General features: G+C 70.0%; 99 protein-coding genes, 10 tRNA genes, 1 other RNA gene, 2 pseudogenes and 2 riboswitches (2 of these 114 only partly in view). Of the genes and pseudogenes, 37 read left to right on the top strand and 75 right to left on the bottom strand.

What is annotated here, in order from left to right; translation table 11 throughout:
- Window positions 1-1355, top strand: the 3' portion of a protein-coding gene (locus IE264_RS08980; RefSeq protein ID WP_032760088.1) for a sigma-70 family RNA polymerase sigma factor. The gene continues 634 nt to the left of window position 1, outside the view; the window shows 1355 of its 1989 coding nt (coding positions 635-1989); its start codon lies beyond the left edge, outside the window; the stop codon is at window positions 1353-1355.
- 124 nt (window positions 1356-1479) lie between these two features.
- On the opposite strand, the gene IE264_RS08975 is transcribed toward IE264_RS08980, so the two are convergent.
- The gene (locus IE264_RS08975; RefSeq protein ID WP_106973152.1) at window positions 1480-3591 is read right to left on the bottom strand and encodes an asparagine synthase-related protein; all 2112 of its coding nucleotides are present in this window, start codon (window positions 3589-3591) and stop codon (window positions 1480-1482) included.
- Window positions 3592-4459: 868 nt separating this feature from the next.
- On the opposite strand from IE264_RS08975, the gene IE264_RS08970 reads away from it, so the two are divergent.
- The 4 genes from IE264_RS08970 to IE264_RS08955 all read left to right on the top strand — a co-directional run bounded on the left by IE264_RS08970 (window position 4460) and on the right by IE264_RS08955 (window position 9928).
- Entirely contained in the window at window positions 4460-6043 is a 1584-nt protein-coding gene (locus IE264_RS08970) for an NsdA family TPR-like regulatory protein (protein WP_015610139.1), read from the top strand.
- A gap of 118 nt (window positions 6044-6161) precedes the next feature.
- Window positions 6162-7418: an L-2-hydroxyglutarate dehydrogenase gene (lhgD, locus tag IE264_RS08965; protein ID WP_032760092.1), complete on the top strand. Its 1257-nt coding sequence runs from the start codon at window positions 6162-6164 to the stop codon at window positions 7416-7418.
- Window positions 7411-8316, top strand: a complete 906-nt coding sequence (trmB, locus tag IE264_RS08960) for a tRNA (guanosine(46)-N7)-methyltransferase TrmB (protein ID WP_051822035.1) — start codon at window positions 7411-7413, stop codon at window positions 8314-8316. The genes lhgD and trmB overlap by 8 nt, the downstream gene beginning before the upstream one ends.
- 112 nt (window positions 8317-8428) lie before the next feature.
- Window positions 8429-9928 carry a PrsW family intramembrane metalloprotease gene (locus IE264_RS08955; RefSeq protein ID WP_032760096.1) on the top strand — a complete coding sequence of 500 codons (1500 nt, stop codon included), beginning with the start codon at window positions 8429-8431 and terminating at the stop codon, window positions 9926-9928.
- Window positions 9929-9948: 20 nt separating this feature from the next.
- Here IE264_RS08955 and IE264_RS08950 read toward each other — a convergent pair whose 3' ends face one another.
- The 11 genes from IE264_RS08950 to IE264_RS08900 all read right to left on the bottom strand — a co-directional run bounded on the left by IE264_RS08950 (window position 9949) and on the right by IE264_RS08900 (window position 19869).
- Window positions 9949-10893 (bottom strand): aldo/keto reductase, encoded by a 945-nt coding sequence (locus IE264_RS08950; protein ID WP_032760256.1) that lies wholly within the window; start codon window positions 10891-10893, stop codon window positions 9949-9951.
- A 167-nt stretch (window positions 10894-11060) separates the two neighbouring features.
- Window positions 11061-12104 (bottom strand): M23 family metallopeptidase, encoded by a 1044-nt coding sequence (locus IE264_RS08945; protein WP_032760098.1) that lies wholly within the window; start codon window positions 12102-12104, stop codon window positions 11061-11063.
- 12 nt (window positions 12105-12116) lie between these two features.
- Window positions 12117-12268, bottom strand: a riboswitch (cyclic di-AMP (ydaO/yuaA leader).
- A gap of 210 nt (window positions 12269-12478) precedes the next feature.
- Window positions 12479-13651 (bottom strand): PP2C family protein-serine/threonine phosphatase, encoded by a 1173-nt coding sequence (locus IE264_RS08940; RefSeq protein WP_043974643.1) that lies wholly within the window; start codon window positions 13649-13651, stop codon window positions 12479-12481.
- 199 nt (window positions 13652-13850) lie between these two features.
- Window positions 13851-14597, bottom strand: a complete 747-nt coding sequence (locus IE264_RS08935) for a MerR family transcriptional regulator (protein WP_032760101.1) — start codon at window positions 14595-14597, stop codon at window positions 13851-13853.
- Window positions 14598-14710: 113 nt separating this feature from the next.
- Window positions 14711-14784 (bottom strand) — tRNA-Met (locus IE264_RS08930).
- A 192-nt stretch (window positions 14785-14976) separates the two neighbouring features.
- A tRNA-Lys gene (locus IE264_RS08925) sits at window positions 14977-15050 on the bottom strand.
- Window positions 15051-15267: 217 nt separating this feature from the next.
- Window positions 15268-17694, bottom strand: a complete 2427-nt coding sequence (locus IE264_RS08920) for a DEAD/DEAH box helicase (protein ID WP_032760102.1) — start codon at window positions 17692-17694, stop codon at window positions 15268-15270.
- Between the two features lie 239 nt (window positions 17695-17933).
- Window positions 17934-18512, bottom strand: coding sequence for a hypothetical protein (locus IE264_RS08915; protein WP_015610129.1), 579 nt, complete (start codon window positions 18510-18512; stop codon window positions 17934-17936).
- 162 nt (window positions 18513-18674) lie between these two features.
- A complete protein-coding gene (locus IE264_RS08910; protein ID WP_015610128.1) occupies window positions 18675-19049 on the bottom strand; it encodes a fluoride efflux transporter FluC in 375 nt (124 codons plus the stop codon).
- Window positions 19046-19522, bottom strand: a complete 477-nt coding sequence (locus tag IE264_RS08905; protein WP_032760103.1) for a FluC/FEX family fluoride channel — start codon at window positions 19520-19522, stop codon at window positions 19046-19048. The genes IE264_RS08910 and IE264_RS08905 overlap by 4 nt, the downstream gene beginning before the upstream one ends.
- On the bottom strand, window positions 19519-19869 hold the full coding sequence (locus tag IE264_RS08900; RefSeq protein ID WP_015610126.1) for a metallopeptidase family protein: 351 nt from the start codon (window positions 19867-19869) through the stop codon (window positions 19519-19521). Before IE264_RS08900 ends, IE264_RS08905 begins: the two co-directional genes overlap by 4 nt.
- Before the next feature lie 157 nt (window positions 19870-20026).
- Here IE264_RS08900 and IE264_RS08895 point away from each other — a divergent pair, with 157 nt between their 5' ends.
- From IE264_RS08895 to IE264_RS08880, 4 genes are all read left to right on the top strand, one after another.
- Window positions 20027-21622 carry a metallophosphoesterase family protein gene (locus IE264_RS08895; protein ID WP_032760105.1) on the top strand — a complete coding sequence of 532 codons (1596 nt, stop codon included), beginning with the start codon at window positions 20027-20029 and terminating at the stop codon, window positions 21620-21622.
- Between the two features lie 80 nt (window positions 21623-21702).
- Window positions 21703-21775, top strand: a tRNA-Glu gene (locus IE264_RS08890).
- Between the two features lie 38 nt (window positions 21776-21813).
- Window positions 21814-21888: transfer RNA gene (locus IE264_RS08885), tRNA-Asp, on the top strand.
- Window positions 21889-21909: 21 nt separating this feature from the next.
- Window positions 21910-21983 (top strand) — tRNA-Phe (locus tag IE264_RS08880).
- Between the two features lie 42 nt (window positions 21984-22025).
- On the opposite strand, the gene IE264_RS08875 is transcribed toward IE264_RS08880, so the two are convergent.
- The 3 genes from IE264_RS08875 to IE264_RS08865 all read right to left on the bottom strand — a co-directional run bounded on the left by IE264_RS08875 (window position 22026) and on the right by IE264_RS08865 (window position 24225).
- The gene (locus tag IE264_RS08875) at window positions 22026-22892 is read right to left on the bottom strand and encodes a cytochrome c biogenesis CcdA family protein (RefSeq protein WP_032760107.1); all 867 of its coding nucleotides are present in this window, start codon (window positions 22890-22892) and stop codon (window positions 22026-22028) included.
- Window positions 22889-23752 (bottom strand): DsbA family protein, encoded by an 864-nt coding sequence (locus IE264_RS08870; protein ID WP_051822036.1) that lies wholly within the window; start codon window positions 23750-23752, stop codon window positions 22889-22891. The genes IE264_RS08875 and IE264_RS08870 overlap by 4 nt, the downstream gene beginning before the upstream one ends.
- Before the next feature lie 62 nt (window positions 23753-23814).
- Window positions 23815-24225: a hypothetical protein gene (locus tag IE264_RS08865; RefSeq protein ID WP_032760108.1), complete on the bottom strand. Its 411-nt coding sequence runs from the start codon at window positions 24223-24225 to the stop codon at window positions 23815-23817.
- 183 nt (window positions 24226-24408) lie between these two features.
- On the opposite strand from IE264_RS08865, the gene hrpA reads away from it, so the two are divergent.
- From hrpA to IE264_RS08850, 3 genes are all read left to right on the top strand, one after another.
- A complete protein-coding gene (gene hrpA / locus IE264_RS08860) occupies window positions 24409-28356 on the top strand; it encodes an ATP-dependent RNA helicase HrpA (protein WP_032760110.1) in 3948 nt (1315 codons plus the stop codon).
- A 114-nt stretch (window positions 28357-28470) separates the two neighbouring features.
- Window positions 28471-28545, top strand: a tRNA-Asp gene (locus tag IE264_RS08855).
- Between the two features lie 172 nt (window positions 28546-28717).
- Window positions 28718-29005, top strand: a complete 288-nt coding sequence (locus IE264_RS08850) for a DUF6274 family protein (RefSeq protein WP_032760112.1) — start codon at window positions 28718-28720, stop codon at window positions 29003-29005.
- 610 nt (window positions 29006-29615) lie between these two features.
- On the opposite strand, the gene bldC is transcribed toward IE264_RS08850, so the two are convergent.
- Together bldC and IE264_RS08840 are read right to left on the bottom strand one after the other, a co-directional pair.
- Window positions 29616-29822 (bottom strand): developmental transcriptional regulator BldC, encoded by a 207-nt coding sequence (gene bldC / locus IE264_RS08845; protein WP_003949541.1) that lies wholly within the window; start codon window positions 29820-29822, stop codon window positions 29616-29618.
- A 698-nt stretch (window positions 29823-30520) separates the two neighbouring features.
- On the bottom strand, window positions 30521-31384 hold the full coding sequence (locus tag IE264_RS08840) for a DUF8083 family protein (RefSeq protein ID WP_032760261.1): 864 nt from the start codon (window positions 31382-31384) through the stop codon (window positions 30521-30523).
- A gap of 174 nt (window positions 31385-31558) precedes the next feature.
- Here IE264_RS08840 and IE264_RS08835 point away from each other — a divergent pair, with 174 nt between their 5' ends.
- Together IE264_RS08835 and IE264_RS08830 are read left to right on the top strand one after the other, a co-directional pair.
- Complete coding sequence (locus tag IE264_RS08835; protein WP_032760113.1) at window positions 31559-32641, top strand: Leu/Phe/Val dehydrogenase; 1083 nt, start codon at window positions 31559-31561, stop codon at window positions 32639-32641.
- A 281-nt stretch (window positions 32642-32922) separates the two neighbouring features.
- Window positions 32923-33180 (top strand): DUF3073 domain-containing protein, encoded by a 258-nt coding sequence (locus IE264_RS08830; protein ID WP_031126291.1) that lies wholly within the window; start codon window positions 32923-32925, stop codon window positions 33178-33180.
- Window positions 33181-33393: 213 nt separating this feature from the next.
- Here IE264_RS08830 and purM read toward each other — a convergent pair whose 3' ends face one another.
- The 9 genes and pseudogenes from purM to purS all read right to left on the bottom strand — a co-directional run bounded on the left by purM (window position 33394) and on the right by purS (window position 42834).
- Complete coding sequence (gene purM, locus IE264_RS08825; RefSeq protein ID WP_031126290.1) at window positions 33394-34467, bottom strand: phosphoribosylformylglycinamidine cyclo-ligase; 1074 nt, start codon at window positions 34465-34467, stop codon at window positions 33394-33396.
- Window positions 34468-34527: 60 nt separating this feature from the next.
- Complete coding sequence (gene purF / locus IE264_RS08820) at window positions 34528-36054, bottom strand: amidophosphoribosyltransferase (protein ID WP_015610115.1); 1527 nt, start codon at window positions 36052-36054, stop codon at window positions 34528-34530.
- A 341-nt stretch (window positions 36055-36395) separates the two neighbouring features.
- Window positions 36396-37244, bottom strand: a complete 849-nt coding sequence (locus IE264_RS08815) for an META domain-containing protein (protein ID WP_032760114.1) — start codon at window positions 37242-37244, stop codon at window positions 36396-36398.
- Window positions 37245-37294: 50 nt separating this feature from the next.
- A complete protein-coding gene (locus IE264_RS08810) occupies window positions 37295-38098 on the bottom strand; it encodes a maleylpyruvate isomerase family mycothiol-dependent enzyme (protein ID WP_032760115.1) in 804 nt (267 codons plus the stop codon).
- 10 nt (window positions 38099-38108) lie between these two features.
- Window positions 38109-38952: pseudogene (locus IE264_RS08805) on the bottom strand (M23 family metallopeptidase).
- Window positions 38953-38998: 46 nt separating this feature from the next.
- Entirely contained in the window at window positions 38999-39535 is a 537-nt protein-coding gene (locus IE264_RS08800; protein ID WP_032760117.1) for an ArsR/SmtB family transcription factor, read from the bottom strand.
- Window positions 39536-39659: 124 nt separating this feature from the next.
- Entirely contained in the window at window positions 39660-41909 is a 2250-nt protein-coding gene (gene purL / locus IE264_RS08795; RefSeq protein ID WP_032760118.1) for a phosphoribosylformylglycinamidine synthase subunit PurL, read from the bottom strand.
- A complete protein-coding gene (gene purQ, locus IE264_RS08790) occupies window positions 41906-42586 on the bottom strand; it encodes a phosphoribosylformylglycinamidine synthase subunit PurQ (protein WP_031126283.1) in 681 nt (226 codons plus the stop codon). The genes purL and purQ overlap by 4 nt, the downstream gene beginning before the upstream one ends.
- Complete coding sequence (gene purS, locus IE264_RS08785) at window positions 42583-42834, bottom strand: phosphoribosylformylglycinamidine synthase subunit PurS (protein WP_015610108.1); 252 nt, start codon at window positions 42832-42834, stop codon at window positions 42583-42585. The genes purQ and purS overlap by 4 nt, the downstream gene beginning before the upstream one ends.
- Before the next feature lie 421 nt (window positions 42835-43255).
- Between purS and IE264_RS08780 the strand changes: the two genes are divergently transcribed.
- The 8 genes from IE264_RS08780 (at window position 43256) to IE264_RS08745 (ending at window position 48184) form a co-directional block, all read left to right on the top strand.
- Window positions 43256-43591, top strand: coding sequence for a histone-like nucleoid-structuring protein Lsr2 (locus IE264_RS08780; RefSeq protein WP_032760119.1), 336 nt, complete (start codon window positions 43256-43258; stop codon window positions 43589-43591).
- Window positions 43592-43782: 191 nt separating this feature from the next.
- Window positions 43783-43854: transfer RNA gene (locus IE264_RS08775), tRNA-Gly, on the top strand.
- 79 nt (window positions 43855-43933) lie between these two features.
- Window positions 43934-44009: transfer RNA gene (locus IE264_RS08770), tRNA-Gly, on the top strand.
- Window positions 44010-44151: 142 nt separating this feature from the next.
- Window positions 44152-45174: an ABC transporter ATP-binding protein gene (locus IE264_RS08765; RefSeq protein WP_015610106.1), complete on the top strand. Its 1023-nt coding sequence runs from the start codon at window positions 44152-44154 to the stop codon at window positions 45172-45174.
- A complete protein-coding gene (locus IE264_RS08760) occupies window positions 45171-46004 on the top strand; it encodes an ABC transporter permease (RefSeq protein WP_032760120.1) in 834 nt (277 codons plus the stop codon). The genes IE264_RS08765 and IE264_RS08760 overlap by 4 nt, the downstream gene beginning before the upstream one ends.
- Window positions 46005-46043: 39 nt before the next feature.
- The gene (locus IE264_RS08755) at window positions 46044-47345 is read left to right on the top strand and encodes a sensor histidine kinase (RefSeq protein WP_032760121.1); all 1302 of its coding nucleotides are present in this window, start codon (window positions 46044-46046) and stop codon (window positions 47343-47345) included.
- Window positions 47346-47455: 110 nt separating this feature from the next.
- Window positions 47456-48085: a response regulator transcription factor gene (locus tag IE264_RS08750; protein ID WP_015610103.1), complete on the top strand. Its 630-nt coding sequence runs from the start codon at window positions 47456-47458 to the stop codon at window positions 48083-48085.
- 23 nt (window positions 48086-48108) lie between these two features.
- A tRNA-Gly gene (locus IE264_RS08745) sits at window positions 48109-48184 on the top strand.
- A gap of 60 nt (window positions 48185-48244) precedes the next feature.
- Here IE264_RS08745 and IE264_RS08740 read toward each other — a convergent pair.
- From IE264_RS08740 to ffs, 6 genes are all read right to left on the bottom strand, one after another.
- A complete protein-coding gene (locus IE264_RS08740) occupies window positions 48245-49159 on the bottom strand; it encodes a phosphoribosylaminoimidazolesuccinocarboxamide synthase (RefSeq protein WP_032760122.1) in 915 nt (304 codons plus the stop codon).
- A gap of 171 nt (window positions 49160-49330) precedes the next feature.
- Entirely contained in the window at window positions 49331-50785 is a 1455-nt protein-coding gene (locus tag IE264_RS08735; protein ID WP_032760123.1) for a N,N-dimethylformamidase beta subunit family domain-containing protein, read from the bottom strand.
- 167 nt (window positions 50786-50952) lie between these two features.
- The gene (locus IE264_RS08730) at window positions 50953-52617 is read right to left on the bottom strand and encodes a M48 family metalloprotease (protein WP_032760124.1); all 1665 of its coding nucleotides are present in this window, start codon (window positions 52615-52617) and stop codon (window positions 50953-50955) included.
- 430 nt (window positions 52618-53047) lie between these two features.
- Window positions 53048-54298, bottom strand: a complete 1251-nt coding sequence (purD, locus tag IE264_RS08725; protein WP_032760125.1) for a phosphoribosylamine--glycine ligase — start codon at window positions 54296-54298, stop codon at window positions 53048-53050.
- Between the two features lie 125 nt (window positions 54299-54423).
- Entirely contained in the window at window positions 54424-56706 is a 2283-nt protein-coding gene (locus tag IE264_RS08720) for a DNA polymerase III subunit gamma and tau (RefSeq protein ID WP_032760127.1), read from the bottom strand.
- A 138-nt stretch (window positions 56707-56844) separates the two neighbouring features.
- Window positions 56845-56935: signal recognition particle sRNA small type (gene ffs / locus IE264_RS08715), an RNA gene on the bottom strand.
- A 146-nt stretch (window positions 56936-57081) separates the two neighbouring features.
- Between ffs and IE264_RS08710 the strand changes: the two genes are divergently transcribed.
- Window positions 57082-57169 (top strand) — tRNA-Ser (locus tag IE264_RS08710).
- Window positions 57170-57233: 64 nt separating this feature from the next.
- Here the strand turns inward: IE264_RS08710 and IE264_RS08705 are convergent.
- The 12 genes from IE264_RS08705 to kilB all read right to left on the bottom strand — a co-directional run bounded on the left by IE264_RS08705 (window position 57234) and on the right by kilB (window position 66987).
- Complete coding sequence (locus tag IE264_RS08705) at window positions 57234-58511, bottom strand: tyrosine-type recombinase/integrase (RefSeq protein ID WP_032760129.1); 1278 nt, start codon at window positions 58509-58511, stop codon at window positions 57234-57236.
- A gap of 76 nt (window positions 58512-58587) precedes the next feature.
- A complete protein-coding gene (locus IE264_RS08700; RefSeq protein WP_032760131.1) occupies window positions 58588-58815 on the bottom strand; it encodes a helix-turn-helix domain-containing protein in 228 nt (75 codons plus the stop codon).
- 461 nt (window positions 58816-59276) lie between these two features.
- Window positions 59277-60749 (bottom strand): AICE element replication initiation protein, encoded by a 1473-nt coding sequence (locus tag IE264_RS08695; RefSeq protein WP_032760134.1) that lies wholly within the window; start codon window positions 60747-60749, stop codon window positions 59277-59279.
- A 1-nt stretch (window position 60750) separates the two neighbouring features.
- The gene (locus IE264_RS08690) at window positions 60751-61605 is read right to left on the bottom strand and encodes a bifunctional DNA primase/polymerase (RefSeq protein ID WP_051822037.1); all 855 of its coding nucleotides are present in this window, start codon (window positions 61603-61605) and stop codon (window positions 60751-60753) included.
- 283 nt (window positions 61606-61888) lie between these two features.
- Window positions 61889-64057: an FtsK/SpoIIIE domain-containing protein gene (locus IE264_RS08685; RefSeq protein ID WP_190167605.1), complete on the bottom strand. Its 2169-nt coding sequence runs from the start codon at window positions 64055-64057 to the stop codon at window positions 61889-61891.
- A gap of 86 nt (window positions 64058-64143) precedes the next feature.
- A complete protein-coding gene (locus tag IE264_RS08680; protein ID WP_032760135.1) occupies window positions 64144-64467 on the bottom strand; it encodes a hypothetical protein in 324 nt (107 codons plus the stop codon).
- 76 nt (window positions 64468-64543) lie between these two features.
- The gene (locus IE264_RS08675; protein WP_032760137.1) at window positions 64544-64921 is read right to left on the bottom strand and encodes a DUF6251 family protein; all 378 of its coding nucleotides are present in this window, start codon (window positions 64919-64921) and stop codon (window positions 64544-64546) included.
- Between the two features lie 15 nt (window positions 64922-64936).
- Window positions 64937-65260 (bottom strand): RRQRL motif-containing zinc-binding protein, encoded by a 324-nt coding sequence (locus IE264_RS08670; RefSeq protein WP_032760139.1) that lies wholly within the window; start codon window positions 65258-65260, stop codon window positions 64937-64939.
- Window positions 65260-66126 carry a hypothetical protein gene (locus IE264_RS08665; RefSeq protein WP_032760140.1) on the bottom strand — a complete coding sequence of 289 codons (867 nt, stop codon included), beginning with the start codon at window positions 66124-66126 and terminating at the stop codon, window positions 65260-65262. Before IE264_RS08665 ends, IE264_RS08670 begins: the two co-directional genes overlap by 1 nt.
- Entirely contained in the window at window positions 66123-66311 is a 189-nt protein-coding gene (locus IE264_RS08660) for a hypothetical protein (protein WP_032760141.1), read from the bottom strand. Before IE264_RS08660 ends, IE264_RS08665 begins: the two co-directional genes overlap by 4 nt.
- Complete coding sequence (locus IE264_RS08655) at window positions 66311-66580, bottom strand: DUF6284 family protein (protein ID WP_190167604.1); 270 nt, start codon at window positions 66578-66580, stop codon at window positions 66311-66313. The genes IE264_RS08660 and IE264_RS08655 overlap by 1 nt, the downstream gene beginning before the upstream one ends.
- Before the next feature lie 92 nt (window positions 66581-66672).
- Window positions 66673-66987 (bottom strand): plasmid transfer protein KilB, encoded by a 315-nt coding sequence (gene kilB / locus IE264_RS08650; protein ID WP_491590525.1) that lies wholly within the window; start codon window positions 66985-66987, stop codon window positions 66673-66675.
- Between the two features lie 549 nt (window positions 66988-67536).
- Here kilB and IE264_RS08645 point away from each other — a divergent pair.
- Together IE264_RS08645 and IE264_RS38835 are read left to right on the top strand one after the other, a co-directional pair.
- Window positions 67537-68382 (top strand): sigma-70 region 4 domain-containing protein, encoded by an 846-nt coding sequence (locus IE264_RS08645; protein WP_032760142.1) that lies wholly within the window; start codon window positions 67537-67539, stop codon window positions 68380-68382.
- Between the two features lie 2 nt (window positions 68383-68384).
- Complete coding sequence (locus IE264_RS38835; RefSeq protein WP_032760143.1) at window positions 68385-69191, top strand: protein phosphatase 2C domain-containing protein; 807 nt, start codon at window positions 68385-68387, stop codon at window positions 69189-69191.
- An 84-nt stretch (window positions 69192-69275) separates the two neighbouring features.
- Here the strand turns inward: IE264_RS38835 and IE264_RS08635 are convergent, their stop codons facing one another.
- The 17 genes from IE264_RS08635 to IE264_RS08555 form a co-directional block, all read right to left on the bottom strand.
- Window positions 69276-69935 (bottom strand): DUF2290 domain-containing protein, encoded by a 660-nt coding sequence (locus tag IE264_RS08635; protein ID WP_078657637.1) that lies wholly within the window; start codon window positions 69933-69935, stop codon window positions 69276-69278.
- Window positions 69922-72069, bottom strand: coding sequence for a DEAD/DEAH box helicase (locus IE264_RS08630; protein ID WP_032760144.1), 2148 nt, complete (start codon window positions 72067-72069; stop codon window positions 69922-69924). Before IE264_RS08630 ends, IE264_RS08635 begins: the two co-directional genes overlap by 14 nt.
- A 348-nt stretch (window positions 72070-72417) precedes the next feature.
- A complete protein-coding gene (locus IE264_RS08625) occupies window positions 72418-74088 on the bottom strand; it encodes an HNH endonuclease signature motif containing protein (RefSeq protein ID WP_032760265.1) in 1671 nt (556 codons plus the stop codon).
- 348 nt (window positions 74089-74436) lie between these two features.
- A complete protein-coding gene (locus IE264_RS08620; protein WP_078657638.1) occupies window positions 74437-75765 on the bottom strand; it encodes a tyrosine-type recombinase/integrase in 1329 nt (442 codons plus the stop codon).
- Window positions 75766-75841: 76 nt separating this feature from the next.
- Window positions 75842-76054: an excisionase family DNA-binding protein gene (locus tag IE264_RS08615; protein WP_032760145.1), complete on the bottom strand. Its 213-nt coding sequence runs from the start codon at window positions 76052-76054 to the stop codon at window positions 75842-75844.
- 182 nt (window positions 76055-76236) lie between these two features.
- Window positions 76237-77445 carry a DUF3631 domain-containing protein gene (locus IE264_RS08610; RefSeq protein ID WP_032760146.1) on the bottom strand — a complete coding sequence of 403 codons (1209 nt, stop codon included), beginning with the start codon at window positions 77443-77445 and terminating at the stop codon, window positions 76237-76239.
- On the bottom strand, window positions 77442-77792 hold the full coding sequence (locus tag IE264_RS37890) for a hypothetical protein (RefSeq protein WP_229887447.1): 351 nt from the start codon (window positions 77790-77792) through the stop codon (window positions 77442-77444). The genes IE264_RS08610 and IE264_RS37890 overlap by 4 nt, the downstream gene beginning before the upstream one ends.
- A complete protein-coding gene (locus IE264_RS08600) occupies window positions 77789-78694 on the bottom strand; it encodes a bifunctional DNA primase/polymerase (protein ID WP_032760147.1) in 906 nt (301 codons plus the stop codon). Before IE264_RS08600 ends, IE264_RS37890 begins: the two co-directional genes overlap by 4 nt.
- 78 nt (window positions 78695-78772) lie before the next feature.
- A complete protein-coding gene (locus IE264_RS08595) occupies window positions 78773-79054 on the bottom strand; it encodes a hypothetical protein (RefSeq protein WP_078657645.1) in 282 nt (93 codons plus the stop codon).
- A 20-nt stretch (window positions 79055-79074) separates the two neighbouring features.
- Window positions 79075-79539: a hypothetical protein gene (locus tag IE264_RS08590; protein ID WP_032760149.1), complete on the bottom strand. Its 465-nt coding sequence runs from the start codon at window positions 79537-79539 to the stop codon at window positions 79075-79077.
- A gap of 199 nt (window positions 79540-79738) precedes the next feature.
- On the bottom strand, window positions 79739-81832 hold the full coding sequence (locus IE264_RS08585) for a hypothetical protein (RefSeq protein WP_032760150.1): 2094 nt from the start codon (window positions 81830-81832) through the stop codon (window positions 79739-79741).
- Between the two features lies 1 nt (window position 81833).
- Window positions 81834-83441 carry a hypothetical protein gene (locus tag IE264_RS08580; protein ID WP_032760152.1) on the bottom strand — a complete coding sequence of 536 codons (1608 nt, stop codon included), beginning with the start codon at window positions 83439-83441 and terminating at the stop codon, window positions 81834-81836.
- 107 nt (window positions 83442-83548) lie between these two features.
- The gene (locus IE264_RS08575) at window positions 83549-83947 is read right to left on the bottom strand and encodes a DUF3307 domain-containing protein (RefSeq protein WP_032760153.1); all 399 of its coding nucleotides are present in this window, start codon (window positions 83945-83947) and stop codon (window positions 83549-83551) included.
- Between the two features lie 19 nt (window positions 83948-83966).
- Complete coding sequence (locus tag IE264_RS08570) at window positions 83967-84299, bottom strand: RRQRL motif-containing zinc-binding protein (RefSeq protein ID WP_032760154.1); 333 nt, start codon at window positions 84297-84299, stop codon at window positions 83967-83969.
- The gene (locus IE264_RS08565; protein WP_032760155.1) at window positions 84296-85297 is read right to left on the bottom strand and encodes a hypothetical protein; all 1002 of its coding nucleotides are present in this window, start codon (window positions 85295-85297) and stop codon (window positions 84296-84298) included. Before IE264_RS08565 ends, IE264_RS08570 begins: the two co-directional genes overlap by 4 nt.
- Complete coding sequence (locus IE264_RS08560) at window positions 85294-85578, bottom strand: DUF6303 family protein (protein WP_032760157.1); 285 nt, start codon at window positions 85576-85578, stop codon at window positions 85294-85296. The genes IE264_RS08565 and IE264_RS08560 overlap by 4 nt, the downstream gene beginning before the upstream one ends.
- Window positions 85575-85877: a hypothetical protein gene (locus IE264_RS08555; protein WP_032760158.1), complete on the bottom strand. Its 303-nt coding sequence runs from the start codon at window positions 85875-85877 to the stop codon at window positions 85575-85577. Before IE264_RS08555 ends, IE264_RS08560 begins: the two co-directional genes overlap by 4 nt.
- 670 nt (window positions 85878-86547) lie before the next feature.
- Here IE264_RS08555 and IE264_RS08550 point away from each other — a divergent pair.
- The 3 genes from IE264_RS08550 (at window position 86548) to IE264_RS08540 (ending at window position 88341) form a co-directional block, all read left to right on the top strand.
- Window positions 86548-87321 (top strand): GntR family transcriptional regulator, encoded by a 774-nt coding sequence (locus IE264_RS08550; RefSeq protein WP_032760268.1) that lies wholly within the window; start codon window positions 86548-86550, stop codon window positions 87319-87321.
- Window positions 87318-87884 carry a GNAT family N-acetyltransferase gene (locus IE264_RS08545; protein WP_032760159.1) on the top strand — a complete coding sequence of 189 codons (567 nt, stop codon included), beginning with the start codon at window positions 87318-87320 and terminating at the stop codon, window positions 87882-87884. Before IE264_RS08550 ends, IE264_RS08545 begins: the two co-directional genes overlap by 4 nt.
- 274 nt (window positions 87885-88158) lie before the next feature.
- Window positions 88159-88341, top strand: coding sequence for a hypothetical protein (locus IE264_RS08540; RefSeq protein ID WP_032760160.1), 183 nt, complete (start codon window positions 88159-88161; stop codon window positions 88339-88341).
- A gap of 38 nt (window positions 88342-88379) precedes the next feature.
- On the opposite strand, the gene IE264_RS08535 is transcribed toward IE264_RS08540, so the two are convergent.
- Window positions 88380-88940: an SAV_6107 family HEPN domain-containing protein gene (locus IE264_RS08535; RefSeq protein WP_229887469.1), complete on the bottom strand. Its 561-nt coding sequence runs from the start codon at window positions 88938-88940 to the stop codon at window positions 88380-88382.
- Window positions 88941-89823: 883 nt separating this feature from the next.
- On the opposite strand from IE264_RS08535, the gene IE264_RS08530 reads away from it, so the two are divergent.
- Window positions 89824-90375 (top strand): hypothetical protein, encoded by a 552-nt coding sequence (locus tag IE264_RS08530; RefSeq protein WP_158706584.1) that lies wholly within the window; start codon window positions 89824-89826, stop codon window positions 90373-90375.
- Window positions 90376-90392: 17 nt separating this feature from the next.
- On the opposite strand, the gene IE264_RS08525 is transcribed toward IE264_RS08530, so the two are convergent.
- The 6 genes from IE264_RS08525 to IE264_RS08500 form a co-directional block, all read right to left on the bottom strand.
- Complete coding sequence (locus IE264_RS08525) at window positions 90393-91415, bottom strand: YaaC family protein (RefSeq protein ID WP_158706585.1); 1023 nt, start codon at window positions 91413-91415, stop codon at window positions 90393-90395.
- Between the two features lie 1727 nt (window positions 91416-93142).
- On the bottom strand, window positions 93143-93730 hold the full coding sequence (locus IE264_RS08520; RefSeq protein ID WP_032760162.1) for a class IV adenylate cyclase: 588 nt from the start codon (window positions 93728-93730) through the stop codon (window positions 93143-93145).
- 20 nt (window positions 93731-93750) lie between these two features.
- The gene (locus IE264_RS08515) at window positions 93751-94404 is read right to left on the bottom strand and encodes an SAM-dependent methyltransferase (RefSeq protein WP_032760165.1); all 654 of its coding nucleotides are present in this window, start codon (window positions 94402-94404) and stop codon (window positions 93751-93753) included.
- Entirely contained in the window at window positions 94322-94966 is a 645-nt protein-coding gene (locus IE264_RS08510) for a P-loop nucleotide/nucleoside kinase family protein (RefSeq protein WP_229887446.1), read from the bottom strand. Before IE264_RS08510 ends, IE264_RS08515 begins: the two co-directional genes overlap by 83 nt.
- Window positions 94959-95861, bottom strand: coding sequence for a radical SAM protein (locus IE264_RS08505; protein WP_032760166.1), 903 nt, complete (start codon window positions 95859-95861; stop codon window positions 94959-94961). The genes IE264_RS08510 and IE264_RS08505 overlap by 8 nt, the downstream gene beginning before the upstream one ends.
- Before the next feature lie 108 nt (window positions 95862-95969).
- Window positions 95970-96662, bottom strand: a complete 693-nt coding sequence (locus IE264_RS08500) for an HAD family hydrolase (RefSeq protein ID WP_032760168.1) — start codon at window positions 96660-96662, stop codon at window positions 95970-95972.
- Between the two features lie 98 nt (window positions 96663-96760).
- Here IE264_RS08500 and IE264_RS08495 point away from each other — a divergent pair, with 98 nt between their 5' ends.
- Both IE264_RS08495 and IE264_RS08490 read left to right on the top strand, forming a co-directional pair.
- Window positions 96761-97534: an XRE family transcriptional regulator gene (locus IE264_RS08495; RefSeq protein ID WP_078657639.1), complete on the top strand. Its 774-nt coding sequence runs from the start codon at window positions 96761-96763 to the stop codon at window positions 97532-97534.
- Entirely contained in the window at window positions 97521-97988 is a 468-nt protein-coding gene (locus IE264_RS08490; RefSeq protein WP_032760170.1) for an NUDIX hydrolase, read from the top strand. Before IE264_RS08495 ends, IE264_RS08490 begins: the two co-directional genes overlap by 14 nt.
- Here IE264_RS08490 and IE264_RS08485 read toward each other — a convergent pair.
- On the bottom strand, window positions 97976-98539 hold the full coding sequence (locus tag IE264_RS08485) for an HD domain-containing protein (RefSeq protein WP_032760171.1): 564 nt from the start codon (window positions 98537-98539) through the stop codon (window positions 97976-97978). The two genes, IE264_RS08490 and IE264_RS08485, sit on opposite strands and share 13 nt — an antisense overlap.
- A 336-nt stretch (window positions 98540-98875) precedes the next feature.
- Between IE264_RS08485 and IE264_RS08480 the strand changes: the two genes are divergently transcribed.
- Window positions 98876-100711, top strand: a complete 1836-nt coding sequence (locus tag IE264_RS08480; protein ID WP_158706586.1) for a DUF262 domain-containing protein — start codon at window positions 98876-98878, stop codon at window positions 100709-100711.
- A 322-nt stretch (window positions 100712-101033) separates the two neighbouring features.
- Here IE264_RS08480 and IE264_RS08475 read toward each other — a convergent pair whose 3' ends face one another.
- Together IE264_RS08475 and IE264_RS08470 are read right to left on the bottom strand one after the other, a co-directional pair.
- Complete coding sequence (locus IE264_RS08475; RefSeq protein ID WP_032760173.1) at window positions 101034-102200, bottom strand: serine hydrolase domain-containing protein; 1167 nt, start codon at window positions 102198-102200, stop codon at window positions 101034-101036.
- Between the two features lie 54 nt (window positions 102201-102254).
- Complete coding sequence (locus IE264_RS08470) at window positions 102255-103445, bottom strand: serine hydrolase domain-containing protein (protein WP_032760174.1); 1191 nt, start codon at window positions 103443-103445, stop codon at window positions 102255-102257.
- A 139-nt stretch (window positions 103446-103584) separates the two neighbouring features.
- Between IE264_RS08470 and IE264_RS08465 the strand changes: the two genes are divergently transcribed.
- On the top strand, window positions 103585-104826 hold the full coding sequence (locus IE264_RS08465; protein WP_032760176.1) for a sensor histidine kinase: 1242 nt from the start codon (window positions 103585-103587) through the stop codon (window positions 104824-104826).
- Window positions 104823-105557, top strand: coding sequence for a response regulator transcription factor (locus IE264_RS08460; RefSeq protein WP_032760179.1), 735 nt, complete (start codon window positions 104823-104825; stop codon window positions 105555-105557). The genes IE264_RS08465 and IE264_RS08460 overlap by 4 nt, the downstream gene beginning before the upstream one ends.
- A 45-nt stretch (window positions 105558-105602) precedes the next feature.
- Here the strand turns inward: IE264_RS08460 and IE264_RS08455 are convergent, their stop codons facing one another.
- The gene (locus IE264_RS08455; protein ID WP_032760181.1) at window positions 105603-106160 is read right to left on the bottom strand and encodes a membrane protein; all 558 of its coding nucleotides are present in this window, start codon (window positions 106158-106160) and stop codon (window positions 105603-105605) included.
- A 145-nt stretch (window positions 106161-106305) separates the two neighbouring features.
- Here IE264_RS08455 and IE264_RS08450 point away from each other — a divergent pair, with 145 nt between their 5' ends.
- On the top strand, window positions 106306-106890 hold the full coding sequence (locus IE264_RS08450; RefSeq protein ID WP_032760183.1) for a TetR/AcrR family transcriptional regulator: 585 nt from the start codon (window positions 106306-106308) through the stop codon (window positions 106888-106890).
- Window positions 106891-106916: 26 nt separating this feature from the next.
- Here IE264_RS08450 and IE264_RS37885 read toward each other — a convergent pair.
- Window positions 106917-107036: pseudogene (locus IE264_RS37885) on the bottom strand (pyridine nucleotide-disulfide oxidoreductase); the annotation flags it as partial.
- 396 nt (window positions 107037-107432) lie between these two features.
- On the opposite strand from IE264_RS37885, the gene IE264_RS08445 reads away from it, so the two are divergent.
- Window positions 107433-109271 carry a lysyl oxidase family protein gene (locus IE264_RS08445; protein ID WP_190167603.1) on the top strand — a complete coding sequence of 613 codons (1839 nt, stop codon included), beginning with the start codon at window positions 107433-107435 and terminating at the stop codon, window positions 109269-109271.
- Window positions 109272-109338: 67 nt separating this feature from the next.
- Here IE264_RS08445 and IE264_RS08440 read toward each other — a convergent pair whose 3' ends face one another.
- Both IE264_RS08440 and cobN read right to left on the bottom strand, forming a co-directional pair.
- Window positions 109339-110496, bottom strand: a complete 1158-nt coding sequence (locus tag IE264_RS08440; protein ID WP_229887445.1) for a hypothetical protein — start codon at window positions 110494-110496, stop codon at window positions 109339-109341.
- 75 nt (window positions 110497-110571) lie between these two features.
- A complete protein-coding gene (gene cobN / locus IE264_RS08435) occupies window positions 110572-114177 on the bottom strand; it encodes a cobaltochelatase subunit CobN (protein WP_032760185.1) in 3606 nt (1201 codons plus the stop codon).
- Window positions 114178-114295: 118 nt separating this feature from the next.
- A riboswitch (cobalamin riboswitch) is annotated at window positions 114296-114375 on the bottom strand.
- A gap of 292 nt (window positions 114376-114667) precedes the next feature.
- Between cobN and IE264_RS08430 the strand changes: the two genes are divergently transcribed.
- Window positions 114668-114726 carry the start of a ferredoxin-like domain-containing protein gene (locus tag IE264_RS08430; protein ID WP_032760186.1) on the top strand. 1216 nt of this gene lie beyond the right edge of the window, so only the first 59 of its 1275 coding nucleotides appear in the window; its start codon is at window positions 114668-114670; its stop codon lies off the right edge, out of view.

Raw genomic sequence — 114726 nt, 5'->3', positions numbered from 1 at the left:
CGATGCACGAGGCCGAGCAGTCGATGGCCATGGAGGCGTTCCGGAGCCTGCCGGAGCGCTGGCAGGCGGTGCTCTGGCACACCACGGTCGAGGAGGAGTCGCCCAGCGAGATCGCCCCGCTCTTCGGCCTGACAGCCAACGCCACCGCCGTCCTGGCCAGTCGGGCCCGCGAAGGGCTCAAGCAGGCGTACCTCCAGGCCCATGTGAGCCAGGCGCTCACAACCGGGGGCGACTGCGCGCAGTACGCGGACCGGCTCGGCGCCTACGCCCGGGGCGGGCTGCGGATGCGGGCCGAGCGCGGTCTGCGCAAGCACCTCGACGAGTGCGCGAAGTGCCGTGTGGCCGCGGGCGAGCTGGAGCATGTGAACGCCGGGATCCCGGCGCTGCTGCCGATCGCGGTCATCGGCTGGTTCGCCGCCGGGTACTCGCTCAAGGCCGCCGGAGTGGTGGCGGGCGGTGCCGCGGGCGCCGCCGGGGCGGGGGCCGCCGCCGCGGCCACCGGATCGAGCTCCTCCGCGGGCTCCTCCGGGGGCGCCGCTGCCTCCGAAGGGCTCGGCGCGCCCGCCAAGGCCGGGATCGCGGCGGCCGTCGCCGTGGCCGCCGCCGGTCTGGTGTGGGCGCTCGTCGGCGACGACCAGCCGAAGCCGGAGCCCAAGCCCGTAGCGAAGCCCCCGGCGGTGGCCCCCGCGGTGCCGGCACCGGAACCTCCCGCGCCGGCACCGGACCCTCCGGCCGCGCCCGCCCCCGTGCCGCCCGCGCCGCCGGAACCTGAGCCGGAGCCCGAGCCGACGCCCCCCGACCCGGCACCGACGCCGAGCGCCGAGCCCACTCCCTCCCCCGAGCCGCCGGAGCCCACGCCGCCCGCGCCCGCCCCGGAGCCCCCTCCTGCCCCGAAGCCGCCCCCGCCGGCGCCCGCTCCGGCCGTCTACCAGGTCAGCGAGCTCTCGTACTCCCTGCTCGGCGACCACACCGAGCCGGAGGTGGTGCTGGGGCAGAGCAGCTGGATCTGGCAGCGTTCGAACGTGGCGATCGCCGGGACGCGGTACGCGCACGGGGTGACCGTGCACGCCCGGTCCTCCGTCACCATCCAGCTGAACCGCCCGTGCACCCGCTACCAGGCGATGGTCGGCGTGGACGACCTGACGATGGGGCTCGGCGCGGCCCGCTTCTCCGTCTTCGACGGGAACGGGGCGCGGCTGTGGCGCTCCCCCGTCATGAAGGGCGGCGACCCCGCGGTCCCGGTCAGCGTCGCGATCGGCGGCCAGTCGTCGATCCGGCTGGTGGTGGAGCCCCAGGGGCCGTTGGGCGGGGTGGCCCTGGCCGACTGGGCGGAGTCCCGGATCAGCTGCGCCTGACCCCGGCCCGGCAGGGCGTGACCCCGGCCCGTTCGGCCAGTGTCCTGGGCCCCGTTCCAGCAGCGCCTTGGGCCCGGCCAGGTGGGCCAGCGCCCCGGACCCGGCCCCGTGAGTCAGCTTCCCGTCACGGCTGGAGCGTGCGCCGGGACGGGAGCACGCCGCCCGCCACCGCACGCTGGCGCGGGGCCGCCGTGCCCGTCCAGCAGGTCCCCCGGCGGGTCACCAGGCGGCGCAGCCACAGCTCGGTGGAGGCCAGCTCCGCCAAGCCGTCCAGCGGGAGCGGCTCGCCCTCGGAGGCGGCGCGCAGGGCCTTGCGGACGACCCGCGCCTCGACCAGGCCCGCGTCGGCGAGGAGCGGCGCGTCGAACAGGGCCATCAGTTCGGGCAGCGCGGTGCGCAGCCCGGTCCGGGTGACGGCGGTGGAGGTGGCCTGGGACGGGGTACCCCAGCCGGGTGGCAGGTCGTGGATGCCCGCCCCGCCCAGCACCCGGCGCAGGATCGCGGCCCGGGCGCCCGGCTGGACGCGCAGCGACTCGGGCAGCGCGCGGGCCGCCCGGACCACCTGGTTGTCCAGGAACGGCGCGTGCAGGCGCTGGCTGCGGATCTCCGCCGCCTGCTCCAGGATCCGGTGGTCGGCGGCGCTGCGGGCGAGGGCGGCCCGGGCCCGGGCCTCGCCGGGCCGCTGTACGGAGGTGGGCCGGATCGCCGCCGCCTGAAGGCGAACCGATACTTCGGCGAGCGCCTCGCCCGTCAGCCAGCGGGCCGCAGGTCCCGGGCGCGACCAGGCGAGAGCGGCCAGTGAGGCGTCGGCGGGGGTCGCGAGGTCGGGGGCGTACCGGTTGGCGTCGGGGAGCAGTCCGGCGGCGGTCTCCAGGCCGGTGCGGTACGACGTACGGGCCAGTCGGCGGGCGGCGCGGTAGAGCGTCAGCGGGACGAACAGGGAGTGCGCCGAGGGGCCTTCGGCCTTGGTGAGGGCGGCGACGGGGCGCAGGAGGTGGCGTCTCTGCCGGTCCATCAGGAGGTCGGCGAGGCGGGCCGGGTGCGCGTCCAGGACCTGCCGGGCGCCGTGCCCCACCAGATGGTCGGCGCTGCCCGCGGCGAGGCGGCGGCGGTGGCGTTCGGCGACGACGAGCGAGGGGCCCGGTTCGTCGGTGAGGGCGCCGGTCCCCAACGAGGCGTACGGCAGGGCCTCTTCGCCCGCCGCGACGACCACGTGGTGCAGGCGCGGGTTGGCGGCGATGGCGCGGGCGCGCTCCAGCTCGTCCTCGTGGCCGCGGGTGGTGAGGTCGTTGAAGGTGACGGCGAGCAGCCGCTCCCCGGCCCCCGTGCCGTGGCCGAGGAGGGTGCCGGGGAGTCCGGGCAGCCCGGAGGCGAGGAGGGCGAGAGTGGCGGACGCGCTGCCGCCGGAGAGGTCGGCGCCGATACCGGCCACGGGGCCGCCCCGGGCCGCTCGGCGGTCGGCAGGGCCCATGCCGGGGACGGGACCCGGGTCCTGCGGCACGGTCTCCGGAGCGTGGCGGGGGGCCGTGAGCCGGGCGCGTACCGCTTCGACGAGCGCGTCGCGTACGCCCTCCACCGCGTGCACCGGGTCGACCTGGGGCGCGGCGACGGCGAGGGAGGCGACCGCCTCGTACCCGGTGATCTCCCGCGAGCCCTCCCGGAGGATGAGTGCGTGGCCCGGCGGGACCCGCTTGACCCCGGCGTACGGGGTGCCGTCGCCGAGCGCCTCCGGCGTCTCCGGGCAGGCCAGCAGGGCGGCGAGGTGGCCGATGTCGAGCTGGGCCTCGATGAGGTCGGCCAGCGGCAGGGCGGCGGTGGCGTAGGCGGTGCCGTTGGCCCAGGGGGTGTGGAAGACGGGCCGGGCGCCGGCCAGGTCGCCCGCGACGGTGATGCGGCGGCCGATCTGGACGACGGCGGTGTAGCTGCCCGGCCAGGCGGTGAGGTGGCGCATGGCCCCGCCCCGAGCGGCGAGCAGCCCGACGCGCAACTGCTCGTCGGTGGCCCCGCAGCAGCCGAGTACGGCGAGGCGGGCGGTGGGGGCGCCTTCGGGGGTCGCCACGCCGATGACGCGGATCTCGTCGGGGCGCCAGTCGCCCACCGCCCAGAGCGGATCCGGGTCGCCCCACAGGAGTTGGGAGCCCACGGGGTGGACCGTGCGCCCCTCACCGCCGTTGCCGACCGCGCCGACGGTGCCGAAGCTCGCGGCGATACTGCTCCATCCCACCAACCAACGCATCGCCGCCTCCACAGGCTGTGGACAAGCGGCGCACTGTACCGAGTCGTATCGCCGCTGCGGGACATGCTGCCACGACAGGGCCGCAGGAGAGGGGGTACGGGCAGCGCACGCCGGAAGAGCATGCGCCCCTGGCAAAGGCCGGGCACCGTTCCGGCCGCCGCCTTCACCGCATCGCCGACAACGGAAGTACCGATTCCGCGAGTTAGGGCGCCACCGCGGGCTTCCCGGCCCCCACCGGCCCACGCCGGCCGGGGAAGCGGAAGAGACGCCACCGCCCCGGAAGAGCGCATGAAATCCGGCCATAGTCGGACCGTTGGCCAGACTGTCACCGGACAGTCGATATTCGGCCATTCTTACGAGGCTCCGCCGCCCACGCATACCCGTCCGCGCCCCCGCGGCGGACCCTTCCACGCACAGTCCGGGAGGTGGGCCTCACCTCCCGGACCGGTCCGCCGCCCGCGGGGAATGGAGCGGCGGTATCCCCCAGCCCACTGAGTCCAGTGCAGTGAGCCGACCCACGCGGTACCCAGCCAAGCCGCTCCCGTACGGGCCGGGCCAGAGCGCACGGCCGGGCGCACGGCCACACACCAGGAGCACGCCCCACCCCGGCCCGCGCACCCCCGGAGCGCGGACCGTGCCGCCCGCACGGACAACAATCCCGCCATACGGACGTCCGCCCCTTAACGGTAGGGATGGGGAGAACTACGCTGTGTTTACTGGTGTTCTCAACAGGGGGGCATATTCCTCGGGGCTCGGCCACATGCGTGTGCAGGCGGAGTACGAGGGTTCGAACCTGGGGAGCATCGGTACGAATGCCGCGCGCCGTCCTCGGTGTCGCGGCGGCTGTCTGTGTGTCGAGGGGTGGCGCATGTCCAGGGAGCAACGCGGGCCGAACGAGAAGCTCGGCACGGTTCTCGCCCTCGCGGGAATCAGTAACGCCGGGCTCGCCCGGCGGGTCAACGACCTCGGAGCACAGCGCGGTCTGACACTTCGCTACGACAAGACCTCGGTGGCCCGTTGGGTCGCCAAGGGGATGGTGCCGCAGGGTGCGGCACCCCATCTGATCGCGGCGGCGATCGGGGCCAAGCTCGGCCGGCCGGTCCCGCTGCACGAGATCGGTCTCGCCGACGCGGACCCCGCGCCGGAGGTCGGCCTCGCCTTCCCCCGCGATGTGGGCGAGGCGGTCAGGTCGGCGACCGAGCTGTACCGGCTGGATCTGGCCGGGCGCAGGGGCGGCGGCGGGATCTGGCAATCGCTGGCCGGTTCGTTCGCGGTGAGCGCCTATGCGACCCCCGCGTCCCGCTGGCTGATAACCCCCGCCGATCCGTCGGTCGCCCGCGACCCGACGGCGGCACAGGCGGCGGTCCTCGGCGCCCGTGGAGGCGGCCAGGACGGTCCCGGCGCGCCCGGTCCGCGCGGACCGCAGGGCGCGGCGGACGGCCGCGGCGCACACATCCTGCACACACCTCACGGTGCGGCGGGCGGCTCCGTTCCCGTACAGCCCGGTCCGGAGTCCGTCGCGGACGCCTCGCCGCTGCGGGTGGGGCACAGCGATGTGATGAAGCTGCGCGAGGCGGCCCAGGACGCCCGGCGCTGGGACTCCAAGTACGGCGGCGGCGACTGGCGTTCCTCCATGGTCCCCGAGTGCTTACGCGTCGACGCGGCACCCCTGCTCCTCGGCTCGTACACCGACGAGGTGGGCCGGGCGCTGTTCGGCGCGTCGGCCGAGCTGACCCGGCTCGCGGGCTGGATGGCGTTCGACACCGGCCAGCAGGAGGCCGCCCAGCGCTACTACATCCAGGCACTGCGCCTGGCCCGCGCCGCCGCCGACGTACCCCTCGGCGGCTACGTCCTCGCCTCGATGTCCCTCCAGGCGACCTACCGGGGCTTCGCCGACGAGGGCGTCGACCTGGCCCAGGCCGCCGTCGAGCGCAACCGGGGCCTGGCCACCGCCCGCACCATGAGCTTCTTCCGGCTGGTGGAGGCCCGCGCCCACGCCAAGGCCGGCGACGCACCGGCCGCGGGGGCCGCGCTCAAGGGCGCCGAGAGCTGGCTGGAGCGGTCCCGGGCGGGTGACGCCGACCCGTCCTGGCTCGGCTTCTACTCCTACGACCGGTTCGCCGCGGACGCCGCCGAGTGCTACCGCGACCTCAAGGCGCCCCGGCAGGTGCGGCGCTTCACCGAACAGGCGCTCTCCCGGCCGACCGACGAGTTCGTCCGCAGCCACGGACTGCGGCTCGTCGTCTCCGCCGTCGCCGAGCTGGAGTCGGGGAACCTCGACGCGGCGTGCGCGGCGGGCACCCGGGCGGTGGAGGTGGCCGGACGGATCTCCTCCGCACGCACCACGGAGTACGTGCGCGACCTGCTCCACCGGCTCGAACCGTACGGGGACGAGCCCCGCGTCGCCGAGCTCCGGGAGCGGGCCCGCCCGCTGCTGGTGACCCAGGTCTGAGCCGCCCGGCGGGTGCTTTTCGGCGCCCGCCGGTCACCGTGTGCGCCACGCCCTGCCCGGATCGGGTTTGAGCCCGTTGTCAGTGGGTCAGTGCACTATCGGGGTGGGAGGTGGCGTGATGATGACGCACGCGGCGTACGACTGCGATGTGCTGGTGATCGGCGGCGGGATCGTCGGTCTGTCGACCGCGTATGCGCTGCAGCGGGCCGCTCCGGGCACCCGGGTGACGGTCCTGGAGAAGGAGCACGGCCCCGCCCGCCACCAGACGGGGCGCAACAGCGGAGTGATCCACAGCGGTATCTACTACCGCCCCGGTTCGCTCAAGGCGCGGTACGCGCTCCGCGGCTCCGCCGAGCTGGCCGACTTCTGCGCCGAGCACGGTATCGCCCACGCCACCACCGGCAAGCTGATCGTCGCCACCGAGCGCTCCGAGCTGCCCCGGCTGCACGGCCTGGTCCAGCGCGGCCGCGAGCACGGACTGCCCGTGCGGGAGCTGGGCCCCGCGCAGATCGCGGAGTACGAGCCCGAGGTCCGGGGTCTCGCGGCGATCCGGGTCGCCACCACGGGCGTCTGCGACTTCACCGCCGTCGCCACCCGCTTCGCGACGGAGGTCGCCGCGGCCGGCGGCGTCGTGCGGTACGGGGCGGAGGTCACCGCGATAGACCGGCGCCCCTGGGGCGTGGCGGTGCGCACGGCGGACGGCCTGGTCGTCCGCGCCCGGACCCTGGTCAACTGCGCGGGGCTGCACTGCGACCGGGTGGCCCGGCTCGCGGGCGACGACCCCGGGGTGCGGATCGTGCCGTTCCGCGGCGAGTACTACGAGCTGGCCCGCCCCGAGCTGGTGCGCGGGCTGGTCTACCCGGTGCCGGACCCGGCCTTCCCCTTCCTCGGCGTCCACCTGACCCGGGGTTTCGACGGCTCCGTCCACGTCGGGCCGAACGCGGTCCCCGCCCTGGCCCGCGAGGGGTACGGCTGGCCCGTGGTGCGCCCCGCCGAACTGCTGTCCACGCTGAGCTGGCCGGGCACCTGGACGATCGCCCGCAGACACTGGCGGTACGGGGCGGGCGAGGTGCACCGCTCGCTCTCCAGGACCGCCTTCACCCGGGCCGTGCGGCGGCTGCTGCCCGCGGTCACCGAGCACGACCTGCGCCCGTCGCCCGCCGGGGTCCGGGCCCAGGCGGTGCTGAAGGACGGCACGCTGGTCGACGACTTCCTGATCCGCGAGGCCCCGCACACCGTCCATGTGCTCAACGCTCCCTCGCCCGCCGCGACGGCGTGCCTGCCGATCGGGCGGGAGGTGGCGCGGCGTGCGCTGCGCCGGGCTCAGGAGACGGGGTGGAGGCCGCCCGCCGTAGAATCGGGTCATTGTGTCTGAGCAGCCCTTGAACCCCACCACCGCACCGGCCCCGGAAGCGGCGGCCGAGGCCGCCACCGTGACCGGCTCCCCGACCGGCTCCACCGCCGCCGACGCCACGGCCCCGGCCGGGCCGGCCGCCGACGAAGCCGCCGCGCTGCGGGCCGCCTCCTTCGAGCGCGCGCGCCGGCTGCGCCAGGAGCCCCGCTTCCCCGGCGGTCCCGCCGCCGACCCGGCCGGCTCGCACCACGAGCGCCGGATCCGCAGCTTCCAGCCGCGCCGCAGCCGGGTCACCACCGGCCAGCAGGACGCCCTGGAGCGGCTGTGGCCCAAGTGGGGCCTGGACATCGACGGCAAGCGCGTCCTGGACCTGGCCGACCTGTTCGACGGCCTGCCGGTCGTCCTGGAGATCGGGTTCGGCATGGGCGAGGCCACCGCGCAGATGGCGGCCGACGACCCGGGCACCGGCATCCTCGCCGTCGACGTCCACACCCCCGGCCAGGGCAACCTGCTGGGCCTCGCGGACAGGGCGGGCTCCACCAACGTACGGGTGGCCAACGGCGACGCGGTGATCCTGCTCCGCGAGATGCTGGCCCCCGCCTCGCTCGACGGCCTGCGCGTCTACTTCCCCGACCCGTGGCCCAAGGCCCGGCACCACAAGCGGCGGCTGATCCAGCCCGAGTTCCTGGACCTGGTGGCCCCGGTGCTCAAGCCCGGCGCGGTCATCCACTGCGCGACGGACTGGGAGCCGTACGCGGAGCAGATGCTGGAGGTGCTGACCGCGCACCCCCGCTTCGAGAACACGGCGGCGGACGGCGGATACGCGCCGCGTCCGGCGTTCCGGCCGCTCACCCGCTTCGAGGGCCAGGGCCTGGACAAGGGCCACGTCGTCCACGACCTGCTGTTCGCCCGCGTCTGACACACAGCCCGCGTCTGACGCACCGCCTGCCCCCGAGACACCGCCCGGAGGCGCCACATCCTGGCCGGATGCACCGTCGCCGGGTGTCAGTGCTCCTCGTTAGGGTCAAGGGGTGTCCGACGGTTCCGTGCAGTACCAGCAGCGGCAGCCGGCGGTCCCGGTCCTCCACGAGCAGCGGCTCGACGAGGTGCTGGGCGCCGTGCCGGAGCGCGGCCGGTGGAGGTACCGGCCGCGCCGCGTCGGCATGGTGTGGCGCAGCAAGGCGTTCCGCGTCGGGGCCGTGACCGTGGCGCTCGCGCTGTGCGGGCTGGTGATCCTCGCCCTCGTCCGCGAGCAGACGGGCCCGGAGGGGTTCCTGGTCGGCCTGGGCCTGGCGGTGCTTCCGGTGCCGCTCCTGCTGTCCGCCTTCCGCTGGCTCGACCGGGTCGAGCCGGGCCCCTGGCGGAACCTGATCTTCTCCTTCGCCTGGGGCGCGTGCGCCGCCGCGCTCGTCGCGATCATCGCCAACTCGTTCGCCATGCGCTGGATAGCCACTGCCACCGCCGACCCGTCGAGCGCCGACACCCTGGGCGCCACGGTGATCGCCCCGGTCGTGGAGGAGAGCGCCAAGGCCGTCTCCGTACTGCTGATCTTCATCTTCCGGAGACGGGAGTTCCGGGGCGTGGTCGACGGCATCGTGGTCGCCGGCTTCACCGCCACGGGCTTCGCCTTCACCGAGAACATCCTCTATCTGGGCAACGCCTTCGGCGAGGACCAGATGATGGGCAGTTCCGGGTTCGCCTCGGTGACCGCCGGGACGTTCTTCGTACGGATCGTGATGTCACCGTTCGCGCATCCGCTGTTCACGGTCCTCACCGGCCTCGGCTTCGGCTTCGCGGCCATCAGCGGCCGCCACCACCGGGTCCGCCGGATCGCCCTGCCGCTGCTCGGCCTGCTCCTCGCGATGGGCCTGCACGCCCTGTGGAACGGCTCGTCGGCCTTCGGCCCGTACGGCTTCTACGCGGTGTACGGGATGGTGATGGTCCCGGCGTTCGCGCTGCTGACCTGGCTGGCGGTCTGGTGGCGCCGGCGTGAGCTGCGGACGCTCGCCGCCGAACTGCCCGCGTACGCCACGGCAGGCTGGCTGGGCCCGGCCGAGCCCCTGGCGCTCGCCTCGATGCGGACCCGGGGCATGGCCCGCGACCTGGCCCGCCACCGGCACGGGCGGCAGGACCGGTCCCGGGGCCGGGCGGCGGCCCGCGCGGTCGCCGAGTACGAGTCGTTCGCGACCTCCCTGGCCGGGCTGCGCCGCCTCGCCCGTCACGACGCGGTGGGCCCGGACTTCGCCGAGCGGGAACGGGAGCTGCTGCACCACCTCTGGCAGCGCCGCCCCATCGCGGGCCCCGCCCTCACCCACGCGGCCCGCATCACCGGCAGCGGCCCGCGCCCCCACGCGTACCCCCGCCCACCGATGCCGTACGGAACCGGCCAGGGACAGGGACAGGGACAGGGGTACGGGTACGGGTACGGGTACGGCCAGGAATACGGATACGGATACGGGCAGGGCCAGGGTTACGGGCAGAGCCAGGGCCAAGGACCCGGGTACGGCTACCCGGCCCCGCCTCCCCCGTAGGGCGGTTCAGGCGGGCCGGCTCAGGCCGACGCCTCCGTGAGCACCGCCAGCTCCGCCTCCGTCAGCTCCAGGTCCGCCACGGCCAGGAGCGCGGGGAGCTGTTCGACGGTGCGGGCGGAGGCGATCGGGGCCGCGACCGTCGGGCGGGCGGCGAGCCAGGCGAGGGCGACCGTGGCGATCTCGGCGTCCCGTTCCGTGGCGACCTTGTCGAGGGCGGCGAGCACCTTGCGGCCGCGCTCCGACTCCAGGTGCTCGCCCGCCTTCGCGGAGCGGGCGCTCTCCACGTTCGCGCCGGGGCGGTACTTGCCGGTGAGGAAGCCGGAGGCCAGCGCGAAGTACGGGACGGCGGCGAGGCCGGCGCGGGCGGCGGTCTCCTGGAGCGGGCCCTCGTAGGTGGCGCGGGAGACCAGGTTGTAGTGCGGCTGGAGCGCGATGTACCGGGCCAGGCCCTCGCGTTCGGAGAAGTCCAGGGAGGCCTGGAGGCGCTCGGGGCTGATGTTGGAGGCGGCGATGTGGCGCACCTTGCCGTCCTTCACCAGCTGGTCGAGGGCGGTGATGATCTCCTCGACCGGGACGGTCTCGTCGTCGAAGTGCGTGTAGTACAGGTCGATGTGGTCGGTGCCGAGCCGGCGCAGCGACTGCTCGGCCGCACCCTTGATGGTGGCGGCGGAGAGCCCCTTGTAGTCGGGGTGGGCGCCGACCTTGGTGGCCACCACGATGTCGGAGCGGTTACCGCGCGAGGCGAGCCACTTGCCGATGACGGTCTCCGACTCGCCGCCCTGGTTGCCCTCGATCCAGGCGGTGTAGGCGTCGGCGGTGTCGATGAAGTTGCCGCCTGCCGCGGCGTACGCGTCCAGGACGGCGAACGACTGGTCCTCGTCGGCCGTCCAGCCGAAGACGTTGCCGCCGAGGGAGAGGGGGAAGACCTGGAGGTCGGAGTTGCCGAGGGTGCGCAGAGAAGTCATGTGGGTGTTCAACGGCACCGGCGGCGCCGGGTATTCCACGGCCTCCACGTACGCCAGGCCCTGTCTCCCCCGCCGCCGGACGGACCGGCAGCCCTGACGTCGGGGGGTGAGCGTCAGGGCTGCCGGGGTTCCGGGGGTGGTGCGTGCGCCCGGGGGGACGCGGGGGGTCAGACGTTCAGGCCCTTGCTGTTCAGCCAGGCCATCGGGTTCAGGGCCGACCCGCCCGCGGTGTGGACCTCCAGGTGGAGGTGGACACCGGTGACGTTGCCGGTCGCGCCCATGCGGCCGATGGTCTCGCCGGTGCTGACCTTCTGGCCGACCGAGACGTCGATCGAGGACTGGTGGGCGTACCAGACCTCCGTGCCGTCGTCGAGCTGGAGGACCGTGCGGTAGCCGTAGGAACCGGACCAGCCGGCCGACGTGATCGTGCCGCTGTGCACGGCCTTGAGCGGCGAACCGGCCGCCCCGGCGAAGTCCAGACCGGTGTGCTGGCCGGAGGACCACATGGCGCCGGACTGACCGTAGGTCGAGGTGATCGTGTACGAGGAGGTGGGCAGAGTGAAGCTGGCACGGAGCTTGGCGAGGCGCTCCTCCTCGGCCTTCTTCTCCGCCGCTTCCTTCGCCGCCTTCTTCTCGGCGGCGATCTTGGCCTTGGCCTTCGCCTCGGCCTCGTCCTGCTGCTTCTTCGCCTCGTCGGCGGCCTTCTCGGCCGCGGCCTTCTCCTCGGCCGCCTTGGCCTCGGCGTCGGCGCTGGCCTGCTGCTGCTCGGCCTGCTGGAGGATCCGGGCGCGCAGGGCCTCGCCCGCGTCGGTGGTGCCCTGCTCGGCCTCGGCGGACGTGATGCCCGCGGAGGTGATCGGTGCGGCGGTGAGCGGTGCGGCCTCGGCGTCCTCGGACATGAAAGCGCCGACGCCGGGGAGGGACTTGGCGTCGGGGAGGTTGTCCGCGATGGAATCGGGAAGAGATATGGAGACCGGCGGCTTGCTCTGGGCGGTGGCCATGCCACCCGCACCGACGGCCGCTATGACGCCGACCCCGAGGACGGTGGAGCTGCGGGCGAGGCCTCGCTGCTTGGCCACGCGGTGCTTGCCGCGGACGGGACGGATGGACTCCGCGGTGGGGTTCCACTCCTCCCAGGTCCGCTCCGGGCCACCGATACCGTCGGCAGTGAAGGGTGACGGGGCCTCAGGGGCAGGCTTGTTGGACGCCACGTGGGCGCACTCCTTTCCTTCCTTCTCGCCTACCGGGTTAGCTGACGGGTTCGGAGCAGGAAGGTCTCCTACGGGCCCCTCCGCCTCTCACGAGACGCAGGCGTCCGATTCACCCCATGTAGGTGGTTCCCCGGTTCCCTTGCGGGATTCGGCGCTCGCGCACGGCGCCGTCTCTGACGACGGCTGGGACGACCGCGCTGCGTTATCGAACGTTAATAGACAGACGGGCCCGATTCCAAGCTGTTCTTGTTGATCATTAACGGCTCCGGCGGGGACTTACCGCCCACAAGTGGCCCGAATCGGACGACTTGACGACCACTCACCCACACCTCTTTTTCTGATGGTGTGTCAAATGTTATGCGGAGTGGTGCTCTTCAGTTACGCACCGTGTCATCGCCCCGGCCCACGATCTTCACCGTCGTCCGCCGCGGCGGCTGTCCCTCCGCCGGCCGGCTCACCGCGAGCAGCGCCATGTCGTCCGTCGACCGGCCCCCGGTGTGCAGCCGTACGTCGTCGGTGAGCGCCGAGAGCAGCTCCTCGGGGCCGGGGAAGATCCGGCCGCGCAGCCGGGCCGCCGGGTCGTAGAAGGCCCCGTTCGCGTCCCGCGCCTCGGAGAGGCCGTCGGTGAAGGCGAGCAGCGTCGAACCGGCTGGCAGCTCCCACTCGTCGGACCGGTCGGGCCACACCCCGAGGTCCATCCCCAGCGGCATCGCGGGCACGCTCGGTGCGAGGACCTCCAGGGCTCCGTCGGCGTGCAGCAGGATGGGCTCCGGGTGACCGCGGTTGACCAGCCGCAGCGAGGCCGAACCGGGCGGGATCTCGGCCAGCACAGCGGTGATGAACCCCTCCATGGCGTCCAGCCCGTACCGCCGCGTCCCCTCCCGTGCGAGCGCCCGCTCCAGCCGCTGGGCCACGCCCTCAAGGGACCGCTCCTGCTCGGCGGCCTCCCGGAACGCCCCGATGATCACAGCCACCGCCTCGACGGCGTCCAGCCCCTTGCCGCGCACGTCGCCGACGACCAGGCGTACGCCGTACGGGGTGTCCGCCACCGCGAACAGGTCCCCGCCGACGAACTCGTCCGCCTGCGCCGCCTCGTACCGCGCGGCCACCTGGAGCCCGCCGATCCGCTCCGCCGGGGTCGGCAGCACGGCCCGCATGGCGGTCTCCGCGATGACCCGCGCCGAGGCCAGCTGCTCGTTGCTGCGGCGCACCACCCCGTTGATGACGAGGGCCAGGGCCGCGGCGGTGAGCACGGTGATCATCTCGATGACCGGGACGACCTGGGTGGATGTGCCGTCGGAGAGCCGCATCGCGATGACGGAGAGGACGGCGGCCACGCCCGTACGGACCGTACTGGCCAGCGAGAAGAAGGGAGCGGCGATCAGCGGCGCGGCCACGAACAGGGGGACGGCGGTGAAGTTGGGCGGGGCGAGCGAGTCGAAGAGGAGCCCGCCGCCGATCAGCAGCACCGGCAGCAGCCGGACGAACCGCCGGGTACCGGCGCTCCGGGCCACCACCGGCTTCCCCCGGCCCGTGGAGCCGGACATGCCGCGCCCCGGGACGCCGAAGCTCCCCGTCACGCGTCCGCGCCCCTTCTTCGCCATCCCCACCTGTGCACTCCTGCCCGGTCCGGCCACGGCTGCGGACGGTACCGCGCCCCGTCCAGGCTTCCCGGAGCCGCGCCGTGCGGCGACTCGTCATCGGCCAAATAGGGGGAAGCGGCCGGGAACGCCTCGCTCCCCGCGGTCAGTCGGTGAGCCGTTGTTCCGCGTAGATCGTCAGTGCATCCCGTACGAAGGCGGCGGTGCCGTCCCCGTAGCGATCGTAGTTCTTTCCGAAGCGCGGATCGGCGACATACATCTCACCGAGCCCGATCAGGTACGACCGGCTCGGCGCCTTGGACGACGACAGCCACGCGCAGTGCCGCCGGGCGATGTCCTGCGCCTGCTCACTGTCCGCACCGAGCCCGGCCTCCCTGGCCCGCCCCCAGTCCCGCGCGATGGCTTCGTGCTCGTCCAGGAACGCCTTCTTCCCGGCCTCCCCGAGCGAACGCCACCACCGGTCGCCCTCCTCGTACGCCTCGCGACCCCAGCGCTCGGTCACCTCGCGCTCGTGGGCGGTGTGGTCGAAACCGTCGAACACTTCCTCGGCCATGAGTTCCGTACCCTCCTGAGTCCTGTGGAGAGTGGTCCGCACCGAGGCGATCTGCCGCCCGATGCGCGCCTGTTCCTGTTCGAGCAGCCGCAGATGCGCCCGCAACGCCACCGCCGTGTCCCGCTGTCCTTCGAGCACACCCTTGATCGCGGGCAAGGACAGCCCCAGCTCCCGCAGCAGCAGAATGCGCTGCAGCCGGACGAGGGCGTCCTGGTCGTAGTAGCGGTAGCCGTTGCTCCCGACCCGGCTCGGCGCCAGGAGACCGAGGTCCCCGTAGTGCCGGAGCGTGCGGCTCGTGGTGCCAGCTCTTCTGGCGATTTCCTGGATGGACCACTCCATACCGGAAACGCTAGATCTTTACGTTGCGTCAAGGTCAAGCCGGAACATCCCCGCCCGGCCTTCGGAAACGACCCGGGCCCGGCACGCTGTGCGTGCCGGGCCCGGGCCTTCAGTAGCGGGGACAGGATTTGAACCTGCGACCTCTGGGTTATGAGCCCAGCGAGCTACCGAGCTGCTCCACCCCGCGTCGGTAAACACAACTCTACGCCATCGGAGCGGCAGCTCCGACCACTTTTCCTACGGCCCGCGCCGGGTCTGGTCCGTGCTTGGGGCGAGCGGCGCCTGAGCCCGTAGGAACGTCGAAGCGCCTCCGTCCGGCCTGGGCCGGATGAAGGCGCTCGTTCGCGGGTGACGGGCTTGCACCCAGACCCGCTCCGGGTAGGCCGTGTGGGACTCGAACCCACAACCAACGGATTAAAAGTCCGCTGCTCTGACCAATTGAGCTAACGGCCCCTGCAACATCACCCCCGAGCATAGCCCGCCCGGTCCCGGCAGCCGATCCGGTATCGGTCTTGGGCCCTGTCGCGCCCCCGTGCTGTCCGTTTCGCGCCGGTTCACGCCCTCCGGGAACAGCAACAGGGCCCGTACGTCACCGAGTCGGTTCGGTGGCGTACGGGCCCTGCCGGTCTGTCAGGCGGACCTGCCCGGCCGGTAGTCGGCCGGTGCGGGGTCAGCCGTTGCGCTTCCAGCGCGGCTTGTCGTCGCGGCGGCCGAAGGAACCGGTGTTGGTGCCGGTGTTGGCGCCGCGGTGCTCGTCACGACGGCCGGTCGGGCGGTCGGTGCCACCCGCGCGGAAGCTGCCCGCGGGGCGGTCGTCACGACGGTCACGGTTGAACGGGCGGTCGCTGCCACCGGAGCGGAAGCCACCGGAGCCACCCGCGGGGCGCTCGTCGCGGCGGTCGCGGTTGAACGCCGGGCGGTCGTTGTCCCTGCGCTCGAACGGACGGCCACCACGGTCGTCCCGACGGTCGCTGCTGCCACCGGAGCGGAAACCACCCGAGGGGCGGTCGCTGCCGCCGGAGCGGAAACCACCGGAGCCACCTGCGGGGCGCTCGTCACGGCGGTCGCGGTTGAACGCCGGGCGATCGTTGTCACGACGCTCGAACGGACGGCCACCACGGTCGTCCCGACGGTCGCCGCCGCCGGAGCGGAAACCACCCGAGCCACCCGCGGGGCGCTCGTCACGGCGGTCACGGTTGAACGCCGGGCGGTCGTTGTCCCTGCGCTCGAACGGACGGCCACCACGGTCGTCCCGACGGTCGCCGCCGCCGGAGCGGAAGCCACCGGACGGGCGGTCGTCACGGCGGTCGTTGCCGCCGCGGTAGCCGCCACGGTCGCCACCGCGGTTGTCGCGGCGCTCGTAGTTGCCCCGCTCGTCGCGGCGCTGCTCGTCACGGGCGGCCGGCTGCTCCGGCACGGACGCGGCTGCCACGAGGGCGGCCTCTGCCTCGGCGGCCACCTCGGCCACCGCCGCCTCCGGGTCGTCGCCCCGCTCGCGCGCGGCACGGGCGACCAGGCGGTCGGCCTCCTCGCGGAGCTCGACGGCGCGGCGCTGGACGCGCTCCAGCTGCTTCGTCAGGTCGGCGGCCTCGCGCTCGGCCTGCTTGGCGGCGTTGTTCGCGGAGTCGGCCTGGACCTCGGTGAGCGAACGGGCGCCGGTGATCTCGGCGACCTCCGGCTCGAAGACGCCCGCGCCCTGGACGATGTGGCGCGAGGCGTCGACGCCCGCGTCCTCCATCAGGCGGAAGATCTGGCGGCGCTGGTGCGGGAGCGCCAGCGAGACGACCACACCGGACTTGCCGGCCCGGGCGGTACGGCCCGAGCGGTGCAGGTAGTCCTTGTGGTCACCGGCCGGGTCCACGTTCAGGACCAGGTCGATGCCGTCCACGTGGATACCGCGGGCGGCCACGTCGGTCGCGACGAGCGCGTTGACGTAACCCTTCTTGAAGTCCTCCAGGACCCGCGTACGGGCGCCCTGGGTCATGCCGCCGTGCAGCGCGTCGGCCTTCACGCCGGACTCGATGAGCTGCTCGGCGATGCGGTCGGCGCCCAGCTGGGTGCGGACGAAGATGATCGTGCGGCCCTTGCGGGCGGCGATGGCGGAGGTGACCGGCGCCTTGTCCTTCGGCTTCACGACGAGGACGTGGTGCGACATGGTCGTGACGTTGCCCTGGGCGCTGTCGACCTCGTGCGTCACCGGGTTGGAGAGGTAGCGCTTGACCAGCGTGCCGATCTCGTTCTCCATGGTGGCGGAGAAGAGCATCCGCTGACCGCCACCGGGGATCTGGTCGAGCAGCTCGGTGACCTCGGGCAGGAAGCCCAGGTCGGACATCTGGTCGGCCTCGTCGAGGACGGCGACCTGGACGTTCGCCAGGGAGCAGGCGCCCCGGTTGATGATGTCGCGCAGCCGGCCCGGGGTGGCGACGAGGACGTCGACACCGCGCTCCAGCGCGTAGATCTGGTTGCCCATCGACGTACCGCCGCAGACGACCTTCATCTTGAGGCCGAGCACGTCGCCGTACGGCTGCAGCGCGTCCGCGACCTGCATCGCGAGCTCACGGGTCGGGGTGAGGATGATGCCGCGCGGCTTCTTCTTCTCGGTGGAGCCACCGGAGAGCGTGGCCAGCAGCGGCAGGCCGAAGGAGAGCGTCTTGCCGGAGCCCGTACGGCCGCGGCCGAGGATGTCCTTGCCGGCCAGGGCGTCCGGGATGGTCGCCGCCTGGATCGGGAAGGGGGCGGTCACACCGTTCTGCGCGAGCTTGCGGACGATGCCGTCGGGCAGGCCCAGCGAGCCGAAGGTGACGGTGGGCTCGGCGTCGATCTCGGCGTCGATTCCGGCGTCGGCCTCGGGGGCCGCGTCGGCCTCGGGGGCCGCGTCGGTCTCGTCGGTCGCGTCGGTCTCGTCGGCCTCAGGAGCCTCGACGGTCTTGGTGGAGACCTCGGCCGGCTGGTCCGCGATGAAGTCGGCGACGGACTTCTCGGCGGCCTTCTCGGCCACCGGAGCCTGCTCGGCTGCGGCGGTGGCGCCGGCGGGGGCCTCGGTCACAGCGGCCTCGATGAGCTCGGTGAGCTCGGCGTTGTCGATGTTCTCGGGCATGACGGTGTGGTCAGAACTGGAAATTGACATGCGAAATGCGAAACCTTCCGGAGTCTCGGCACGCGCCCGTAACTCCGTGATTCGCAATTTCGACCGCCTCAATGCGGTCCAGCCACGGCAAGGGAGAGTACGCGCCACACGGCGCTCTTCTGTGTCGGCGCCGGGCAATGGGATCAAACGATCTACTACCATACGCACTCTCAACCACATTGCGCAACCCGGCCCCTCCGAGCGCCCCGCTACACCGGCCCCACCTGCGGTGATGCCTCCGGGGTCCGCAGCGGCCGGCCCTCCTCCGCACCCCCCATCGCCTGCGTCCGCAGCTGCGCGGCGGGCGACGCGGAGGGGGGTGGTTCGGAGGGTTCGGTGGGCTCCGGCTCGGGGTCAGGACCCGGGTCGGGGGTGGGCGGCGGAGTCGGCGGTTCCGGCACGACCGGCGGCGGCTCCCCCGGCCCCGGCGTCGACGGCGTCGGGGCCGGCGGATGGCCGGGGCGCGAGGGCTGCGGGGCGCCGGGTTCGGGGCGCGGGCCCTTCGGTGTGGCCGACGGCACAGCGCCGGACGCCTCCGGGCTCGGCCTGCCCCCCGGGTTCTTCCGGTCGGAGTCCGAGTGGGGGTGGGCGTCGCCGCCCCCGTGCCCGGCCCCGCCGGATCCGGAGACCGTCTCCCCGTTCGGCTCGACGGCCTGGCCCTTCGGGTCGGAGGAGCGCGAGGGCCCCGGCCTGGCGCCGTCGTCGCCGACGCTCATACAGCCGGTGGACGCGGCGATCGTCAGCGCGGTGACGGCTGCCCAACGGACAGGGACGGACAAGTGGCGCACGGGTGGCACCTCCGGGGCGAGGGGGGCGGGGCGGAGAGCGGAACGAGCCGTACGGCGCCTTCCTCACGGAGCACGCCGTACGCGGTGGTGTCGTGCCGTGCCCAACTCCCCGGACCCCGCCGGAGACACGCCCGAAACGCCGCCCGCCCCCGCGGACACGCCCTACCCCCCGAACCCGCCCGCCAGCTCCGCCCCCAGGAACACCGCCCCCAGCCCCGTCAGCAGCGACGCCACCACGTTGGCCGCGGCGAGGAAGCCCCGGCCCGTCTCGGCCAGGCGCAGGGTCTCGTAGGAGAACGTCGAGTACGTCGTCAGCGCCCCGCACAGCCCCGTCGCCAGCAGGGCGTGCACCGGGGAGGAGACCGCGGCCCCGGTCAGGATCCCGAGCAACAGGCTGCCCGCCGCGTTGGCCGTGAAGGTGCCCCAGGGGAAGACGTACGCGACGCCGGGCCCCTGGTGCGCCTGGACCGCCCGGTCCGTCAGATAGCGCAGCGGTGCGCCGACCGCCCCGCCGATCACCACCAGCAGCCAGTTCACGCCGCACGCCCCCCGTCACGTACGTCACGCGCGCCCCGGTCCAGCAGCCGCCGCGTCACCACCGCTCCGGCCCATACGGCCGCCAGCGCCGCCCCGACCGTCGCCGCCATGTACGCGAGGGCCACCGCGAGCTCCTGACGCACCAGCAGGCCCGAGACATCGGCCGCGTACGTCGAGAAGGTCGTGAACCCGCCGAGGACGCCGACCCCGAGGAAGGGCCGGACCAGCGGGTGGGTCACCCGGCCCCGCTCCACGGTCAGCACCATCAGCACGCCGATGAGGGCGCAGCCGCTCACGTTGACCGCGAACACCGTCCACGGGAAGCCGCCATCGGCGGTCGGCCACAGCACCAGGGCCCCGTACCGCGCGAGTGCGCCGAGCGCGCCGCCCGCCGCGACCGCGCCCAGCACCCGCGTCTGCGGGGCGGCGGGCGGTCCGGGCTCCGGCAGCTCCTCCGGGGCCTGCTCGCTCACCCGTAACCCAGGGCGTGCAGCCGCTCGTCATCGATGCCGAAGTGGTGGGCGATCTCGTGGACCACGGTGATCTCGGTCTCGGCCACGACGTCCTCGTGGGTCTCGCACATCCGCAGGGTCGGGCCCCGGTAGATGGTGATCCGGTCCGGCAGCACCCCGGCGTACCACTCACCGCGGTCGGTGAGCGGGGTGCCCTCGTAGAGCCCGAGCAGGTCGGGGTCGCCGGGCTCCGGTTCGTCCTCGACGAAGACCGCCACGTTGTCCATCAGCCGCATCAGCTCCGGCGGAATCCGGTCCAGAGCCTGGCTCACCAGCTCCTCGAACTGCTCCCGCGTCATCTCCAGCACCCCGCCATTGTCACGTACGGGGGCCCGCGGCGGGCAGGTGGCGGCCGCTCCTGATCCCCTGCGCGGCCCGGACCTGATCCACCGCCCGGCCGATGCCTGATCCACTCCGCGGCCGCCGCCCCGCATGGGCGGGGCCGTACCGGGGCATACGGGCCCAATGGTCCGCGTCCCGTTCCGTGCCGCAGCCGACCGCGTCCGGCACCGCCTCACCCGGTTCACCCGCCCGAAGTCCGCCGCCCGCACCACCGCCCGTACCCCCGGCGACCTGACGGGCTCCGCCCCGAAGCCGTACGTCCGGGCCCTCTCCATGCTCGCCGTCGTCGTGATCGGGGCCTGGCTCGGGCTGCTCGCCGTGGGGTCCATCCGTACGCCGGTCGGCCCCATGGACACCAACATGACCCTGCGCCCGTCCCTCACCGGCGGCAGCAAGATCAACGTGTCCCCGCTCGGCGCACTGGAGCTGGACTCGCACATCGCCCCGCTCCGCCTCGACGTGGACGTGGACCGCCTCGACCCGGTGCGCTCCCAGGCCCTGGTGGACCAGCCGGAACGGTTCTCCGGCCTCCAGGACGAGGTCACCCGGGACGTCGCCGCCGGCACCCGGGAGCTGGCCGTGCGCTCCTGCGTCGCCGTGATCTCCGGGGCGACCGCGCTCGGTCTCGTCGTCTACCGCCGCCCGCGCCGCGCCCTGGCCGCCGGCGGGCTCGCCCTGACCCTGCTGGCCGCCTCGGGCGTCAGCGCGTACGCCACCTGGAACCCGAAGTCCGTCCTGGAGCCCAAGTTCTCCGGGCTGCTCTCCAGCGCCCCGTCCCTCGTCGGCGACGCCCGCTCGATCGTCACCGAGTTCGACATCTACCAGCAGGAGCTGGCCCGCCTGGTCACCAACGTCACCCGGCTGTACGACGCCACCTCCACGCTCCCCGTCTACCAGCCGGACCCCGGGACCATCCGCGCCCTCCACGTCTCCGACATCCACCTGAACCCGGCGGCCTGGCACATCATCGCCTCGCTCGTCGAGCAGTACGAGATCGACGTGATCATCGACTCCGGCGACACGATGGACCACGGCTCCGCCGCCGAGAACGGCTTCCTCGACCCGATCCGCGACCTCGGGGCGCCGTACGTCTGGGTGCGCGGCAACCACGACTCGATGGTCACGCAGGCCTATCTGGAGAAGCTCCGGAACGTCACCGTCCTGGACGACGGCCGGACCGTGAACGTGGCCGGGCTGCGGATCGCCGGCACCGGCGACGCCCAGTTCACCCCGGACCGCTCCAAGCCGGTCGGCGGCAAGGCGGCAGCCGAGCTGGAGGGGATGCGCCTGGCGACCTCCCTCCGCGACCAGGAGCAGGCGGGCACCCCGGTCGACATCGCGGTCGCCCATGACCCGAACACCGCCCGGCAGACCGACGGCACGGTCCCGCTGGTCCTCGCGGGCCACCTCCACAACCGGATCAACGAACAGCTGAAGGGCGGTACGCGGCTGAAGGTGGAGGGCTCCACGGGCGGCGGCGGACTGCGCGCGGTGCAGAACGACAAGCCCGAGAAGGTGCGCGCCTCGGTGCTCTACCTGGACCGCTCGACCCGCCGCCTCCAGGCCTGGGACGAGATCACGCTCGGCGGCCTCGGGCTGACGACCGCCGAGGTCAGCCGCCATCTCCCGGAGGAGAACCTGAAGAAGGACGCCCCCTCGTCCCCGGCCCCCACACCCTCCCCGACACGCTCTACGGCGCGCCCGACGCCCTCGCCGTAAACCGTTTTGGCGATAGCTCCACCCATCCCATATGCTTCTCACGTCCCCGACGCGCTGCAAAGCGAACAGGCGGGCCAATAGCCCTCATCGTCTAGTGGCCCAGGACGCCGCCCTTTCAAGGCGGTAGCACGGGTTCGAATCCCGTTGGGGGCACGTTTCACCGTGTGCGAGACTTGTTTCGCACATTGCTTGGTCCTGTGGAGCAGTTTGGAGTGCTCGCCACCCTGTCAAGGTGGAGGCCGCGGGTTCAAATCCCGTCAGGACCGCTGCAGCCCCAGCGGCTGCGTGGCTGGGTAGCTCAGTTGGTACGAGCGATCGCCTGAAAAGCGATAGGTCGCCGGTTCGATCCCGGCCCCAGCCACCTCTCGAAGGCCCCGTCCTCTGGACGGGGCCTTCGCCGTTCTCACACCTTCTCGCTCTCCCTCTCCGCCGCCTCTTCCCGCGGCCGGCCCGCGCGTCGCCGCCAGGCCCGTACGCCGAGAGCCAGCGGCACCACCAGCACCACAGCCCCCAGCAGCACCGCGTCCGGCACCCGTTCGCCCAGCTTCTGCGCCCACTGCTCGACCGCGAACGAGGCGTCGACCCCCAGCAGTCCCGGCAGCGCGGTCGTCCCGTCGTAGACGAGGAAGAGCGCGCCGAGCCCGACGAAGAACAGGCCCGAGAGCAGTGACGTGGTGTGCAGCTCGAACCGGCCGAGCCGGACGGTCCTGCCCCGCAGCCAGGTGCGGCGGCCGAGGTCGAACCGCTCCCAGAGCAGGGCCAGCACGAAGAGCGGTACGGCCATCCCGAGGGCGTAGACCGCCAGCAGCAGCCCCCCGTAAACCGGGCTGCCGCTGACCGCCGCCACGGTCAGGACGCTGCCGAGGATCGGGCCCGCGCAGAAGCCCGCTAGGCCGTAGACCGCGCCCAGGGCGTAGACGGAGAACGCGGTCGTGGGTCGGATCCGGCCGCTGAGGGCGGCGATGCGCCGCGAGGCGAAGCCGAGGCCGACGATCTGGGCGACACCGAGCACGATGATCAGCCAGCCCGCGCCCGTCACCAGGGCGTCGCGGTGGCCGTAGAAGAGCCTGCCCGCGTACGAACCGGCGGCGCCGAGCGGGACGAGGGTGGTGGCGAGCCCGGCGTAGAAGATGCCGGTCCGGGCCAGCAGGCGCGAGGTGGAGTCGATGGAGTACGCGAAGAAGGCCGGGAGCAGCAGCGCGCTGCACGGGCTGACCAGGGCGAGCAGTCCGCCGAGGAAGGCCGCGAAGTAGCCGATGTCCGGCGTCACTTCGCGGAGTCCTCGGAGTTCCCGGCGCCTTCGGACGCGTCGCTGCCCGCCTTGCCGGTGGTCTTCGCCTGCGCCGCCGCCGTCTCGATGGCCTGCGTGAACGTCTCCTTCGGCTGCGCCCCCGCGATCGGGCGGCCGTTGATCAGGAACGACGGGGTGGACGTGGCGCCGATCCCGTACCCCTGCTCCTGGTCCTTCGCGACGGCGGCGCGGGCGTCGGGGCCGTCCAGGTCCTTCATGAACCGGGCCAGGTCCTTGACCCCGGCCTGCTGCGCGAGGGCCTTGATCCGGTCCTTGCCGAACCCCTTCTCCTTCGCCCCTTCGGCGTAGGCGGCCGCGTGGAACTCCCAGAAGCGGTCCTGCTGCCCGGCGGCCCAGGACGCGCGGGCGGCGTTCTCGGACTCCTCGCCGAAGATCGGGAAGTTGCGCCACTCGATGCGCAGGGTCCCGTCCTCCACGTACTCCTTGATCAGCTCGGGCTCGGTGTCCCGGGCGAACTTCCCGCAGTAGCCGCACTTGAAGTCGGCGTACTCGATCAGGACGACGGGGGCGTCGGCGCGGCCGACCGCCAGCTTGTCGCCCGCGTCGCGGCGGGCCAGCTTCGTGAGCTCGGGGTAGACGCCTGCCTGCGGATCGGCGGAGACCTCGGCGGCCGGGGCGGTGGAGGTGGTGGCGGAGGAGTCGCCGGGGGAGGTCGCCTTGTAGGAGGCGAAGCCGAGGAGAGCGGCGGCGGCGACGATCACGGCGCCGTAGACGAGGGGCTTACGGGAGGAGGGCTTCGTACTCCCGGACGGGGACTTCTTGGGCGAGGTCTTCTTGGGCGAGGTCTTCTTGGGCGAGGTCTTCTTGGGCAGGGGCATGCGGCACTCCGTGCTGGTGGTGCGGAAGGAGAGGTGAGGGTGCAGGTCGGGCGGGTGCCGGCCTAGACCCTCAGCACGGAGAGCTCTACGGGGGTCGGTGTGGCGGGAACGGGGGCCCGGACCCGTATCCCTGGCGGCGGCACGGCCGGCAGGGCGCCCGTCGCGGCGGGCAGCCCCCACGGGGCGAGGCCGGGGGCCTGGTCGTACGCTCCACGGGCCCGGGTCGGGACACCGGGCTCGCTGTCGTGGTCGCCGGGCTTGCCGCATCCAGGGACCGGGGTGCCGGCGTCGAGGGCCTCCATGACGGGGGCCGGGGCGGCCGCCGCGACCGTCACCGCTTCCCTGACGGTGACCGCGGCAGCCTCAGGGGGTGACGCGTCGGCATAAGAAGAAGCCGCGCCCATCGGCCCGCACAGCAGCCCCATCACGATCGCGAGCAGCGCCGTCAGGCAGCACCACTGCGTACGGGACACGGGGCAGGCCTTTCTCGCGCTGGAACCGGGCTGAGCGGTCGACTGCCCGAAATGGTACGTGCCGTGACCGCGCCCGCCGCATCGGTCACCGGTCGCCCGCCGGCCCGCTCCCCCTCCGCGTGACGCAGTCCGCGCGAAATGAGGTCGCCACTCCTCGGGCCCGGGTGAGATCCTGGGATCCGTATGTCTACTTCCTTTGCCGATCTCCAGTCCCAGCTCGGACAGCTCTCGCTCCGTGACGCGAACCGGCTCGGCCGGCGCCTCGAAGGAGCGCGCCGCATCCGCAAGCCCGAGGCCCGCCAGTCCGTGCTGGACGAGATCGCGGCCGAGGCGGGCAAGGCGGCCGAACGGCTCGCGGTGCGCGCGGCCCGGCTGCCGGCCCTGTCGTACCCGGAAGAGCTGCCGGTCAGCCAGAAGAAGGACGAGATCCTGGAGGCGATACGCGACCACCAGGTCGTGATCGTCGCCGGTGAGACCGGGTCCGGGAAGACCACGCAGATCCCCAAGATCTGTATGGAGCTGGGGCGCGGGGTCCGGGGCATGATCGGGCACACCCAGCCCCGCCGGATCGCCGCGCGCACGGTCGCGGAGCGCGTCGCGGACGAGCTGAAGACGCCACTGGGCGAGACCGTCGGCTGGAAGGTCCGCTTCACCGACCAGGTGAACCCGGAGTCGACGTATCTGAAGCTGATGACGGACGGCATCCTGCTCGCCGAGATCCAGACGGACCGCGAGCTGCTGGCGTACGACACGATCATCATCGACGAGGCCCACGAGCGGTCCCTCAACATCGACTTCCTGCTCGGCTATCTGGCCCGGCTGCTGCCCAAGCGCCCGGACCTGAAGGTCGTCATCACCTCGGCGACCATCGACCCGGAGCGGTTCGCGCGCCACTTCGGCGAGGCACCGATCGTGGAGGTCAGCGGGCGTACGTATCCGGTGGAGGTCCGCTACCGCCCGCTCCTTGAAGACGACAGCGAGGACTCCGACCGCGACCAGATCACCGCGATCTGCGACGCCGTCGACGAGCTGAGCCACGAGGCCCCCGGTGACGTCCTGGTCTTCCTCTCCGGCGAGCGCGAGATCCGGGACACGGCGGACGCGCTGAACAAGCGGAACCTCAGACATACCGAGGTGCTCCCCCTGTACGCGCGCCTCTCGCACGCCGAGCAGCACCGCGTGTTCCAGCGCCACACGGGACGCCGCATCGTGCTGGCGACCAACGTCGCCGAGACCTCGCTGACCGTCCCCGGCATCAAGTACGTGATCGACCCGGGCAACGCCCGTATCTCCCGCTACAGCCACCGCACCAAGGTCCAGCGGCTGCCCATCGAACGGATCTCCCAGGCCAGCGCCAACCAGCGCAAGGGCCGCTGCGGCCGTACGTCGGACGGCATCTGCATCCGGCTGTTCTCGGAGGACGACTTCCTCACCCGGCCGGAGTTCACCGATCCGGAGATCCTGCGGACCAACCTGGCCTCCGTCATCCTCCAGATGACCGCCGCCGGTCTCGGCGAGATCGAGAAGTTCCCGTTCATCGACCCGCCGGACCACCGCAACATCCGGGACGGCGTGCAGCTCCTCCAGGAGCTGGGGGCGCTGGAGCAGGGCGAGAAGTCCACGGGGGAGGGGAAGAAGGGGCAGCGACTCACCCCGCTCGGCCGCAAGCTCTCCCAGCTGCCCGTCGACCCGCGGCTGGCCCGGATGGTCATCGAGGCCGACAAGAACGGCTGCGCCCGCGAGGTCATGGTCATCGCCGCCGCGCTCTCCATCCAGGACCCGCGCGAGCGGCCCGCGGAGAAGCAGACGCAGGCCGACCAGCAGCACGCCCGGTTCAAGGACGAGACGTCCGACTTCCTGGCGTACCTGAACCTCTGGCGCTACGTCCGCGAGCAGCAGAAGGAGCGTGGCTCGTCCTCGTTCCGCCGGATGTGCAAGCAGGAGTATCTGAACTTCCTGCGCATCCGCGAATGGCAGGACATCTACGCGCAGCTGCGTACGGTCGCGAAGCAGATGGGCATCGCCGTCGAGGAGCCCAAGGGCGAGGAGTCCATCCCGGAGCAGGCGGTGCACACCTCGCTGCTGTCCGGGCTGCTGTCGCACATCGGGCTGAAGGACACTGAGAAGAACGAGTACGTGGGCGCGCGCAACGCCAAGTTCGCGATCTTCCCCGGGTCGGCGCTCTTCAAGAAGCAGCCGCGGTTCGTGATGTCGGCGGAGCTGGTGGAGACATCCCGGCTCTGGGCGCGGGTCAACGCCAGGGTCGAGCCGGAGTGGATCGAGCCGCTGGCCCAGCACCTGCTGAAGCACACCTACAGCGAGCCGCACTGGGAGAAGGACCAGGCCGCGGTGATGGCGTACGAGCGGGTCACGCTCTATGGCGTGCCGATCATCGCCCAGCGCAAGGTCAATTTCGGCCGTATCGACCAGGAGGCCTCGCGGGACCTGTTCATCCGCAACGCCCTGGTCGAGGGCGACTGGCGCACCCACCACCAGTTCTTCCACGACAACCGCAAACTCCTCGGCGAGGTGGAGGAGTTGGAGCACCGCGCCCGGCGCCGCGACATCCTCGTGGACGACGAGACGCTCTTCGACTTCTACGACCAGCGGATTCCGGAGCACATCGTCTCCGGGGCGCACTTCGACTCGTGGTGGAAGGACAAGAAGCGCGAGGAGCCGGACGCGCTCGACTTCGAGCGCTCCATGCTGATCAACGAGAAGGCCGGGGCCGTCACCAAGGACGACTACCCGGACTCCTGGCGGCAGGGGAAGCTCAAGTTCAAGGTGACGTACCAGTTCGAGCCCGGTGCGGACGCGGACGGTGTGACCGTCCACATCCCGCTCCAGGTGCTCAACCAGGTCACCTCGGAGGGCTTCGACTGGCAGATCCCGGGGCTGCGCGAGGAGGTCGTCACCGAGCTGATCCGCTCGCTGCCGAAGCCGATCCGCCGGCACTACGTCCCCGCGCCGGACTACGCGGACAAGTTCCTGGACCGGGCGGTGCCGCTGCAGGAGCCGCTGCCGTTCACCCTGGCGCGGGAGCTCCAGCGGATGGTCGGGGTGCCGGTCACGGCGGACGACTTCGACCTCTCCCGGGTCCCGGACCACCTGAAGATCACGTTCCGGATCGTCGACGAGCGGCGCCGCAAAGTCGCCGAGGACAAGGATCTGGAGGCGCTGAAGCTCCAGCTGCGCCCGAAGGCCCGCCAGGCGCTCTCCAAGGCGGCCGCGGCGACCGCCGGGCCCTCCGGCGAGTCCATCGAGCGCTCGGGCCTCACGGACTGGACGATCGGCACGCTGAACAAGGTCTTCGAGACCCGCCGGGCCGGGCAGCCGGTGAAGGCGTACCCGGCGCTGGTGGACCAGGGCGAGACCGTCGCCGTACGGCTCTTCGACACCGAGGCCGAGCAGCAGCAGGCCATGTGGCGCGGGACCCGGCGGCTGATCATGCTGAACATCCCGGTCAACCCGGCGAAGTTCGCCTCCGACCGGCTCTCCAACCAGCAGAAGCTGGCCCTGTCCCGTAATCCGCACGGCTCGGTCCAGGCCCTCTTCGAGGACTGCGCCACCGCCGCCGCCGACCGGCTGATCGCCGCGCACGGCGGCCCGGCGTGGGACGAGAAGGCGTTCCGGACGCTGTACGACAAGGTGCGCGCCGATCTGGTGGACCTGACCGTCCGCACGATCGACCAGGTGCAGCAGATCCTGGCCGCCTGGCAGGCCTGCGAGCGTCGGCTGAAGTCGACCAACAGCCTGACGCTGGTCGCCAACGTCACCGACGTACGGGAGCAACTGGCCAGACTCGTACCGTCCGGTTTCGTTACGGCGACCGGACTGCGCCGACTGCCGGACCTGATGCGGTACCTCGTGGCGGCCGACCGGCGACTCCAGCAGATGCCGACGGCCGTCCAGCGGGACACCACGCGGATGGCGAAGGTCCACGAGATGCAGGACGAGTACGCGTGGCTGCTCGAACAGCTCCCGCAGGGGCGGCCGGTGGGGCAGGAGGTGCTCGACGTCCGCTGGATGATCGAGGAGCTGCGGGTCAGCTACTTCGCGCACGCTCTGGGCACCGCGTTCCCCGTCTCCGACAAGCGGATCGTGAAGGCCATCGACGCCCTCGCGCCCTGAGACAGGGGTGGTGGGGCGGTGACGGTGTCACCACCAGGAGTGAAGTCGACCTGGGCCTCCCACCTCCTGTACAGTCTGGTTTCGCAGCCAGCCGCAAGGCAGCAGCGAAAACCTGGTCCTGTGGAGCAGTTTGGAGTGCTCGCCACCCTGTCAAGGTGGAGGCCGCGGGTTCAAATCCCGTCAGGACCGCAGTAGGAGAAAGCCCGGATCGTTTCGATCCGGGCTTTCTCGCGTCCTGACGGCTCCTCGCACCCTTGACGGCTCCTCCCGCCACGGGTACCCCGTAGAGCAGAGGCTGTCCCTGTTTCCCTCGGCGCTTCCTACGGCGGGGGACGGCCGGGCTCACCGGGAGGTGGCTCGTATGTCCGCGTCCACAGCACGACACGAGACCCGCGCACTGCTCCGTGCCCATCTGGCGGCCGCCTACGGCTACGGGCACCTCACCCGCCACTGCCCCGTCTGCCACCGGCTGCTGCGCCTCGCCATGGAGCCCGGGGACGGCGACCGGGACGCACAGGCGTCCGGGGCGGCTCCAGGCGCTCCGGACGAGCCGCAGGAGCCCCGGAACCGCACCGGAAGCCCCGCGGCCGCGGCAGGCGCCGCCGTGGAGCCGGACGGGGGCGAGGACGAAAGGCCCGCCGCTTCATGACCATCGGCCGGGTGATTCCGCGTCCGGACAGTGGCAGGCTCGTAGTTGGCAAGCATCCGGCAGTGTGACGGGTGTCACCGAAAGAGTTTTCAGACCGGGGCACTTTACGCCTGTCCTACAACTGGCGAATTTAATATGTGCAATTGCACCGGCCCGAGCGTTCGGCCGGACCGTTCCGTCCGGGGCTGTCCCACCGAGTCCGGGACGCTCACCCACACTCCCGCACAGACCCGCTCACAGACCCACGAAGGGCGCCGGGACGGGCGGGCGGGCGATCCGCCGGCGGGCCCTGGAAGGCCTGGAAGCCGACCGACCACCCGGTTATCGGTCACCCGTTCTGCGGGCCCCTCGGAGGGTGTACGAGCGGCTTACGGGGGCACGAGAGGCCCGGCGGGACGCTGCCGGCCCAGAGCACCGGGACATAAAAAGATCGCGCTGGACCCGGCGGAGTCCAGCGCGATCGAAACGACGCACCCGTACACAGGTATGACGCCCGTTGGGGCAGGCGTCCGTCGAATGGAGCTATGTATGGGCGGCCGGAGGTTGGGGGACCTGACGACTGCCCGGTTGTGATGCTGTTACTGCTGCTGCGCTGCGTGACAGGGGTGTGTCAGGCCTCGCTGCGCTGCTGCGGAATACCCGCAAGCAGTGCGCGGACCTCTGCCTCGCGGTACCGGCGATGTCCACCGAGCGTGCGGATGGACGTGAGCTTGCCAGCCTTGGCCCAACGGGTGACCGTCTTCGGGTCCACGCGGAACATCGTGGCAACCTCAGCCGGGGTCAGCAGCGGCTCGGCATCAGGGGTGCGAGCGGTCATGAGCGGCCTCCTCGGGAGAACCGAACCTTCTCGGTTCTTTCCTCTAAATTCTGCACCTTGACCCGCGTTGCCCGAAATGGCGGACGCGGGCCGAGTCGGTTATAGGACGAACGGCTTGTCCTCGGCACTACAACTACACCATCCGTCCAGCCGCGTCGGCCAAACCGATGGAATTGCCCTCCCAGGTGTTCATCAGCGACGGAAGCCGATGGACCATGCCATAGCGGACAGTCACACCACCGTGACGATCAGTCACAGAGCGATCAGGAGTCATCAGACCCCCCATAGCGTGCAATGCTGAGTATTCCGCCCTTACTTGGACAGAAGGAGCCCTCCCCGGACTCCTTGTCCTATTTTGGCACGAGGAGTAGGGATGAGCGCAAGGGCCCCGTTAGTGCTATCCATCACGCTTGAGGCAAAGGCCCGGTTCGGGACGTAGGTCCCGGCTCCTGAGGCGTACTCTTCCGCCTCACCCACCCCACGTGCCACACGGGACGCAGGTTCACGACCCGTCAGCCGCCCTTCGCTGCCTCCACCCTGGCGATCCGGCCGACTGCTCCACCGGACTCCCGCACCCCTCCTTCCCGCCCGGTCCGACTTCCGGTCCGTCCTGGATGAAGGATGCCCCGGTTCCATCACGTTGATGCCGCTGTGGGCCTTTTCACGTCAATTGGTGAACGGACCGACCGACGGGCCGGTCAGTTCGTGAACTGGCGGTCCCGGACCGCCCGCCACCGCTCCGCGAGCCGTGCGTACGCCTCTCCGGCGCCCTCGCTGTCGCCGGTGCCCAGCGCGGCGAGCCCCTCCGCCACATCCGCGGCCGACCGGTCCCCGGCGAGCTGCTCCGCGGAGAGCGCGTGCACCAGACCGCCGTAGTCGAGCTCCACGAGAGAGCGCGGATGGAACTCCTCCAGCCAGCGCCCCACATCCACGAGCCCCTCGGTGAGCGGTCCCTGGGCGGCGCTCTCGCGCAGCGTCCGCAGCCCCCGGGCCAGCCGGCGCCGGGCCTCCACCATCGGCGTGCGGTAGCGCAGCACCGGCTCCCCGCCCTCGCCGTCCGCCGCCGCGTACTCCCGCTCCTCGTCGCGGAAGAGGACGAACCAGCGCACCGGGACCTGCCACACCGTGGTGCGGATCCACGGCCGCGCGTCCGGGTTGTGCCGCTGCCAGCGCTCGTGGTCCGCCCGCGCCTGGTCCCGCACCACGGCGGGCAGCAGGACGTCCAGCACGTTGGCCGGAAACATTCCCCCCGCTTCCCCCGGCCCCTCCAGCTCCTCCAGTGCGAGCCACGCCCGCAGCCGGGTCCGCCACGGGCAGACGCACAGCACCCCGTCCAGCTCCGCCACGAACGCGTCGCCGCTCTCGTGGACGGGCACCCCGACCGGCGGGGTCGGCACCAGGTCGGCCAGTGAGCGGCGCAGTTCGTCCTGGGCGGTGGGCAGCACCGGGCGCCGGGCGTAACGGGCCCAGTGACTGCGCTCGGGCTCCGCGAAGGCGGCGAGCGGCTCGTACACCCGGAGGTAGGACGTGTAAGGGACGACCACTGAAGACACCACCGACATGCAGCGCATCGTGCCACGCGCGTACACCCCCAGGGGGTGATCCTCCGCACGGGGGCAGATCCGCGCCGCCGGAGGACTTACGCTCTTGCCCATCGGACCGGCCGTGCCGGTCGGTCCGGGGCTCTCCCCACCCCTAGGAGAGCCTCCGCCGCTTCGTACTTGGGAGTCACCACAGTGACCGATGTGACTAACGGCGTCCTGCACACCCTGTTCCACTCGGATCAGGGGGGTCACGAGCAAGTCGTGATCTGCCAGGACCGTGCCACCGGCCTCAAGGCCGTCATCGCCCTCCACAACACCGCCCTCGGCCCCGGCCTCGGCGGCACCCGCTTCTACCCGTACGCGACCGAGGCCGAGGCCGTCGCCGACGCGCTGAACCTGTCGCGCGGGATGTCGTACAAGAACGCCCTGGCCGGACTCGACCACGGTGGCGGCAAGGCCGTCATCATCGGCGACCCGGAGAAGATCAAGACGGAGGAACTCCTCCTGGCCTACGGCCGGTTCGTCGCCTCGCTCGGCGGCCGGTACGTCACCGCCTGCGATGTCGGCACCTACGTCGCCGACATGGACGTCGTCGCCCGGGAGTGCCGCTGGACCACCGGCCGCTCCCCCGAGAACGGCGGCGCCGGCGACTCCTCCGTCCTCACCGCGTTCGGTGTCTTCCAGGGCATGCGGGCCTCGGCCCAGCACCTGTGGGGCGACCCGACGCTGCGCGGCCGCAAGGTCGGCGTCGCCGGGGTCGGCAAGGTGGGCCACCACCTCGTCGAGCACCTGCTCTCCGACGGGGCCGAGGTCGTGATCACCGACGTACGCGAGGAGTCGGTGCGCCGGATCACCGATCTGCACCCGGAGGTCACCGTGGTGGCGGACACCGAGACGCTGATCCGCACCGAGGGTCTCGACATCTACGCGCCCTGCGCGCTCGGCGGCGCGCTCAACGACGCGACCGTTCCGGTGCTCACGGCGAAGGTGGTGTGCGGCGCGGCCAACAACCAGCTGGCCCACCCGGGTGTCGAGAAGGACCTGGCCGACCGGTCGGTCCTCTACGCACCCGACTACGTGGTCAACGCCGGCGGCGTGATCCAGGTCGCCGACGAGCTGCACGGGTTCGACTTCGACCGGTGCAAGGCGAAGGCGACGAAGATCTTCGACACCACGCTGGAAATATTCGCACGTGCGAAGGCGGACGGCATTCCGCCCGCCGCGGCGGCCGACCGGATCGCCGAGCAGCGGATGGCCGAGGCGCGCGGTCGCTGACGCGCACGCGGGCGGCCCGCCGGCCGGCAGGAGACAAGACTCACGCCGGTCGGCGGGTCGTCCGCCAAGAAGAGGTTAAAATCGCAGTTGACCAGCGGGGACGGGGCTCCTCACTGGCCCTGTACCGGGGCGCAAGACGCGGGCGGCGTACCGTATGGCCACGGAAGCAGGTACCGTTAAAGCCCTACGGGCGCGGTCTCTCTGTCGAGAGTCCGTCCTGAAACATGAACGCGTGTCAAGACTCTGGGGCCGTCGAGCCCCGTCACCGAGGGGGTCGAGCCATGGGGCGCGGCCGGGCAAAGGCCAAGCAGACCAAGGTCGCCCGCCAGCTGAAGTACAGCAGCGGCGGAACGGACCTGTCGCGTCTGGCCAATGAGCTGGGCGCATCTCCTTCGAGTCAGCCACCGAACGCCGAGCCGTTCGAGGACGACGACGAGGAAGATGACCCGTACGCACAGTACGCGGATCGCTACAACGAGGACGATGGCGAGGATCAGGACGATCAGTCCGGCCCCTCGTCGCAGCGCCGCGGCGCTTGACCTCGCGCTGACACATCAACCCGGTCCGGGCCTGCCCCGGGCCGGGTTCTGTGTGTCCCGATCCGGACCGGATCCGTACGTCCCGGTCCGGCGCTTCTTCGTGTCCTGATCCGGAGTGCCCGGAGTGCGCCGACGAGCGGGCTGTCCCGGACCGGCTCCGCCGTGCCCTCTCGTGGTGTGCCGGGCGGCCCGGCACACCACACGGCGTACGGCCTAGCGTGCGTAGCTGCCGGTCAGCTCGGCGCCCGTGGCGTGGTCACCGCGGTCGGTGATCTCACCGGCGACCCAGGAGTCGACCCCGCGGTCGGACAGGGTCGTGAGCGCCGCGTCCACCGAGTCGGCCGGGACGATCGCGATCATGCCGACGCCCATGTTCAGCGTCTTCTCCAGCTCCAGCTGCTCCACGTTCCCGGCCTTGCCCACCAGGTCGAAGACCGCGCCGGGCGTCCAGGTGGAGCGGTCCACGGTGGCGTGCAGCCCGTCCGGGACGACCCGGGCCAGGTTGTTCGCCAGGCCGCCGCCGGTGACGTGGCTGAAGCCGTGCACCTCGGTCGTGCGGGTGAGCGCCAGGCAGTCCAGCGAGTAGATCCGGGTGGGCTCCAGGAGCTCCTCGCCGAGCGTCCGGCCGAACTCCTCGACCTCGCGGTCCAGCGTCCAGCCGGCCCGGTCGAAGACCACGTGGCGGACGAGCGAGTACCCGTTCGAGTGAAGACCGGAGGACGCCATCGCGATGACGGCGTCACCCTTGCGGATACGGTCCGGGCCGAGCAGGCGGTCGGCCTCGACCACGCCCGTACCGGCTCCCGCGACATCGAAGTCGTCCGGGCCGAGGAGACCCGGGTGCTCGGCCGTCTCGCCGCCGACCAGGGCGCAGCCCGCGAGGACACAGCCTTCGGCGATGCCCTTCACGATGGCCGCGACACGCTCGGGGTGCACCTTGCCGACGCAGATGTAGTCGGTCATGAAGAGCGGCTCGGCCCCGCAGACGACGAGGTCGTCCACGACCATGCCGACGAGGTCGTGGCCGATGGTGTCGTACACGCCCATCTGACGCGCCAGGTCCACCTTGGTGCCGACACCGTCGGTGGCGGAGGCCAGGAGCGGGCGCTCGTAGCGCTTGAGCGCCGAGGCGTCGAAGAGGCCGGCGAAGCCGCCGAGTCCGCCGAGGCCCGCGACCTCGGGGCGCTGCGTCTTCTTCACCCACTCCTTCATCAGCTCGACGGCGCGGTCACCGGCTTCGATGTCGACTCCGGCCGCCGCGTAGGAAGCACCTGTTGTCTCAGACATGGCCTGGGATCTTTCGTGTGGAGATACGGGGCTGGTGGGGGAGGCGGCCGCGCGTCCGGGTCACGGACGGCGCAGCGCGTCGGCCGCGGCGGTGGCCGCGGGCCCTGCCGCCAGCTCGGTCTCCAGCAGCTGCTTGCCGAGCAGCTCCGGGTCCGGGAGCTCCATCGGGTACTCACCGTCGAAGCAGGCGCGGCACAGGTTGGGCTTGTCGATCGTGGTCGCCTCGATCATCGCGTCGATCGAGATGTACGACAGGGAGTCGGCCCCCATCGAGGTGCAGATCTCGTCGACGGTCATGCCGTTGGCGATCAGCTCGGCGCGGGTCGCGAAGTCGATGCCGAAGAAGCAGGGCCACTTGACCGGCGGCGAGGAGATCCGGATGTGGATCTCGGCGGCCCCGGCCTCGCGGAGCATCCGGACCAGTGCGCGCTGGGTGTTGCCGCGGACGATCGAGTCGTCGACGACCACCAGGCGCTTGCCCTTGATGACTTCCTTCAGCGGGTTCAGCTTGAGCCGGATACCGAGCTGGCGGATGGTCTGCGAGGGCTGGATGAAGGTCCGGCCGACGTAGGCGTTCTTCACCAGTCCGGCGCCGAACGGGATACCGCTGGCCTCCGCGTACCCGATCGCGGCGGGGGTGCCGGATTCCGGGGTCGCTATGACCAGATCCGCCTCTGCGGGGGCTTCGGCGGCCAGTCGGCGGCCCATCTCCACCCGGGAGAGGTAGACGTTCCGGCCGGCGATGTCGGTGTCGGGACGGGCCAGGTAGACGTACTCGAAGACACAGCCCTTGGGCTTCGCTTCTGCGAATCGGGAGGTGCGCAGGCCGTTCTCGTCGATGGCGACGAGCTCACCCGGCTCGATCTCGCGTACGTAGCTGGCGCCGCAGATGTCGAGCGCGGCGGACTCGGAGGCGACCACCCAGCCGCGCTCGAGCCGGCCGAGTACCAGCGGGCGGATGCCCTGCGGGTCACGGGCGGCGTAGAGGGTGTGCTCGTCCATGAAGACGAGCGAGAACGCGCCCTTGACGTCGGGGAGCACCTTGGCGGCGGCTTCCTCGATGGTGAGGGGCTTGTCGTTCTCGTCGCGCTGCCCGGCGAGCAGTGCGGTCACCAGGTCGGTGTCGTTGGTCGCGGCGACCTGGGTGGCGCGGCCGTCCTTGCGGGGGAGGTCGGCGACCATCTCCGCGAGCTGGGCCGTGTTGACCAGGTTCCCGTTGTGGCCGAGGGCGATCGAGCCGTGCGCGGTGGCACGGAACGTCGGCTGCGCGTTCTCCCACACCGAGGCACCGGTGGTGGAGTAGCGGGCATGACCGACCGCGATATGGCCCTGGAGGGAACCCAGAGACGTTTCGTCGAAGACCTGCGAGACCAGTCCCATGTCCTTGAAGACGAGGATCTGGGACCCGTTGCTCACTGCGATGCCCGCGGATTCCTGTCCGCGGTGCTGCAGGGCATACAGTCCGAAATAGGTGAGCTTGGCGACCTCTTCACCCGGAGCCCAGACACCGAAGACGCCACAAGCGTCCTGGGGGCCTTTCTCTCCGGGGAGCAGGTCGTGGTTGAGTCGTCCATCACCACGGGGCACGGCACCGAGTGTAGGCGAGATCGACCACTGGTCCGAATTGGGGACCGGTCGGCAAAGCCGGGGCGGAGCACGGGGAACGGGTCGGCCCGTCGCGCCGGGCGGGCGATTCGCGGGACTTCGGCCGGTGACCCTGTGTGACCATCGTCCGAGCGCCGGGGTCCCCGGGGAGCGGCTGCGGCGCTCACTCCCGGGCCGGGGACCGGTTACCGGCCGGTAGGGACCCGCCGCGGCGACCGGTTGGCGGCCTTCCGGCCGTGGCGCTCGGTGAACCTGCCCCGGGCCCGCCCCGGCCGCTGTCCGAACGCTCGTTTCGTGGTGAGCCTCACACCGGGGAGCCGGGTTCAACCCTGTTCCTGGGTGCCCTCGCTCTTCGCCGGGGCGGCCGTGGCGCCGATGCCCTTGCCGTCCTTCGACGTGACGGTGAGCGTGCTGCCCTTGATCGTGTACGTCGCCGGGCCGTCCAGGGCCGCGAGTACCGCGCGCTCCACCTCCATCTCGGCCTCCGGGCACATCTTCCGGGTGCCGGCCGGCGGGCCGAAGTCGATCGTGGAGCCCTTGACCGCCGCCTTGCCGTGGAAGGAGTTGCAGCCGGAGTTGCCGTGCACCGTGCCGTCCTCGCCGAAGGTCAGGTGGGGCACCCGCTCCTTCGGCAGATCGGCGGGGACGGTGGTCGCCGTCTCTCCGCTGAGGAGCGTGTTCACCGCCCACCGCGTGCCCACCAGGTCGGCCGGCTTCTCCTCGCTGAGTGCGATGGTGTCGCCGCCCTCGGTGGTGAGGGTCAGCTTCTCGCCGGAGAGCTTGGCGGTGACTTCGCCGTCCATCGCGGCGAGGGCGGCCTTCTCGGCCTTCTCGGTGGTCTCGTCGCACGCCATCTGCGTGGAGACGGGCTTGCCGAAGGTGATCCGGTCGCCCTCGACGCGGGCGTCCGCGCTGATGTGGTTGCAGCCGAAGCCGGCCTTGGCCCGGCCCTTCGGGTCGATCTCCAGCCGGGAGCCCTCCGGGGCCCCGGTCTTCTTCCCGCCGACGGTCAGGGAGTCGACGCTCCACGCCACCCCCGTGACGGGCACATCGCTCTGCACGGTGTCGCTGCCGTCACCGGAGCCGGAGCCGGAACCCGACTCCGTACCGCAGGCGGCGAGGGTGAGGAGGGCCAGGACGCTGACGCTGACTGCCATACGTTGTGTGTGCATGGCGATGTGACGGAACGGGGCCCCGATCCGGTTCCGTCGCCTTGTGTCCGTCAGCCCATCAGGGGCAGCAGCTCCGCCAGATCGGCGCGCTCGCCACTCGCGCTGACCTCGGCGTTCTCCAGGGCCCGCGCCCACTCCGTACGACCGGTGGCGAGGCGGATCCAGGTCAGCGGGCCGGTCTCCACGACGTTGGGCGGGGTGCCCCGGGTGTGCTTGGGGCCGCCGATGCACTGGACCACCGCGAACGGCGGGACGCGTACCTCGACCGAACCGCCGGGCGCCCGGTCCGCGAGGGCGTCCGCCAGCAGCCGGGTGCAGGCGGCCAGGGCCTGCCGGTCGTACGGGATCTCCGTCCCGAGCGCCTCGTTGAGGTCGTCGGTGTGGACGATCAGCTCGACGGTCCGGGTGACCAGGAAGTCGGCCAGCCGCATGGTGCCGACCCGGGTGGGCAGCAGCCGCTCCCCCGTGCCGGAGGCCGGGACGTCCGCGAGGAACGCCGCCTCGACCTCCCCGTACAGCGCGGTGAGGTCGGGGCGGCCGGTCGCCAGGTCCTCGACGTCCTCCGCGATCCGGGCGGCGTAAGCCGAGGTCGCGGGCGGCCACTCCAGGAGCGTGAGGCCGGGCTTGGGTCCCGGCGGCTCCGGCACGGCCAGGGAGCGGCTCACGCTGCCCAGGACCATCGCGACATGCGCGGCGAGCTCGCGGACCGTCCAGTCGCCGAGCCGGGTCGGCCGGGCGAGCTGCTCGGGCGTCAACTCGGCGACGGCGTCACGGACATGGGCGAACTGGGCGAGGACCGCCGTCCGGGTCCTGAGGTGGTCGTAGGCGCGCGGGCGCTTCTTGGCCGGGGGCATGGGGCCGAGACTAACGGGCCCCACTGACATCGGTGCCGACGGTGAACTCCTCGCCGTTCGCCGGGACCCCGACACCCCGCCAGGTGAACGGGATACCTCGGGCCGAATCCGGATCCGGGCCGTCCATGAGGTGGAAGTGGAGGTGGGGTTCGGTGGTGTTGCCGGAGTTCCCGACACGGGCGATGGGCTGTCCGGCCCGGACGGTGTCCCCGGCCCTCACCTGGAGCGAGCCGCGCTGTACGTGGGCGTAGACGGCGTACGTGCCCTCCCCTAGGTCCAGGATCACGTGGTTGCCGATGATTGCCCGCGCGCCGAGCATGTCCCGTACGCCGCCCTCGATCAGCATCAGATAGGCGAGCGCGGGCAGCGAGTTGCGGCTCAGGTGGTCGCGCCGGCCGTCGCTCGCCCGGACGACCGTGGCGTCGGCCACCGCGAGCAGCGGGGCGCCGAAGGCCGGGAAGTCGCGGTTGCGCCGGACGACCGGCCAGAACAGGCGGAACGGGGGGGCGGGCCGGGGACTCGCCGTCAGCGGTCTCCGGCTCGGCCACGATGTCGATCGCGTACGTCTGCCCGTACACGTGCGTCCCGTGGCTCGGGACCTTGTCCGCCGGGCTGTTCAGGGCGGACCAGCGGCCGGTCACCGGCGGATCGACCTCCACGGCGGGACGGTCCTTCAGCGCCTCCTTCGGTCCGCTGCGGCTCAGCGCGAACCCGATGGCCACGGCCACGACCGCGGGCACGAAGGTCAGGCCGAAGGGCAGCAGCGGCTCGGCGAAGACCCCGATGAGCACCAGCGCCACGAAGACGAGCCAGCACACGCGGTAGAGCACCATCAGGGCTTTGCGGACGGACATGGCTCTGCGGACGGACATGATCACTTCCCCCTGTTTCCGGTCGGTTCTACGGCCTCGCCGCCGCCAGCACCACCAGCAGCGGCACCACCCGGGCGGCCGGCACCTCGTACCGGCCGCGGCCGGCCGTGTGGAGCCAGCCCGCGCCGGTCAGCTGGCGCAGGTGGTGGTAGATCTGGCCGGTGGTGCCGACCGCGTCGAGCGCGGCCAGTTCGGCGGCGGTACGGCGGCCGCCGAGGATCTCGCGGAGCAGGCGCAGCCGTACCGGGTGGCCGAGCGCGGCGAGCGAATCCGCCGTCGCCGACGCGCCGTCGGGCCGCTCCTCGTCGCCCGTGCCCTCCTCTTCGAGGAGGGCGCCGGTGAGGGCCCCGTACTGCCACTCGTACTGCTCGCCGGTGGGCAGCCGGACCGCTCCGGTGAAGAGCACTCCCCCGTCGGCCGCGGCCTCCCCGACGTCGGCGAGCTGCTGTTTCAGCCCGTTCAACGCCCAGAAGTCGCCGTCGCCCAGGCGGGGGGACTCACGGTCCTGCCGCTCCAGCGCCGTGAGCCGCCTCTCCAGCTCGGCGACCCGCTGCTCCAGCTCCATGACACCAACCTTACGTAATTACGTAATTCCCATCAAGAGGGTTCGCGAAGGTTCGGGGAAGGCCGAAGCCCCCGCCCCGGATGGCCCGGGGCGGGGGCTTCAGACGTACGCGCGACTGCTCGGCTCAGGCGAGCAGCGCGGGGATCGTCGCCTCGTGCGCCGTACGGAGCTCGCTCAGCGGAATGCTGAACTCGCCCTGGATCTCGATCTCTTCGCCGTCCACGACACCGATGCGGGCGACGGGCAGACCCCGTGCGCCGCACATGTCGTTGAAGCGGAGCTCCTCGCTGCGCGGGATCGAGACGACCGCGCGCCCCGCCGACTCCGAGAAGAGGAACGTGAACGTGTCCAGGCCGTCCGGCACGACCAGCCGGGCACCCTTCCCGCCGCGCAGGCAGGACTCGGTGACCGCCTGGATCAGGCCGCCGTCGCTCAGGTCGTGCGCCGCGTCGATCATGCCGTCGCGGGAGGCGGAGATGAGGATCTCGGCGAGCAGCTTCTCCCGGCCGAGGTCCACCTTGGGCGGCAGGCCGCCGAGGTGCTGGTGGACGACCTCGGACCAGGCCGAGCCGCCGAACTCCTCGTGGGTGTCGCCCAGCAGGTAGAGGAGCTGGCCCTCTTCCGCGAACGCGACCGGCGTACGCCGGGTGACGTCGTCGATCACACCGAGCACGGCCACGACCGGCGTCGGGTGGATCGCCGTCTCACCGGTCTGGTTGTAGAGCGAGACGTTGCCGCCGGTGACCGGGGTGCCCAGCTCCAGGCAGCCGTCCGCGAGACCGCGGGTGGCCTCGGCGAACTGCCACATGACGTCCGGGTCCTCGGGCGAACCGAAGTTCAGGCAGTCCGAGATGGCGAGCGGCTTGGCGCCGGAGGCGGCGACGTTGCGGTACGACTCCGCCAGCGCGAGCTGCGCGCCGGTGTACGGGTCGAGCTTGGCGTACCGGCCGTTGCCGTCGGTCGCCATCGCCACGCCCAGGTTCGTCTCGGCGTCGATGCGGACCATGCCCGCGTCCTCGGGCATCGCCAGCACGGTGTTGCCCTGCACGAAGCGGTCGTACTGGTCGGTGATCCACGCCTTGGAGGCCTGGTTCGGGGAGGCGACCAGCTTCAGGACCTGCTCGCGCAGCTCGGCCGCGTTCGCCGGGCGGGCCAGCTTTCCGGCGTCGTCCGCCTGGAGCGCGTCCTGCCAGGACGGGCGGGCGTACGGGCGGTTGTAGGTCGGGCCCTCGTGGGCGACCGAGCGCGGCGGCACGTCCACGATCTGCTCGCCGTGCCAGAAGATCTCCAGCTGGGAGCCCTCGGTCACCTCACCGATGACGGTGGCGATGACGTCCCACTTCTCGCAGATCTCCAGGAAGCGGTCGACGTGCTGCGGCTCGACGATCGCGCACATGCGCTCCTGCGACTCGCTCATGAGGATTTCCTCGGGCGAGAGGGAGGAGTCGCGCAGCGGCACGGTGTCCAGCTCGACGCGCATACCGCCGGAACCGGCCGAGGCCAGCTCGCTGGTGGCGCAGGAGAGCCCGGCGCCGCCGAGGTCCTGGATGCCCGCGACGAGCTTCTCCTTGAAGATCTCCAGGGTGCACTCGATGAGGAGCTTCTCCTGGAACGGGTCGCCGACCTGGACGGCGGGGCGCTTGGCGGGGCCGGTGGACTCGAAGGTCTCCGAGGCCAGCACGGACACGCCGCCGATGCCGTCGCCGCCGGTGCGGGCGCCGTACAGGATGACCTTGTTGCCGGGGCCGGAGGCCTGCGCGAGGTGGATGTCCTCGTGCTTCATCACGCCGATGCAGCCGGCGTTGACCAGCGGGTTGCCCTGGTAGCAGGCGTCGAAGACGACCTCGCCGCCGATGTTGGGCAGGCCCAGGCAGTTGCCGTAGCCGCCGATGCCCGCGACGACGCCCGGCAGGACGCGCTTGGTGTCGGGGTGGTCGGCCGCGCCGAAGCGCAGCGGGTCGACCACCGCGATCGGGCGGGCGCCCATGGCGAGGATGTCGCGGACGATGCCGCCGATGCCGGTGGCCGCGCCCTGGTAGGGCTCGATGTACGAGGGGTGGTTGTGCGACTCGACCTTGAAGGTGACCGCGTACCCCTGGCCGACGTCGACGACGCCCGCGTTCTCACCGATGCCGACGAGCATCGCGTCGTTGGCGGGGACCTTCTCGCCGAACTGCTTGAGGTGGACCTTGCTGCTCTTGTACGAACAGTGCTCCGACCACATCACCGAGTACATGGCGAGCTCGGCGCCGGTGGGACGGCGGCCCAGGATCTCGCGGATCCGGGCGTACTCGTCCTCCTTGAGGCCGAGCTCCTTCCAGGGCTGCTCGGCGTCCGGGGTCTCGGCCGCGTGCTTGACCGTATCCAGGCTCATGCGTTGACCAGCTTCTTGATGATCGAGGTGAAGAAACCGAGGCCGTCGGTGCGGCCGGTGCCGATGAGCGGCTCCACGGCGTGCTCCGGGTGCGGCATCAGGCCGACGATGTTGCCCGCCGCGTTGGTGATGCCCGCGATGTCGCGGAGCGAGCCGTTGGGGTTGCCGTCCAGGTAGCGGAAAGCAACGCGGCCCTCGGCCTCCAGCTCGTCGAGCGTGTGCTCGTCGGCGGTGTACCGGCCGTCCATGTTCTTGAGCGGGACCTGGATCTCCTGGCCGGCGCTGTAGTCCGAGGTCCAGGCGGTCCCCGCGTTCTCCACCCGCAGCTTCTGGTCGCGGCAGATGAAGTGCAGGTGGTTGTTGCGCAGCATCGCGCCGGGCAGCAGGTGCGCCTCGGTCAGGATCTGGAAGCCGTTGCAGATGCCGAGGACCGGCATACCGGCCTTCGCCTGCTCGATGAGCGGCTCCATCACCGGCGAGAAGCGCGAGATCGCACCGGCCCGCAGGTAGTCCCCGTAGGAGAAACCGCCGGCCAGGACGACCGCGTCGACCTGGTGTAGGTCCTTGTCACGGTGCCAGAGCGATACGGGCTCGGCACCCGCGATCCGGACGGCCCTCAGCGCGTCCTGATCGTCGAGGGTGCCGGGAAAAGTGACGACGCCGATACGGGTGGTCACTTCTCCTCCTCCACCTTCACGGTGAAGTCCTCGATGACGGTGTTGGCGAGGAAGGTCTCGGCCATCTCGTTAATACGGGCGAGGGCGGCGTCGTCCACCGGCCCCTCGACCTCCAGCTCGAAACGCTTTCCCTGACGAACGTCCGCGATTCCCTCAAAGCCGAGACGGGGCAGCGCACGCTGCACCGCCTGTCCCTGCGGGTCGAGGATCTCCGGCTTGAGCATGACGTCGACTACGACGCGTGCCACTGGCACTCCCGGTGTGGTGGTGTGGTGCGGCTGTCTCTCCGGGGGGTTCCCCAGACCCCCGCGGGTCCACTCAGCGTACCTGGCCGAAAATTCTACGCGGGTAGATATCGGACGGAACGGACGTGGGGCACAGCCACCGGCGGCTCGGCGCAGATCACGCCCGGATATCGGCCGCGACAACGTGCGAGAAAAGTCCTGGGAAAAAATCACCCGCCGGATTGCGCACGGACACGCGGATGTAATTGGCTGGGCTTCACAATGCGGTACCAACCGCTGTACAAATGATTACCGGGGAAAGCAGCATTGCCCCGAGAACACCGGAACTGTCGACATCAGTCGATCCGTATCCGCCTAACAGCCGGAAGGCCGGCCCACCGGCGCACGCCCGACGCGCCGACGCCGTAGGAAAGGACCGATATCCGTGGCCCAGCGCGTAGTGGTTACGCTCTCCGACGACATCGACGGGGGAACAGCGGCGGAAACGGTCACCTTCGCCCTGGACGGGAAGACGTACGAGATCGACCTCAATCCCGCCAACGCGAAGAAACTGCGGAAGGCCCTGGCCCCTTACGTGGCGGCCGGCCGAAAGCAGACAAATGCCAGTAAGCACGGCAGGACCCCCGCGTCGTACCACCACACCTCCCTCGCCCCGGACCCCGCGGCCGTCCGCGCCTGGGCCCGCTCGCACCGGATGGAGGTGCCGGCCCGCGGCCGGATCCCGAAGAAGGTCTACGAGGCGTTCAACGCGGCCGACTGAGGTGCGGGCCCCGGGGCTCCGGCCCCGGGGGCGGACGCTCCGTCAGGCGGGGTGCACAGGCGCGGGACCGGGGCCGGGGGAACCGCTCCGGGGGACCCGCCGGGAGCCGACTTGCGCGACACCCCTGCAGGTCGGCTAGAGTCTGGAGCACGCCGAGGGGCGAGGCCGAAAGGCCGGATCCCGAGCCGCGTGCGGGTGTAGTTCAGTAGTAGAACATCCCCCTTCCAGGGGGAAGGCGCAGTGTGCAATTCCTGTCACCCGCTCTGCACGACTCTTCAGACCACTCCGTTGGATCAGGTAGAGTAGTGCTCGCTCCACCGGTGAAAGCCGAGTGGTTGCACTGCGGACGTAGCTCAGTTGGTAGAGCGCAACCTTGCCAAGGTTGAGGTCGCCAGTTCGAACCTGGTCGTCCGCTCCACAGAGACAAAGGCCCTGACCGATTTCGGTCAGGGCCTTTGTCGTTCCCCGGACTTCGTCTCACCACTGCTCATGACGTTTGTCATGAGCAGTGGTGACAGCGCGCACTGCTCGCGAGCCCGGTCCGGCGGAAAGCTTGAAGCATGACCAGCGAAGACTTTCTCAGCGACCGAACGACAGGTGGCCCGGCAGACGCGGAGACGGTGATCGCGGCGAACGGGGTCCGCCGCAGCTACAAGGACGGCTTCGAGGCCGTTTCCGGGGTCTCCTTCTCCGTGGCCCGCGGCGAGCTGTTCGCCCTGCTCGGGACGAACGGCGCCGGCAAGACCTCCACCGTGGAGCTCCTGGAAGGGCTGGCGCTCCCGACCTCCGGGACCATCAAGGTCCTCGGCCACGACCCGTACCGCGAACGCGCCGCCGTCCGGCCCCGGACCGGGGTGATGCTCCAGGAGGGCGGCTTCCCCTCCGACCTCACCGTCATGGAGACCGCGCGGATGTGGTCGGCGTGCACCACCGGCGCCCGCCCCGCCGCCGAGGCCCTGGAGATGGTCGGCCTCACGAGCCGGACCGGGGTGCGGGTCAAGCAGCTCTCCGGCGGCGAGAAGCGGCGCCTGGACCTGGCGCTCGCCCTGACCTCGCGGCCCGAGGTCCTCTTCCTGGACGAGCCGACGACGGGGCTGGACGCCGAGGGCCGGCGCGACACCTGGGACCTGATCCGGGCGCTCCGGGACGGCGGCACGACCGTACTCCTGACCACGCACTACCTGGAGGAGGCCGAGGCGCTCGCGGACCGGCTGGCGATCATGCACCAGGGGCAGATCGTGACGGCCGGGACGACCGCCGAGGTCACCGCGTCGCAGCCCGCCAGGATCCGGTTCACGCTGCCCGACGGCGTACCGGCAGGGCACCTTCCGCTCACGCTGCGGGCGGCCGCCGAGGGGCAGCGGATCGAGATCCGCACCCCCGCGCTCCAGGAGTCGCTGCACGAACTGCTCGGCTGGGCAAGGGAGTCGGGCGTGCAGCTGCTCGGGCTCGACGCCCGTTCCGCCTCCCTGGAGGAGGCGTTCCTCCAGATCGCGAACACGCAGCTCCGCTCCCGGGCCGACGACCCGCGCCGGGCCGGGGCCAAGCCCATGGACGAGACGAAGAAGAAGGTGACGGCATGACGACGCCCACCGTCCTCGCGGACGACCGCACGGCCCCCGGCCGCTCCCCCTCATCCCCCTCGAAGGCCTCCGCCTCCGTCCGGCGGCTCACCGCCCTCGCCCGCGCCGAGCTGATCCTGCTGGTCCGCAACCGGTCCGCGATCTTCGTGGCCCTGGTGCTGCCGATCGTGATGATCTTCTCGATCCGGGCCTCGCTCCAGCAGATCGACCTCGCCGGCACCGGTCTCTCCATCGCGGGCGCGGCCCTCACCGGCGGCATCGGCATCGTGCTGGTCCAGGTCGTCTACATGACCCTCGTCACCGGTTACGTCACCCGGCGCGAGGAACTCGTCCTCAAGCGGCTGCGGACCGGTGAGGTCACCGACCGCGAGATCCTGGCCGCCAACGCGCTGCCCGCCGTCGCGCTGGCGCTCGTCCAGGTCGTGCTGCTGGTCGCGGCCGGCGCGGTCGCCTTCGACCTGAGCGCGCCGAAGCGGCCCGAGCTGTTCCTGGCGGGTCTGCTGGTGGGTCTCGTGATGATGTCCGGCCTGGCGGCCGCGACCTCCGCGGTGACCCGGACGGTCCAGACCTCGCAGCTCACCACGTTGCCGCTGTTCTTCGTCTCGCTCTTCGCCTCCGGGATCTTCGTCCCGCTGGACATCTTCCCGGACGGCCTGGCCTCGGTGTTCGAACTGCTGCCGCTGACCGGCGTGATGACCCTCATCCGGCACGGCTGGCTCGGCGGTGTGGAGGGCGGCGACCTGCTCACCGCGGCCGTGGCGGCGCTGGCCTGGACCGCGTTCGCGGTGTTTGCTGTGCAGCGGTGGTTCCGCTGGGACCCGCGCGGCTGAGCGCCGGAATCCGGTCACGGCCACGGCCACGGGGACGACATGAAGGAGCTGACCGAGGTGATCGGGCAAGTACGGGGCTGGCGGCGCGGCTGGACGGAGCGCACCAAGCTCCAGCGCATCGACCTCTACACCCGGGTCACGCTCTGCGCGCTCCCCTGGATCTTCCTCGTGTCCTGGGGTCTGCTGCCGCTCGGCGCGACCCTGGACCGCGGCCCGGCGGCGATGGCCCTCGGCGGAGCGTTCTTCGCCGTGAACGCCGTCCAGTGCCTGCTGAGCAACCGCAACGTGAGCCTCTCCTTCGCCCACTACCGGGGGTCGGAGCCCTTCCCGATGCGGCGGCTGCGGCTGCCGGCCGCACTGCTGGCGGTGCTGACCGGCCTGCTGGTGGCCCTCGCGGCGGTGGGCGGCATCAAGGACGAGGGGCTGGCCCTGCTGGTGCTGGACCTGCCGGTGGCGTTCACGATCCCGTACGTGCTCCTCGTCCCCGTCCGGACGTACCTGCTCCACTGCGCGGCCTTCGCGGTGGCCCTCGTCGCGCTGCTGGCGGCCGTCGGAGTACCCGGCGGCCTGCTGTTCGGGGCGGCCCTCTCGCTGGTCGTCGTCTTCCTGCTGGTGCTCACCTCGACCCGGCCGAGCGCCTGGAGCATGAGCGTGATGTGGCAGGCCGAGGACGCACGGGACATGCAGGCCCGGCTCGCGGTGGCGGAGGAGCGGCTACGGTTCGGCCGGGACATGCATGACGTGCTGGGCCGGAACCTGGCGGTGATCGCGCTGAAGAGCGAGCTGGCCGTGGAGCTGGCCCAGCGCGGCAACGCGGCGGCCGTGGACCAGATGGTCGAGGTGCAGCGGATCGCCCGCGCCTCCCAGCAGGAGGTACGCGATGTCGTACGGGGCTACCGCGAGGCCGACCTGCCCACCGAACTCCTGGGCGCCAAGGGTGTACTGGAGGCCGCCGGGATCTCCTGCACCGTCGAGGGCGCCGACGGCCCGGCGGGGATCGGGGCGCCCCCGGCGATCCAGGCGGCCCTCGGCTGGGTGGTCCGCGAGGCGGCGACCAACGTCCTGCGCCACGGCGACCCCCGGCACTGCGTGATCCGTCTCACCACGGCGGCGGGCGCGGTCGTCCTGGAGGTGGAGAACGACGGGGCGGGGGCGGCCCCCGAGGTGGGCGGCGGCTCCGGTCTGGCCGGGCTGCGCGAACGGCTCGCGGCCCTGGGCGGGTCGCTGGAGGCCGGAGCGGCCGGGGACGGCCTGTTCCGCGTCACGGCGACGGTCCCGCTCACGGCTCCGCGCGGCCTCCCCTCCCCCGCCCCACGATCCATCTCTCCGGAGGAACGATGACCACCCGCAGCCTTGCCGCCCTCCCGGAGGAACGATGACCACCGACCGTACGGCCCTCCCGGAGGAACGATGACCACCCGCAGCCTTGCTGCCGCCCTCCCGGAGGAACGATGACCACCGAAGGTCCGGACCGGCCCCTGCGGGTCCTGCTCGCCGACGACGAGCACCTGATCCGGGGCGCCCTGGCCGCGCTGCTCGCCCTGGAGGACGACCTCATCGTGGTCGCGGAGGCGGCGAGCGGCCCCGAGGCGCTCGCGATGGCCCTGGCGCACCGCCCCGATGTCGCCGTCCTCGACCTCCAGATGCCGGGCGCGGACGGTGTGAAGGTCGCCACATCGCTCCGTACGGAACTGCCCGGCTGCCGCACCATGATCGTGACCAGCCACGGCCGCCCCGGGCACCTCAAGCGGGCGCTGGCCGCCGGCGTACGCGGGTTCGTCCCGAAAACCGTCAGCGCCCGGCGGCTCGCCGAGATCATCCGTACCGTCCACGCCGGAAACCGTTATGTCGACCCTGAGTTGGCGGCCGACGCCATCTCCGCCGGGGACTCCCCGCTGACCGCCCGGGAGGCCGAGGTGCTCGAACTGGCGGCGGACGGGGCGCCGGTCGCGGAGATCGCGGAGCGGGCCTCGCTCTCGCAGGGGACCGTGCGCAACTACCTGTCCTCCGCCGCCTCCAAGATCGGTGCGGAGAACCGGCACACGGCCGTGCGTCTCGCACGCGAGCGGGGTTGGGTATAGTAAGCAGCGCGCTTCGGCGCAGTGCGGACGTAGCTCAGTTGGTAGAGCGCAACCTTGCCAAGGTTGAGGTCGCCAGTTCGAACCTGGTCGTCCGCTCCAGAGAAACAGAAGGCCCCGGTCCTCGCGGACCGGGGCCTTCTGCGTATCCCCGTCGGCCGGCTACGACCAGTTGGAGCCGGTCAGGACCTCGTACGCCTCGATGTACTTGGCGCGGGTCGCGTCCACGATCTCCTGCGGCAGCGCCGGCGGCGGCTGCTCGCTCGCGCGGTCCCAGCCGGAGGCCGGCGAGGTCAGCCAGTCGCGGACGAACTGCTTGTCGTACGAGGGCTGCGCGCGGCCCGGCTTCCAGGTGGCGGCGGGCCAGAAGCGCGAGGAGTCGGGCGTCAGCACCTCGTCGGCGATGATCAGCCGCTCGCCGCCGTCCGCAGACCTCTCGAAGCCGAACTCGAACTTGGTGTCGGCCAGGATGATCCCCCGGTTGTGGGCGATGTCCCGGGCCCGGCGGTAGACGTCGAGCGTCGTCTGCCGCAGCTCGGCCGCCGTCTCCACGCCGACCTCGCGGGCGATCTCCTGGTAGCTCACGTTCTCGTCGTGGTCGCCTACGGCCGCCTTGGTGGCCGGGGTGAAGATCGGGCCGGGCAGCTCGGAGCCGTCGACCAGCCCCTCGGGGAGGCCGAGGCCACAGACCGTACGGGTGGCGTTGTACTCGACGAGCCCGGAGCCGGTGAGATAGCCGCGCGCCACGCACTCGACCTGGACCATCCGCAGGGACTTGCAGATGAGGGTGCGGCCCTCCCAGTCCGCCGGGGCGCCGGGCGGCAGCTCGGTGGAGAGCACGTGGTTGGGCACCAGGTCGGCGAGCTGGTCGAACCACCAGAGCGAGAGCCGGGTGAGGACGCGGCCCTTGTCGGGGATCTCGGAGGGCAGGACCCAGTCGTACGCGGAGATACGGTCGCTGGCGACCATGACGAGGTCGCCCGCCTCGTTCCGGTACAGGTCACGCACCTTGCCGGTGTGCAGGTGGGTGAGGCCCGGAACCTGTACGGGCTCGGGCTTTTCTACAAAACCGGACACGGTGCCTCCGCGTAGATTGATCCAGGAGCGGTTCCGATTGTCCCGTACGGAGAGGGCGGAGCGCGCGCGGGGCCCGGTCGCGGCCAGTCGCCCTCGCGGATCCGTGCAGTCCGGACTGCAGCTCCGGTCGGTCCTGCCTGCGGATCCGTTCAGTCCGGCCCGCGGATCCGGTCAGTCCCGCTTGCAGATCCGGTCGAGGAGGTTGGCCGTCGCCCGCTGGATCCGGGGGTCGGTGTGGCCGGGGCGGTCCAGGGCCGGGGACCAGGCGAAGGTGCCGGAGGCGAAGACGAGCGCGCCGGAGGGGGCCTGGTAGAGCGAGGTCTCCTGGTGGCGGGTGGCGCCCTCGGAGTCCTGGTACGGGGAGTGGGCGAGCAGGATCCGGTTGTCGTGCTCGGGCAGGCTCGTACGGGGGAAGTAGCGGTCGGCCTCACCGGCGACCAGGCCCGCGATCTCGTCGCCGTCGGCCGCTCCCGTGGAGTCCCAGAGCCAGTGCTCGGCGTTGCGCACGACCAGCGGGCTGGGCTCGGGCACCCGGCCCGCGTACTGGATGCCCAGGAGCTGCTGCTCGGGCCGGTCCACCTCGCGCCACAGCGCGGACTTCCCCGGCCCCCGGCGCTTGCGGCAGGTCATCAGCCGGCCGGCGACACCGGAGGCGGAGGGGGCGAGGCCCACCTGCCAGTACATGGTGTTGGCGGAGAGGAAGACGAGCGAGGTGCCGGAGTCGCGGGCGCGCTCGGCGGCCCGGCGCATGGGCGTCGACCAGTACTCGTCGTGGCCGGGGAAGACCAGGCCCCGGTAGCGACTGGGGTCGATACGGCCCGCGTGCAGGTCGCGGGCGTCGGCGTAGGCGAGGTCGTAGCCGTAACGCTCGGCCCAGCGGATGAAGTCGTACGCGTGCCCCACGTGCAGCGGCAGCCCCGCCCCGGCGTACGGGCGGTCGAAGGAGATCGTGACGGCGGCGTCCTCCTCACCGAGCAGCCGCCCCCGCTCGTCCCACGCGTGGTAGAGGCTGGCGCCGGTGCGGCCGTCCTCCGGATAGAGGTTGTACGCCTGCCAGGTGATGTCCGGGAGCAGGAGCAGCAGGTCGGCGGGGTGGTCGTGGCGGACGGTGAACGGGATGTGCGAGCGGTACCCGTCGGCGGTCGTCAGGACGGCCACATACGCGCCGACCGACCAGTAGCTGGGGATCTGGAGCCGCCAGGACATCCACCAGTGGTGGCAGGAGACGGTCCGGTCGGCGGCCAGCGGCGGCGGCTGGACGATGCCGGAGAGGCGCGGGCTCGTGGTGATCTTGGCCGCGCCGTCACCGCCGTAATGACCGATCCGGTAGACGTCGACGGAGAACTGCTGGGGCGGGTCCACGGTGATGTGGAAGTCGATGGCCTCGCCGGGGGCCGCCGCTCCGGGGGAGACGAAGCCCTTGATCTGCCGGCGGACGTCGTCGGCGGTACGGGTGCCGCCGCCGGTGCCCCGGCCGAGGTCGGCGTACCAGGGGACGACCTGGCCGGTGTCGTCGAAGTAGTTCTCGCTGCCGCGCAGCCAGGGCAGCGGGCCCTGTCCGAAGGGGTCGCTCACCGCGTGCGCGAGGGCGCCCGACTCCCACCGGCGAATCTGCTCCGCCCCCATGCCGCGCCCCTCCCTCAGGTCCCCCGGACAACTCCGGCGCGCACGATGTCAGCGCCGATCCCCAGCACATCACATAACGCACGCACTCCGTCACCCTTCGTCGCGAATTGACGTGAACGGAACCTTTCCTTCCGGCCTCTTCCCTGTGCTTCCGGCCTCTGCCGTCTTCAGACCAGGCGTACGGGCTTGTCGGAGCGGACGCCCACCTCGGCCAGCCAGGACCGCAGCGGATCCGGGTCGCCGTCCTCGACCAGGCTGAGGACGGGCGTCGCCAGGTCCGCCCGGCGCTCGCCGTCGACGAGCAGGGCGGGGCCGTCCAGCCAGTCGAGGCCGGGGGCCGCGCCCGCCGTGTCCACGGCCGCGCAGCACACCATGGCCGCGACGTGGTCGGCGAGCAGTTCCGTGCCCGTACGCGGCGGCTGGAGCGGGAAGAGGGGGAGCGGGTCGGGGCCCCAGAGGTCCAGGGGGTCGGGGCCGGCGCCGACCGGTGCCGGCTGGGCCGGTCCGGGGGCGGGGGTCCGGGCGTCGTCCCGGGCGACCGCCGCGCCGATGCCCGCCGCGAGCTCCTCCCCGGGCCCGCCGGGACCGGCCAGGTGCTCCATGACACGGGCCAGGGTGGGGACCGCCGGATCGGCCGCGGACGCCGGGGGTACGCCCATGGCGTCGAGCACCCGGTGCAGCCGGGCCGCCTCCGTACGCCACTTCCGGTCCACGACCTCTTCCGGATACTGCTGCCAGTCCACCGGCGCCCAGTCCGGACCGCTCTCCGCCGGGCCGCCGTGGAAGAGGCGGGCGGCGAGCAGGGAGGTGGCCTCGTCGGCGACGCCGGGCTCTTCGAGCAGGTCGCACGCGGGGCGCTCGCCGAGGCGCGAGGTGAAGCCGTCGGCCAGCCGGTCGCGGCGGGAGAGCTCGGTGAGGGCGGAGACCACTCCGGCGTCCAGCCGGGAGGGCCAGCGGCCCATCCGCCAGGCGGGCAGCGCGACCCGGGTCAGCAGCCGGTCCCAGCCCGCGTAGGCGAGGCCGACCTGCTCCTGGGCGGCGATGCGGAGCGCGTAGTCGACGCCCTGGGCGCGCATCGAGGCCGTGGCCGCCACGCACCGCTCCATCTCGGCGGCATGCTCCCGGCAGGCGCGCAGCAGCAGCCGGGCGACCCAGCCGGCGAAGGTGACCGGTGCCCCGCGCAGCGCGCCCCGGCCCGGGGCGGCGCCGTCGGCCACCGCAGCGTCCAGACCGCGGACGAAGCGCCGGGCGGCGGCTATGTCGGGGTGCGCGGACGAGTCGGTGCCCGCCACGACCGGGGCGAGAACAGCGCGGAGCTCGGCGACCCGCATCCACCACAGGAACGGCGAACCGATCACCAGGACGGGGGCCGTCTCCTTGGCCTCCCGCCCGGCTCCTCCCCGGTGGGCACGGTGGGCGCGGTGCGTACGGTCCTCCAGCCAGCTGTCGCAGTCCGGGGTCAGCGCTATGGCCGAGGGCGCGGGGACGCCGAGCCGGTCAGCCAGGTCCCGGACCAGCCGGTAGAGGTCGGGGGCCCCTTCCTCCGCCACGGGGACGGTCGGGCTCACTGCGGGCCGCGCCCGCGCGACGGACACCGCGACCGCGGCGGCCACCAGCAGCACCACGACGGCGACAGCGGCCACCGCCCAGCGCACGCCGTCCCAGAAGGCTCCGCCGAGATGCCCTTGGGCGCCCGCGGCGAACAGCACGACGGCCACGGCCGCGGGCGTGATCACCACGGCCAGTGCCCTGCTGCGGATCCGCAGCAGGGCGAGCGCCCGGGCCTGTGCGGCCCGCGCACCCAGCTCCTCACCCACGTCGATACCGGACACGGCCGGATGTCACCCCCTCTGCCCCGCGACGGTGTTGCTCACTCCCCCACTGTGGCACCAGCCACCGACATCGCAATGCCGGTGGGCCAAGTGCCGGAACGCTTGCGCCGCACCCTAGTTGGGGCCCCGGCGGGCGTCATCCGTCTGGCCCAGTCGTCACCCGATGGAATGGCTTTGGGTAAAGCTGCTGACGTGTCCGCGTCCGTATGGGCGGCGGGCCGCCACCGGCGTACGCGGGCCTGCCCCCTTGACTGCCCCATGGCGGCTTGATGCCTGCCCCCTGCCTGCTGCATGGGACAGCCCCTCGCGCCTGCCCCGCGTACGCCGGTGGCGTGCGGGGGCAGGCGGGAGGGGCCGGGGTGGAGACCGAGGTGCGAACCGGGATGGAGACCGAGGTGCGAACCGGGGTGGGAAACGGCCGTCGGCGGGATCAGCCTCCGGCGGCCTTCAGGGCGATGTCCGTCCGGTGCTGGGAGCCGTCGAGGCGGATGCGGCCGAGGGCGGTGTAGGCGCGCTCACGGGCCGCTGCGAGGTCCTTGCCGGTCGCGGTCACCGAGAGGACCCGGCCGCCCGCGCTGAGGACCGCGCCGCCCTCGGCACGGGTCCCGGCGTGCAGGACGTACGCGTCCGGCGCATCCTGCGCCGCGATATCCGCGAGCCCGTCGATCGGGTCGCCGGTGCGCGGGGTGTCCGGGTAGTTGTGCGAGGCGATCACGACGGTGACCGCCGCGTCGTCGCGCCAGGCCAGCGGCGGGAGCACGTCCAGGGTGCCGTTGGCGGAGGCCAGCAGGACACCGGCCAGCGGGGTCCGGAGCCGGGCCAGCACGACCTGGGTCTCGGGGTCGCCGAAGCGGGCGTTGAACTCGATGACCCGCACGCCGCGCGAGGTGATCGCGAGGCCCGCGTAGAGCAGCCCGGAGAAGGGCGTACCCCGGCGGCGGAGCTCGTCGACGGTCGGCTGGAGGACGCTTTCGAGGACCTCGTCGACCAGCTTGGGGTCGGCCCACGGGAGCGGGGAGTAGGCACCCATGCCGCCGGTGTTCGGGCCCTCGTCGCCGTCCAGGGCGCGCTTGAAGTCCTGGGCGGGCTGGAGCGGCAGCACGGTGGTGCCGTCGGTGATGGCGAAGAGGCTGACCTCGGGGCCGTCGAGGAACTCCTCGATGACCACGCGGTCGCAGGAGAGCGCGTGGTCGCGGGCGGCGGCGAGGTCGTCGGTGACGACGACGCCCTTGCCCGCCGCGAGGCCGTCGTCCTTGACGACGTACGGAGCGCCGAAGGCGTCGAGGGCCTCGTCGATCTCCGCGGGGGTGGTGCAGACGTAGCTGCGGGCGGTGGGGACGCCGGCCCCGGCCATGACGTCCTTGGCGAACGCCTTGGAGCCTTCGAGCTGGGCGGCTTCGCCGGAGGGGCCGAAGCAGGGGATGCCGGCCGCGCGCACGGCGTCGGCGACCCCGGCGACGAGCGGCGCCTCCGGGCCGACGACCACCAGCTCGGCGCCCAGACCGGTCGCGAGGCGCGCGACGGCGTCACCGTCGAGCGCGTCGACCGGGTGCAGTTCGGCCACCTCTGCGATGCCGGCGTTGCCGGGGGCGCAGTACAGAGCGGTGACATCGGGGTCGAGGGACAGAGAGCGGCACAGGGCGTGTTCGCGGGCGCCGCCGCCGATGACGAGGACCTTCACGGGGTGCAGCCTAGCCGCCGAGGGCGGTGGGCCCGGACGGCCGCCGGTCCGTGGACGGCGATACGACCCGCCGGTCCGGGGGCGACCGGTCCGCCCGCCCGGGGGCTGTGGCTCGTCGGCGGGGCTCACTGCTCGTTGTTGAACTCCTCCACCACGGTGGCGCCCAGCTCGCGGACGATCAGCTCGTGGCCGGAGAGGGCGGAGTCGACGAGATCCGGATCGTCGGCCTCCGCGGTGTCGTCCTCGGGGGCCACGGAGCGGGGCGGCTCCGAGGCGTAACCGCCGTGGGAGGGCTCGGGGGCGGGCGGGGCCGCGCCCCGGCCCTGCTGCGGCGCGGAGGAGGAGGACGGGGGCTGGTGGGACTGATGGGGCTGCTGCTGCGTGTGCTGCTGGGGGGCGTGCGCCGGGTTGCCCTCGTACGCCGTCGGGGTCGGGGTGCTGGGTGAGGGCGTCGGGGCGGGCTGGTACTGCGGGGCCGGGGGGCGTCCGCCGCCGGGGGCCGGGGGCACCGCACCGCCGCCGGAGGCGTCGACGACCGCTTCGACCCTCCACTGGGCGTTGAACCGCTCGGCGAGGGCCTGCTTGAGGACTTCCTCGCTGCCGCTGCTGGCGAAGTTGTCGCGGGCGCCCGCGTTGATGAAGCCGATCTGGAGCGTGGTCCCGTCGAACCCGGTCACCTGGGCGTTCTGGCTGAGCAGGATCCAGGTGAAGCGGCGCTTGTTCTTCACCGCCTCCAGGATGTCGGGCCACATGCTCCGGACCTGGCCGGCGCCCTGGGCCATGCCCTGACCGCCCGCCGCCGGGGCGGCCGGTGCGGAGGGGGCCGCCGGGGCGGAGTAGCTCGGTGCCGGTGAGGGTGCGGGTGCGGCGGGGGGCGGGGTGGCGGGGCCGCTGCCGGGGGCGGACGCGGTGGGCCAGCCGCCGGGGCGCCGGGCCTGCTCGCCGCCGGCCGCGGTGGGCCAGGACCCGGGCCGCTGCCCGGGGCCGGGGTCCTCGACGGGGGGCTGGGGGGCGGCGGCGGGCTCGGCCGGGGCCTGGGGGGCCGGGGCGGCGGGCGGCGCATAGGCGGCGGCCGCGGGGGCCGGCGCCTCGCCCCGTACGGCGGCACGGGCGGAGTCCGGACCAGCGGGGGCCGCGGGGGCGGCCTGGGGCACGTGGGCCTGCGGGGCGTGGGCCTCGGGCCCGGGAACGTACCCCATCGGAACAGCGGCGGCGGGCGGCGCCGCGAACGAGGCGGCAGCGGCGGCGGACGCACCACGCTCCAGCCGGTCGAGCCGGGCCTGCATCGACCGCTCGTCGTCGAACGCGGCGGGGAGCAGGACCCGGGCGCAGATCAGCTCCACCTGGAGGCGCGGCGAGGTGGCGCCGCGCATCTCGGTGAGCCCGTCGTTGACCAGGTCGGCGGCGCGGCTGAGCTCGGCGGCACCGAAGACGGAGGCCTGGGCCTGCATCCGCTCGACGACATCGGCGGGGGCGTCGATGAGCCCCTTCTCCCCCGCGTCGGGCACGGCGGCGAGGATCACCAGGTCGCGCAGCCGCTCCAGGAGATCGGCCACGAACCGACGGGGATCGTTGCCGCCCTCGATGACCCGGTCCACGACCTCGAAGGCGGCGGCCCCGTCACCGGCGGCGAAGGCGTCGATGACCGAGTCGAGCAGCGAGGAGTCCGTGTACCCGAGGAGGGAGGTCGCCATGGCATACGTCACACCGTCGTCGGCCGCACCGGCCAGCAGCTGGTCCATGACGGACATGGAGTCACGCACGGACCCGGCCCCGGCCCGCACGACGAGCGGCAGGACACCGTCCTCGACCGGGCTGTTCTCCCGCCCACAGACATCGGCGAGATAGCTGCGCAGGGTCCCAGGAGGAACGAGCCGGAACGGATAGTGGTGCGTACGCGACCGGATCGTCCCGATGACCTTCTCGGGCTCGGTGGTCGCGAAGATGAACTTGAGGTGCTCCGGCGGCTCCTCGACCACCTTCAGCAGGGCGTTGAACCCCGCCGGGGTGACCATGTGGGCCTCGTCGATGATGTAGATCTTGTAGCGGCTGGAGGCGGGCCCGAAGAACGCCTTCTCGCGCAGGTCACGGGCGTCGTCCACACCACCGTGCGAAGCCGCGTCGATCTCGATGACATCGATGGACCCCGGCCCGTTGCGCGCGAGGTCCTGGCACGACTGGCACTCCCCGCACGGAGTCGGCGTGGGCCCCTGCTCGCAGTTCAGACAGCGGGCGAGGATGCGCGCACTGGTCGTCTTTCCACAGCCGCGCGGCCCGCTGAACAGGTACGCGTGATTGACCCGGTTGTTCCGCAGGGCCTGCTGGAGCGGGTCAGTGACATGCTCCTGACCGATGACCTCGGCGAACGACTCGGGGCGGTAGCGGCGGTACAGCGCAAGGGACGACACATCTACGAGGTTATCGGGGCGGACTGACAACCGTCCCCACACGGCCCTCACGGGGACCCCCCGCCCCAGCCGGGGCGCCAGAACACAGCCCCGTAAGCCCGCAAGCCACCCGTCCCGGAACGCACCGCCCCGGAACGCAAAGGGCCCCCACGCACCCGCCAGAGCCAACCTACCCTTGCTGCCTTCCGGCCCTGGGGGAGTTCAGTCAGATAGCGCCACGTGAGGGGCTGACGCCTACCTTAGCGGATCCCCACCCCCTCAGGTCCACCCACCCGTCCACCCACCCGCCCCGCCGAACGACCTGCGGGGCCTCTCCGGACGATCTTCCGGGAACATGTTCGCGAGCACCCTCCAACGTCTTGTATTGTTTGCGGCGGAGGATTCGCCTAGTGGCCTAGGGCGCACGCTTGGAAAGCGTGTTGGGGGCAACCCCTCACGAGTTCGAATCTCGTATCCTCCGCCATTGCTCTCACCGGGCAATACGTTGAAGGGCCCCACCGTTCGCGGTGGGGCCCTTCGGCGTTGTCTCAGCCTTCGTTGTTCTGGTCTTTGTCCATAGGGGCGTTCGGTGCGGGCCCCCAGATGGCGTCCGCGATCTTCTGCGCCACCTCCTTCAGCATGGCATCGGGCACGTGCAGGTACCGGGCACGCATCCGCGAGGACGTGCCTGCCTCCCAGCCCATGATCTGGTCGATCACACGGTCCGGGATGCCCAGCAGCATGAGGACGGTGGCAGCGGTGTGACGGGCGTCATGCAGCCGCGCGTCACGTACCCGGGCGTCCTCCAGCAGCCTCTTCCAGTCGTGGTAGTCGGTGTTCGGGCTGAGCGGCCCGCCGAGCGGCTTCGTGAACACGTAGTCCGACTCGGTCCACAGGTTGCCGGCGGTCTTGCGCTCCCGCGCCTGGACCTCCTTGTGTTTGCGCAGCATCACGACCAGAGGGCCCGGCAGGGGCACCGCACGACGGCCGGCGCGCGACTTGGTGTTCTTCGTCTCGCGCCGCACCTGCTTACGGTCCGGGCAGTACCCGGCTTTCCGGCCGCAGGGGGCTGCCTCCTTGCACCCGTGCTCGTACTTAGGGCGCAGCCGGTTCCGGCGAAGCTTCAGGTACTCGTGGTCCAGGTCCACATCGACCCAGCGCAGCCCCAGCGTCTCCCCCTGCCGAAGGCCGAGCGCCAACGCCAACATCCAACGGGCGCTGTTGCGTCGCTTGTTCACCTCGATCAGCAGACTCTGTACCTCTTCGACCGAGTAGGGCTCGATCTCCTCCTCCGGCTCCTCCACCCGTGGCGGCTTGGCCAGAGCGGCGGCGTTCTTCGCGGCGTGGCCACGGCGGACCGCCTCACCGAAGGCAGTACGGGCGGTCCGGTGTGCCTGGTGGGCAGTGGCTGCCTTACTGCCGTTCTTCTGCATCCGGCGGTAAAGGCTCTCCAGGTGTTCCGGCTCCAGGCGGTCGACGCGGTGTTTGCCGATGCCAGGTACGAGGTGCACGCGAACCGCGACCTCGTACCCGTCATAGGTGTTCTCGCTGACGACGTCCTTGGCGATGTTCTCGACCCAGTGCCACAGCCACTTCTCGACTGTCCACAGCTTGCCGGGCTGCTGTGCAGTTCCCTGGTCGCGCTGCTTCTCAAGTCGTTGCACCTCGGCCTTTAGCGCGCCTTCGTCGGGGCGCGTGATGTGCCTGCGGTAGGGCTCGCCGTTGTCCTTGTATCCCATCGGCACCCGGGCGTGCCAACGGCCGTCCTTGCCGAAGTAGACGGCTGTTTCGCCGTTCGCTCGGCGCGTGCGCTTCTTCTCCGCCACTGGCGGACTCCTTCGAGTTCAGGTGTGAGCACGGGACGCCACCGGGTGAGGTGGCGTCCCGTGTGTGCGGGGTGGTTCAGGCGGTGTGCTGCTCGGCGCGCCGGCGGGCGAGGTACGCGGCCGGCGCGTCGGCGGGGACGCGGCGGAGGGTGCCGATCGTCAGCGACTCCAGGGCCCCGGAGCGGATGAGGGCGAAGCAGGTGGTTCGGCCGACGCGGAGGCGGCGGGCTGCTTCTTCGACGGTGAGCAGGATCAGGGTCGGGTCATCTGTCGCGCGGGATGCGACTGCATGGAGGTGAGGCACGGACTCGCTCCTTGGCGATGAGGTACTGGCGAATGTGTCCGAGGCTGCGATTTCTGCGTCACCACGTCATCCGCGTCACTCATGGCCGCTGACCTGCGGTGACGTGGTGACGCAGAGGGTTGCGGGTGCGTCATTGGTGACGCAGGCATGCGTCATGGAGTGACGCGGGATGACGCAGGTGACGCGGGGTGACGCAGCCGAAGCCGTCCTGCGTCACCCGAATCGCCGCAGCTCAGGGGCTGTTTCGGGCCCCGTGGTGACGTGGGTGACGCAGCCTTCCCTTTCTTAAGAAAAAAGAGAGGGGTGTCTGTTGTGGTGTGGTGCGGCTTCGGGAGTGAAGTGGGGAGCCGCTTCGCGGCGCGACCTTCGAGCGGCGTTCCGCCGAACAGCAAGAGGAGCACGCCCCCCGTTTGGGCGGTGGTGCTCCTCTTGCTTGTCCGTACCCCGGTCGCCGGTGCGGGTCAGAGCGACTGTTGCTCGTGGGGCGGTAGGGCGGGGCGGCGGGTCATTTCGACGTACCGGCCCTCTTTGGTGCGGCCCCAGTCGACGAGGACGCCCCGGGCGGCGAGGGTGGGTTGGAGGCGCTTGAGTCGGTCGGAGAGGACTTTCCCGGTGGTGGGCCACCCTTTGGGCAGGGGGCGGAAGTCGTCGCCGCTGTAGAGGCCGCTGAGGAGGTGCAGCCACTCCGAGGACGTCATTCGCGTCTCGGTGCCGGGTTCGAGGCTGGCGGCGTGCTTGAGGACGGTCTGCGCGAGCAGGTCGCCTTCGATGACGTCGTCGTTCAGCTCGTCCAGGCTGCTGCGGTACGCGGGGAGCGTGCCGAACCCGGTGGCGGCGTCGATCTGCGCGCACAGGTGCGCGAAGTCCGCCATCCGCAGATCACTCGGGATGTCCGCCTCGGTCGCCCGGACCTTGACCGTCAGGTCGAGGAGGGACCCGAGGATGACGGGCAGGGCCGCTTCGAACTCCCGCCACAGTTCCGCTTCGGTCCGCCGCACCTTCGGCCGTTCCAGCCGCAGCGGCAGGAGCCGTTCGGCGAGATCGGGGCGGATGACGCCGACGTCGATCCCGGTCAACAGGAGCGGCCGGCGGTAGCGGGAACGGACGACATCCCCGTCGCTGAACAGGGCGCGCTTGATGCTCTCGGCCCCGGTGACGATGCAGCACATCAGGTCGGACAGGTCCGGGGCGAGGTGGGAAAGGTTGTCCAGGGCGGTGACCCATCCTGCGGCGACGGCGGTGATCAGGTTCTCTTCGTCCTTCGGGGCCCGGCGGAGGTCGCCGGTCATGCCCTCGATGATCCGCACCAGCATCCGGCCGGCCGTCGACTTCCCCGCGCCCTGCGGTCCGGTGAGGAACGGGGCCGGGACGGGGACGGACGGGCCGAGGCAGCCGACGAGCCAGGCCAGGGCCAGGCTCTCGGTTTCCGCGGTGGCGAAGTTCGTCAGCCGCAACAGCAGGTCGATGCCCTTGCCCTCGGTGTCCCGGGCCGGCATCGGGAGTTCGCCGGTGAGCTGGGTGCGCCGCCAGCACACCTCACGCGGGTCCGGCACGAGGACGTCCCAGCCGTTGGGGTGGATGCGGACGGACTGCCCGTCGTCGCGGCCCAGGTCCAGCCACGTCGCCCCGTCGAACCCGGGCGCGACACGGATGTGGGTGGGTTGCACGTCCTGGCTCAGTGCGAGTGCTTCGATCAAGTCCAACGCCTCCTTGAGCGACGTCCCGTTAAAGACGCCGACCCCGTCGTTGAAGAGGTCGACCATGAGTTCCTGCCGGTGGCTCCCGGTCGTGCCCTGGGAGCGGATCGGGCGGGCCACGGGGTGGCCGATCCGCTGGGCGTAGACGGTGCCCTCGGTGGTGCGGAAGTACCGGAAATGCGACTGCGCGTACTCGGTGATGACCTCACGCGCCGGAGTCTTCTCGTCCTCGGCCATGTCACATCCCCAAGGCGGTAAGGGCGTTGGACCACGCATCGGCACAGTGCCGGGGGCTCTCGCCCTTGGACTGCGCCGCGGCAAACAACCGGGCGGCGTGGGCGTCGGTGAGGCAGCCGCACCGGCCGTGGGCGGACAGGACGGCGAGGAACGTGCGGTACACGGTCACGTGCACGGCGCTCGCCGCCTCGGAGATGCGCTCCTCAGCCATGGCGATGCCGCGCTCCAGATAGGCGGGGGTGCGGTGACGGCACTCCGCGCCTCCCGTCGGCACGGTCGCGGTGACGGGCCGGACCGGCGACGGCTTCGAGACGATCAGGGCGCGTACGGCGTCGGGCAGGGTGGTCATGGTGCCGGTGCCGGGGCCGAGCCATCGGGCGTAGACCATGGTCGACTTGATGTCGACGCCGTCCCGCACGGCGTTCGCGGAGGGCATGGCACCCAGGTAGATCCAGTGTTCACCCCGCGTTGTGGGCACGGTTCGTGTGGCGGGCAGCGTCCGGCGGGCCCATGCGACCGCGGCGGCGTGGTCGAGGTCGACGACGGTGAGCCCGATGCCGCCGGGGTGGTAGGCCACAGCCGCCGCGTGCTTCCACAGCGGCGCCCATGCGGGCCCGGTGATGACGGCGGGGTCGGTGGTGGCGGCGGCCCATGCGTGGCACGGTCGCGGGCAGTCGCACGGGCCGGGGGTCTTCATGTTCGGCCGGCCGCCGCACGCGTTGTCCTTGCACGCGGGGCAGTTCCCGAACGGGACCTTCCCCGCCCGTAACGGCAACACCGGGACGGACCGGTCCGCGAGGCCGAGAGCGGTGCGCAGGTGTGCGCCCTCTCGCCGGATCAGGGTCGGTTGGGTCATGCTGGGGGTCTCCAGTTCTCTGGATTGGTGACGAGAGCGGCCCCGGACTTTGGCGAGACGGGGGCCGCTCTCGGTGCGTGTGGTGGTGTGCGAATCAGGCCCGTGGAGGGGTGCAGGCGGGGCGCCCGCACCCCCCTTTACCGGCCTTACCTTGCAGGTCAGGGGCCTTTACCGCCCCCCTGACCGGGGTAAAGGGCCCCCGCTACCCGGGGCCGGTGCCGGCGCATGCCGGATGGGCCCCGGGTGGGGTGGTGTGGTGGGGGTCGGGTAGGGGGAGGCCCCTCTACCTGCCGGTGCTGAGGAGGATTTCGGCGGGGACTGCGGCTTCGATGTCGCGCCGCTGGTACCCGGCCCCGTTGCTGCCGCTGATCTTGACTTGCTTGCTGGTGCGCTTTACTCCGGCGGCTTCGAGGGCGGCGGCGAGTGCTTCGGCGTTGAAGTCGCCGTACTCGTCCTCGTCGAGGTTCACGAGTCCGTTGAGGAGGTCGGTGGTGAACATGCGCGGGCTGTGGCGCATGACCTCCAACGTGTCGGAGACGATCGCGGGGACGGTGACGCCGGCGGCGTCGGCGGCGGCGGTGACATCGCCCGCGGCTTCCCCGGTGAGCTGTCCCGCGACCTCCCGCAGGACCCGGCCTTTGCGGCACAGGACGGCGAATCCCGTGCCGTCGAGGTAGTCGGCCCGCACCGTGACGTACGACGCCGGACCGGTCACCAGGACACCAACCCCCTTGTGCTCCTCGGACAGCACTGACGCGTCGGCACCCTGCGCGGCCTTGCCCTTGCCGAGCACCATGTCCGACGACGCCCGGTCCACCACTTGCGTGCTGTAGCGGATGGTGATGATCTCCCGCAGCTTCGTCGGCACGCTGTCCGCGTCAGGCCGCTGGGAAGCAAAGTTGCTGACGAACCCGGCCGCCGGACCGCGTCGGGCGATGCGGCACAGGTCGTTGATGACCTGCTCACGGTCCTCCCGCTCCATCGCGGTGAAGTACTCCTGCAACTCGTCGATGGTGACGAAGATGACCGGCAGGTTGTACTTCGCGACAATGTCCGGCGTCAGCTTCCCCTCCGGACACACCGACGTCGGCAGATCCCGCAGCAGCGCGAACCTGCGCTCCATCTCCGTCAGCAGCTCCGCCAGCATGGCCTTGAGCGCTTCGATCGCGTCGTCCTCGGCACCCATCACGAGACGGTGGGCGACGGCCTTCATGGGCATCCAGTCCGCGCCGCCCTTGCCGTCCGCGACGTAGTGCCGCACGAACGGATCCAGCAGCCCGGCAGCGGTCAGCAGACGCTGGGAGAACGTCTTGCCCCGCCGGGGCAGACCGCCGAAGAACATCGACTGCCACATGACCGGGATCTCCACCCGAACACCGCGCGCGTCCTGCCCGAACGGGACCGGCTCCCAGATGGAGAACCGCTCCACCTTCTCCAACGGAGACGGGTTCAGGGGACCCAGGTAGGGGTCATCGTCCGCGACCCACATGCTGACGCGGCCGGCGTTGCCGCCCTTCGCGGCGCGGACCCGGGACATGATGACCTGGATCTCATCCACTCCGAGTTCCTGAGCGATGACTTCCCGCTTCGCGAGGACGTCGGAGGCGGTCTTGCCGCCACCCCGGGGCAGGTCGAAGATCACGGCCCAGCCACGGCCGTCGCGGACCGGGCCCATCGAGCAAGAGACCTTCGGACCGTCCTCGTCACCGCTCTTGCCGCTTTTCAGGAGGCCGGCGGCGCGAAGCGCGTCGTTGAGCTGCTGGGCGGACATGTCCACCCGCAGCGGCGGAGCACCCTGGTCCAGGAACTGCGTCTCCTTGCCCCGCCCCAGGTAGGCGAGCGGGGTCACCACGGCGGTCGCGATGCCGCCCTGGAGCATCGGGTCCGCCAGAGCGAAACCGAGCGTGGCAGCGGCCACACCCACGGCGGCGGCACCGAACCGCCACCGCCGGGTACGGGTCCGCTCGGCGTGGGCGATCTGCAACCGGGTCGCCAGCTCCACATCCTCCGGCCGCGCCTTGGACTGCGCCCGCAGGGCCTTCACGGCGGCGGTGTGGTCCTGCGCGGACAGCGTCGGCCACATGCCGACCGTCGCCCGGTAGAAGCCGCGCGCCGCCAACAGAACGGTCTTGACGAGGTACTTGGGGATGCGCAGAGCGTGGTAGCGGGTGTGCCACCACGACAGGCGAACCAGGGCGGCGGCGTTGGCCTTGATGGACGCGGTCGAGCGGGCCCACGCGGGCAGTACGGGGGCGTCGGGGACAGTCAGCCAGTCAGCCAAGGGGTTGTCGGCCCGGTCGACCGCCTCCACCTCGTCACCGTCGACAACGGCGGGGGCGGGGTCCTTGACCAGGCTCACCGGCTCGGCGGTGGTGGTGTCGGGGGCGGGGCGGTGGTCGTCGAGGTGGTGCACGGTCCCCATTCCGGGGACCGCGACGGCGGGTTCGGTCATGATGAACGTGCCTCTCTCCTGCTCGTTGCTGTGGGGTGGGGTGACGGGGGCGGCCGGTGTCCTTGGCCGGGTTCGGCCGCCCCCGCTCAGCTCTGCTCGGCCTTGTGGACGGCCCGCTCAGCGAGGCGTACGCGCTGCTCGGCCTGCTTGCGGGCCTCGCGGGCGGCGGGCCTGTCGGCGCGCGGCGCGGTGCGCTCAACGGCCTTGGCGGCGGCGAGGTCCTGACGGGCGTCGGCCTGCACCTTGTGCAGCGCGGCCAGCTCCTGCGCGCCGCGGGCGGCGGCGGCCTCGTCGATGCGCTCGATCTTCCGGCGGATCTCCGGGTCAACGCAGTCCGCGAGAGCCTGACGGAAACCCTGGCGGAACAGCTTGGAACGCTGACGGGACTCGGCCTTGGTGTAGCTGTGCACGGTGAACCTCCCTGGTGGGGCCGGTCTGTCCGGCCCTCCGCCCGCCCGGTTACGAGACCGGACGGACAGAGGGCCGTCAGCGACGGCGGCCCCGACGCAGCGAGGACGCAGCGGCCTTGCCGTCCGCACCACCGACCGACTTCACGACCGTCACCACGCCCCAGGCGCACACGGACGCGACCAGGGCGAGGAGCGCGAGGTTGGCGGCGATGGCAGTGAGGACGCCGACGAGGAGCGGGCCGAAGTAGACCCCGGCGGCGACCGCCCCGGCGCCCACACCGGAGCCGAGCGCGAGACGCTGAACGGTGCGGTCGGGCGGGGCCTGGTGGACGTGCACCACCTGCGGCACCGCGTTGGCGGGCTGGTAGGCGGCGGGGAGGTGGTCGGTGTAGGCGGGGGTGCCGTCCGGGAGCTGCACGACGGACGGGGGCCGGGGGGCGGGCAAGTGGTCCATATGGTGTCCCTTCGGTCAGGTGGCGGGGTTGTCGTGGCAGGTGACGCACATGCCGAGCGACCGGGGGATGCAGTACCCGGCGTCCGTGCGGCAGTTGGGGCAGGTGCGGCGGGCCCGCATCGCCGCAGCCAGAGCGGCGGCACGGGCCGGGGTCATGGGGCGTACGGGCTTGGCCCGGTCGACGCGGTAGAGGTAGGCGACCAATGGGGCCTTGCGGCGGCGGGGGCGGTGGAGTTCGGCGACGACGTCCTGACCACCCGGCCGCAGCCCCAGCGCGCGGAGCTGACGGCGGGTGGCCAGACCATCGGGGGCCAGACGCCACCGGTAGACGTCGGCCATCAGGCCACGACGCGCTTCCACGCGCCCCGCAGCCGGACCTCGGAGGCGGAGTGGCCGGCGGCCCGGAACCGTGCGGCCATCTCCCGGTAGGAGAGGGCCGGGGTCTCGCTGTGCCGGATCTCATCCACCAACCGGTCCAGCTCCGCATCGGTGAGCGCGGGCGTGGCTTCCAGTGCGGGGACGGGGTTGGTGGGGCCCCAGACGGGCAGTTCCCACGTGGGCGTGACGCCGGGTGTGACGCGGGTCGTCACGCTGGTCAGCGCCCTGCCGGTGTCCTTCCCGGCCCGGGTGCTCTCCAGCGTCGACCATGCGCGGGAGAGGGTGGTGGCGGTCTGTGCCTGGACGCGTGCGACGCGCGCCCCGGCCTGCGTCACAGCCGTCAGCCGCGTCTCCTCCGTACCCGCCTCGGCCCGCAGCCGTGCACGGGCGACCGCGGCTTCATCACGGGCTTCCTGCTGGATGCCCTGGATCGCCTCAAGGGCGGAACCGGTCAGCGCGGTCCGCTCCCACAGCCCGTGGACCAGCCACAGGGCTTTCGCGGCCAGGGGCAGCCAAGCGACCGCGAGCCACGCGCCGGCGCTTTCGTCGGCGGTGACGGCGTGGGCGACCAGGACGCCCGTGGCGACCAGACCGAAGCCCCAGCCCACCGCCGTGACCGGGGTGGAGTGGTCGCCCTGCGCGGCGAGACGCCGTTCGTAGGCGAGGGTGGCGAGCCACCCGCCGTCGATCCCCAGCCCGACCACGAGCGCGATCGCCCACGGCATTGAGGTGCCGAGCCACATCACGACCACGGCCAGCGTGAGGACCATGGATACCGTCGTCATCGCGACGGCCGGCAGGACCGTCTTCGCGGCCTTGGCACTCATGCCGCACCACCCGAAACCGGAGGGTCGACCATCTCGACCATCTGTTCCACGGTCACCTCAAGGCGGCCGATCATCCGGGCCATGGCGGACACGTCCAGCAGGCTCATGGACTGTGCATCCGCCAGGGCCTGGCGGGCGGCGAGGATGCGGCTGCGGTCGTACGCGGTGAGATCGAAGCGACTCATCAGGCCGCACCCCCCGACAGGCTCACGACGGCCGACCGGTTGGCCAGCTCCCGGCGGGCGGCCAGCACCCGCCGGCGGGCCCGGCGGATACGCCGCTCGTCCAGCTCGCTCGGCGTGCGGTCGATGGTCATGATCTGCGCGTCCAGCAGGACGACGTCCGCCAGAATGGCGGGCATCTCCGTCTCGATCGCGTCCAACTCGGCGTCCGACGGCTCACCGTCGAACAGGGCGGCCGTAACAACGGCCTGAAGTGCTGCGATGCTCTTCATGAGTCGTTCTCTCCCTTGAAGGATGTGCGGCTCGACAGCGGCCCCGGTGTTCGAGCACCGGGGTCGCACTGCGTCGTGGGGTGGTTGGACTGTCAGGCGGCGGCGCGGACAAGGTCGTCTGCGGCCTCGATCGCGGCCTCGCGGTAGCAGTCGAGGAGTTCGCGGTTCTCGGTGTTCCGCAGGGCGTACGTCGCGCCGGCCGCGCCCTGAGCGACCCCGGCGAGGTCGGGGGCGAGGATCGCCAGCGTGGTCAGCGGCGCGGTCAGGGCGGAGCGGGTGTTGTGACTGGCCGTACGGGCGGCCTGGTAGTCGGCGTCACTGGCGCCGGACAGCCGCAGGTCCTCGCGGACCCACATCGCCCGGCGGTGATCGGCCAGCGCCACCGTCAGCGCGGTGACGGCCGCGATCCGGTCCCGCCGCTCCTCGTACCCACGAACCTCAGCGCGGTCCTTGCGGGCGGTGCGCTACTGGAGCATGTAGGCGGTGACCGAACCCAGCAGGGTTCCCAGTACCGCGATGACGCTTCCCCACATGGCGAGCCCCTCTCGTTGGATGAAACCGGGTGCCCGGCTCCCCTCAGCCCCGCCCGTACAGCACCGCATGAAGCGGACTGGACGGGCGGAGGAGGCAACCGGCCGCAGCGGTCATGGGCACTGCGGAGGGGTTGAGCACGCGGGACGTGTGTCCCGCGCTGCCGCCTGCTTGTGGCACAGGAGAGACGGCGAATCCTTGGCACGCTGTTCAGTTCTCAAGGAACGGACGCTTCCTTCGGACCCGTTTCACGGGGCCCTCCGGACGTTCTTGCAGCTCAAACCACGGATCACTCACCCCCAAACAGGGTGCTTAGGGGGGGTTGCCGAACCGCTTGATAGGCACCATAGGCAAACCCGAGGCGGACGCGCAACCCCCTCTCGCGGTACAGTTCGGTAGCCCCCCTAAGCGAGGAGTGGAGAACCGTGGACGAGGACATGACGCGGGTCACTGAGATTGCGCAGCCCGTGGCGCGGGCCAAGGCCGCAATCGACCTGATGGGGACCTATCAGTCGTGGGTACTGGAGCTGTCCCGAGTTAGGCGTGAAGCCATCGAAGAGGCTCAAGCCGCCGGCATGACACAAGCGGAAATCGCGAAAGAGCTGGGCGTGTCCCGAGGCCGCGTGGGACAGCTAGCGTCGGCCGGCCCCCCGCCGGAACGCGCCTTCTTCGGCACGGACCGGGTGACCATCTCGTTGGGCGGGAAGTACGAGGCCGGTAAGGGTCCCGACCAGAAGCCGAGCGAGGTCGTCACCAGGGAAGACCTCAACAACTTCGAGCATCTCCGACGGATGCTCGCCGGCATGAAGCTCGATGCCGGGTACGAGGTGATCCCGCCCTCCGGCATCGTGAACCTGAATCGCGAGAACCACATCGTCGTCTGCGGGCCACGGCTGTCCCCCATCGTCGCCCAGGTGCTAGAGGGGGATGACAACCTGCGCTTCGAGAAGGACAAAGCCTGGCACCTGGTCGACCGGAAGGCAGGCACGGAGTACCGGTCGCCGATGGACGAGGACGGCTCAGCAGGCGACTTCGGGTACCTGGGTCGGCTTCCTCGTCTCGATGGGCGCGGCACCTTCCTGTACATCGCGGGTGTCCACGCCATTGGGGCCAACGGCGTCGTTCACTACCTACAACACAACCTGGCTGAGTTGTACCGCGAGGTTCGTTCGCGCCGATTCTCGACCCTGATCTCCTGCCGCTACGACCCGAAGACTCTTGAGGTGCTTGAAAGCCGCAGGGTCACTCCGCTGTACCGACACGAGAGCTGAGCATGCGCGTCTCCATTGACACACTCCCAGGCGGAGCCAACCCGAATGAAGACTGGGTGGCGGGCACACCCTCGCTGGCGATCGTCCTTGACGGGTTGAGTACCGCCGGCCTCACCACTGGTTGCAGCCACGGAGTTCCGTGGTACGTCGCACATCTCGGGGGACAGTTGCTTGCGTGCCTTGCGGACCCAGACCGGTCACTCTCCGAAGGACTGTCAGAGGCCCTAGAACGGGTTGCTCACCTGCACCCTGAGTGCGACCTAAAGAACCCTGGTACCCCGTCTGCCACTGTGGCCGTTCTCCGTCGCCGGTATGAGCTGCTCGATCATCTCGTGCTGGCGGACTCCCCCATCGTCCTCGCTACCAACGAGGGCTTCACGGTGCTGACTGATCTGCGCGTCGACTCTGTACTACCGGAGCTACGAGCCGAAGTAGAGCGGCACGAAACCCACACCGCAAGGCACCGGGAGGCGCTGCAGCGATTCGTCCTCGCGCAGCGGCAGGTCCGTAATACTCCTGAGGGCTACTGGGTGGCTGCTGGGGACGCCAGAGCAGCAGCGCACGCCCTGACAAGCAGCACCCCGCTCAAGGAGGTCCATGACGCAGTAGTCATGTCAGACGGGGTGTCGCGGCTTGTCACGGAGTACCGGACAGCGAGCTGGGCCGATGTGTTCACAACCCTGAGGTCCAGCGGCCCCCGAAAGTTGATCCAGAATGTGCGAGATACGGAGGCCACAGACCCTACCGGGCGCCGGTGGCCCCGGTACAAATCAGGGGATGATGCCGCAGTGGCCTACTGCCAGTGGTGAATCCGGTGGCTTGGCTCGGATGGCTTGCGTAGCTTCCCGGCGCCCAAGGGCGGGCTCCAGGCATCACGGGGGAGACATCGGGCATCAATTCCACCAGATATGCGGATCACCTCTTTCTTCCTCGGTGATAGTTCTACCAACGTCACGTTGGCGCGCACCTCTAATGAAATATTCAGAGTGCATTTTCCAATGATGTGCGTAGAAATTTCGAAAAATAAAATCCACGAATTTACCCACACGCAAGGGTGCCGCACACGCGATTCGACAGTTAGAGCTATTGATTGTCAAATGTGCTGCAGGGTGTCCGGGCGCAGCGTTATCGGGGTCGTAATCAAATCGCACTGGAGAGTGCAACACCATACTGGTCGGATCTGTCTCCATATGTAAATCGACGACATCAAGCACCGCATCACGCAAAAGCATTTCCGGATCTATTCGATACGGACACGGAACGTAGGCGAGTCGATGTCCAGAGATTCTACCGTCACTGACTTCATACGTGATCTGCAGTAGAGCTCCGTCGAAGAGGAGGGCAGAATAGGCGCCAGACTCTACCCAATTACGATAGTCCTGGAGGCTTGGATCTTTTCGACTTACCAGAAAAGGGCGGCCGGCGTGAACTGAATGCCAGGAAACTCGATTGCCGGAAACCGACACCTGATTCCGATAAGGGACGATTCCCGCAATGGACAGGTAGTCCAAAACGTTGACTACCTCATCGCGGATCGCCCTAGTCGTCGTCACCCGTGAACTCTTCCTGCATTCTGGCTACCAGTCGAGTGCGCAGAGACAGCGGCAGATCATGCAGCTCAATCTCATCTTTCTCAAACGCATCGATGAACGCTTGCAGTCCTTGAGTTGCCCTCTTAACGGACTCCTTTGTCACACCGGTGCGATCCTTATAGATGTGCCGCAGTTTAGCCAGCTTTTGGGCGCTGGGAATCCTAAAGGAAAGCTGGAAGTTCGCGCTCTGCACAGCCTCTGCCTCTGTGGAGATGAGGTCCATATCCGCGCCCCATCCAGCAATCCTCACCCAGGCACGGCTTCGCGTAATTGCCGTAAAGAGAGTGTTCCGCTGCGTGACCGGGTTATGTGAGCTGGCGGCCTTCTGCGCGTCGACGACATACACCATTGGGGCCTCGTTGCCCTTGGCGCGATAAATGTGTGCAAGCGCTACAGAGCCTGGCACGAAGACGGTGTCGACGCTGGTATTAACGCCTACAAGGTGGGAGTTGATGCCGTACGCTTGGAGTGCCTGCATCAGCTTAGGCGCGCGAGACTTTGCCCGCATCACGTCAGGCAAAACAATCAAAACGTCATCAGCTTCGAGCTCGTCGTCGGTTAGATTCTTCCTGATCTGACTGGCTACCCAGGCGTCTTGCGAAGTTTGATCGTCGAATTTCCTGAGGAATACAGCATCAGTTTCCTTGAGGAGACGTGGGAAGTACGCCGGGTAACTTGACTCTGAACGCTTTAGCGTGACCTGTTCACCTAGCCCCAATTCGCCGCGTACTACGTTGTAGCCGATTTCCTTCCACAATTTTGGATCGTCGAAATGTTGCACTAGGCCGCCAGCGCGATAAACGCCGATCCCGAGAGCGTGAGCAGTGGCCAAAGCCCAAGGCGTATTGCGGTAGCAGACGGGCAATACAATATCTCTGCGGGGTTCATTATCACCCGATGCGAGACTTACCAAGCTCTCTCCGGAGGGACTCTTACCGAACAGATCGTCCGTACTGGGCATAGCGGTTTCTGAGAGCTTCTGAAGTTCGTCGAATCCCCAAACAATACGCTTTGGGTCCTTGGTCAGCAAGTAGACAAGCTGAAAGAACTCGGGCGGAAGGTCTTGAGCCTCATCAATCAAAACAGCATCGAAAACCGGCTCGGGATTGCTTTGCTGAGCGACAGCAAGAAGCTCTCTACAGATGCCTTGAAAAGCGTTATCCATCCCGTAGGTTGCGCGAGCGTAATTGTAGTCACGCGGCGTCACTCCGAGGGCAGAAGCCATCTCGCTGTACACACCTGCACGCGCACCCGAACCCCACGAATGCATAATCTGCAAGCGCTGTTCATCAGGACGGTCATTGCTATATTCGAATGTGAACCGAGTAATAAGGTCATTGATTTGTTGATATAGCGCTCGCGAATGGAAGGTGACCGCAATACGCCATTCCGGATGTTGCGTGTGTAGGTAAGCCGCCTTCAGGGCGAGCACAATGGTTTTGCCGGACCCTGCAAGACCTCGAATCCTCTGAGGCCCCTCAGGCGTTTCGATTGCGGCAGCTTTTTGCCACCGGTCCAGGTTGGCGATACCTCGTTCGATCTCCTTGAGTACCGCACCCCGAGAGGATTCCTGCCGTACAGAAGCCCTCTTCTTCGCTGGTTTGATATTTGTAACCCGTTGAAGCGCCGCCTGAAGCGATCGTTCGATCTCTTCATTTACCGCTGGAAGTTGAGAAACCCATTGCGCAATCTGGTCAATACTTGTGTAGACGCCTTCCGTCTCATGAGGCGGAAGGCTGATCGGGTCAGCAAATACAGTAACGGTGTTAATGTCCAAGTTAAGCCGACGCCCACGGCGAAGCGAGTCATGCTTGCTTAGCGTGCTATCCAATACGGCATAGAGGCGATCTTGGGATGCAGTGAACTTTTCCCAATCTTCGTCATTCTCAGGCTGCCCATCAGCAAGAAGAAATGCTACTAGCCCGTGATCGCGGCTTACGAGGAGAGCATCCACTTCGACTCGGTCATCTGCCGTTGTCAGAACTGGGTATCCCAAGTAGATAGTGCCGTTGTTGACGTGCGGCTTGAGCGTCTCTGCGAGTCGTGACGCGGTCGCTCGATCTCGACTCTCGCCATACACAACTTCCAACGACATAGGGAAAATCCTTCGATCGAACACTGGGCGCGGCTTGGGATGTAGTTCGTAAATACCCAGACATTGGGTGAATCGATGTGCTAGTTGTAGCCGTCTGGTGATGCGCAGGGCATGCGGCGACCCTCGGCCGTTGCCTGACAGTTGATGGACTGTCGAGGTAGCTCTTCCCAAGAGTAGCTACGACTGTTGCAGAGTACTGCTCGAAGGCGGCACTTGACCCTCAGCCCCTGTTCGCCAGCGGGTTGCCACTCTTCAGGCCGGCGCTCACGAGGGACGTAGGGGGGCGTTGTGGGCGAGCAGCTGTAGTAAGACCACACCTCCTTCGTACTCCTGCACGAGGCTTGAGCTCTACCCGAGAGCGTCTTCGTGCCGCCGCTTAGCCGCTACTTTGAGTAGTCGCCGTAGCTGCTCCCGGTTCTCACCGTAGGTCTTCAGCGCGTGGCAATTTGGGCAGAGAGCGATCATGTTCCATGGAACATCGGGCCCGCCCTTGGTCAGATCACGCACATGATCCACCTGAAGGATCGGCAGTCCGGCGGTCGTCCGCTCTTTGGGATGTCCCTCGCACTTAGGGCTTTCGCAATCCCCATTGCTTCTCGCGATGACAGCCGCTCTTGCGGCGGGGTCCCGAACAAAGCGGTCGGCGAGTGTCGGCTTCTTCAGCTGACCTCGCCGTGAGGCGTTCGCTTCCGCCCTGCGCGCCAGGCGTTTGTACGCGTCCCTATCGCTCTCCAAGGCGTCACGTTCTTTAGGGTCTACGTCACCAGGACGGTAGTTGACGGTGTCGTCACGCAAATCGCCTGTGTCAGCCTCTAGCGCTGCCACAACGTCCGGAGGCCACGTCTCAGGCTGCGGAGAGGGGACGGGGGCCAGCACCCAGAGGAACTCACGTCGTGGCCGCTTGTCCTCTCCGATGCCCCACCGAAACCGACGTTGAACGATGACAACCCAGGTCTCGAAACTCCAGTCCTCCTGGAAAGGCTTGTGCCAGTAGCGCAGAGGTCGACCGGCAGCCTGATGCTCCGCCATGAGCTCGTTGCCGTCGGTGATCTTCTGGTCGCCAGACAGTCCATCTCCGACGTAGGCGACCCAGTTTGTGTCCGGAATACGGCCGTCGTCGTATGGCCCTTTGTCGTCCGAGAAGGCGCTCAGGATCCCGTCTGCGAGGCAGCCGATTCCTCCCATCTTCTGGCCACCGTAGACACGCCAGATGGCGTCCCGATCCTTGAACCGCTCACCGAGCACCGGACGCAGAGCATCCGCCCACCTGCCGGCGAGCGAATTGTGTAGACCGAGGTCTTCCAACAGCCCAGGAGGGAGCGGAAAGAAGTAGCGCAGGAGCAGCCCTGCCGCGGCACCCGCGGCGACTTCAGGCTGTGACAACAGCAGCGCGTAGTCATCCTCGCGGAGACCACCTGCCGGATCTACCCCGTTCAAGGACCCCAGGGTGGGACGGCGCCCCCGACTGGTGAGAGTGAGCTCGTGTCCATGGTCCACAGTCCACAGGTCGTCATGCACCAGTGCCCAGAACGGGTACCTCGTGGCGTCGACACCGTCCTCGGCCTGGCCGTACTTCTCCATCAGCGGCGCCATGGCGTCACGTGTCGTCGACCACGACTGCATGCGCGGCGCCCCCGCCAGGGCCTGCCCAATTGCCCATAGGAGAAGCAGCGGGCGGTGGAGCGGCGGTCCCCCCGCACGCCGTGCCGGCCGGACGTCCCCAACCCGCCGTTGGAACGTCTTGGGCGGCTCCACGACAGTGAACCCCTCCCTCCTCAACCAAGCCACGGCACCCTTCAGACCACCACTGAGCTGGTAGTGCTTGAGCGCGCTTCCGAAGTCGTAGAGATGCGCAACACCCGCTATTGCCTTGGAGTCGTACTGCCTCCCCTCATGCAAAAGCAGGTACGTGACAGCCGCGCCGTAGCCATAGGTCTCCCGAAATGCTTCAGGACCGAGGCGGTCGTGCTCTGCAATCGCACGCAGGATGCCGGCGCGCGTGATCTCAGAAGGTGCCATGGCCACACGGTAGATCACGGCACTGACAACGAACCTGCGTCGCATCCTCGGGGTGTGAGGCTGTCTCCTCGCTCGTTGTCCTGCTCTTTGTCCAGTTCGCTCACGGCCGACGTAGTTCGCCGTCGTACGTCGGACCTCTCTGAGCTGCCGCGTGAACGCACATGAACCTCCACGAACCGGGACTCGCACAGTTGGAAAGCGTGTTGGGGGCAACCCCTCACGAGTTCGAATCTCGTATCCTCCGCCATTGCTCTCACCGGGCAATACGAAGAGGCCCTGACCCGTTTCGACTGGTCAGGGCCTTCTTCGCGTGTTGGCCCGAGTCGGACCGGTCTCGGGTACGCGTCGCTAGGCGGTGGGCTCTCCGTGATCTTCCGTCTCAGTTTCCGTCTCAGTTGCGGTCTCAGGGGCCTCCGTTCGGGCGTCTCCGGCCTCCTCGGTCGCCTTCGGCGCGGTACCCCAGAGTGCGTCACCGACTTGCTGCGCGACGTTCTTCAGCATGGGTCCGGTGACGTGCATGTACCGGGCCCTCATCCGGGCCGAACCACCCGGCTCCCAACCCATGATGGCGTCCACCACCACATCGGGAACCCCGAGCAAGAGCAGCACGGTCCCGGCGGTGTGACGCGCATCATGCAGGCGCCCATCCCGCACACCTGCGTCCGTCAGCAGTTGCTTCCAGCGGTGATAGTCCGTGTTCGGGATGAGCGGCCCACCGGTCGGCTGCGCGAAGACGTATCCCTTGTCCTCCCACAGCTCCCCGGCCTCCTTCCGCTCTCGCGCCTGTTCCTGCATGTGCTTGTGGAGCAGCTTGATGAGCGGGCTCGGGAGTCCGATGGTCCGGCGGCCGGCGCGGGACTTGGTCTTCTTGAACTCCCTGCGGATCTGCCTGCGATCCGGGCAGTAGCCGGGCTTCCGGCCGCACTTGTCGCCGCACCCGTGCTCGTACCTCGGGCGTAGGCGGTTCTTGCGAATGCGGATGTACCCGGCATCCAGGTAAACGTCTTCCCACATCAGCCCAAGTGCCTCGCCCTGTCGCAAGCCGAGTGCGAGGGCGATCACCCAGCGGGCGCTGTTGCGGAGCTTCGACGCCTCCAGCAGGAGGCTTTGAATCTCCTCGATGGTGTACGGCTCGATCTCCTCTTCGTCCAGGCTCGGAGCCTTGGCGATCTCAGCGACGTTCTTGGTGACGTGCCCGCGCCGGACCGCCTCACTCAGCGCAACGCGGATGGTCCGGTGAACGTGGTGGGCGGTTCCCGCGGCGCTGCCGTTCTTCTGCATCCGCTCGTAGAACTCTTCGAGGTGCTCCGGCTCCAGGCGCTCCAGCTTGTGAGCACCAAGGCCAGGCACGAGGTGAACTCGTACGTCCACCTCGTATCCGTCGTAGCTGTTCTCGCTGACGTACTTCTTGGCGATGTTCTGCACCCAGTGCTCAAGCCACGTCTTGACGGTCCACTGCTGCCCCGCCTTCCGCACCTTGCCGTCCTTGCGCTGGCGCTCCAGCTCGCGGACTGCCTCGGTGACCTCGGGGCGCGTCTTTCGCTCGATGTGACGACGGTCCGGCTTGCCATCCGCTCGGACTCCTACGGTGACGCGGCCGTGCCACTTCCCGTCGGCACCAAGGTAGATGGACGACGCACCGTTGGGCTGCCGGGTGCGCTTCTTCTCTTCCGCCACGGGCGGACTCCTTCGGGGTGGGAATGAGCACGGGACGCCACCCGGTATGGGTGGCGTCCCGTGGTTACGGGGTAGGTCAGGCGGCTCGCTGTTCGGCGCGGCGGCGTGCGAGGTACGCGGCCGGCGCGTCAGCGGGTACGCGGCGCAGGCCGCCGACCATCAGCGACTCCAGAGCGCCCGAGCGGATCAGCGCGAAGCAGGTGGTCCGGCCGACGCTGAGGCGGCGTGCGGCCTCGGTGACATCGAGGAGAACGAGGGTCGAGTCAACGGGGTCTGTTGCGGTGCTCACGACGTGCCTTCCTCAGGTAGTGAGGGACCTTGGGCCCCTTCCTGTCAGGTCCGCTACCTCCGCTACCTCCGCTACCGCCCTGGTCAGGGGCCTGTTCGTGGTAGCGGATGGGGTAGCGGTAGCGGGTGGGTGCCGCTACCGGACCCGCCCGTGGTGGGGGTGGGGCCGGTAGCGGGTAGCGCTCAGGTAGCGGAGGGGAAGAGGGTTGCCGCTACCGTTTCCGGGCCGCTGACCTGCGAGGTAGCGGAGGTAGCGGAGGTAGCGGCTCCTGAGGGGGGTGGGGGGCAGTACCGCTGCCACGCGTCGTGGAGATCGGCGGCGTAGTAGCCCTTGAGGACCGATCCGGCGGCCTTGATGTTCCGGGCCTTGACCGGGGTGTTGTCCTCGGTCATGTACTCCCCGAGCATCTTGGCCAGCCCCCGGGAGTCGAGCGGCCTCCCGCTCATGTCCGCCCACGGTGCTTCGTCCAGCGCGCAGAGCCGGTCCAGGATTGCGACGGTCGGCATCCGGTCGATGCCCGCCATCACGTGGTCCCGCAGATCGGTCAGCAGCCGGATACCGACACTGCCCTTGTCATCCGCGCGGGCGGCGTTGACCAGCTCCAGGCAGGCGGTGCGGGCGCGTTTGGGCCAGTCGCCCCCGGCCGCGTCCGCGACAGACAGCAGCGGCTCCCACACATCCGCCGGCCGGTCCGTGACACCTTCCGGCATCTCGGGCCATCGTCCCGCGATGTCCTCCCGCACGGTGTCGGCCCACTGGGCGAGCCGCTCGCGCAGCGCCTGCCCCTCGGCCTCGTGGAGCCTGGCCCGGAAGGGCTCCACGGTCTCGTTCCTCGCTCGGCGGCGCATGCGGATGATGACGGAGCGGGTGGTGATGGTGTCGGGCAGGTAGCCGAGCCCGGCGACCGCGACGGCGGTGTAGGAGGGGAACTCCACCACCGTCTGATTGCCCCCGTCCCCGACGCACCGGTAGGTGACCCCGGACCGGCGGTGACCGGCGTTCAGGAAGCCGCGCAGCTCCTCGTTGTCCCCCGCCTTGGGACCGAAGACGGTGTCGATCTCATCGAACAGGATCGTCGGCCGCCCGGCGGGGTCGGAGACCGACCGGAACAAGGCTGCGGCCCGCGCGTTCACGGCGAGCATGGGGCGCGGCACCAGCGTCTCCACCACCTCCAGCGCCCGGGACTTCCCCGACCCCGGTTCCGGGGAGAGGAAGGCGAGGCGGGGGGTGGAGTCGAACGCGTCCAGCAGGTGCGCGTGCGCGTCCCACAACGCCACGGCAACGTAGGCGGCTTCCCGGGGGAAGACGTTGAAGCGACGGTGGAAGGCTTCCACCTCGTTCAGCAGCGCCGCACCGTCGATGTGCCCGGCAGGCTGGTTGGGGGTGTTCATGCGGCGTTCCTCCGGTGCTGCTCGGTGTGCGGGCAATGGTCGACGCGGGCGCGGGTGGTCAGGGCGGTGACGCGGTCTCGGCCGCGGGCGCGTTCGTGGTGGCCGCAGGCGCAGAGCCAGTCCGCGGTGGGGATCTGGTTGCGACCGAGCCCCCGCACCGTCAGGCCCGGGCGGATGCCGGCCACGGTGACCGCGTGCGGGTCAGGGAGAACAGCAACGGGGACGCCCTGACGGGCGACGACCTTCGGCGCACCACTGCCGGATGCGGCCGGGGCCGGTTCGGCGGAGTGGGGGCCGGTAGTGGTCGCGGTGAGGCTCTTCAGGGCGGAGCGGGGAGGGGTGTTCATGCCGTCCTCGCCTGCGGGCTGTTGCGGGCGATGGACCAGTTCAGACCGCTGCGCACGGTCGAGGTGCACTGGCGAGCGGACAGGCCGGCCGCCTCCCCTGCCTCCTGAAGAGCCTCCTCCACTACCGGCCGGTCCAGGTCGCCCCACGCGATGAACCGCCCCAGGGCTCGCGCCGCCGACAACAACGTGCGGTCGCGCTCCCCCGTCGGAGCACTCCGTACCGTCGCGGTTTCCGCCCGCAGCGCCGCAGCCGCGTACCGGGAGGTGCGGGGCGAGGACGCCACGGCGGTCAGGGCCCGGGACGCCTTCCGAGTGACCAGGAGGGCGCGCAGCCAGTCCGGGAGCGGGGTGGGGGGTGTGGGGTCGGTGACGGTGTAGGGGCCGGTGGCGGTGAAGCTCCCGGCGGCGACGACGTACCCGCCGTGGCCGCGGGTGTCGATGAGCTTGCCGAGCCTGCCCGCACTGTTTCCCAACCGGGTGCCGGGTGGGGTGGTGAAGTACAGGTGGTGTCCGCCGGACGCGGTCCGGGTGCGGTAGGTGGTGGGGACGGGCTGCCCGGCGCGCTCGCAGAGCGCCGTGAAGGTCGTCACGCCGGAAGGCGTGTCCGTGCTGCTGTTCCGCTTGGGCACGTCCAGGTCGATGACCAGCAGCCCGGACGGTCCGGTGGCGATGCCGATGTTGAAGGGGCGGTCGGCCCAGGCGCGGCGGATGCGGTCGGGGTCGATGGTGGCCCGGTCCTCCCACTTGCGGTGACCGCCCGCGCAGTCCCCGATCAACGGGCACACGGCCTCGCCGTGGAGGGCGGGGCGCTTGTCGGCGGGGCGGAGGGGGAAGACGTGCCAGTCGTACTCGGCGGCTTGTAAGGCTGCTGCGAGCATTGCGGTTGGGGCGTGATGCGTCATGCTGGAGGTCTCCAGTTCTCTGAATTGGTGATGAGGGCGGCCCGCTTCATTGGCGTGAGAGGGGCCGCCCTCGGCATGTCAGAAAGGCGGTTCGTCGCTGTAGCCGTTCGCGCCCCAGGGGTCTCGTCCGGGCCTGTCACGGCGAGGGATGCGCGGGAGCCGGAGCAGGGTCCAGCGGCGGGTCTCGTCCCAGCAGGGGCAGGGGTCCCACTCGGTGCCGGCGTACTCGCCGTTGTGGTCGCCGTAGTCGTAGGCGTGGCCGCCTTCGCCGTGGCACTGGGGGCAGTCGGGGCGAGGGGTGTCGGTCAGTACCAGTGCGCGCCGGTCGTTCCACCCGGTGAGCGGGCGGCGGAGTCGCAGTCGCAAGGTCGTCCCTTCGGTCAGTGGTGGTTGATGGTTCCGTTGGCTTTGCCGAACATTCCGGTCGCGGTGATGTTCTGCGTGATGTGCGTCGAGCCCTTCCCGGCCGCGGTGGTGCGGCCGATGCGGAGGAGCATGGGGACGCCGATGGCTGCGGCGGCGATGAGGGCGATGGCGGCCCAGAGGGCGTCGGTCATGGCGATCAGTCCCGGGGCTGCGTAGGAGAGTCCGATCCCGGCGGCGGCGATGCCGCCGCCGATCGTCGGGGTGAGCAGGGCGGTGGTCTTGGCCCATGTCGGGATCGGCTGCGCGACCGGGATGGGCGGCGCGGGCGGGGCCTGGGCCGGGGTGTAGGCCAGGGTCCGGATGCCACCGGGGAGGGTGACCATCTGCACGCCCGGGGGGATCTCGGTCGGCAGCATCCCGGGGTTCGGGGTGGGCTGCAGGGGGGTGAGGGTGGTGATCTCGTACGCGGTTTCATGCACGACGGGGCTCCTTCAGCAGCACGGGCACCACCCCTCGCCGTGTGGGGTGGTGCCCGTGCTGGCTTGTCGTCTGGCTTGTCGTGTGGCTTGTCGCTTGTCTTGTCTTGTCGCTTGTCGCCTTGCAGGTCACAAGCCGTTTCCGGCCCTCACAGACCCACCCAGAGCCCTTCCCGGACCGGTGGCGACAAGCGACAAGCGCTCATCCCTCGGCGGGGTTGCCGGGGGTGCGGTTGCGGTGGACGTAGCGGGTCTTGGTGCCGGTGCCGACGCGGACCGCAGTGCCGTCCTCGGTCCAGGTCTTGAGCCAGCCGACGACCGTCTGCCGGGTCGTCCCGTGTTCCTCCGCGAGGCCGCGGGCGATCGCGGATGCTCCGGTGCCGTCCGGTCCGGCGGCGAGGAGCAGGGCGAGGGCGGCTTGCCGGGCGGCGTTGTCCTCGGGCTGCAAGGCGGACAGGTTCAGCCCGGCCGGCGCGGGCCGCTTGGTGTCCGGCTCCTGCGGGGTGGCGGGTTGGGTGAAGGTGTCGAACTGCGCGTCGATCTGCTGGCGGAACTTCCGCGCCAACGCCTCCTCCGCCGACTCCCCCCGCAAGGCGGAGAGCTTCAACCCGCCCCCACTGGCGGAGGGCTGTTCGTCCGCGACAGTGTTGGGAGCGTGGTTGGTGTCGCGCATCCACGCCGTGCGGTCCGCATCCCACCGGGTCGCGTAGGCGGGCCCGGCGGCCTGGCCGCTGATCGCGTCCAGGGTGGGATGGATGTCGGTGGTGGCGTGGACGATGTCGCGGATCTGGTTCGGGAGAATGCGCCAGACCTTGAACAGGGCCGCCGCGGACTCCGGAGTGCCCATGAACCCGGCCCCCTTGTAAGGAGCCTGGTCGGGGCGCAGTCCGCGGGCGCCGGGGAAGACCTTGGACAGGTCCATACCCTCGGTCTCCCCGCCGGTGAGGCAGACGCGGGCTTTGGCTTCGCGCCGGATCATCAGGTTCCCCAGCACGGACCCGGTGGCTCCCAGCGCGGTGAGAACCGTACGGACACCCATGGCCCGCAGCATCCGGATCACTTCAAGGATCTTCTTCGCGAGGTCTTTCATGTTCCGGTCGGTGCTGGTCAGGATCTCCGCACCCTCATCGACCACCAGCATGATCTGCGGGATCTTCGCGCTGATGGGGAGCTGATCGGTGTTCGCCTGGGCCATGAGGCCCTGGTAGGCGACCTTCCGCCGCAGCCCCACCGCCAGGGCCGCGTCGAGCATCAGCACCGCCTCCTCATACGTGGAGGCGAGCCAGTCGACACCGGGCCGCACCCCGTCGACCGGGGCTCCGTTGGTGTCGAATGCGGGCCGTGCCCAGGGCAGGCCGGCGGATCCGGCGTTGAGGTCGATGACCCAGGTCAGAACGTCGGCGGCGCGGGCGAATCCGGCGAGGATGACGTGGACCATGTTCGTCTTCCCCGACCCGGTGGGGCCGACGACCAGCGCGCACTGCTCACGCAGGAACACACAGATCGCCTCCGCATTGGTCCGGTACCCCCACGGAATGCCCGTGTAGATCGACAACGGCGTGTAGTCGGAGGGGTAGGTGCGCTCCTCCGCGAGGACATTGACCGTGGTCACGTCGATCAGCACCCGCCCCTGGTCGATGCCCCGGGAGGCAACCGCAGTGCAGCCGTGGGGCAGCCGCGCGTCGGCAGAGAGGGCGGCGGAGTGCTGGGCGATGCGGTCGTATGTGGTTCCGCCGGCGGGGAGTTCGGCGTCGATCGTGAACCCCGTCCCCGTGGGCCACGTCTCGACCGCGACGATGCGGAGGGTGATGTGGCAGACCCGCTGGACCCGGTCCACCCACTCCGCCGCGATCGCCCGACGCTCGGCACTGAGTTCACGGGAGACCTGGCGCTCATCGGCGGCGATGGCCTCCAGCTCCCGGGCCTCCTCATAGAGGAGGGTGGTGCGGGCGGCGGCTCCGATGCCGACGCCAATCGTGGCGAGGGAACCCAGGGCGGCCCAGGTGAGGGGGCCACTGGTCATGGCCCACGTCGTCCACCCCGCCCCGACCAGCCATGACGCGGAGCGCATGGCGATGGTGCGGGCGGAGAGGCGCTCGCGCAGGCTGCTGATGGTGTGGCCGATGGCGCCGGCCGCGCCGACGGTGAGGGCCCAGGCGGGGGGCATGCCGGTGGCGGCCCCGGTGGTGGCGAGGGCGAGGCATCCGGTGGTGGCGGACAGGGCGCCGGTCACGGGTCCGTGACCGGCCGCCCAGTCCCACACCGGCCCGGAGCTGGCCTGTGTGGTGGTGGTCATCTCAGACGTTCCATCCCTTCTCGGCCTCGGCCCCGTTGCGGGGGTCCTCGTGGCGGGCGATGTCCTGCTCGTGGACCCGCCGGAAGATGGCGGGCAGTTCCTCGGCCCCGGCGGACGCCTTGAGCAGAAGGTCGTAGATGTCGTTGAACCCGCCCGCGACCTCCTTCTCCAGCGGGAACTCACTGTCGGAGCGCTCTGCCAGGATCTGCATCACGTGGGCGATCATCCTCAGGGCCTCGGGCAGGCCATCGACCATGGCCAGGATCTCCATGCAGCCGTCGGGCTCGTAGAGCATCGCCGCGGCCTGCATCTCGGTGGCGGCATCCTCGAACTTGAATCCGGACACGTTCTCTCCCTCGATCACGGTGGTGGTGGGTGCTGCCGGCGTCGGCCCCACAGGCCGCTCGGCCGTGTCGCTGATCTGCTCGCTCTGCTCGGCCGTCTCGGCATCCACGGCCGCTTCGTCCTCACCCAGCGCGGCGATAGTCGCCTCATCACGCTGGTCGCGCTGTTCCTCGGCGGTGCGCATCAGGCGGGCGTACAGGCGACGCCCGGGGTACATCAGCCAGGCCCAGCCGAGCTTGCGGCCCAACGGCGTGGACACCAGCCCAACCAGCCCCAACGCCCCCGCCAACACAGCAGCAAGCAGACGACGACCCTGAAACCGCACGGCGGAGCGCCGCAGCGCCCTACGGGCCGCTTTGCGGGCGGGGGCCTTGCGGACCGCGTCCCGCTTCGAGGCGACTGTTGCGGCGGCCTTGCGGTCGCGGGCCTTGCGGCTGCGCTCCACAGCGGCGCTCTTGGCGGCGCTGATCCGGCCCGCGGCCTTACCCACGACCCTGCCCAACGCCCCCTTCCCCTTCAGCGAGCCGGTGCGGGCGGTGTCCTTCGCGTTCCGGCGGGCGTCCGCGACCGAGCGCCGCGCACCGGCCGTCTCCGACCGGCGCCCAGCCCTGGACGGGGCGGAGGTGCGGGCCGAGTCCCGCAGTGCCCTGACCTGCCCGACACGGCTGCCGGACTTGCCCTTGCCCGGACCGGCGCTGTTCGTCCGGGCCCCGGTTGATCCGTGCTTGGCGAGGGACTTACGGGTGGGTCCCGTGCTGTTCTTCGGCCGGGTCGATGAGCCGGAGCCCAGCGCCGAACCAGCGCTGCCCCGACCGGACTTACCTCGCCTGTGACCAGTGCTCTTACCGGTGCCGGGGTTCCCGTTACGGGTCTGGCTCGGCACGCGCCCGGAGCTGATGTTCCGGTTGGCGCGGCTGGTCGATCCGAGGCCGGTAGCAGTGCGGGATGTGCGGTTGGTGGTGGTCTTGCGGGGGTTCTTCTTGTCGCGGCGGTTGCGGGCTACGGCGATGGTGCCGAGCACGGCCGCGCCGGTCGCGGCGACGGCGAGTGCGGCTGGGCCTCCCCCGACCAGCGCGGCAGCAGCGACCACCGATGTGGTGGCGTTGGTGCCGGTTACGGCGAGCGGAACGACCGGCCACCCGCCCGGCGTGTGCTCCACGGCAGGGGCGGTGGGTTGGGGCTTCTGCTCGGGCGCCGGTGTCGGTGGCGGGATGTCGGGTGTGGCCTCGGGGGCCACTATCGGATTGATCGTGGTGTCCGTCATGCTGTGCGCACTCCCTTGCGGAGTAGGAGGGCCCGGCCGAATCTGTCCAGGAGAGGGCCGGGCCCTGCGTTTATGTGCGGCACGTACGTGAAGCGGGATGTCTGCGGTCAGGCCGCGGCGAGCGCGAGAGCGGCGAGGACCAGGGCGAGGATGTGCGCGGTCTGGTCGACGTGTGCGGCACCGCCGTTGGCGGCCCAGGAGACCTGGCCGGTGCGGGTCATCCACCACTGCACCGGCCACCGCCGGTCGATGAACGCGTGCGTGGCACCAATCCACCCCAGCGCCACCAGGACAACCGGGAGGGACAGGGCCACGTCGTCCAGGACGGCCGCGCCCAGGGCGAGCGCGGCCCCGCAGGTGGCCACGTGGGTGGCGGCGTGGGTGAGGTTCGCAGCCCAGCCGGAGGGCGACCGGTCGGCCTTGTGAGCGGCCTGGTGATCGGTCTGCAGCGGGTAGTCGGCCAGCAGGTGGCCGAGGTAGAGCAGCACGAACAGCGAAGCAAACACGGCGGTGAGTCCTTCCGAATCAGCAGGAAGAGGGGCTGTCAGCGCAGGGCACGCACATGCCGAGCGACCGCGGGATGCAGTACCCGGCATCGGTGCGGCAGGTGGGGCAGGTGCGGCGGGCGAGCATCGCCGCCGCCAGAGCAGCGGTGCGGGCGGGGGTCATGGTGCGTACGGGCTTGGCCCGGTCGACCCGGTACAGGTAGGCGACCAGCGGATCCTTGCGTCGGCGCGGCCGGTGGACCTCGGCGACGACGTCCTGACCACCCGGCCGCAGCCCCATCGCGCGAAGCTGACGGCGGGTGGCCAACCCGTCCGGGGCGAGACGCCACCGGTAGGAGGGCAGGGCGCTCACGACGAGGCGCCTTCAAGGGCGCGTCCGGTGCCGTCGCGGTGTTCCTGGTAGCGGGCGGACACCCAGCCGATCGACCATCCGCACAGGTCCGCAGCAGCCCGAACCGGCAGCCCTTCACCGAAGGATGCGTGGACGACCAGCCGGGCTTTGTCCTCGGGCAGCTTCTCGTTCACCGGACCACCGGCCAGGAGCTCCGCGCGTTCACGGGCCTCACGCTCAACCCGCTCCTGCCGCTGCCTGCGCTCGGCCTGCTCGCGCTCCAGGCGCTCGCGCTCGCGGCGCTGGGAGGCTTCCCGCTCAAGGCGTTCACGCTCTGCCTGCTGCTGTTCACGCATCTGTTCACGGCGTTCAGCGGCCTCGCGCTCGGTACGCTCCCGGGCCTCGGCCCGCTCGCGCTCCTCACGCCGCACCGCTTCTTCCCGGGCGGTCTGTTCACGGGCCAACCGGGCTTCATGCTCGCGCTGTTCACGGGCCTCAGCAGCGGCATGCTCGCGGGCTTCCCGCTCCCGCTGCTCGGCCGCCTCCCGCTTCCTCGCCGCGGCTTCCTCCCGTTCCTGCTGCTCGGCTTTCTGCCGGGCCTCATGAGCGCTCTGGGCGGCGGTGATGGCGCGGCGGTAGGCGAGTCCGGTCTCCGCGGTGACGATCAGCAGCAAGGGTGCGACTGCGTGGACAGCGACTCCGACCAGGTCTTTCTTCAGGGCGGAGTCGGCGATGTTGAGGGCGAGGGTCATGCAGCCGGTCATCCACCGCAGGACCACCGGCCACCTGCCGCCATGCCCGCCCAGGCGGGCGAGGACGGAGTCGAGGCGGACCACGATGACGACCGCGGCATCCACCACCAGGGGCAGAATCGGGGCCGTCCAGTCCCACCGGTCCGCCGTGTGCGCGGCCATCAGCGGCGTCACGGTCAGGATCGAGTAGAGCATCGCCCCGCCCACGATCAGCCACGTCCCCACCGACAACGCGGTCTCCGCCGAACGGATCTGAACACTGTTCACGACAGGCCCCCGTCCCGTGAACACACCTGAACCGAGGCCAGCAGCCGGACCGGGGAGGTGTCGTCGTCCGGCCTCTCCGAGTACTCCGTCCACTCCCACTCGGCCCCGTCCATGAACACGAACCCGAGCCCGGTGAGCGCACGTGAACGCTCCGCCGGTGTCGGCACGTTCCCGGGGCCGAAGTCGTGCTCCGGCCACTTCGAGACCCCGCCACCCATCAGGGCGACGTACAGGACCCACCTGCCGTCCCGGCTGGACATCTGCGCGGTGTACGCGCTCATGCGGCCACCGCCGCACGCTCGTGCACCGGGCGCCGGACAGCAGCGCGGCGGGTGCGCCGGCCGGTGGGGTGGGGCTGCTTGAGCGGGAGGGCCCGCATCAGGCTCTCCGCGTACGCCGCGGTCTCCGGGTCGCTCTCCCGGAGCTCCGCGAGGACCTCTCGGGCCACGTCCAGACGGGCCGCCCGGTCCATCACGGACTCCGTGGGCGAACCCGTGAACAGCTCCAGGTCGATACCCAGAGCCAGCTCAACGAACTCGGTCGCGGTAACAGGCTCGCGACCAGCAACGATGGTCTTCATGAGTTGTTCCTCTCCGACAGGAACGGCTCACCACGAACCCCCGGAGTTCCAGCTCCGGGGGTTCTCGCCGTTAGAACCAGGAACCCGGTTCCCCTCAGCCCCGCCCGTACAGCCCCAGGGGGCCGGACGGGCGGAGGAGGCAACCGGCAGGCTTCGCCGCTCAGCCGCTGTCACGGCTGACCGGTCCCGAGCCTGCGAATCGGTGCGTCATCGTCACTGCTCTGACGCCAGCAGAGCGGCACGTACCAGGTGGCAGCCAGGGCGCTGACCTCCAGCAATGGAGGGATGATCACCAGGGCTGTTCTCCAGAGCCGGCACGCCTCAAAGGGGCCGCCGACGGCATCACCCGGCCGTCCGCGGGGACAGGGACTTCCACCCCGTCGAATCACTCACACACTGTTCAGTTCAAAAGGACCAGCAGTTCCCTGATGAGCGCGGTAACCCCTGGTAGGGGCTCCCGCCGAAGCGGGACTCAACAAGCACTGATGCGTTCGTCCGGCTCACCAGCCGGGGAATAGTGCACAAGTGGACACACTTGAGGGTGTTGCACCTCTTGCTCAACTTGTTGGTACAAGCTGATGCAGTGATGTTGCACCCACAGGTGGTGAGGAGTCAAGTGATTGGGGGCCAGATGTACCAACAAGTTGAGCGAGTGCGTCATCATGCAGGCATGACGAAGCAACCGAAGTACCGGCAGCTAGCCGATGCCCTGCGCCGTGAGATCGACAACGGAACCTACCCGCCGGGCGCGCGGCTCCCTTCGGAGAGCGAGTTGGCTGCCCGCTTCGAGGCTTCGCGCAACACCGTTCGGTCAGGCTTGAACGAGCTGGTCACACAGGGGCTCGTCGCGTCGAGTCAGGGGCTCGGGTACGAGGTGATCAAGCATGAGGTGTTCCAGCTCAATGCCTCGCGTTTCGAGAATCTGAGCTTTCCCCAGACAGGGGACGCGTACAGCACGGACGTCACGAACGCCGGTCGACAGCCGTCGCAGACCTTCCGGGTCGAGATGCAGCCTGCACCGGAGTACGCGGCCGAACGACTCAAGGTGCCGGCTGGAGCCACCACCGTTCTTCGGTTTTGCCACCGGTTCGTTGATGACGTCCCATGGTCCACGCAGGCGACCCACTATCCCGAATGGCTGTTGGAGAAGGGGCCGCGCCTCACGGAGCCGGGAGATATTGCGGAGGGCACGACGCGCTATCTGGCTGGTCTCGGCGTCGAACAGGTGGGCTACTTCGACGAAATCGCGACGCGGATGCCGACCCCTGACGAGGCCCGCTTGTTGGAGATGGGGGCAGGGGTTCCGGTCATGCTCTGGACGCGTACTGGGTACTCAGCAACAGCGCCGATCCGGTGCACCGTGACCACGTTCCGGGGAGATCTGAATCGGATGAACTACGAGATCGGTGACCTGTCCGCCCGCAGTGAGGATGTAGTTCAGTGATCATCAAGAATGCAGAGCCGGGCGACGTCGAGAAGCTGTTGGCCTTTCGAGAGGAGGCGGCGGCCTGGCTGAGCGAGCTCGGCTCCGATCAGTGGCAGCGTCCATACCCGGCTGACCGGCTGCTCAAGACCATCGACGCGGAAATGGTGTTCATGGTGACGGACGGGGACGCGACCGCCGCAACCATCACCCTCACGTCCGACGCCGAAGACGGTCTCTGGACACCCCAGGAGCTTGATGAGCCGTCGATGTTCGTCAACAAGCTCACCGTGGCCCGCACGCACGCCGGGCGGGACGTCGGAGGTCGACTGCTCGATTGGGCCGGAGAACGGGCGGGCAAGGCAGGCGCTGTCTGGCTTCGGCTGGACGCCTGGACGACGAATGAAGCCCTTCAGCACTACTACTTGCGTCACGGATTCGACCACGTTCGCACAGTCGTTGAAGGGACGGCGGTAAACGGTGGACCTCGCGTTTCCGGCTGGCTCGCTCAGCGCCGTACGGGTTCCGTGGCCCACGGGTTCACAGACTTGACTGAAGCCCCGCGCCCCTTGGCAAGCAACTAAGGGATGCGCTTACGGTCGCGCCTGATGTCTCTCTGCATTGGTCCTATGGGGGCGGGGCCATTGCTTGAGCCGCCGCAGCTTGGGCACGCGAAACTGCCTTCGTCTGGGCGCTATCCGACCGGCGAAGGACGAAAAGAGAAGCCAGGGCCAGCACGCTCGGTCCCGACAGCAGGGAGGCCAAAACAACGTGCCCATCCATGCCAACCACCACTGCCCCAGCAAGCATTCCCGCGCTCAGGACAAAGCCAGCTATTAGGCCCACGATCATAAGAGAGTGGGCTCGGCGCGCTGCGGCATCCTGAATTTCTGTCCGCAGAGTTTCAAGTTCCATCTGCCGAATAGCCGACTGCTCGGCCATCCGGAGTTCGTGTTCACGTCGCAACTGGGGTTCGAGGGCCTTGAGGGCGACCTGCAGGTGCTCTGCGGGGAGATCTGCCCATTGCATCGCAATTTCTAGGCCTGTGTGCTGTCGGGGCGCGTCCGCTGCTTCGCGTGTCATCGCTCTGTCCCCCCTCCGCCGTCAGGTACTGGTGTCAGTTGCCTGAGTCCCGGCGGCGGGGGGCCCAGAGATTTGAACAGCTCATCGAATCCATGAGATAGCTGGCGTACAGCAGCACCCGTATCTTGATTCTCGGTTAGCTCGAATAGATCGGGAGCTGGGAGTTGCGGCACCATTCGTTCCACCAAGCGCAAAAACATGCCGGCATCCCGAATGAGGTCATCGGCTTCTCGTTCGCCTGCGGCGCCGGTCACACCGGCTTCCGCTCTGGCTCGGATTGCAGCACCAGCTGCGAAATGATCGCTCCAAGAGGAAAGTTCGGGTGCAACTTCCGGCAATACCTCCCAGGCGGAACGGATACGCTCTCGGCGATTCGTAACCTCGTCAGGGCGCCCGCGCGCGGCGAGCACTGCCGCAGCCGTGCGCAGTGCGGCGAGGTGAGCAGCCGCGTACCGCTCATTTGGAGACTGTAGCGCCGAGGCTTCCTTGAGCCCGACGCGTGCCTTAGCAAGGAGATCCAAGGCGGCGGGGGGCATGGCGTTGGACACTCGGTGCAGCCGAACCGGACGTCTCCGTGGTGCAGACGATGCTGTGATGGGCTGCTCGCTGTTGACCTGGTGCCACCTGTCCTGAAGCGTCGCAAGCGAGGCAGCGGCAGCACCATCAGTTGCAAGCCACTGGTTGTCCCCAACGGATCGGAGAGCTTGGCGATAGGCGTCTGCCAAAGCTGCCTCAGGTTCCTGATCCGGCAAGGGCAGCGAGCCTCTGCCCCGATTCCGCAACCTAAGGGTCTCCTGCATCAACTTCCAGGATCCATAAGCGGCCAGAGCTGCGAGTAGAGCCAGAGGCGCCTCGAACCAAGTCATGCTTCCCCCCCCGTTGCCTGTCGTGCAAGCTACCGCAGGGAGGGTGTCCAGGGAGGCGAACTCAGGGTTCTGCTCGCCCCGGGGCGGCGTACAGATCGGCTTCCCGTAGGCGCACTGACATCGGCGACTGTACGGGTGGTGCGCCATCGCGTGCCGCTGGCGCTGCCGCCGCAGACGCGCGCCCACAACTGGATAGGCCCGGAGGGCATGAGTCCAGAACCAAGCCCGCGGCTTCAAGAGATGCCTCTGGCGGGGGCGCTCAGACTCCGGGATGGACAGGGCACCGTTCGCGAGTGCCGGCCGGAGTAGGGCGAGCGTCGTGGGGCTCCCATCCCGTCCGCCTTCGACCCAGGCAAAGCCGAGCAGTCGCGGCCCAGGGCGTCAAGGTCGTTCGTACAGTGGCGCGCTCCACCTTGACGCCCTGAACCACGACCGCTCCACGGTGTGTGGGTCGAAGGCGGACGGGATGGGAGCTGGGGCGAGTGGTGGGTGAAGATGATGGCCCGCCGAGGAACTTGGTGAAAATGACAGAACGGCAGGCGTCTAGACGCTCCATTCTGTTGAATGCTGCAGTATGGACCAAGGAACCGCAGCACTGATCGCCGGGCTGGCAGGAGCGCTAGGAGCCCTCGGTGGGGCATTGACTGGCGGTATCGCGGCTGTTCGAGGGGCACGGATTGGCGCTGAAACTGCGGCCGTCGCTGCCCGACAACAAGTCCAAGATCAGGCAGCCACCGAGCATGCCCACTGGCTACGAGAACGCCGCCAAGAAACCTATGGCATTTTCCTGGCAGCCGCTCAGGAAGTCCAGCGAATGGCCCAGCCGCTAGTCGTAGCTCTGTACGTGGAACAACGCCGTGATTCCCAGCTTAATGATGCACAACAAGCCGTTTCCAAGTTGTGCGACCTAGGCAATAATGTCTCTTTGATTGGGCCCGATCGAATTCTCCCCTGCCTCCAGCGGGCGATCCATTGTGTCGTTCAGCTCGACCATGTTTTGGTGTCCTCTTTTGTGGCGCCGGAAGTGGATCGTGATGCCATTCATGCTTCACTCTCGGAATACGAAGAGGCGAAGGCGGATTTCGTCAGTGCCGCTAGAGAGATTCTGGGAGGTGTCAGAAATTAAGGAACTCTGCGCCAAAACTATCTTCCGGCTACATCGGTAATTGCCGAAAGCGCGATATGCGGCACCACTGTAATCGCTTGATCGAGTATGTTTTCAACGGCATTAGCCGTAGGTGAGCCGTCGATATCGATCATCTCAGCCCAAGAGGCGGGCTCGTAGCGGGCCAGGATTGACAAGCCGAAAAGCGCCGCCCACCACGCCAAGATCGGGTGAACAGGTCCAGGCATACCGCCGAGGGCGGGGAAGGCGTAAGCGTCGCTCGGGCCGCGATATAGCGTTGCTCGCTTCAGTGCCTCTAGGTCCGCCTCTCGTTGATCGACCGGAAGCGTGAGCGCTGACGGCAAAAAGACTTCCAGTGCTTGCTGGCCATTTCCTCGATCCCGCCACAGCACTGAATTAGGGGAGTCGGGAGTATGGGACCACCCTTTCAGGGAGGGGTAATTGGCAAGAAATGCCGCAATGGCGTTTTGGTCAATGTCTGCTTGGGTTCGCACCTGGCTAGGGAATGGGAATAGGGAAACCTTGCACCACAGGTCGCTTCCTCGGTGAATTATTCCGCCAGAGGAATAGTGCATGGCTGGCAAGCCTTGTGCCACGGAGAGAGGGACGACTTGCGCCTCGGGGATAAGCTGCCAAAGGTCGCCGAGAGTCAATGGAGTCTGCGCCTCCAGGGGGTCGACGCCAATAGCGCGAGCAATGGTTGGCAGTGATCCCCTCGCGGCCGGCACTACCTCTACCAGCTCCAGTCCCTGACTTGCATCCATGTTGCGAGTTCCGATTCCATGCCCCTTGAGTCGCCAAGTGTCATGGTTTAGCAAACCTGAAGCTGCTGCAATTGCCCGCCCGAACTGCGACAGGGCATAAAAGATTTGGACAGGGCGTGTTGCCGGGCCAGCAGTCTCGGCGGCTTCTGTAAACTGTTGCGCTTGCTCCAGTGCAGCCACAAATACCGCCCGCCGCTCCGGTACTTCCCGGGCAGGCCCGCTCACTCCGGTTCGAAGCCCCCGCAGTTCGCGCCAGACCTCCTGCTTGGAGGGCATTGCAAGATCTCGCCAAGTAGCCATTAGTCCCCTTCAACTGCCCCGACTCACACAAGGTGGGCCCGTCGAAAGCTCTACGCTGCCGAGTCAAGGGGCCCTTGTCCAGAGTTTTCAGCTACTGCTTGACCGATGCTCAGCGACCAGGGGGGTCCACTGACCGCGCGAGCGACCGTCTCCGACCTTCCTGCCGATAGTTCGCATCGAGGGGCGGTTGTCTCGTATTCACAGCATCAGCCAAGCCAGGGGTGTGATACTGGCAGTGCGCTGAGCTGAGCCCGGCACTGCTGCTGGGTTCCGCGCTGCTTGTGTCCGTGGCGTTCCTCTGCCGTTTGCCTCCTCGCCCAAACCGGGACTTCACGTCTGAGAGCGTGCGAGAGAGGGTGATGACTATGGTCGCTGCCTGGTTGGTTGCTAGCCGCAGCACGATTGCTGGCATCTGCGAAGGGATGATTGGTGGGGTCCTTCTCACCTACCTGACGGGCGCAGCAGTGGCGGGCTGAGTCCAGCGCCCCGTTAGCGGGTGACATGGACCGCGGGCGACGGGCGAGGGATCTGACATCCATCACTGACATCAACAGCGGTGGACCTCGTCGGTCGTGCCCGGTCCTTCACGGAGCAGGCAGCCTTGAGAGTGCGGGGCCGCGCGGCGCTCCGGCCGAACTCCTAAAGCGGGTGTCAGGCGGCCGACTCACCTCTAACAGCGGTGCTGTGGGCCATGCGTGGGCCACAGCACCGCTGTTAGAGGCGAGTAGCAGCGTTTGTGGAGGTCAGAGGGGTAGACGTTCGCAGATGCAGACGGTCTTGAAAGCCGCTGTGCTCAGCGAGCTCCTCGCCCTCCGCCTGGGCAGAGGCGGTCACTGGGCCCGTCTCAGTTTCCGTCTCGTTCGTATCCGTACGCAGGCGTTCAGAGCCGTACGGGCTGCACATTCAACCAAGGTTGCGTACCGCTCTGAACGGCCCTGAACGGCCACGAACCGCAGGCAGACCTGGGCAAACAGACTTGGAAAGCGTGTTGGGGGCAACCCCTCACGAGTTCGAATCTCGTATCCTCCGCCATTGCTCTCACCGGGCAATACGTCGAAGGCCCCCGCAGCTCGCTGCGGGGGCCTTCGACGTATGTGGTCTCAGTTCTGGTCTCAGTTGCGCAGGGCGGACAGTCGTGGACAACCACGGACGGGCCTCGTCGGCGACCCGCCAGCAGCGTCGGCGAGGGTCTCCTCAGGACGCCGGTGAGCCCCGGAAGCGTGGATCTACGTCGGGAGAGGCGCCTGTATATCAGCGGCTGGGCCGGTCACCACGTGGGGTGACCGGCCCAGCCGCTGATGCGCCCACTGTCCCTTCTCGGCCTCACTCCCGACGGAACATGCCGCCCCGCGCGCGATGCTTTCCAACGCGGCGCCCCTCAGGCTGCTCGGTTACAGAAGCCGTGCTCACAGGTGGCGGGCGAGTCGGTTCATCGTGAAGGAGGAGAGAGTGCCAGACCTGCTCCTGCAGGATGCGAATGCACGGGCCGCAGGCGAACATCGCCGCCTGGGCACCCGCCACACTCACCGGGCCGATCCATAGAACACGGGTCCATCGCTGGCCGCAGTAGAGCCAGCAGAAGCCGTCAGTCCACGTATTGCCGTCGTCAGTGTCTGCTGCGGCGGGCAGACCGTCGCGGGCGAACTCGGCGATGCCGGGTATGACCCGAGGCGTCACAGCCAGTTCTAGCTCGGTCCCCAAGATCACTCGCTCGGGACAGCTGTCCTGGCCGAAGCCTGCTTGTCGGCGTCCGCGAAGAGGAGTGTGGGCTCGGCCAGGATGTCCCTGCCGCACTCGCTCTTGTAGATCTCGTCGACGCTGCCGAACCGTGCCTCGGTGTAGTCGAGGTCGAGCAGGGCGGCTGCCTGGCGGACCGATGCCTCGTCGGGTCCTTCGATCTCGACGAAGGTGGGGAGGTCCGGCCAGGTGTCGAAGTCGAAGGCGACTTCGCCCAGTCGCCATTCCTCGCGGTAGTTCTCCTGGTAACGGACTTCGCGTAGGCCGACGTTGCGGAGGATCTCGGCCATGGCGTGCAGGTCGGACACCTCGGTCTCGATCTCGGTGGTGCCGTCGATCGTCGTGGAGTCGGTGACCTGCTTCAGCGTGAGCGTGGAGCGGGTGGCCTCGTCCCTCAGGCGGACCCAGGCACCGCCTTCGAGGGCGTCGTTCTCGAAGATCTTCCGGGTGAGGAGGGTGCGCGGAAATGCCTGGACGGCTCCGAGCGCCGTCAGTTTGGCCTGGAGGCCGTCGACGTCGACGGCGAGGAACTTGGCCTCGTACTCGTGCTTCATAGGTCCTGCTTCCCGTAGGTCTAGGAGGGGGTGGACGCGCGGGCGGCGAGGAGGAGGCCCATGCGGTGGTTGTGGTCCTGCAGCTGTCCGACGTGCGCCTGCTCGGTGAACTCGTTGGTCCGCAGGGTGAGCAAGACGTCCCAGTCCCCGATGAAGTAACGCCGCAGCTTCTCGGGGGATGTGTAGTGCTCCAGCACGTGGTGGCGTTGCGTGAGGGGCATCATGAACTCCGCGCCGAACAGACCGCCGGGCCGGACCAGGCGCTGCATGCGGTCGACGAACTCGCCCAACGGACGGTGGTGGTTGGCACTGTAATGCCACGAGCAGCTCGTCCAGGCGGCATCACAGGGGGCGGTGACGGGTTCGGAGGCGAGGAAGTCCTCCTCCACGACCTGGACACGGTCGTGAAGCCCTTCCTGCTTCAGCCGCTCGATCATGCCCGTCGCGTGACTGGTCCTGCCGCCCGGAAGTTGGACCTCGCCGCCGTGGAGGGCGAGCGGGTCGCGTTCGACGGCGACGACCCGGTAGCCGGCTGCCGCCAGTGGCACGACGAGTCTGCCGTCGCTCGCACCGATGACCGTCACGGTGGAGTCAGGCTCCGTACGCTCCTTCAGCGCGGCGAGGAACTGAGGGAAGAAGGTGAGGGTGTGCCGCCACATGCTGGGTGTCTGCACTGGCTTGCTCTCCTTGCGGGTGGGTGCTGCTCAGGACGGCTCGGAGCGCCTCGTCAGGGGTGAGGCCGGAAGTGTTCACGCGGTGCATCGGGAACGAGGTGTAGGCGTCGGTGATCTTGTCTGCGGTGATCTCGGCGAGGGCGTCCCAACGCGAGACAGGCTTGTCCCGCCTGGTGAGTCGGCGCTGTCGCTCGTCCTCCGCGCAGACGAGGTAGTAGGTGACGGGACGCGGGATGCCCCGCGGCAGGGATACGGAGAGGTCGGCTCCGAAAGCGCGGTGGTTGGCCAGGCACCGTGCGAAGTAGCTCTCGACGACGACCGGGGTGCCGGCGGACAGGTACCGCTGGATCTGATCGGTGGCGGTGAACAGACCCGAGAGGTAGAAGCACATGCGTGCCTCTGCGTTTCCCAGCCGGTCGACCTCCTGCCGCAGTGCCTGGTAGGCGGGTGGCACGGTCGGGACCAGTACCGCGCCACGGGCGGCTGCGAGCAGGGGGGCGAGGGTGGATTTGCCGGTGCCGCGGAGCCCTTCGACGCTCTCGAACGACGCCGGGTCAGACACGTCCGTACACCACGTCCGGTACCGCGAGGGTGAGTTCGTCGGTGGCGGACGGCCGGTGGTCGATGTGGTCGGCGCGCTTGTCGTACCAGAAGGCGTGCGAGTCCTTGCCGACGGCCTTGCAGGACATGGTGAGCGCGCCGCGGGGGTCGGCTTCGATCCGTTCGATCTCCACAGGGCCTCCGGCGGGGAGGCAGGCGTCCGGTGCACCGAGCTCGGAGAGGTCCTCGTCGAGGATCACCTTGATGTCGAGCTCGGCCAAGGCCAGGCGCTCCCGGAGGCGGGTGTAAGCCGTGGCGTCGTTGACGAGGAGCTCGGGGTGATCGGCTGCGTTGCCGACCGGGCGGAGGCAGTGGAGTTTGAGCTGATCCGCCCCGTAGTGCTGCAGCGTGCGGGCGAGCGGCAGGACCTCATCGATGTTGCGTGAGGTGACCGTCAGGGTCGCGCCGGCGCGGACGCCGAGCTGCTGGGCGATTTCGAGGGCGCTCAGGGCACTTTGGTAGCTTCCGAACTTGCGGATCTTGTCGTTGGTCGTGCCGATGCCCTCCAGTGATACCCGGAGCAGGTCCAGGTCGGGGGCGATCTCGGTCAGCCGGCGCTCGATCCGGTAGCCGTTGGTGCAGATTTCGACCTGCATGCCCAGGTCCCGCTTGGCGTACCGGACGACCTGGGCGAGGTCCCGGTAGACGAACGGCTCGCCGCCCAGCAGGGTGACGGCCTCGGTGCCGTACTCGTCGCGCATCAGTGTGAGGAGGTTGACCGCCTCGTCCGTGGTGAAGGCGTCGGCGTGCTGGAGCCGTTTGCCGTGGAAGCAGTGCAGGCATTCGAAGTTGCAGCGGTAGAGCAGCTGCAGGTACAGCATCCGGATCCTGCGGATCCCGGTGACTTCGCTGATCACGAGGGTCTCCTTCGAGGCGCTTGCCTGGTGGGAGACCTGATATTGGCGGGACAGGTACGGACCTCGTCACCGCGTATCGGGACGCTCCGAGGACGTCCTGGGACGTTTTCAGCGTGCGGAGAGCGCCTCCAGAATCCCGAGTACACGGCCGGTGTCCGTCAGATCGGGCAGGACCGTACGGGCACCGGCGGCTGCCAGCTCTTCGGTGCTGTGAACGCCGGAGGCGACCGCGATGATCTCGGAACCCGTGACGAGTGCGGCCTCCACGTCCCTCGGAGTGTCTCCGACGAGCACGACGGGCACGCCATCCGGGGCGCCCCGCAGCTGCCGGGCCCGCTCCCGGGCGACAGCGACCAGGTCGGGGCGTTGGAGGGCATCGGCCCCGTAGGCGCCAACCGGCAGGTCGAGGAGGGGATCAAGGCCGAAGGCCGCGACCTTCACGCGGGCGTTGTCCGCGATATTGCCTGTGAGCACCGACGACACCCAACTGCTGCGCACGGAGGCCTCCTTCAGGACTTCCCGCACACCGGGCAGGGCTGTTCCCCGCTGGCTGAGGGCGTGGAGACGGGCCTCCCCGGCGTCGGCGAGAGCCTTCTCGACCGCTGGCCAGTCCGGCTCGGCCAGGCCGTTCCGCTCGAACATGTCGCGCATGATCAGCCGGTCCGTACGCCCTTCCGTCCGCGCCGGCCCCGCGGGCGCCCTTCCCGCCAGGGCCGTGAAGGCGGCGGCGTAGATCTCCTTGCTGACCCCTGAGTTCTCGATGAGAGTGTGGTCGATGTCCCACAGGACGATGAGCTCCATGCATCCAGCGTAAATACAGCGGTCATGGCCCCCTCCTTCTGTGGAACGTCCCGAAACGTCCTTGCCGCTCCTGACCGGTCTCGGCTTGTATGGCGTCTGTGAACGAGCGATTGCACTCCGTGCTCGCCCAGCGCGGCATCCCACCCGAATCACTCGCCGAAGTCTGTGAGGTGGACCCCAAGACCGTCGGCCGGTGGCTCGGCGGGCGCGTTCCCCATCCTCGCCACCGCTTCCGCGTCGCCAAGCACTTACGGGTCGAGGAACTGTTCCTCTGGCCCGCACCAGCGCCGACCACGCCGCAACAGCTCGAAGGTTCAGGGCAGGAGCTGGTCGGGACCTACCAGAACCGGGCGAGCGTCCCGCGCGACACATGGCTGTCGCTGCTCAACGGCGCCCAGGAGCAGATCAGCGTCCTCGTCTTCTCCGGCACCTTCTTCGCCCAGTCCAACCCGCACGTGGCCAAGATGCTCGCCGAGCGTGCGTCGAGCGGGGTGCGAGTGCGGCTCTGCTTCGGCGACTCGAAGGGCCGGGCTGCAGCAATCCGGGGCCACGAAGAGGGAATCGGCGACACCCTCGCCGCCAAGATCCGTGCCTCCCTGACCTACTACCGGCCCCTGTTGTCCGAGGCCGGATGCGAGGTGAGACTGCACGACACCACGCTCTACACCTCCATGTTCCGGTACGACGATGATCTTCTGATCAACCCGCACGTCTGGGGCCAGCCGGCCAGTGCCAACCCCCTCCTCCATCTCCGCAGAGCAGAAACGGCGGGCTGGTTCGACAACTACGCTCAGAGTTTGGAAGCTGTCTGGGCCACCGCACGGCCCTGGACACCAGACCAGGAGGGGCCCTCGCCACATGGGCAGGACTGAGTACTACAACGATCCCAAGGCCCCCAAGGCGAACACGCTCATCCCCGCCAACAACCTGCTCGTCGTCGACGACAACGGCGCCATACTCCTCCAGCGCCGCCGGGACACCGGCCAGTGGGCCCTGCCCGGAGGGGCCCAGGACATCGGCGAGACGGCGGCCCAGTGCGCCGTGCGTGAATGCCTGGAAGAGACCGGAATCATCGCCGAGATCACGGGCTTCTTGGGGGTCTACACGAACCCGAACCACATCGTGGCCTACACCGACGGCGAGATCCGCCAGCAGTACGAGAACACCTACATCGGCTGCCCGGTGGGCGGCGAGCCCACGATCAACGACGAGGCCGACGGGGTTCGTTACGTCCTGCCGAGCGACCTGGACCAGTACGACATCCACCCGAGCATGCGCCAGCAGATCGGGGACTACCTCGCCGGCACCTATCCCTACCTGGGCTGAGCCGCCAAAGCCGCCTCCACCCGACTCACGGCCGCGAGGATGTCCGGCGATGCGCGACGGATGAACCGCCCCACCAGGCTGTCTGCACCGTAACGATCCATGATCTCCTCCAGCCGACCCTCGGCAGACGTGCCCTTCCCGTCAGGCGTCGTCGTCATGTCGCAATACACCAAGGCATCCACGAGCCGGTGGTCGTCGAGCAGTGGAAATTCGGCTTCCAGATCGCCCCGTAGCCCACGCTCCTCCGCCTCCAGCAACGCCAACGAGTGGTTTGCCACCAACCGCACCAGCCGCTCATCCGCAGCATGGTCGTCACGAAGGAACCGGGCACCATCCAGCGGATGAAAGCCTGTCGCTGCCAGCCGCGGTGCGTAGCCCACATCGTGCAGTACAGCGGCAGAAACCAGCAGGTCAGTGTCCTCGCCCAGTACCTCCGTCAGTTCGACCGCGCGCCGGGCAACCCCTTGCGAGTGCTCCCATCTACGAGGAAGCGGCTCACTCAACTCCGCCTCGGCCACCGCGTACGCCCACTTCGCCATCGCACCGTCCATGACTTGATACGTTCCCAAGTACCGCGTGGCACAGCCTCAGCCGTACAGATCAGCGCGGCATGCCTAGCGGCAGCTGAAGACGGGCGGTGCACCGAGGAGTACCTACGCAGGTAGCCCGTACAGATGCTTCCTCCGATCAGAAAAAGGTCACCCTGACGCGCCGTCAGCTGACCTCCGACAGCACACGGTCGACCTCGTTCTCGGCAACCGGGCCGTGGCGTGCCCGACATTCCCGATCGGTCATTGCTGGCGGGTCACCGCCGGTACCCTGCCGTCACTGTCCGATCCGAACAAACCGGGGGTGCGATGCAGGCCGGCGATGTGAAGCTAGGCGCGGTGTTCGCGAACGACCATCAGAACGTGATCCCGATCTTTCAGAGGCCATACGTCTGGGATCAGGAAGCGAACTGGCTCCCCCTGTGGAAGGACATCCGGACCGCCGCCGAAGAGTTCGAGGCGGAACAACACTCCCCGTCCAGCCAGGAGGACCCCCGTACCTATTTCCTCGGAGCTGTAGTCCTGCAGCAACGCCGTAGGCCGCCACGCCGACTCGCGTCGTCACACATCATCGATGGCCAACAGCGTCTGACCACCCTCCAAGTGCTCTTGGCAGCGGCCCGCTCGGTGGCCCACACCTTCGCAGCGGACAGTGTGGCCGGTCGCTTCGCAAGCCTCGTGGAGAACCGCCCGGAAACGGTCCACGAAGACTTCCCGGACGACCGTTACAAGGTCTGGCCACTACCGCAGGACCGCAACGCCTTCCTTTGGGCAGTACGGGCTCCAACTGACGAGCGTCCACTGCCCAAACCTGCTCACCGACTGGCACGCGCCCGCGAGTGGTTCGAGCAGGAGATCGCAGAGTGGGCCGAGGCCGGAACAGCCCCAACGCAGCGACTGGACGATCTCTATTACACCCTCCTGGAGCGCATGCAGCTCGTCGAGATCGTCCTTGACGCCAGAGACGACCCACAGGTCATTTTCGAGGCGCTGAACCACCGAGGCGTTCGCCTCGATGCGGCAGATCTAGTGAAAAATCTACTTTTTCAAACATTGGACATTCAAGGCCAGCACGCCCAGGCAGAAGGACTACTGATGGAGTCCTGGCTGCCACTGGATGATTTACCTTGGCGAGGGGACGTCACCACTGGACGAATTAAGCGCGCCCTGATTGATCTACTTCTGTCCTACTGGCTAACAATTCATGGCCGTCGAGAAATCCTCATTGAACACTTGTTCGTTGATTTCAAGACATGGCTCGCCGAAAGCGGAGCTCTGGCCGCCGATACAATTCGAGACATCCGGCACTACGCAGATACGTATCAAGCCATGCACAAGCTCCCGATGACGGATCCGACAGCGCAACTGCTCGACCGCATGCAGGCCACTTCGACTGCGACACCATGGCCGGTCTTGTTGTACCTCCACGCCACTGAAGCGGTGCCACTCGATCAACAACATATCGCGGCACATGCCATCGACTCATTCTTGATGCGGCGCGCCATCTGCGCAATGACGACCAAGGACTACAACCGGCTCTTTGTTCAGGTGCTGGCAGACGCGCAGGCCAGCGACCCGACCCAGGCAGGAAATGCCGTGGCGCAAAGCCTGCTCGGCCAAACCGCAGACGCTCGACTGTGGCCCAGCGATGGTGATTTCATCACGGCATTGACCGGGGCTGACATCTACAACCGCTGCTACCGGGCACGGTTGCGGGCCTTCCTCATCGGGTTGGAAAACCACCTGCGAACTGCGAAGACCGAACCAACTTCTCCCTTGGCATGTTCGAAATCGACACTCAATATCGAGCACGTCCTGCCACAGAAGTGGGAAACGCATTGGCCCCTTGACGCAGGTGTAGATGATGACCGCCTTCAGCAACGGATCAACGCGGTTCACCGACTCGGCAATCTGACGCTTACGACAACCAAGCTGAATCCCTCGCTGAGCAATAAGGGATGGAGTCACAAAAAGGACTCGCTCCGTAGCCACAGCCTACTGCGGCTGACCACCGCATCCATCCTTACAGCGCCCGAAAGACTTGATGGGCCTTGGGACACAGATACATGGACAGAAGAGTGGAATGAGGACCGCATCACGCTACGGACCACGTGGCTGGCCAAGGCAGCTTTGAGCGCCTGGCCAAGGACCGCGTCTGACGCCCAACAGGCATGAACGCTTGCTTGACGACCTCGGTCGAGCCGCAAACGCGGGCTGCTCCGGGTCTCAGTTCTGGTCTCATTCGTCATTGTGCAGCGGCGTTCGCAACCAGGTCCACAGACAGCGCAGCCGCAGGTCAGAACACTCCCAGCCCTTCCTGAACCCCCAAGCGAACATTTGGAAAGCATGTTGGGGGCAACCCCTCACGAGTTCGAATCTCGTATCCTCCGCCATTGCTCTCACCGGGCAATACGTCGAAGGCCCCGACCGGGAAACCGGTCGGGGCCTTCTGCGTTCCCCGGAACGCCCCGCGGACACGAAGCTCCCTCGGCGGGGCTCAGCGGCACAAGGCGTTGTCCACCGCGCGTTCCAGACTTCGCCGCGGTGCTTCGCCGGTGAGCTGCAGCGTGACCGCGATGTTGGCGGCGCGGCCGTCGGCGGTGACGCCGCCGCGGGTCTCGTACCCCGGGAAGCTGCCGCCGTGGCCCCAGGAGAGGCCGCTGCAGGGCAGGGGTCTGCTGACGAGTCCCAGGCCGTAGCGGGCGCCCGGGCCGAAGGTCGCTTCGGCGGGGACGGTGGTGCGCATCTGGGCTAGCTGGGCCGGCGGGATGAGGCGGCCGGCGAGGAGCGCGGTGAAGAAGCGGTTGAGGTCGGAGTTGGTGGAGATCATCTGACCTGCCGCCCAGCCCCAGGAGGGGTCCACCTCCGTGATGTCGCGCAGCGGCGTCTGCGTCGATTCCTGGTAGTAGCCGTGCGGGTGAGGCTCTCGGATGCTCGCGTCACCGGGAGCGGGGAAGTAGGTGTGACGCAGCCCGATGCGCTTGATGACGCGCCGGTCGATCTCGTCCGCGAGAGGGCGGGCGGTGACCTTCTGGACGATCAGGCCGGCGAGCACGTAGTTGGTGTTGCTGTACTTCCAGCTCTTTCCGGGGTCGAAGTCGGCCGGGTGCCGGAGTGCTGTGGCGAGCAGTTCCCGTGGGGCGTAGTAGCGCGCGTCGTCGCCGAGGTGGCTGGTGTACTCGGGGAGTCCGCTGGTGTGCTGGAGGAGTTGGCGGACGGTGATGCGGCGCCCGTCTATGCCCTTTCCGCGGACGAGGCCGGGCAGGTACGTGTCCACGAAGGCGTCGAGGCTCATCCTCCGCTCCGCGACGAGTTGGAGTACGACGACCGCGACGAAGGTCTTGGTGTTGCTGCCGATCCGCACCTGGCCGTCCCTGGGCACCTTCGCGCCGGTGGTCAGGTCGCCGACCCCTGCGGTGTAGGTGCGGGCGCGGCCCTCACGGTCCTCTACGCTCGCCAGCGCGGCGGGCGTCCCGATGTCGCGCACCAGCGCGTTCAGGCTCTGCTGGACGGCGTCCGGCCCGGCGGCCGAGGCGGCGGGAGGTACCAGGGCCAGCGGCGTCATGAGCCCGACGGTCATCGCGACCGCGGCGGGCAGGATCTGTCGCCGGGTGCCGTGCTGCCGGCCCGTCGAGCGGAATGCTCGCCGTTTCTGTCCACGCATGGGTCAACTCCTGAGGAAGCGTCGGTTCGTTGTACGGGTTGCCGGTCGCGTGGTTCAGCCGCACAGCGCCCTGTCCACGGCGTCGTTCACGTGCCGTGCGGCCGCCTCGTCCGTCGGGATGCTGGTGACCGCGACGTTGGCGGCGCGGCCGCCCTCGGTGACGCCGCCCCGCGTCTCGTACCCCGCGATGTCGCCGCCGTGGCCCCAGTAGACGCCGCCGCACGACAGTGGCCTGCTGGTGAGCCCCAGTCCGTAGCGGAGGCCGGAGGTTCCGGCGGGGACGGTCGTGCGCATCTCGGCGAGCTGGGCCGACGGGAGGAGGCGGCCGGCGAGGAGTGCGGTGAAGAAGCGGTTGAGGTCGGAGTTGGTGGAGATCAGCTGGCCTGCCGCCCAGCCCGCGGAGGGGTCCATCTCCGTGAAGTCGCGCAGCGGTCCGTCCGCCGGGCTGCGGTGGTAGCCCCGGGGGTGCGGCCCCCGGATGGTCATCTCACCGGGGGCGGGGAAGTACGTGTGGCGCAGCCCGATGCGCTTGATGATGCGCCGGTCCATCTCCTCGGCGAGGGGGCGGCCGGTGACCTTCTGGACGATCAGACCGGCCAGGACGTAGTTGGTGTTGCTGTATCCCCACTTCTTCCCCGGAGCCGCGGTGGCCGGGTGTTCGAGGGCGAGGTCGAGCAGTTCGCGGGGCTCGAAGTACCGGTTCCTGATCTCGTCGTCGTCGAGGTGCATGCCGTAGTCGGGGAGTCCGCTGGTGTGCTGGAGGAGCTGGCGGACGGTGATGCGGCCGCCGTCGATGCCCTTCCCTCGGACGAGGCCGGGCAGGTACGTGTCCACGAAAGCGTCGAGGCTCACCCTCCGCTCCGCGACGAGCTGCAGCACCACAACCGCCGTGAACGTCTTGGTGTTGCTGCCGATCCGCACCTGGCCGTCCCTGGGCACCTTCGCGCCGGTGGTCAGGTCACCGACCCCCGCCGTGTAGGTGCGGGCGCGGCCGTTCCGGTCCTGGACGCTCGCCAGCGCGGCGGGCATCCCGTCATCGCGCACCAGCGTGTTCAGAGCCCGCTGTACGGCGTCCTGCCTGGCGGCGGCAGCGGCCGGGGCGGCGGAATCGGAGGCGGCGGGCGGGGCGAGGACGCCCAGCGTCATGACGCCGATGGCCACCGCGGCGGCAGCCGGCCAGGCCCGTCGCCGCCGGCCGCCCTGCCGGGCCGGGAAACGAAGGCTCTGCCGTGTCCGAGCACTCATATGTCGACTCCTCAGAAATCGTTCGGTCGGGGCACGATCCTTGTTTCCGGGGCCCTTTGACCGCATCGCGGGAAAGCAGGAGAAATCGCTCCCCCGATCGGGGGAGGCCGCCGGTTGGCCGCCCCGCGATACTGGCGTCATGAACAGGGGAATTCGGCTGCTGCTGCGCGGCTCCACGTACTCAGGTGTGCTGTTCGCCTACTGCGGCGCGCTGGCGAGCCTTCCGCTGCTGCCTTTCGCCCTGTTGCCGGCGCTGTCGTGGCCATCCGCCCCCGAGAGCGTGCAGACCGTCGTGGTGCTGCTGGTCTGGGCGGCACTGGTCGGCGCGGTCGGACTGGCACGTCCCGTACGGCGGGCGCTGGTCGTCTCGGCCCGCCGGCTGCTGCGGGTGTCACTGCCGAACCCGGCGGCCGGTCGCCGGACCTCCGGTCCGCTCGGCCTGGACCGCTGGCGGACCCCGCTCTGGCTGGTGCTGCACGCGGCCGTCGGGTGGACGGGCGCGCTGGCGAGCGGGGTGCTGTTCATCATGGGCATCTCCCTGCCCATGAACTGGCTCGGCGGCGAGGTGCGGGCGAGCCTGTTCGGCACGTCGGTCCGGGTGTCGGGCTGGTGGAGCTGGGTGGCGGCTGCCGTGTGCGTCCTGCTGGCGATCACCGTCTGCGTGCTGGTCACGAAGATCCTGCGGTGGTCCGCGCCGCGACTGCTGGGGCCGTCGGCGGCCGAACAGCTCGCGCTGGCCGCCGAGCGGGAGCTGTTGCTGGCCGAACGGAACCGGATCGCCCACGAGTTGCACGACTCGATCGGGCACACGCTGACGGCGGCCACCATCCAGGCGGCGGTGGCCGGCGAGGTGCTCTCCACCGACCCGGTCGCGGCGCGGGCCGCCATGCGCAGCATCGAGGACTCTACGAGGGCCGCGCTGGAGGACCTGGACTACGCGCTCGGAGTGCTGCGCGAGGAACAGTCGGGAACGGCCCCGACCCGGACCCTGGCCGACCTCCCCGAGCTGCTGGAACGCCTGCGGCACACGGGGGCGGTGGTGGAACCGGAGCTGACGGGTGAACTGACCCGGGTCCAGGGGACGCTCTCCCGGGCGGCCTACCGGATCATCCAGGAGGGGCTGACGAACGCGCTGCGCCATGGCGCGGGCGGCCCGATAGAGGTCCGGGTGGCGGCCGGACCGGACGGACTGGACCTCGCGGTGGTCAACCGAACCGGACCACGGACGGGGCCGGGCGAGGGCTCTTTCTCGACGTCCGGCCACGGTCTGCCCGGACTGGCCGAGCGCGTCCGGCTGTTGCAGGGGGAGTTCCGGTCGGGCCCGGACGGTACGGGGCGCTGGCGGCTGGCCGTCCGGCTGCCGGTACGGGCGTCGGTGTGAGCGGATCCGGTACGGGCGTCGGTGTCAGCGGATCCGGTACGGACGGGAGCACGGCCCTCCCCGCGGAGACCGCCCCTGCCGTCACCGTCCTGGTCGCCGACGACGACGAGGTGACCCGCAGCGGTCTGAGCATGCTGCTCGCCGCACAGCCGGGGATCTCGGTGCTCGGTGAGGCCTCCGACGGCGTCGAGGCGGTCGACCGGGCGCTGAGCCTGCGGCCGGACGTGGTCCTGATGGACGTCCGGATGCCGCGTCGCAACGGGATCGAGGCCACACGCCGGCTGCTGGCCGAGACGGCCGACCCGCCGAAGGTCGTGGTGATCACCACCTTCGAGAACGACGGCTATGTCACCGGTGCCCTCAGCGCGGGCGCCAGCGGCTTCGTCCTCAAGCGGCTCCCGGTCCGCCGGATCGCCGAGGCGGTCCGGGTGGTGGCGGCAGGCGAAGCGGTTCTCTTTCCGGCCGCGCTGGGCCGCATGGTCGCCGCCCGGCCGCTGGACTCCGCACAGGCTCTGCCGCGAGCCGCCCTGACAGTCCGGGAGGAGGAGGTGCTGCGACTGATGGCCACCGGGCTCTCCAATCCGGAGATCGCGGAGGCCCTCACGGTGAGCATGGAGACGATCAAGACCCACGTCGGGAACGTGCTGACCAAGCTGGGCGCGCAGAACCGGACCCATGCGGTGGTCATCTCCTACGAGTCCGGGCTGGTGGTCCCGCGCTTCGCCGGATGACCGGCTCCGTCACGGGTCCGCGCGACCGCGACCGTCCCCGACGCGTCACGCCGTACGGGTGCGTCCCAGGCGGAGCGCGGAGACGAGGAAGAAGATGCCGCCGACGAAGGCGTACCAGGCCAGGTTGGTGAGTGAAGCGCCGTCCTTGCCTGCCTGGGCGAGGAACGTGGCGCCGGCGAGTGTGGAGATGGCCCCGCTGGCGATCATCGCCCACTGGCCGCCGAGTTGGCGGCGGGCGGCGCCGACAAGGAGTTGCACGACGCCTGCGGTGATGGCCCAGGCGCCCCAGACCCGCAGGACTGCGGGGATGCCGGATGTGGCGGCGACGGCGAGGGCGATGCCGGTGAGGGTGCTGAGCGCGATGTTCACGTACAGGCCGCGCACCGGCTGGGCGTGCGCCCGGGCGGAGCGGAGGTCGACGACCGCGCACGCCACGTCGAACAAGGGGTAGATGACCAGCAGTACGACCGTGAGCGCGCCGAGGGTGTCGGCGGTCGCGAACAGCAGGGCGGCCCACACCGCGGCGAACGCGAAGCGCAGGAGGTACAGCTTGCGCAGGGCGGTGGGAACGGTGGTGGGGGCGGTACCGACGAGGGTGTCCACGGAGGTTCCTTTCAGAGATGCCGGAGAGAGCCGCCGACATTCGCGAGGGAGAACGTTCGGTCTCTTCTTGTCCCGCATTCAAGGTGGCGAGGACGGCGCTGTCAAGACCGAACGTTCTCCCTCATCCGTGGGGTAGCCTGATTCCATGAGTGAGGGCACGGAAGGGAGCAGCACGTCGGCGCCGCGAGCGCGGCTGCTCGACACGGCGACGAGGATCTTCTACGCGGAGGGCATCCACTCCGTCGGCGTCGACCGGATCATCTCGGAGGCGCAGGTCACCCGCGCCACGCTGTACCGGCACTTCACCGGCAAGGAGGACCTCGTCCTCGCCTACCTCGACCGGGCCGACCGGGGAATCCGGGCCGGGATCGAGGCCGCACGGGCGGGCGAGCCGTCGGCGGCCGACGCGGTCCGGGCGATCGGCCGGTTCATCACCGGCGGCATCGAGAGCACCGGCTTCCGCGGCTGCGCCTTCCTCAACGCGGTGGCCGAGTACCCCGACCCCGCCCACCCCATCCACCAAGCCGTCCTGGCCCACCGCCAGTGGTTCCTGGACACGGTCACCGAGTTGCTGGCGCAGGTCGGCGACCGGCCCGCCGAGGAAGCCGGCCGGCACTTCGTCATGCTCCGGGACGGCGCCATGGCCTCCGGCTGCCTCTCCGACCCGAAGCCGATCGCCGAGACCTTTCTGCTGGGGGTCGAAGGGATTCTGCGGGCGCGCGGGGCCTGAGCTTTTTGCCGGCCGCCCCTACAGGAAATCCCCCGCACCGGGTAGTAGGCGTGCAGCGCAGCCTCGCCGCCGGAGACCATGTCCGTCATGATGCGCTGGTAGCGGGCTGAGCGGAGATCGCCGGCCACGATGATGCGCGGGTGCATCCCGAGCCGCTGGCTCGCGCCCTGGCCGGACCGACGCGCTTTCGGGAGAGCGCTGACCCTGCCCACCGTCACGTCCTCTCGCAGCGGCACCGGGTCCGCAGAACGGTCGCCCACCGGCGGAACGAGAGATCCCGCCTGCCCGCCACGAGCCCCGTGGCTTGAACACGCACTGCCACCGAGTCGGCGGAACCGCTGCTCAGCAGCCTCGCCGCCCTCCCCAAGCCCAGCGCTCTGGATGAGGTTTCCGGCCAGCCTTGGTCCGTTCGGTGGATCCCAGGCAACCCCGGCCGCCGAACACCGCCTCTCACAGGCCGGACACAGCGTCGCCACAGGTGAGTTGGGGCCGTGCTGTTCGTCCGCGTCCCGTCACGCACTCGGAAGCCGGAAGTACGAGGAATGATGACCAGATCCCAGCAGGGCCGCACCAACCGCCTCACCCGCACCTCGATCGCCATCGCCGCGGCCGTCGCCGTGACGGCGGGTGTCGTTGCCGCCGCACCCGACGCGAAGACGGCGCAGCCGGGGCCGAAGCTCAGCCTGATCGCCGCCTCCGCGTCGGTGACGCTCGACTCGTGGAAGGAGGATCCCGGGGTCTATCTCGATCTCGGGACCTATCTCACCTCCGAGAACGGGGCCTTCGAGCTCAAGGTGACCCGTAAGTCCTACAAGGACCCGGTCGTCGCCGCGCAGATCATCCGGGACGGGAAGAAGACGCAGACCAAGGCGCTCCCCGCGGGGCTGGTGAAGGACTTCTCCGGGTTGCCGGACTTCGCGCAGATCAGCGTCATCGACGCGGCGGGGAAGTCGGTGCTGGAGAAGACCGAGGCCTTCTGTCCCAACAACGCGTCCGGGCGGGTGCGGCCCGATGCTCCCGCCAACTCGAAGTATCCGCAGAGCTGTCCGGTCAACCCCTTCACCCTCGGCTCGGTGTGGGGCGTGGAGAACGGGTGGGCGGCCAACACCTACGCCGGGTACTACTCCGACGCGGTCCAGCTGCCCGCCGGGACGTACACCGCCAAGATCTCCGTGACCAAGAAGTACCGCGACCTCTTCGGCATCGAGGACAAGCCGCAGAGCGTCAAGGTGACCGTCCGGGAGCGGAGTTGGGAGGGCGAGGGAGGCGGTGAAGGCGTCTCCGCGTCCTCTGAGTCGTCTGAGTCCTCTGCCGGGGCCTCCTCCAAGACCGACGCCCACGCCGGACACGGCTCCGCCGCCTCAGAGCACGCCGGGCACGCTGCCGCCGCTCCGGCCGCCCCCTCCGGCCACGCCGGGCACGGCGCCCCCGCCCGTACCGACGCCCCCGCCGCCGCGACGACCGGCGCCGGGTCCACGTTCAACGTCGGTCACGGGCCCTACCCCCCGGCGCCGCCCGCCCTCCCCTGGGCGCTCAAGAAGCAGGCCACCGAGAAGGGCGCCCTCGGGCGGCAGGGGTTCTCCGCCGCCGCGGTCGGTGACCGGACCGGGCAGACCGACGGGTCGCGGCAGGCGCCCGGAGTGCAGCCCAACGCCAAGCGGCCCGCGGGCAAGGCGACCGTGCCCGATGTGCCCAAGCCCGACCTGCGCTCGCTGCCCGCGTACGGCATCACCGTCAGCGACGGTTACGAGGACGTGCCCGGCAAGGACTACCTCGCCTTCAGCGCCAACGTGTGGAACGCGGGCCCGGCCAAGCTCGTCGTGGACGGCTTCCGCTCCCCGGGCAAGGAGCTGATGGACGCGTACCAGTACTTCTACGACGCCGACGGCAAGCAGGTCGGCTACACCCCGACCGGCACCATGGAGTGGGACCCGCGCCCCGGTCACGAGCACTGGCACTTCACGGACTTCGCCAGCTACCGGCTGCTGAAGGCCGACCAGAAGGAGACCGTCCGCAGCGGCAAGGAAGCCTTCTGCCTGGCCAACACCGACGCCGTCGACTACACGGTGAAGAACGCCAACTGGCACCCGGACAACACCGACCTGTCCACCGCGTGCGGCCAGGAGAACTCGATCTCCGTCCGCGAGGTGCTCGACGTCGGCTCCGGTGACACCTACACCCAGGACCTGCCCGGCCAGTCCTTCGACATCACCGACCTGCCGAACGGCACGTACTACATCCAGGTCCTCGCCAACCCGGAGAACCGGCTCAAGGAGACCAACCACGACAACAACAGCGCCCTGCGCAAGGTCGTCCTCGGAGGGAAGAAGGGCGCCCGTACGGTGAAGGTTCCCGCCCATCACCTGGTGGACGCCAACTGATCCGCGGTTCATCGCCTCCTTTACGCCCCCTGTGATGCCGGCCCCGGGTTCCGCCCCGGGGCCGGCATCACCCGCTCTCCCCCACCGCCCGGCGGTCCGTCACCCGCCCCGTCGCGTCCGCGTCCAGGTGGGCCGTGCCCTCCTTGCCGGTCACGGTGACCCGGACCCTCGGCCCCGCCCCGGCGCCGGTGCCCGGGGTGACATCGATGCGCCAGCTCCTGGGGTCGCGTACGCCCAGGGTCGTGCGGGCCTCGCGGACCAGGCCGGGGAAGAGTTCGTACGGGAGGGACTGGAGGTGCACGGTCTCGGAGACCGGGCGGGTGGAGTCGCCGCGGACCGCCATGCGGTGGTCCTCGATGGTGATCGCGGTGACGTACGCGGTGTCCACCCGGGCCTCCAGCTCCATCGCCGTCACCCGCATCACCCCGAAGGCGAGCAGGGAGGTCGAGGGCCCGGAGACGGTGGTGGAGCTCGAGAACGTACGGGAGGCGGAGGAGGACGAGGAGGAGGAGGACGGCGACTTCGCCGCAGCGCCGTCGTCGTTCCCGGAGGTGAACAGCTCGGCCCGGAAGAGGAGCACCACCAGCGCCGCCCCCGCCAGGAACGCGAAGAGGGTCAGCATGCACCACGAGCCCTCACTCATGTCCGGGCTGACCACCAGGGTGGACTCGGGCGCGGAGTCGATCTCCGCCTCCTCCGCACGGCGGCTCCACTCCGCGGTGGGGCGGGTGACGATCAGTACCTTCCAGGGCTCGTCCGGGTGGTACTCCACGACCGCGATCCCGCGCGGCCGGTAGGCGGGGATGTCGACCAGGTTGATGTGCTGCTCGATCTTCACGCGGTACGCCGGCCGGTCGTCCGGCGCCACGGTCAGCCTGAACGTCACCGGTACGTCGGCCGATTCGCCGCTCGTCGCCCGCAGGTCCTCGATCCGGGCGAGGGCAATCCGGCCGGCAGGCGGCTCCTCGTCGGCCGGGGAACGCCTCCCGGCGACGACGCCGATGAGGATCAGGACGACCAGGACCCCGCCCCCGGTGAGGAAGACGGGCACGTCCTTGATGATCACAGCGACGACGAGGGCGGCGAGCGCCCCTCCGGTCACCGCGGAGACGACCGTCAGGCGCAGGGCGGCAAGAAGCCCCCGCACCGCCGAACGCTTGCGCACAGGAGGCACGTTGACCTCATCGACGTCCTGCCCGGCCTGCCCCTGCCCCGTTGTCCCCATGACCGTGATTGTGCCGGTCGCCGCCGGATCGGGGCAGGGTGAAGGGGAGGGGAAGGCCGGAAAAAGAAGGTGAGGTCAGTCCTCACCCTCCAGATTGCCCTCGGTCTCCAGGTAGACCTGACGCAGCGCTTCGAGGACCGCCGGGTCCGGCTTGGCCCACATACCGCGCGACTCGGCCTCCAGCAGACGTTCTGCGATGCCGTGCAGAGCCCAGGGGTTGGCCTCCTGGAGGAACTGCCGGTTCTCCGGGTCGAGGACGTACGTCTCGGTGAGCTTGTCGTACATCCAGTCGGCGACGACGCCGGTCGTGGCGTCGTACCCGAAGAGGTAGTCGACGGTGGCGGCGAGCTCGAACGCGCCCTTGTAGCCGTGGCGGCGCATCGCCTCGATCCACTTGGGGTTGACGACCCGGGCGCGGAAGACGCGGGAGGTCTCCTCGACCAGGGTCCGCGTGCGGACGGTCTCGGGGCGGGTGGAGTCCCCGATGTACGCCTCCGGGGCCTTGCCCTTCAGCGCGCGCACGGTCGCCACCATGCCGCCGTGGTACTGGAAGTAGTCGTCCGAGTCCGCGATGTCGTGCTCGCGGGTGTCGGTGTTCTTCGCGGCGACCTCGATCCGCTTGTACGCGGTCTCCATCTCCTCGCGGGCCGGGCGGCCGTCGAGCTCGCGGCCGTAGGCGTAACCGCCCCAGACCGTGTAGACCTCGGCGAGGTCGGCGTCGGTGCGCCAGTCGCGGGAGTCGATGAGCTGGAGGAGCCCGGCGCCGTACGTGCCGGGCCGCGAGCCGAAGATCCTTGTCGTGGCCCGGCGTTCGTCGCCGTGCTCGGCGAGGTCGGCCTGGGTGTGCGCCCGTACGTAGTTCTGCTCGGCGGGCTCGTCCAGCGAGGCGGCCAGGCGTACGGCGTCGTCCAGCAGCCCGATCGTGTGCGGGAACGCGTCCCGGAAGAAGCCCGAGATGCGGAGCGTCACATCGATGCGGGGGCGGCCCAACTCCTCGTACGGGATGGGCTCCAGGCCCGTCACGCGGCGCGAGGCGTCGTCCCAGACGGGCCGGATGCCGAGCAGCGCGAAGGCTTCCGCGATGTCGTCGCCCGCCGTGCGCATGGCGCTGGTGCCCCAGAGGGAGAGGCCGACGGAGGTGGGCCAGTCGCCGTTGTCGGTGCGGTAGCGGGTGAGGAGCGACTCGGCCAGCGCCTGCCCGGTCTCCCAGGCGAGCTTGGAGGGGACGGCCTTCGGGTCGACGGAGTAGAAGTTACGTCCGGTCGGCAGCACGTTCACCAGCCCGCGCAGCGGCGAACCGGACGGCCCGGCGGGCACGAACCCACCGTTCAACGCGTGCACGGCGTGGGTGAGCTCGTCGGTCGTGGCCGCCATGCGCGGGACGACCTCGGTGGCCGCGAAGGTGAGGATGTCGGCCACCGCGTCCGGCAGCCCGGCGGCGACCGAGGCGACGGCGGCCGGGTCCCAGTCGGCGTCGTCCATCGCCTGGACGAGCGCGCGGGCCTGCTCCTCGATCGTGTCGGCGGCCGTGCGGGTGGCGGCCGACTCGTCCAGCCCGAGCGCCTCGCGGAGCCCCGGCAGCGACGCCGTACCGCCCCAGATCTGGCGGGCGCGCAGCACGGCGAGCACCAGGTTGACCCGGTCGTTCCCGGCGGGCGGGTTGCCCAGCACATGCAGCCCGTCGCGGATCTGGACGTCCTTGATCTCGCAGAGCCAGCCGTCGAGATGCATGATGAAGTCGTCGAAGCCCTCGTCCTCCGGCCGGTCCTCCAGGCCGAGGTCGTGGTCGAGCTTCGCGGCCTGGATCAGGGTCCAGATCTGCGCCCGGATCGCCGGGAGCTTCGCCGGGTCCATGGCGGCGATCTGGGCGTGCTCGTCCAGGAGTTGCTCGAGGCGCGCGATGTCGCCGTAGCTGTCGGCGCGGGCCATCGGCGGCACCAGGTGGTCGATCAGCGTGGCGTGGACGCGCCGCTTGGCCTGAGTGCCTTCGCCCGGGTCGTTCACCAGGAACGGGTAGACGAGCGGCAGGTCACCGAGGGCGGCGTCCGGGCCGCAGGCGGCGGAGAGACCGGCGTTCTTGCCGGGCAGCCACTCCAGGTTCCCGTGCTTGCCGAGATGGATCATGGCGTCGGCGCCGAAGCCGTTGTCGTCGGCGGATGCGGCGATCCAGCGGTAGGCGGCCAAGTAGTGGTGGGACGGCGGGAGATCGGGGTCGTGGTAGATCGCGATCGGGTTCTCGCCGAAGCCGCGCGGCGGCTGGATGAGGATGAGGAGGTTCCCGCGCCGCAGGGCCGCGAGGACGATGTCACCCTCGGGGTTGGCGGACCGGTCCACGAACATCTCGCCGGGCGCCGGCCCCCAGTGCTCCTCCACGGCGGTGCGCAGCTCCTCCGGGAGCGTGGCGAACCAGCGGCGGTAGTCGGCGGCCGGGATACGGACCGGGTTCTTGGCCAACTGCTCGTCGGTCAGCCACTCCTGGTCGTGGCCGCCCGCCTCGATCAGCGCGTAGATCAGCTCGTCGCCGTCGCCGGAGACCAGCCCCGGGATGCCGGCCTCGGGCCCGAAGTCGTACCCCTCGGCGCGCAGCCGCCGCAGCAGGGCCACGGCGCTGGCGGGCGTGTCGAGGCCGACGGCGTTCCCGATCCGGGAGTGCTTGGTCGGGTAGGCGGAAAGCACGAGCGCGATGCGCTTCTCCGCGTTCGGGATGTGCCGCAGCTTCGCGTGCCGTACGGCGATCCCGGCGACCCGGGCGGCGCGCTCGGCGTCGGCGACGTACGCGGGCAGCCCGTCCTCGTCGATCTCCTTGAACGAGAACGGGACGGTGATCAGGCGCCCGTCGAACTCCGGCACCGCGATCTGGGTGGCCGCGTCCAGCGGGGAGACGCCCTCGTCGTTCTCCTCCCACGCGGCGCGCGGGCTGGTGAGGCAGAGCGCCTGGAGGATCGGCACGTCGAGCCCGGTGAGCGCGCCCGCGTCCCACGACTCGTCGTCGCCGCCGGCCGAGGCCTCGGCGGGCCGGGTGCCGCCCGCCGCGAGGACGGTGGTGACGATGGCGTCGGCGGCGCGGAGTTCGTCGATGAGCTCGCTCTCCGGCGTACGGAGGGACGCGACGTACAACGGGAGCGGCCGGGCTCCCGCGTCCTCCACCGCCGTGCACAGCGCGTCGATGAACGCGGTGTTCCCGCTCATGTGGTGGGCGCGGTAGTAGAGGACGGCGACGGTCGGCGCACCCTCGGGCACCGCACGGGCCTCCCGCTCCAGCGGGCCCCACGCGGGGGCCGGGGCGGGCGGCTCGAAGCCGTGGCCGGTCAGCAGCACTGTGTCGGAGAGGAACCGGGCCAGCTGCTCCAGGTTGGCGGGCCCACCGTGCGCGAGGTAGGCGTGCGCCTCGGCCGCGATGCCGATCGGCACGGTGGAGGCGGCCATCAACTGGGCGTCCGGGGCCTGCTCACCGGTCAGCACGACGACCGGTCGCCCGGTGGCCAGCACAGCATCGAGGCCCTCCTGCCACGCGCGTACGCCGCCGAGCAGGCGGACGACGACGAGATCTGTGCCGTCCAGCAGCTCCGGGAGGCCGTCGAGGTCGACGCGGGAGGGGTTGGCGTACCGGTAGCTGACCGGTCCCTCGGAGGCTCGGGCGCTCAGGAGGTCGGTGTCGGACGTCGACAGGAGCAGGATCATGCTGCGTCAGGCCTTCCTCGGGGTGTCCACGCCCCGGGCGGTGTCGGAGGGGTCTCCCCTCGTCCGGTCCGGAGACCGGGCGCTGCGCCCGGCTCGGAAACCGGGCGCTCGGGGAAGGGAGTTCCTGACTCGCCCGGCCGGTGGTGGCGGCCGTGCTCACAGTGGCGGGACCGCGCCGGAATCACACCGGGCTTCCTCCCCTGTCGCCGTCTGGCGATGGCGGCCTGAACGGACCACCGCCTGCATCCTAAGCGGCGGGGGTGGGGGCGGGGCAGGGGGCGGGGGTGCGGTGGTGATCACTGTTTGCGGGGCGGTGGGGTGAGTCGTCGTGATTTGCTGCGCCGCAGGTCGGGGGGTGGGGGCCGGGGCCTTGTCCGGCAGGTCGGAGCACGGGGGCCGGGGCCCTGGCCCGCAGGTCCGAGCACGGAACCCGCGCCCCTGTCCCGCAGGTCACAGACGCGGGCCCGCCGCCAGGACCGGCCCGGTCGGTATGCTCGCCGCCATGCCCGATTCCGCCCCCTCGCCCCTTTCCGCGGGCGGTGTCTCCCC

It is taken from the genome of Streptomyces microflavus (assembly GCF_014650075.1).
GTDB lineage: Bacteria > Actinomycetota > Actinomycetes > Streptomycetales > Streptomycetaceae > Streptomyces > Streptomyces microflavus.
Note: the sequence above shows the minus strand (reverse complement) of the source record. Positions and strands in the feature narration are given on the sequence as shown.

What these genes read in the sequence shown, in the direction of transcription:
- IE264_RS08630 (WP_032760144.1), bottom strand. Translation starts at nt 72,069, where the DNA reads ATGTCGTTGGAAGTTGTGTATGGCGAGAGTCGAGATCGAGCGACCGCG.
- IE264_RS08760 (WP_032760120.1), top strand. Translation starts at nt 45,171, where the DNA reads ATGACGACGCCCACCGTCCTCGCGGACGACCGCACGGCCCCCGGCCGC.
- IE264_RS08685 (WP_190167605.1), bottom strand. Translation starts at nt 64,057, where the DNA reads ATGACCGAACCCGCCGTCGCGGTCCCCGGAATGGGGACCGTGCACCAC.
- IE264_RS08655 (WP_190167604.1), bottom strand. Translation starts at nt 66,580, where the DNA reads ATGAAGAGCATCGCAGCACTTCAGGCCGTTGTTACGGCCGCCCTGTTC.
- IE264_RS08600 (WP_032760147.1), bottom strand. Translation starts at nt 78,694, where the DNA reads ATGACGCATCACGCCCCAACCGCAATGCTCGCAGCAGCCTTACAAGCC.
- IE264_RS08895 (WP_032760105.1), top strand. Translation starts at nt 20,027, where the DNA reads ATGGTCCGCGTCCCGTTCCGTGCCGCAGCCGACCGCGTCCGGCACCGC.
- IE264_RS08800 (WP_032760117.1), bottom strand. Translation starts at nt 39,535, where the DNA reads ATGGAGCTGGAGCAGCGGGTCGCCGAGCTGGAGAGGCGGCTCACGGCG.
- IE264_RS08520 (WP_032760162.1), bottom strand. Translation starts at nt 93,730, where the DNA reads ATGAAGCACGAGTACGAGGCCAAGTTCCTCGCCGTCGACGTCGACGGC.
- cobN (WP_032760185.1), bottom strand. Translation starts at nt 114,177, where the DNA reads ATGATCCTGCTCCTGTCGACGTCCGACACCGACCTCCTGAGCGCCCGA.
- IE264_RS08815 (WP_032760114.1), bottom strand. Translation starts at nt 37,244, where the DNA reads ATGCACACACAACGTATGGCAGTCAGCGTCAGCGTCCTGGCCCTCCTC.
- IE264_RS37890 (WP_229887447.1), bottom strand. Translation starts at nt 77,792, where the DNA reads ATGAACACCCCTCCCCGCTCCGCCCTGAAGAGCCTCACCGCGACCACT.
- IE264_RS08625 (WP_032760265.1), bottom strand. Translation starts at nt 74,088, where the DNA reads ATGGCACCTTCTGAGATCACGCGCGCCGGCATCCTGCGTGCGATTGCA.
- bldC (WP_003949541.1), bottom strand. Translation starts at nt 29,822, where the DNA reads ATGACCGCTCGCACCCCTGATGCCGAGCCGCTGCTGACCCCGGCTGAG.
- IE264_RS08525 (WP_158706585.1), bottom strand. Translation starts at nt 91,415, where the DNA reads ATGCCCTCCAAGCAGGAGGTCTGGCGCGAACTGCGGGGGCTTCGAACC.
- IE264_RS08675 (WP_032760137.1), bottom strand. Translation starts at nt 64,921, where the DNA reads ATGGACCACTTGCCCGCCCCCCGGCCCCCGTCCGTCGTGCAGCTCCCG.
- IE264_RS08440 (WP_229887445.1), bottom strand. Translation starts at nt 110,496, where the DNA reads ATGGGGACAACGGGGCAGGGGCAGGCCGGGCAGGACGTCGATGAGGTC.
- IE264_RS08585 (WP_032760150.1), bottom strand. Translation starts at nt 81,832, where the DNA reads ATGACCACCACCACACAGGCCAGCTCCGGGCCGGTGTGGGACTGGGCG.
- IE264_RS08665 (WP_032760140.1), bottom strand. Translation starts at nt 66,126, where the DNA reads ATGAGTGCCAAGGCCGCGAAGACGGTCCTGCCGGCCGTCGCGATGACG.
- IE264_RS08850 (WP_032760112.1), top strand. Translation starts at nt 28,718, where the DNA reads ATGTCCGCGTCCACAGCACGACACGAGACCCGCGCACTGCTCCGTGCC.
- IE264_RS08840 (WP_032760261.1), bottom strand. Translation starts at nt 31,384, where the DNA reads ATGTCGGTGGTGTCTTCAGTGGTCGTCCCTTACACGTCCTACCTCCGG.
- IE264_RS08870 (WP_051822036.1), bottom strand. Translation starts at nt 23,752, where the DNA reads ATGCCCCTGCCCAAGAAGACCTCGCCCAAGAAGACCTCGCCCAAGAAG.
- IE264_RS08695 (WP_032760134.1), bottom strand. Translation starts at nt 60,749, where the DNA reads ATGGCCGAGGACGAGAAGACTCCGGCGCGTGAGGTCATCACCGAGTAC.
- IE264_RS08950 (WP_032760256.1), bottom strand. Translation starts at nt 10,893, where the DNA reads ATGACTTCTCTGCGCACCCTCGGCAACTCCGACCTCCAGGTCTTCCCC.
- IE264_RS08660 (WP_032760141.1), bottom strand. Translation starts at nt 66,311, where the DNA reads ATGAGTCGCTTCGATCTCACCGCGTACGACCGCAGCCGCATCCTCGCC.
- IE264_RS08975 (WP_106973152.1), bottom strand. Translation starts at nt 3,591, where the DNA reads ATGCGTTGGTTGGTGGGATGGAGCAGTATCGCCGCGAGCTTCGGCACC.
- IE264_RS08920 (WP_032760102.1), bottom strand. Translation starts at nt 17,694, where the DNA reads ATGCCCGAGAACATCGACAACGCCGAGCTCACCGAGCTCATCGAGGCC.
- IE264_RS08550 (WP_032760268.1), top strand. Translation starts at nt 86,548, where the DNA reads ATGACGAAGCAACCGAAGTACCGGCAGCTAGCCGATGCCCTGCGCCGT.
- IE264_RS08935 (WP_032760101.1), bottom strand. Translation starts at nt 14,597, where the DNA reads ATGGAGTGGTCCATCCAGGAAATCGCCAGAAGAGCTGGCACCACGAGC.
- IE264_RS08750 (WP_015610103.1), top strand. Translation starts at nt 47,456, where the DNA reads ATGACCACCGAAGGTCCGGACCGGCCCCTGCGGGTCCTGCTCGCCGAC.
- IE264_RS08610 (WP_032760146.1), bottom strand. Translation starts at nt 77,445, where the DNA reads ATGAACACCCCCAACCAGCCTGCCGGGCACATCGACGGTGCGGCGCTG.
- IE264_RS08755 (WP_032760121.1), top strand. Translation starts at nt 46,044, where the DNA reads ATGAAGGAGCTGACCGAGGTGATCGGGCAAGTACGGGGCTGGCGGCGC.
- IE264_RS08670 (WP_032760139.1), bottom strand. Translation starts at nt 65,260, where the DNA reads ATGGCCGACGTCTACCGGTGGCGTCTGGCCCCCGATGGTCTGGCCACC.
- lhgD (WP_032760092.1), top strand. Translation starts at nt 6,162, where the DNA reads ATGATGACGCACGCGGCGTACGACTGCGATGTGCTGGTGATCGGCGGC.
- IE264_RS08690 (WP_051822037.1), bottom strand. Translation starts at nt 61,605, where the DNA reads ATGACCCAACCGACCCTGATCCGGCGAGAGGGCGCACACCTGCGCACC.
- IE264_RS08475 (WP_032760173.1), bottom strand. Translation starts at nt 102,200, where the DNA reads ATGCGTGGACAGAAACGGCGAGCATTCCGCTCGACGGGCCGGCAGCAC.
- IE264_RS08445 (WP_190167603.1), top strand. Translation starts at nt 107,433, where the DNA reads ATGATGACCAGATCCCAGCAGGGCCGCACCAACCGCCTCACCCGCACC.
- hrpA (WP_032760110.1), top strand. Translation starts at nt 24,409, where the DNA reads ATGTCTACTTCCTTTGCCGATCTCCAGTCCCAGCTCGGACAGCTCTCG.
- IE264_RS08530 (WP_158706584.1), top strand. Translation starts at nt 89,824, where the DNA reads ATGGACCAAGGAACCGCAGCACTGATCGCCGGGCTGGCAGGAGCGCTA.
- IE264_RS08470 (WP_032760174.1), bottom strand. Translation starts at nt 103,445, where the DNA reads ATGAGTGCTCGGACACGGCAGAGCCTTCGTTTCCCGGCCCGGCAGGGC.
- IE264_RS08560 (WP_032760157.1), bottom strand. Translation starts at nt 85,578, where the DNA reads ATGAGCGCGTACACCGCGCAGATGTCCAGCCGGGACGGCAGGTGGGTC.
- IE264_RS08765 (WP_015610106.1), top strand. Translation starts at nt 44,152, where the DNA reads ATGACCAGCGAAGACTTTCTCAGCGACCGAACGACAGGTGGCCCGGCA.
- IE264_RS08450 (WP_032760183.1), top strand. Translation starts at nt 106,306, where the DNA reads ATGAGTGAGGGCACGGAAGGGAGCAGCACGTCGGCGCCGCGAGCGCGG.
- purM (WP_031126290.1), bottom strand. Translation starts at nt 34,467, where the DNA reads ATGTCTGAGACAACAGGTGCTTCCTACGCGGCGGCCGGAGTCGACATC.
- IE264_RS38835 (WP_032760143.1), top strand. Translation starts at nt 68,385, where the DNA reads ATGCGCGTCTCCATTGACACACTCCCAGGCGGAGCCAACCCGAATGAA.
- IE264_RS08970 (WP_015610139.1), top strand. Translation starts at nt 4,460, where the DNA reads ATGTCCAGGGAGCAACGCGGGCCGAACGAGAAGCTCGGCACGGTTCTC.
- purL (WP_032760118.1), bottom strand. Translation starts at nt 41,909, where the DNA reads ATGAGCCTGGATACGGTCAAGCACGCGGCCGAGACCCCGGACGCCGAG.
- IE264_RS08830 (WP_031126291.1), top strand. Translation starts at nt 32,923, where the DNA reads ATGGGGCGCGGCCGGGCAAAGGCCAAGCAGACCAAGGTCGCCCGCCAG.
- IE264_RS08940 (WP_043974643.1), bottom strand. Translation starts at nt 13,651, where the DNA reads ATGTCCGGCTCCACGGGCCGGGGGAAGCCGGTGGTGGCCCGGAGCGCC.
- IE264_RS08500 (WP_032760168.1), bottom strand. Translation starts at nt 96,662, where the DNA reads ATGGAGCTCATCGTCCTGTGGGACATCGACCACACTCTCATCGAGAAC.
- IE264_RS08810 (WP_032760115.1), bottom strand. Translation starts at nt 38,098, where the DNA reads ATGCCCCCGGCCAAGAAGCGCCCGCGCGCCTACGACCACCTCAGGACC.
- IE264_RS08580 (WP_032760152.1), bottom strand. Translation starts at nt 83,441, where the DNA reads ATGACGGACACCACGATCAATCCGATAGTGGCCCCCGAGGCCACACCC.
- IE264_RS08490 (WP_032760170.1), top strand. Translation starts at nt 97,521, where the DNA reads ATGGGCAGGACTGAGTACTACAACGATCCCAAGGCCCCCAAGGCGAAC.
- IE264_RS08485 (WP_032760171.1), bottom strand. Translation starts at nt 98,539, where the DNA reads ATGGACGGTGCGATGGCGAAGTGGGCGTACGCGGTGGCCGAGGCGGAG.
- IE264_RS08555 (WP_032760158.1), bottom strand. Translation starts at nt 85,877, where the DNA reads ATGAAGACCATCGTTGCTGGTCGCGAGCCTGTTACCGCGACCGAGTTC.
- IE264_RS08465 (WP_032760176.1), top strand. Translation starts at nt 103,585, where the DNA reads ATGAACAGGGGAATTCGGCTGCTGCTGCGCGGCTCCACGTACTCAGGT.
- IE264_RS08735 (WP_032760123.1), bottom strand. Translation starts at nt 50,785, where the DNA reads ATGGGGGCGGAGCAGATTCGCCGGTGGGAGTCGGGCGCCCTCGCGCAC.